This is a genomic window from Ensifer sp. ENS10 (genome assembly GCF_014852025.1).
GTDB lineage: Bacteria > Pseudomonadota > Alphaproteobacteria > Rhizobiales > Rhizobiaceae > Ensifer.
The window spans coordinates 1-111,208 of the sequence record NZ_JACVAS010000004.1 but is presented as its reverse complement, the minus strand read 5'-3'; the positions used below and the strand labels follow the sequence as shown (position 1 = coordinate 111,208).

Below are 111,208 nucleotides of genomic sequence, written 5' to 3'. Positions count from 1 at the left end.
AACCCAGGCAAAATCGCAAGGCCTAGTAAAGCGGCAGCCAAGCCAATCGTATCGGTCACCGAGCGGCGGCTGCTCATCACCCGCACACGCTTTGCACGGCGCTCGAATGGGTAACGAACCACATACCAGGCAACGATGCCTATGACCCACACGATTTCGCCAATGGAAGCGACAGACATGTTCACGTTGATTCACCTAAGCTTTTGTTGGGCTTCTGTACGCCGCAACGGCAAAGGACGAGACTGCCATGCGCCGCTTCGACCTGACAAGGTGCTAAAGTTGAGGAGTGCGCGCCAAGGCTGATGTCGGCTCGACCATGAGGGGCGCTGGTCGTAGCCAACGATGGCGCATCTGACCCTTGGTCGCCTGATAGCCGAGGAGTCTGTGCCCTCGTCAGCCTACCCGCCATTCATCTCGCGTAGCCTTGTGATGAATTGCTGGGGCCTGAGCCAGATGCCCGGTGTCTTGTATCCCATGGAACGCGCGATATCGGCCACAAACGCGTTGCAGTTGTAGAGCGACGCATGCCAGAACTTGGCTTCGGCCTTGAGTTTTCGGATTTTGGCGACGACGTCTCTGTACTCCGGTTCGGTCAACATGACGCGCCAGCTCGCAGACCTGTATCGGTCCTCAAGGTCACCGTCGCTCACGCCCGTCTCGGCCGGGACGGGGAGAACATGGCCCAGCACGTAGGGAGCGGTGTCGTTTGTTGCAGGAGCAAGTCCCGCCACTTCCGGATTGACCATCGCTCCCGACTTGGTCAGGCGGCCAAAAACCACATAGGAATGGCCGTAACTGAGCGCATAACGCGAGCGGAATTCGATGAAGTAGCCCTGATCGCGCTGTTGCGATGGGCTGCCCGCAACGCTTGAGACATAGCGTGGCTGCGGGCCCTTGTCTTGCGATTGGCACGCCGTAACCGCCATGGCGGCTAAGACGACGAACGGAATGCGACCTAGTACACGCGTCATTACTGCGCCAAATCTCCCGAATTCCAATGGGCACTTGAACTTGCCGCCTGGGCTTATCGATCCACGCGCCACGACGCATGGCCAAGGCGGCCACGATCATTCAGGGCGGGGAGGACCGTGAGATCCTCCCCGAATTAGCGTCAGTCACTATTTGTAGACGGGCGCCGGTTCTTCGGCCACCGGTGGCGGGGCCTTGCCTTTGCCTTTGCCGATTGTTCCGCAAGCGGAGAGGCTGGCAACGGAAAGCAACGCAACTGCTACGATTAGAATTCTGCTCATCAATATTTCCTTCCCTCTGTGATCGGAATGGTTATTCGAAGGCAACATTCATAGTATTAGTGGCATTTCGAGATTCGGCCTAGTGCGGAAAGGGCACACTCGTCAGTCGGATTATCGTTACCAAACTTTGAAGATTTAAATGCATGTCGGCCTTACCCCAATACCGCACTCAGATAGAGTACATCATCAAATGATCAATACCGGAGTTCCAACAGGCGTCCGCGCGTAGAGATCAACGATATCGTCGTTCGTAAGTCGGATGCAGCCGTTGGAAACCGCCTGCCCTATGGTCCAAGGTGCGTTCGTGCCGTGGAGGCGGAACTTGGTATCCTGACCGTTGCGATAAAGGTATAGGGCTGAGGCCCCCAACGGGTTGTGGGGACCGCCGGAAACTCCACCGGCGTATTGCGCCAGCTCCGGCTTGCGTCTGATCATGCTTGCGGTCGGCGTCCATGACGGCCATTCGGCCTTTCGGCCGACAACGGCCTGGCCTTTGAGGGTAAGGCCCTCCTCTCCGACGCCTATTCCGTAGCGCATCGCCCATCCACCATCTTCGATCGAGTAGAGGTAGCGTTGCGTAGTGTCCACAACAATCGTTCCGGCTGGCTCGTTGCCGTCGTATCGGACGTGTTGTTTTCGGTAGCGGCGATCGACGCCGGGCGTTCCGCCATACAGGGATGGAAACGAAACGCGCGGCCAACTTGAACTGCACCCGGCCAACAGCCCAAGGCTGCCGATGACCAGGAATCTCCGTGTAATGCGGTGATTGTCCATCTTTACCTGCTGAGAAAAATGGTGCGCCCCGATTCGTTTTTTAGCATTACAATATTCTCTGTCCAAGTTCCAATGAACTACACCCGGCAACAGGATAGATAATGACACTCCAGGTTTTTCACCCGCGTTCCGGGTGAATTGGACAGAAAGGACTGTATATCTGGAAAGAGGGCCTGGGTGCAGTGCATGAATCGGGTAAAAAAATATCGCGATTCTTGTGTGTTGCTGCTGCTGTTTGATTGGAAGATCGGGGCTTCGAGTGCATTTCATGGAATGACTTGCGATGTCGCGCGCGCTGGATTGGTCGAAAGCTAAACGTTAGGAATGACAGTATGAATCTAGGCTTCGCTGGGAAGGTTGCGCTTGTGACGGGCGCCGGTTCCGGAATTGGCGCAGCCGTGTGCCGGCAACTCGCTGCTGAGGGAGCGGAAGTAGTTGCTGCGGATGTTGACGCTGCCGCCGTGCGCCTGGTTGCCGAAGAAATTCGCGCGAACGGGGGCAAGGCCCACGATGTCGCGGCCGATGTCGCCGATCCCGCCGCGGTGGAAAAGCTGGTGGCGTTCGCCGTGCAGACCTGTGGTGGTCTGCATCTGGCGGTCAACAACGCCGGCATCGAAGGCATCCGCAAGGCGACAGCCGACTATCCACTCGATGGCTGGCATGCATTGATGAACGTGAACTTGCATGGCGTTTTCTACTGTATGAAGTACGAGATCGCGGCCATGGTGGCGCAAGGTGGGGGCGCCATCGTCAACACGTCTTCCATTCTGGGCTCAGTCGCGCTGCCGACCGCTGCCGCCTATACGGCCGCCAAGCACGCAGTGGTTGGGCTGACGAAGGCGGCCGCGATCGAGTATGCCCGAGCTGGGGTTCGCATCAATGCCGTGGCGCCTGGCTGGATCGACACGCCGCTCTCTTCAGAGAATGCGGACGTGGCAAGCAGTAGACGCATGATGTCGCTGCAACCAATGGGACGTCGCGGTACGCCAGACGAGGTAGCGGCTCTGATCTGTTTCCTGTTGTCGGAGCAGGCGAGTTTCATCACCGGAAGCGTTCACCTCGTAGACGGCGCCTATACTGCTCACTGAGCTAGCTGCATCTCTCAATCGTTGAAAAATTGATGCCCCGCTGGTCAAGGCCGGTGCCGCTAGCGGCGACCGCGCCTTTTCTGCATGCGTATCATCCAAAATAAAAACGTTTTTATTTTCCTTGAAAACGTTTTTATTGGCTGCTACCTCTAATCTCCAGGAGAAGGCCGGGGCCTGGGAGGGTGCATGGCGACTGAGATCCACAGGGTGCGGCGCACACCGACGCCGACAATCAAGACCTTGGCCGAGATGACGGGCTATTCCATCGCCACGATCTCGAAGGCGCTGCGCGAATCTCCCGTGGTCGCCCCGGCGACAAGAGACATCATCTACAAGGCGGCACGCGAGGTCGGTTACCAAGCCAACGCGCGCGGGATGGCGCTTCGCACCGGCAAGAGTTTTCAAGCCGCCGTGCTGATGCCGGTCACTGCCGCGCGTGACTACGAGTGGGACGGCGTCGAGTACACCCAGACCTTGAGCGGCATCAGCCAGGCGCTCGATGGCACGGACTATCGCATGTCCGTGCATGTCATCCGCGATGCGGCCGATGGTGCTGAAGCCGCGCGCCGGATCGTCGATCAGGGGCTGGCCGATGGCCTGATCTTCTCTGGCATTCTCGCCGAAGACCCGCGCATCGATCTGCTCGTTGCCGAGCATTTCCCCTTCGTCTCGATGGGGCGCTGCCACAAGGATCTCGACTATGCCCATGTCGACATCGACAACGAATGGGCCGCCCATGCGGCGACCGCGCGACTGATCGCCGGTGGCCACCGTCGCATTGCGCTTGTCAATCCGGAGCGGCGGCTCTCGTACGCGATCGACAGGATCGACGGTTTTGTCCGGGCGTTCCGCGAGGCGGGTCTCGATGCGCCGGTGGAACTGATCGCCGAGGGCGACCTCTCGACCCATTTCGGCCGGAAGACGGTGATCGACTTCCTGCAGCTCGACGATGCCCCGACCGCTTTTGTCTGCATCAACGAATCCACAACGCTCGGCGTGCTCTCGGGACTTGGCAGCCTTGGCCGCCAGGTCGGCGTCGATGTCGACGTCATCGCCTATGACGACATCAATGTCAGCGCCTACTTCACGCCGCCGATCACCACCTTCTACCAGCCGATCGAGGTGCTCGGCCGCACGCTCGGACAGTTCCTGCTGCGCCGCATGGAGGGGGAGGACCCTGGGGCGTTGCGGCAGGTCTTCAGGCCGACGTTGATCGCGCGGCAGCCTGACAATCTCGGCGGCCGCCTGAGCCAAAGCTAATTATCCAAGGAGGAGAACCATGAAAAAACTGATGATTGCCCTGGCTGTAGCAGCCCTTGCTTCGAGCGTGTCTCACGCCGCCGATCTCGGCGGCAAACTGCTGAAGGTCGGCTCCGACACGACCTCGCCACCGATGGAGAGCATCGATCCGGCGACCGGACAGGTCGTCGGCTTCGATGTCGATGTGGTCAACGCCGTCTGCGCCAAGATCAACTGCCAGGCCGAATTCGTCACGACTGGCTGGGACGGCATCTTCGCAGCCCTCGACCAGGGCAGCTTCGACCTCGTCGCGTCGGGCGTCTCGATCACCGAGGAGCGCAAGAAGGCGATGGATTTCTCGGATCCCTACATCGTCAACAGCCAGGCGGTGCTGATGCGCGTTGAAGACCAGGGCATCACGCTCGACCGCTTCAAGGACGCCGGCAGAAAGCTTTCCGCCCAGGCGAACACGACAGATGCCCAGGTTGCCGAGGGTGTCGTCGGCAAGGAGAACGTCGCCGCCTACGATACCTTCAGCGCCGCGATCATCGCGCTCAAGAACAAGGACGTCGACGGCGTCGTCATCAACGGCGCCAATGCGGCCGCCTACGAACGCGAATTCGCCGGGGAGCTCGTCGTTGCGATCAAGGACCTTGAATCCGATCCGCTCGGTCTCGTCTTCCGCAAGGGCGACGAAAACGTTGCGGCCTTCAACGAGGGCCTGAAGATGATCAAGGACGACGGCACGCTCGACCAGCTCGTCAACAAATACTGGGGCCTCAAGTAAGCTCACAATGCCGATCGGACCCGGAGCGCGTGCTCGCACTCCGGGTCTTCCGTCTGTCTACTATGCCCCGGAGGAATGAATGTCGTTCCTGAGAAGCGTGCGTCCGAGCAATCTCATCATCCTGACCGCGCTGCCCTTCATCATCTATCTCTTCATTTCCTCCGGCGACTACCAACGCTCGCTGAGAGCGATCCTCGGTGTCGAAAACGGCTCGTCGGCCTTCGTGCCGGGCTTTCTGGCGCTGGCGATCGCGTTTGCGTCAGGGATCACTTTGCTCGTTTTCTCGCGCGCCAAGGCGCCGCGTCCGCGACTGGCCAATGTCGCAGCCGTGCTCAATCTTGCCGCGGCGGCCGTCCTCGTCATCGGCCACAACATCCATCCCTTCGTCGCATCCGTCGTTGCCAACGGTGTCGATCCGTTCAAGTCGACACTGATCGCCAAGGGCGTGACGCCACGGCAATTGACCGAGGCGGCCGATCTGATGGTGCGTGGCGTCGAAGCGTGGCTGTTCCCACTTTATTTCGCGGTTACCGTGATCGGCCTCGGCCTTTTCTTCCTGAGCAAACGTTCAGGCTCAGCGCCTGACGACCGGGTGCGGCGCCTTGCCCGCTGGATCCTCGGTATTGTCAACGGTGCGGGTCTGGTCTTCGTCTTCTTCTTCGCCCACATCGCATTTGCCGCGGGCGTCGCGACCACCATCCGTGCGGCGATAGCGGCCTACATCCTGGCAGCGCTGATGGGCCTTGTCTGGGTCGGGTTGCTGCAACTCAGATCGACGGTCAGGACCAGCCTCTACTTCGCCATTGCTACGCTGGTGCTGGCGCTGGCCGCCGGCTGGTTCCTGCTGCAGCCGCGCGATACCTACGTGCTCGCCGGCACGCTTGGGGGCAAGGTCGGCATCGTCACCAACACACCGGCGGGCCTGATCGGCGCCGTGCGTTTCGGCCAGTATGACGGCGCGCCGCAAGCGGAGACCCCGGTGCGCACCTTTGTCGGCCCAACCGAGGCGCTGGCCTCGATCGCCAAGGGCGAGGGCGTTTCGGCAGCACTGCTGCCGGCAGCCTCCGCGCCAGCCGACATGCCCGTGCTCTGGAAGACCGAAGCACTGAACGACCGCGATCGGGCAGCGGGTGTCACCGTTGCCGTGCTTGCCATCATTCTTGGCCTGCTGACCTTCGGCGGCTACCTGCATCAGCGCCACCCGCTGGCGATCGGTTCGGAATTCATCGTCGATACGATCCGCGGCATCCCCATGCTTGTGATCGTGCTCTATGTCGGCCTGCCCTTGAGCGGCGCGCTCAAGGATGCGACCCAAGGCGTGCTCGACCCGCCGAACCTGATGCGCGGCATCGTCGCGATGGCGCTTGCCTACTCGGCCTATCTCGCCGAAATCTTCCGCTCGGGCATCAACGCCATTCCGGTCGGCCAGGTCGAGGCGGCGCGCAGCATCGGCCTCAACCGCTGGCAGACGGCACGCCTCGTCGTTCTGCCGCAGGCCTTCCGCATCATCATTCCGCCGCTCGGCAATGAACTGATCGCGATCCTCAAGGACACGTCGCTGCTGTCGATCCTGTCGATCCGCGACATCACCCAGCGCATGCGCGAGTTCCAGTCGGCAAGCTTCCTGCCGTTCGCGCCCTATAACTCGGCGGCGATCTTCTACATCTTCCTGACGCTGGCTGCCGCCAGCCTCGTCAACATGATCGAGCGGAAATATGACATCAAGCACCGCTAGACATCGCACCGTGCTGATTACAGGCGCTTCCCGCGGGCTCGGGGCAGAACTGGCGCGGATCTATGCCGAGGACGGCTGGCGCGTTCTCGGCTGTGCGCGGGGGTCCATTCCGCGCACGGACGAAACGGATCGGTTTCACCTGGATGTCGCCGACCCCGCCTCGATCGAGGCTGTTGGACGGGCGCTTCAGGGCGTGGCGATCGACGTGCTGATCAACAATGCCGCCGCGCGCGGCGACACGGGCGGCCTTCCAACGCTTGAGACGGACGACTTTCTCACTGTCATGCGCGTCAACGCGCTGGCGCCGCTTCTGGTGACGCGGGCGCTTCTTGCCAGCCTTAAGGATGGAGAGCGTCGGGTCGTCGCCAACATCAGCAGCCGCGCCGGCTCACTCGCCGAGGGCACGCTCGACGACGACGACGGCGACTACGCTTATCGCTGCTCGAAGGCGGCGCTGAACATGGCGACGGTCAAGCTCGCCCAGGATCTGAAGGGCGACGGGATTTCGGTGCTGTCGCTGCATCCCGGCTGGGTGCAGACGGATATGGGTGGCAGCGATGCCGTCGTTTCGGTGGCAGCGAGCGCTGCCGGGCTGAAGGCGATCATCGACAGGGCAGATATGGCCGATAGCGGCAGTTTCCGCGCCTATGACGGGCGGCGGGTTTCGTGGTGACAGGACGGGCAGAGACAATGGCAGAGAGAGATTTGAGAACCGAGCAGGAATTGGCGACGATCCGCGCCTGGCTCAGCGACACCTACGGCATCGAGGCGAGCCTCTCGCCGCTGCCGGGCGAGCACGATCTCAACTACCGGGTCTCGGACGTTGACGGACAGGAATACCTGCTGAAGCTGCACGCGACCTGCGACGCCGACGAGCTCGACATGCAGGTGGCGGTGCTGGAACATCTTGCCGCCAAGGCATCCGATCTGTCGGTCTCACGCGCGTTTCGCGATCGCTCCGGCGCCGTCACCAGCAAGATCGAGCTTCGCGGCCCGCGCACGGCGCGGCTACTCTCATGGCTGCCGGGCGACATCTGGGCGAAGGCGCCGCTGCGCGACGCGGCGAGCGCCGAAAGCCTCGGACGGTTGCTGGCTGGTCTTGATCGCAGCCTCGAAGGCTTCACGCACGCTGGCACCAAGCGGCTCTATGCTTGGGACATCGGCCGGGCCGACATGCATCGCAAACACTTGGAACTGATCGACGGCCCGGACAAGCGCGCGGCGGTCGACGCGATCCTTGATCATTTCGCTTTGGCTGTCCTGCCTCGCCTTGCGACCTGCCCGATGCAGGTCATTCACAACGACGCCAACGACTACAATGTGCTGCTCGACGGCCAGGGCCAGGTCAGCGGCCTGCTCGACTTCGGCGACATGGTCGAGACCTGGCGCGTGATCGAAATCGCCGTCGCGTCGGCCTACGCGCTGATTGGATCCGCGGATCCGGTCGGGACCATTGCGGCACTCGCGGGAGCCTATCATCACGTCAATCCGCTGAGTGAAACCGAAGTCGAACTGGTCTTCGATCTCGTGCTCACACGCTACGCCGTCAGCATGTGCATGGCGGCCAAGCAGATCCGCGAGAACCCCGAGAATACCTACCTGCTCGTCAGCCAGGAGGATGTCTGGCGCGAACTGAAACGTCTCCGGAGCGAGAACCGGGCGATCGCCATTGCCCGCATCCGCGATGCCTGCGGTTTGGCGCCGCTTCCGCATGCGGCCGCGGTCGTCCGTTGGCTCGAGAAGAACGCGCACGATTTTGCGCCGATGGTACGTCCTGACGTCGCTAAGCCGAAGGTCGCTGTGTTCGACTTCTCCGCATCCGCCCCGGAGGCCGCGCGATGGGCGAGCCTCGATGCCGCAGAAGCCGAGGCGCGCATAGCCGCGCAGATCGGCAGCGAGCGTGCGGCCTTTGGCATCGGTCTTTATGGCGAAGACCGGGGCATCTATCAGGGTGAGGCTTACGAAACATCGGTGGAAGGCGCGCGTCGCTCGGTACATCTCGGCGTCGACATCTTCGCGCCGGCGCACGAGCCGGTTTCGGCACCCTTCTCCGGCAAGGTCGCCTTCATTCACGATGACGCCGTCCCCTACGGTTTCGGCCCGACCGTGCTGCTCGAGCATGAGATCGATGGTGGTGTCTGCTTCTGGACGCTCTACGGCCACCTGTCACGCGAAAGCGTCGCCAAGCTCTCCGTGGGGCAGGCGATCGCCAAGGGCGAGGTCTTCGCCGCCTTGGGCGCGGCCGAGGAAAATGGCAACTGGGCGCCGCATCTGCATTTCCAGATCGTCACCGATCACCTCGGCCTCGGCGGTCAGATGCATGGCGTCGGCGTGCGCGACCAGTGGCAGGTATGGCGCGAAGTGAGCCCGGATCCGAGCGTGGTGCTCGGTCTCTCCGTGCCAGTTTCGGTGATCGTGCCGCGCGGCAAGGAATTCCTTGTGCGTGAGCGCCATCGTCGCATCGGCCGGTCGCTCAGCATCGCCTATAGCGCTGCACCCCTGAAAATTGTCGGCGGCGAGGGCGCGCGCCTGATCGACGAGGAGGGCACACGCTGGCTCGACATGGTCAACAATGTCTGCCACGTCGGCCATTGCCATCCGCGCGTCGTTAGGGCGGCGCAAGCGCAGATGCAGCGGCTCAACACCAATTCGCGCTATCTGCACGATTCTCTGGTCGAGTACTCACGCCGGCTTGCCGAGCAGTTCCCGGAGCCCTTGAACGTCTGCTTCTTCGTCAATTCCGGCAGCGAAGCAAACGACCTCGCCATCCGCTTGGCGCGTGCCTATACCGGCAACCGCGACATCATCACCGTTGACCACGCCTATCACGGCCATCTGTCGAGCCTGATCGACGTCAGCCCCTACAAGTTCGCCGGCAAGGGCGGGGAAGGGCAGCAGGCGCATGTGAAGGTCGCCGAGATGCCCGACCTTTATCGCGGGCGTTACCGCTACGGTGATGAGCACGCGGGCAGGAAATATGCCGAGGACGTGCGTAACCAGGTGGCAGCACTTGCGGCCGATGGTCGTCGCCCTGCACTGTTCTTCAGCGAGGGCATTCTCGGAACCGGCGGGCAGTTGACACTGCCGGAAGGCTATCTCCGGGAAGCCTATGCACATGTGCGCGCGGCCGGTGGCCTCTGCCTTGCCGACGAGGTGCAGGTCGGTTTCGGCCGCGTCGGCAGTCATATGTGGGCGCACGAGCTGCAGGGCGTGGTGCCCGACATCGTCACCATGGGCAAGCCGATCGGTAACGGCCACCCGATGGCCGCCGTCGTCACCACAGAGGCGATCGCCGCCTCGTTTGCCAACGGCATGGAGTATTTCAACACCTTCGGCGGCAACCCGGTTTCGGCCGAAATCGGCCTTGCCGTGCTCGATGTCATCCGCGACGAGCGGCTGATGCATCATTGCCGGGTCGTCGGCGACCGGCTGATGGATGGCGCGCGGGCGCTCGCCAGCAAGCATGCGATCATTGGCGACGTCCGCGGCCACGGTCTCTTCAACGGCATCGAACTGGTGCGCGATCGCGAGACATTGGAGCCGGCAGCACGCGAACTCGATTTCGTCATCGCCGAGATGAAGCGGAAATATCGGATCCTGCTCAGCAGCGAGGGGCCGCACCACAATGTGCTGAAGGTTAAGCCTCCGGCGCCCTTCAGCGCCGAGGATTGCGACCGCTTCCTCAACGCGCTCGATGAAACGCTCGGACGTCTAAGCGTCTGAGACAAAAGACTAAAAACGGCCGCCCCGAGCGGCCGCTTTTTATTGCTTACGGCCCTCAACAGCAAAATCGGATCGACGCAATTTTCTGCTTTACAAGAAAGTTAAACGTTTTTATCGTGCATATAAACGTTTAACTAAGCGCATAGCTCGTGCCGGTGGCCTCTGCTAAGCGCTTGCCGGCAGGGAGGGCCCGTTGGCAGCGATCCGTATCGAAAATTTGCGCAAAGGCTTTGGTTCGCTCGAAGTCTTGAAGGGTATCAACCTCGATATCGCCGACGGCGAGTTCGTGTGCTTCCTCGGCCCGTCGGGTTGCGGCAAGAGCACGCTGCTTCGCTCCATTGCCGGGCTTGAGGATCTGGATGGCGGCTCCATCCGCCTCGGCGAGCGCGACATCACCGACGTCTCCTCGGCCAAGCGCGACATCGCCATGGTCTTCCAGAACTACGCACTCTATCCGCACATGAACGTGCGCAAGAACTTGTCCTTCGGCCTGGCGCTGAACGGCATGAAGCGCGACGAGATCGACCGCCGCGTCGACAATGCCGCCGACATCCTGCGCATCAAGGAGCTGCTTGCCCGCAAGCCGCGCCAGCTTTCCGGCGGTCAGCGCCAGCGCGTGGCGATCGGCCGCGCCATCGTGCGCGAGCCGAAGCTGTTCCTGCTCGACGAGCCGTTGTCGAACCTCGATGCCGGCTTGCGCGTCACCATGCGCGTCGAGCTTGCGGCACTGCATGAACGTCTCGGCGTGACGATGATCTACGTGACCCACGACCAGGTCGAGGCGATGACGCTGTCTGATCGTGTCGTGGTGCTCGACAAGGGCAAGGTCAGCCAGTTCGGTACGCCGCTCGAACTCTTCTACCAGCCGGCCAATCTGTTCGTTGCCGGCTTCATCGGTTCGCCGCGCATGAACTTCGTCACGACCGAAGTGACCGGGCAGGTCGATACATCGGTGACGCTCAACGGCGGCGGTCTCGCCCATCCGCTCAAGCTCGAGATGCTGGCCGCAGCCCCGATTGCCAAAGCCAAATCCGTCACGCTCGGCATTCGCCCCGACAAGATCGAGCTGGTCTCGGCCGAAGAAAGCCATCTCGTCGGCGACGTGCGCCTGGTCGAGCGGCTAGGCACCGAAAGCCACGTCCATATCAGCCTTGAGAACGGCGGCGACATGACCGCTGTCGTCCGCGGCACGCATCCGGTTTCCGCCCGCGAGCGCGTGCACCTGCGCCTGCCGGCAGAACATTGCCATCTGTTCGACGGCGACGGCCAGGCGGTCGCGCGCAGGCTCGATGCCGAGACGCAGGCGCTGATCAATCAGGAAAAGGCGCAGCGGGTCGCGTAACCCGAATGAGGAGGAGAAGCATGCTCAACAGGAAGTCCATCATCGGCTCGCTGATGGTTCTGGCAATGGCCGGAGCCGCCACGGCCCGCGCGGAAGAAGTGCTGCGTTTTGCAACCTGGGACACGGACGAAAGCCTGGCGATCCAGCAGGAAATCGCCAAGAAGTTCGAAGAAAAGCACCCGGGCGTGAAGGTCCAGGTCGAGCCCTATGCGGATGGTTACGATCAGAAGCTGATCGCCGCGTTCGGCGCCGGCAACCCGCCTGACGTTATGTATATGTGGAACTTCCCGCAATACTACACGTCGCTGAAGCCGCTGGACGATCTGATCGCCAAGGATGCGGCCGAGCTCAAGCCGGACGACTTTCCGAAGGGCCTGATGAACACTGTTCGTGTCGAGGGCAAGACCTACGGCATGCCGTCGGGCTTCACCACCCAGGTGGTGTTCTACAACAAGGACATGTTCGCCAAGGCCGGCGTCGAGGAGCCGAAGGACGGCTGGACCTGGGACGACCTGCGCGCCAAGGCGGCCAAGTTCCGCGACGAGCCGAACAAGGTCTATGGCTTCGCCGTCGACGCCAAGCCGGACCCCTATGACTTCGAACAGTTCCTCTGGTCGAACGGTACCAAATACATCTCCGACGACGGCAAAAAGATCGACGGCTACATGAACAGCGATGCGGCAGCGCAAGTGCTCGACATGTTCGCCGACATGGCCAAGAAGCAGGAAGCGATCACGCTGAACCTCGGCGACGACACAACCGGCAGCACGCTCTTTAAGGGCGGCAAGATCGCCATGTTCCAGAGCGCCATGTGGTCGAAGTCCGGCATCGATGCTTCAGGCATCAAGTATGGCGTCGCGTCGCTGCCGAAGTTCGGCGACAAGACCGCCCATTCGGCGCTCGGCGTCTCGGCGATCTCGATCGCCAAGGACGCGACCCATCCGGATCTCGCCTGGGAATTCGTCAAATTCTTCTCCTCACCCGAAGCTGTCGCCATGCGCGTCAACGACCTGCCGGTGCGCACCAGCGTTGCGGAAGAAAAGGGCATGACCAAGGACCCGATCTACAAGCCCTTTTTCGACATTCTCGCGACCTCGAACACCGAGACCCACGCGTTCCTGAAGAACGCCAACTGGGGCAAGGTCCAGGACAATCTCGCTCGCGCAATCGAGGCGACGATGATCGACCAGGGTAACGCCAAGCAGCATCTCGACGATGCGGTCAACCGCTCGAAGCGGCTGATGAAGTAAGAAAAGGGAGTACGGGGAGATGGATATGACCTATGCCGGTGCAGAGCCAAAGGTGGCAAGGCGCAAGCGCTCCGCCATCGCGCGCTATGCAGCGCCCTATCTGTTCATCTCCCCGTGGATCCTCGGGTTCCTGTTCTTCACGCTTGGTCCGCTCGTCTTCTCGCTGACGATGAGCTTCTACGACTGGCCGGTTGTCGGCGAGCGCAGCTTCGTCGGGCTCGAAAACTATCGTTCCATGCTGTTCGAGGACCCGCAGTTCTGGGAAAGCCTGTGGATCACGGTGAAGTTTGCGGCGATCTATGTGCCGTTCAACATCGTCATGTCGTTCCTTTTGGCGCTGATGCTGCATCACATCACCTTTGCCAGCGGCTTCTTCCGCACCGCCTTCTACCTGCCGAGCGTCATTTCCGGCGTCGCCCTGGTGACGATTTGGAGCTGGATCTACAGCAGGGAATACGGTCTTCTGAATTTCATGCTGTCCTTCGTCGGCATCGACGGACCGAACTGGCTCGGCGATCCGAACCTTGCGATCGTCGCAATCATCATCGCCAGCCTCTGGGGCCTCGGCGGCACCATGCTGATCTTGCTCACCGGCCTGAAAGCCATCCCGAAGGAACTCTACGAGGCGGCGACCGTCTCCGGCGTTCCCGGCTGGGCGCAGATGGTGTTCATCACCCTGCCGATGCTCGGTCCGATGCTGCTCTTCACTTTCATTACCTCGATCATCTCGGCCTTCCAGCAGCTGACGATCGCGCTTCTCTTGACCAAGGGCGGACCGCTCGGCTCCACCTATTTCTTCGCCATGTACATCTACGACAACGCCTTCAAGTACTTCGACATGGGCTACGCCGCCGCCGGCTCCTGGGTGATGTTCATCATCGTGCTCATGCTCAGCCTCGGCGTCATGCGCTGGTCGGCCGCCTGGGTCTATTACGAAGGCGAAGTTCGCCAGAACGATGGAGAGAACAATGCGTAAGACGCTGCTCTATTCCACGCTCATCCTGCTCTCGGCGCTGTTCATCGCGCCGTTCTACTGGACCTTCATGACGGCGATCAAAAGCTCCGCCGAGCTTTACCAGTTCCCGCCGGTCTTCTGGCCGTCCGAATGGCATTGGGAGAACTTTGCCGCCGCCTGGAACAAGCAGCCATTCGGCACCTACCTCACCAACTCACTGATCGTGGTGGTGCTGTCGACGATCGGCCAGCTGATCTCCTCGTCGCTGGTTGCCTATGGTTTTGCCCGCTTCCGCTTTCCCGGTCGCGATCCGCTGTTCATCCTGCTGCTGGCGACCATGATGATCCCTTGGGACGTGAAAATGATCCCGCTCTACATGGAGTTCAACCTGCTCGGCTGGATCAACACGCTGAAGCCGCTGATCGTGCCGGCCTACTTTGCCGACGCCTTTTTCGTCTTCCTGCTCCGGCAGTACATCATGACCGTGCCGATGGAGATCGACGAGGCCGCGCGCATGGATGGCGCCAACGCCTTCGACATCTACTGGCGCATCCATCTGCCGCTGATGATGCCGGCGCTGGTGCTGGTCGGCACCTTCCACTTCATGAACGCCTGGAACGACTATCTTGGCCCGTTGATCTTCCTCAACGACCAGTCGAAATACACGCTGACGCTCGGCCTCTCGATGTTCAAGGGATTGCACGAGGTGGACGTGACCTCGATCGCCGCGATCACCGTCATCCTCTGCCTGCCGCCACTCGCGCTGTTCTTCGTCGCCCAGCGCTACATCATGGATGGCGCGGTCGGATCGTCGGTGAAGGGATAACGGCATGCTGTTCGATATCGACTTCGTGCCCTTCAGCCGCAGAGGCCGGTTCCTGACGCTCTCGATGATGCGGGTGCCGGGCCGCGATGGCGAGCGCGCGCTTTATCTGCGCCATGTCGCCGGCGGCGACGAACGGCCGTCGCTCGGGCGTCTCTGCCGCGTCGAGTTTCTCGATGCTGATGGCGAGACCATGGCGCCTGTGCTCGTGCTTTCACCGGAGCGGCTCGACGCCCGCGTCGGCGAAGGAGAAGTCACCTTCGTCATCGGCGAAGGGGAAAGGCTGCACGTCGCCGGCAAGAAGGCGGGCGTCCGCTTCCATCTCGAAGGATCGCGCTACGACTACGTCTACCGCACGCCGAAGGGCGAGGATTGCCTGGTCGCCGCGGTCGAGAACGTCAAGTTCATCCCCCGGGCGATCGCTGGCGAGCTGAAGGTCACCGGTGCCTGGCAGCGCGATCATTCGGAAGACGTCTCCTTCGCCTTCTCCAGCGCGGGAGCCTTCGAGGGCAATGTCGATTTCTTCCGCACCGTGCCGCCAGTCGATCGGCCCGGGCGTTTCGCCGAGGCTCTTTCAGGCGCCGCGGCCGAATTCGCCGAATGGCACACACGCGGTCCCAAGGGCGTCGCAGGCCAGGACGAGGCGCATCGTCTCGCGAGCTATCTGCTCTGGGCTAACGGCGTGCCCGCCGGCGGTGCGCTGACGCGGCCGGCGATCTATATGTCCAAGAACCACATGATCAACATCTGGAGTTGGGATAACGCCTTTTCCGCCCTCGGCGTCGCCGCCTTCGACCCGGATCTCGCCTTCGACCAGTTCGCGGCGATCTTCGATCACCAGGATGCCTCCGGCCTGCTGCCTGACTATATCAACGACCGCGACGTGCTCTTCGCTTTTACCAAGCCGCCTGTGCACGGCTGGGCGGTATCGTTGATTTCGGCTGCCGACCCGTCTTTCCTCACGGCAGAGCGCAAGTCTTACCTGCGCGATGCCATCGGCCGCCAGGTCGACTACTGGCTGACTCATGGCCGCAAGGATGCGGCGAGCCTGCCGTCCTATTTCCACGGCAACGACAGCGGCTGGGACAACGCCACCTTCTTTGCCGAAGGCGGCCCGGTGATCTCGCCGGACCTGCCGGTTTTCCTGGTCCTCGCCTGCGAGACGCTCGCGAACCTGCTGGAGGAAGACGCGGAGCGTCAGGCGATGTGGCGCCGCAAGGCGGATGAGCTGCAGACCCTGCTGTTCGAACGTCTGTGGACCGGCGAGACTTTTGGCGCGCGGCTCGCCGCGGATCCGGAGCGGATCCTGCCGGGAGACAACCTCATCCAGTTCATGCCGCTGCTCTTGGGCGCGCGACTGGTGCCTGAGATGCGCGAGAAGCTCGTTGCAAGACTCGTTGCTGGCGGCTTCATCACCGAATGGGGACCGGCGACGGAGAGCCCGCTCAGTTCCTTCTACGAGGACGACGGCTATTGGCGCGGGCCGATCTGGGCGCCGACCACGCTTCTGCTCTGGGACGGTCTTCGCCGGCAAGGGCAGATTGAACTTGCGCATGAAGTCGCGGAAAAGTTCTGTTCACTTGCCAGCAAAAGCGGTATGGCCGAAAACTTCGATGCGCGCTCGGGGAGGGGGCTTCGCGATCGGGCATTCGCCTGGACATCCGCAGTCTATCTTCAGCTGGCGGCATCGCTCAGCCGACCCAAATCATCGTGATCTAGCAACCCGTGACGAGCCGAGACGCCATGCAGAGACCGACGATCAAGACCATCGCGCAGGAGACGGGGCTTTCCATCGCCACCGTGTCCAAGGCCCTGAAGCATTCGCCTCAGGTTCGCCCGGAAACGCGCGCGATCGTGATCGAGGCGGCGACACGCGTAGGCTACGAACTGAACATGCATGGCGTGCAGCTGCGCACCGGCAAGACCTATCAGGTCGCCGCAATCATGACGGCGCCGGGCCCGAAACAGAACGAATGGGAAGGCGTCGAATACGCCCAGCTCCTGAGCGGCATTTCCTGGGCGCTGGAAGACAGCCCCTATCGCGTTTCGCTCTATGCCGTTCGCAATTTCGAGGAAAGTCAGGCGGTCATCAAGCAGATCGTGTCGCTGAAGAAGGCCGACGGCATCATCATTTCGGGCACTCGCGCCGACGACCCGCGCATCCGCACCATGCAGGCGGCGGACTTTCCTTTCGTCACCTACGGCACCAGCATCCACAACGCGCCGCATGCCTATGTCGATGCCGACAACGAGCAGATGATCCGGGTGTCGATGGCGCGGCTGGTCGAGCGCGGCCATCGCCGTATCGCACTGCTCAACCCGCTCTCGGAATTGAGCTATGGCATCACCCGGCTCGAAGCTTACAAGCGTGCCCTTGAAGTCGCTGGCCTGCCCTACGATCCGGCCCTCGTTGCCCACGGCCGGCTGACGCCCGCCTTCGGCCGCGAAAACGTGCTGACGATGTCGGAGCTCAGCAATGCGCCGACCGCCTATATCTGCGCCAATGAAGCCTCGGCGCTCGGCGCCTTCTCCGGCTTTCACGAGCGCGGGCTAGTGCATGGGCGTGATGCGGTGATCAATGCCACCGACGACCTCAATGTCAGCCAGTATTTCGCGCCGCCGATCACCACCTATTACCTGCCGATCAGCGAACCGAGCAGCCTGCTCGGTGCCTATATCCTGAGGCGCATGGAGGGCGAGCCGCCGGAGGCGCTGCAGACGCTCCTGATGCCAAACCTCATCGAACGCTGCGACGATCGCTTGAACCCGAACCGTTGACGAACTTTTCGCCCGATTAGGGCGCCCTTTCATGTTCTTGAATATAAACGTTTATATTCAAGACGAGACAGACAAAACCCGAGGCTGGAACCAACCGGCCGAATGAAATGACGAAGGACCGGACCCCCGTGCACATGCCCCTGACGAGATCGAACCGCTTCAACGCCAAAGAGCAGCAGACCGACATGCTGGAACTCGGCGTCTGCTACTATCCAGAGCAGTGGCCGCGCGCGAAGTGGGAGGAGGACGCGCGCCGCATGGTCGAGCTCGGGCTTGCCTGGGTGCGCATCGGTGAATTCGCCTGGGCGAAGATCGAGCCGAGGTCGGGTGAGTTCCATTGGGAATGGCTGGACGAGGCGATCGAAGTGCTCGGCAATGCCGGCCTCAAGGTGATCCTCGGCACGCCGACCGCCGCCCCGCCGAAGTGGCTGATCGATCGCTATCCGGATATCCTGCCCGTCGACGTCAAGGGCGTGGTGCGCAAGTTCGGTGCCCGCCGTCACTACTGCTTTTCCAGCCGCCGCTACCGCATCGAAGCGGCGCGCATCTCGCAAGCCATGGCCGAGCGCTACGGCGATAATGCCTTCGTGCACGCCTGGCAGACGGATAACGAATATGGCGACCACGACACGATCTACAGCTATTCCGACGAGGCGCTGCGCGCCTTCCGCGAATGGCTGGCTGAGCGCTACGGCACGGTCGAGGAACTGAACCGGGCTTGGGGCACGGCATTCTGGGCAATGAACTATCTGAGCTTCGACGAGGTCGAACTTCCCAACAATCTTGTGGAAGAGCCGAGCCCGACTCATATCGTCGACTATATCCGCTTCTCCTCCGACCAGGTGAAGAGCTTCAACAAGGCGCAGGTCGATATCATCCGCAAACACTCGCCGGGCCGTCCGGTGACGCACAATTTCATGTCGCAAAATACCGATTTCGATCACTACAAGGTCGGCGAGGACATCGATATCGCGTCGTGGGACGTCTATCCGATGGGTGGACTGCTCAACGGCCGTCTCTCCTCCGAAGACAAGGGCCGTTACCTCCGCGTCGGCGATCCGGATCAGCCGGCCTTCAACCACGATCTCTACCGCGCCGTCGGCAACGGTCGCGTCTGGGTGATGGAGCAGCAGCCGGGTCCGGTGAACTGGGCTTCGCACAACCAGTCGCCGGCCGACGGCATGGTCCGGCTCTGGACCTGGCTCGCCTATGCCCATGGCGTCGACATGGTTTCCTATTTCCGCTGGCGCCAGGTGCCGTTTGCGCAGGAACAGTTCCATGCCGGACTGCTCTTGCCGAACAGCGAGGCGGACCAGGGATATCTCGAAGTTGCGCAGGTCGCCGAGGAGATGAAGCGGCTGCCGAAGGGCGAGCGCCGCGAGAAGGCCAAGCTCGCGATCCTGCTCGACTATAATTCGCGCTGGGCGACCCGGGCGCTGCCGCAGGGCCGCACCTATCTGGCGTCGCAGATCGCGCTCGACTGGTACTCGACCGTCGCTCGCTTCGGCGTCGACGTCGACATCATCGGCCAGCACTCGGATCTCGAGGGCTACCAGTTGGTGCTGGCGCCCGACCTCGTAATTCCGGATCAGGCGTTCGTTCAGAACCTAGCCGCTTCCGGCGCCAAGGTTCTGTTCGGACCGCGCAGTGGAAGCAAGACCGAGGATATGCACATTCCCGAAGGCTTGCCGCCAGGGCCGCTCGCCTCGCTGATCGACGTCAGCGTCGCGCGCGTCGAGTCGCTTCCGGAGTTTCATGCCGAGAGCGTGCTTTACGGCAACGAGACTTACCCGGCTGGCGTCTGGCGCGAGACGGTCAGGACCAGAGAGAGCGTGCTTGCGACCTTCGAGGGTGACTACCGCAATGGTGCCCCGGCGCTAGTCGGCAACGACAAGGCGCGGTATCTGGCAACCGCGGCACGCGGTGAATTCTTGAGCAAGGTGATCGGCGATGCGCTTGGTTGGGCTTCGGTCGAGGCGCTCGCAGATCTCGGCGATCTGCGCATCACCCGTCGCGGCAAGCTTACCTTCGCCTTCAACTACGGCAAGACGGCCGTCGACGTGCCGGCAGCGGCCGGTGCGACCTTCCATGTCGGCGGCCGCAGGCTCGATCCGGTCGACGTCGCGATCTGGACGGAGTGATAGGGAAGCGGGCAACAGACCCGCTTTCCAACCGATCTCGCTCGTCACGCCGTGCATAGATCCGGGTGCGCGGTGTGGCGACGATGGCCTGTTTTGGCGCGAGACTCATGTCCGGGTCGGCTTCGACCTGAGGATGCGATGAGTGGCAGCCAGCGCAGAGGAGAATGCTCGCTCCGACCGGACGTGGGTGGCGCGCCGATATCTGCTGCCTGAAAAACGGTGCCCAGAAAGCGAGCTGACTGCATCCGGATAGGCGAAAGATGAGAACGGATCTCCGGCAAGCCTTTGAAGACGCGGGTATATGAGACTGGCACAGGCTTTGCATTCCTGTCTTGTATGCAAGATAGAGCAGCACCGACGTTCCATAATCCGATCGAGAAGGCCATCGTCTCCGGCATCCTCTCGGGCCGCATAAAGCCCGGCACACGGCTCAGCGAGAACCAACTGGCCTCTCTCTTCGGCGTGTCGCGGACTCGTGTGCGCGAAGCGATGATGCGCCTCGAGACACGCTGCATCGTTCATGTCAGCCCGCGTAGAGGCTGGTTCGTCGCGGAACCGTCTGCCGAAGAGGCGACGATGGTCTACGGCGCGCGACGCGTCATCGAAGCTGGGCTGCTGCGCAGCATGCGGCGGCTGGCGGAGAGCGGCCGCGACAGGCTGCATGCCCACCTTGCCGAAGAGAAAGCGGCGATCGAAGCCGACGATCGCCAGCGCCTCACCTGCCTGATGGGCGATTTCCATATTCGTGTGGCCGAATTGGCGGATAACGCCGTTCTCATCGAGATCCTTCGCGATCTCACGGCCAGAACCATTCTGATCTCGATGCTCTATCAGTCGGATTTTCACGCCGTGCAATCCCACCTCGGGCATTGCCGCATCGTCGAAGCGATGGAGCAAGGGGATTTTTCGAAAGCAGCCGCGCTTTCCGTCGAGCACCTGGACGAGGTGGAGACCGGGCTGGACCTGACGCAACACCCCGATCCCCTGGCCGACCTCCGGCGGTCGCTCGCGCTTCCTCCCCAGACCGTGACCCCGCCGTCAAGGACGTCACGCAGCAAAACACCGCGAACCCAAAAAGGAGAATGACCCAATGCTCGCAAGACGACTGTTCATAGCCATGGCGGCGATGGCCGCCACCATCGGCTTCGGCTCGGTTTCCCACGCCGACGCGCTTGGCGATATCACGTCCCGCGGCACGCTTCGCGTTGCCGTTCCCCAGGATTTTCCGCCTTTTGGTAGCGTTGGCACGGACATGGCGCCAATGGGCTATGACGTCGACATGGCCAATCTGATCGGCGACAAGCTCGGCGTGAAGGTCGAGCTGGTACCGGTCACTAGCGCGAACCGGATTCCCTATCTGCAGACAAACAAGGTCGACCTGGTGATTTCGAGCCTCGGCAAAAATCCAGATCGGGAAAAGGTCATCGATTTCTCCGCCGCCTATGCCCCCTTCTTCAATGGCGTGTTCGCGCCCGCGGAACTCGGGGTCACCAAGCCGGAGGAACTTACAGGCAAGGTCGTAGGCGTCACGCGCGGCGCGGTCGAAGACCTGGAACTGACCAAGATCGTGCCGGCCGATACCGTCATCAAGCGTTATGAAGACAACAACGGCACCATCTCTGCCTTCCTGTCCGGGCAGGTCGAGGCGGTTGCAACCGGCAACGTGGTGGCCGCTGCCATTCTCGCCAAGAACCCACCGAAGCGTCCGGAGCTGAAGTTCCTTATCAAGAACTCGCCCTGCTATATCGGGCTCAGCAAGGAGCAACCCGCCCTTCTCGAAAAGGTCAATGGCATCATCGCCGCCGCCAAGGCCGACGGCTCGCTGAACGCCATTGCGCAGAAGTGGCTCGGCACCGACCTGCCGACAGATCTCTGATCAACCGTCGCCGCGCCGTCTCGCCGCAGTGCGGGACGGCGCCACTGGATGTTCGTCAAACCAGGGGTGCATCTTGAATTACCATTTCGAATTTGGCTGGCTGCTCGAATATTATCCTCAGATTGGCAAAGGGATAGGCATCACCGCTGAACTGATCGCGGTTGGCGCAGTCGCCGGTATTTCGCTCGGAATCTGCTGCGCCTGGGTGAGGGCGCTTGGTCCGGCCTGGCTAAAGCCGGTGGTCGCAGCCTATGTCGAGCTGATCCGCAACACGCCATTCCTGATCCAGCTTTTCTTCGTCTTCTTCGGCCTCCCATCGTTGGGCCTGCAGCTCAGCGAATTGCAAGCCGCCAATATCGCCATGATCGTCAATCTCGGGGCCTATAGTTGCGAGATTATTCGAGCCGGCATTCAGGCGACGCCAAGGGGCCAGTTTGAAGCTGGCGCCAGTCTCGCCATGACTCGCTTCGAGACCTTTCGACATGTCATTCTGGTGCCGTCGCTTCAGCGCATCTGGCCCGCCCTGTCATCCCAAGTGGTCATCGTCATGCTCGGCTCCGCCGTCGTGTCGCAGATCGCTGCCGAAGACCTGACCTTCGCCGCCAACTTCATCCAGTCGAGAACTTTCCGCGCATTCGAGGCTTACATCGTTTCCACGATCATCTACCTCGCGTTGGCGATCTTGCTTCGCCAAGCGCTGGCGATCATCGGCGGGTTCATTTTCCCACGGAGGACCGCGCGATGATCGAGTTCACCCTTTGGGATATATTGCGCAACCTGCTGCTCGCAACTCGCTGGACGGTCGTCCTTTCGCTCGTCTCTTTCCTGGGCGGTGGCATCGTCGGGCTCGCTTTGCTTTTCCTGCGCATCAGCAAACGCAAATCGCTGCGATCGCTCGCCAAATATTACATTGAGCTGTTTCAGGGCACGCCGCTCCTGATGCAGCTCTTCATCGCCTTCTTCGGGCTCGGCCTATTTGGCATCGACGTACCGGCCTGGCTTGCTGCAGGATTGGCGCTGGTCCTCTGGACCGCGGCCTTCCTGGGCGAAATCTGGCGCGGTTGTGTCGAGGCGGTCGCCAAGGGGCAATGGGAGGCCTCCGCCAGCCTCGGCATGGGCTGGCTGCAACAGATGCGTTACGTCATCCTGCCGCAGGCGATGAAAGTCGCCGTTCCGCCGACCGTCGGCTTTTCGGTGCAGGTCATAAAGGGTACCGCGCTGACCTCGATCATCGGCTTTGTCGAACTGTCGAAGGCCGGCACTGTCGTCACCAACGCCACCTTCCAGCCCTTCACCGTCTACGGCCTCGTGGCCCTCATCTATTTCGCGCTCTGCTGGCCCCTGTCGAAGAGCAGCCAGATCCTCGAAAGGAAGCTCAATGTCGCTCATCGAAATCACTGAAGTCCGCAAGAGTTATGGCGCGACGGAAGTGTTGAAAGGCATCAATCTTGATGTCGCGTCAGGCGAAGTCATTGCCATCATTGGCAAGAGCGGTTCGGGTAAATCGACGCTGCTTCGCTGTATCAATGGCCTTGAGACGATCAACAGAGGCTCGATTTCAGTTGCGGGTGCGCAGCTCCTGGACGACGAGGTGCATCTGAAGGCGCTGCGGTTGAAGGTCGGAATGATCTTTCAACAGTTCAATCTTTTTCCTCATCAGACGGTCGGTGGCAACGTTATGCTGTCGCAGACGGTCGTGAAAAAGACGCCGAAGCCAGAGGCGGAGGCGATCGCCCGCAAGATGCTGGAGCGCGTCGGCCTCGCACACAAGTTCGACGCCTATCCCGACGAGCTTTCAGGCGGGCAGCAGCAGCGCGTGGCAATTGCACGCGCGCTTGCCATGCAGCCGATCGCGCTGCTTTGTGACGAGATCACCTCGGCGCTGGACCCGGAGCTGGTCTCGGAAGTCCTGGCGGTTGTGCGCGAACTTGCCGCCGAGGGCATGACGCTGCTAATGGTGACGCATGAGATGAAATTCGCACGCGACGTCTGCTCGCGGGTCGTGTTCATGCATCAGGGCCGTGTCCACGAAGTCGGGCCGCCGGAAGAGGTTTTCGCCCGTCCGCAGACACCGGAACTGAAACAGTTTCTCGGCCTTCATTGAGAGGCCGAGCCAACCGGGGTCCCGCGTCGCAGCTTGGCGCGGCGGCTAGACGCGCTCCAATGCCACCGCGATCCCCTGGCCGACGCCAATGCACATGGTGGACAGCGAATAGCGCCCGCCGGTTTCGTGCAGCTCCAAGGCCGCCGTGCCGGTGATGCGCGCGCCGGACATGCCGAGCGGATGGCCGAGTGCGATGGCGCCGCCGTTGCGGTTGACGCGCGCATCGTCGTCGGCGATGCCGAGGTCGCGCAGCACGGCAAGGCCCTGCGACGCGAAGGCTTCGTTGAGTTCGATGACGTCGAACTGCGACTGCTTGAGGCCGAGGCGCGCCATCAGCTTCTTCGATGCGGGGGCCGGGCCCATGCCCATGATGCGCGGCGGTACGCCAGCGGTCGCGCCGCCCAGAATGCGAGCGATCGGCCGCAGCCCATATTTCTTAACTGCTGCTTCCGACGCGATGATCAGGGCGGTCGCGCCATCGTTGACGCCGGAGGCATTGCCGGCCGTCACCGTACCGCCTTCCTTCTTGAAAGGCGTGCCAAGCTTGGCGAGCGCCTCCATCGTCGTTGCGCGCGGGTGTTCGTCGCGGTCGACGACGACAGGCTCGCCCTTGCGCTGCGGGATCGTCACCGAGACGATCTCCTTTGCCAGCCGGCCATTGCCTTGAGCGGCAGCAGCCTTCGCCTGGCTGCGGACGGCAAAGGCGTCCTGGTCTTCGCGGCTAACGTGAAAATCCGCCGCGACGTTCTCGCCGGTCTCGGGCATGGAGTCGACGCCGTACTGCTTCTTCATGAGCGGGTTGACGAAACGCCAGCCGATCGTCGTGTCGTAGATCTCGGCGTTGCGCGAGAAGGCGGTATCCGCCTTCGGCATGACGAAGGGTGCGCGCGACATGCTCTCGACGCCGCCGGCGATCATCAACTCGGCTTCGCCCGACTTGATCGCCCGCGCTGCAGCGATCACCGCATCCATACCGGAACCGCAGAGCCGGTTGATCGTCGTGCCGGACACGCCGACCGGCAGGCCGGCGAGCAGCAACGACATGCGCGCGACGTTGCGGTTGTCCTCGCCCGCCTGGTTGGCGCAGCCAAAGATCACGTCATCGACCGCGTCCCAGTCGACATCGGTGTTGCGTTCGAGGAGTGCCTTGAGTGGGATCGCGCCGAGGTCGTCGGCTCGCACCGAGGAGAGTGAACCGCCGAAGCGGCCGATCGGGGTGCGGATGTAGTCGCAGATGAATGCCTCGGCCATTACGCAGCCTCCTTGTCGCCCTGATGCGCCTTCTTGGTGCGGGCATTGATGTCGCGAAGGGTTGTCAATTCCAGTTCCGTCGGCTCTGGCGTCTCGATCACATGCGCGGCGAACTTGATCGCCCAGCCGCAGTTCTCGACGATCTGCTCGCGGGTCACGCCCGGGTGGATCGAAACGACCGTCAGTTCTTTCGTCTCTGGATCCGGTTCCAGGATGCAAAGATCGGTGATGACGCGGGTCGGTCCCTTGGTCTTCATGCCCAGCCGCTCGCGCTGATCGCCGCCCTCGCCATGGCCCATGGAGGTGATGAACGGCAGCTTCTCGACGAAGCCGCGCTTCGACAGTGCCATGGTGATGAAGATGCGGCCGCAATTGGAAGCGATCTCCGGAGCGCCGCCGCCGCCGGGCAGCCGCACCTTCGGATGGTCATAGGGGCCGACGACCGTGGTATTGAGGTTGGCGAACCTGTCGATCTGGGCGCCGCCGAGGAAGCCGGTGGTGATGCGGCCGCCCTGCAGCCAGTAGCGGAACATCTCAGGCACCGAGACAGTGAAAAGTGCCGTGTCACAGAGTTCGCCGTCGCCGATCGAAAGCGGCAGCACGTCCGGCTTGGTTCCGACCGTACCGCTCTCGTAGATCAAGGTGATATCCGGCGCATGCGTCAGCCGCGCGACGTTGCAGGCGGCAGAAGGCGCGCCGATGCCGACAAAGCAGACATCGTCATTGGAGAGCGCCCGCGCGGCAGCGATGGTCATCATTTCGGTGGGGGTGAAGTCGCTCATTCTATCCTCCCTTTAGGCCGCTCTTGCCGGCTTGGTGCCGGCATGCTTGGCGAAGTCTTCCGGCTTGGCGTCGAGCACGTTTTCCTTGATCCATGCGGTGAAGCTGTCGCGGTCGCGGGCGATCTCGTCCCAGCCGATGTAGAAGGCGTTGGAACGCGGGTAGTAGCCGTGCGCATAGGATGGGAAGGCGCCGCCCGGGACTTGGGCAACTGATGTAACCGCCCAGCCCGGGAGCACGAGGGAGTTGGGAGATGGCGGGTTGAGTTCGTCGACGATCTCCTCGACCGTGACGATCGAGCGCTTGGCCGCGAGAACGGCTTCCTTCTGCACGCCGACGATGCCTTCGATCAGCACGTTGCCCTTCCTGTCGGCGCGCTGGGCGTGAATGATCGTCACATCAGGGCGGATCGCCGGCACGGCGGCGAGCACCTCGCCGGTGAAGGGGCAGGTGACCGACTTGATGTTGGGGTTCACTTTCGGCAGGTCGGCGCCGATGTAGCCGCGCAGCGTCGCGAAGGGCAGGTTGGCAGCACCCGCCTCATAGGCGTTGGCCATGGCCGCATGGGAATGTTCCTCGATCTCCAGCGGACGCGGCCACTGGTTTTCGACAGCATCACGGAAGCGGTGTAGCGAGCCGACGCCCGGATTGCCGCCCCAGGAGAACTTCATGCCACGCGCAGCACCGACGCCAATCAATTGGTCGTAGAGAATGTCAGGCGTCATGCGCACGAGATAGAGATCCTTGCGGCCCTGGCGGATCACCTCATGGCCCGCGGCATAGGGGATCAGGTGGGTGAAGCCTTCCATGGCGACGGTGTCGCCATCCCTGACATTGTCGCCGACGGCCTCTGCGAGCGAAACGATCTTCGCCATGTTTCCTCTCTTCGCTGCTGTTTGGTGCGCCTGCGGCCTGTCGGGCGGCGGGGCGGCTTGCTCTCTTCCGCATGCCAATAAGCGCCGATCGAACCGAACCGTCAAATATTTTGTGCGATATTTGACTTTTGTTCGTATATCGCACAAAATGCCGGCGGATAGATCGAGGGATGTCAGATGCGAGAAACGGATTTCGTCAGCGGCTTTGCGCGAGGGCTGACGGTGATCGAAGCCTTCGACGAGACCCGTCCGAAGCTGTCGATCGCCGAGGCGTCGAAGATCACGGGCCTTGACCGGGCGACCGTCAGACGGTCGCTTCTGACGCTCTCCGAGCTCGGCTATGCCGACTACGACGGCAAGTTCTTCGCGCTGACGCCAAAGATCCTGAGATTGGGCCATGCCTATCTCTCGGCGACGCCGCTGCCGACAATCATACAGCCCTACCTCGACCAGCTTTCGGATCGCGCCGGGCAGAGCGCGTCGGCCTCAGTGCTTGATGGTACCGAAATCGTCTATATTGCCCGGGCCTCGCAAAAGCGGGTGATGTCGATCAACCTGACGACTGGTTCGCGTCTACCGGCCTATTGCGCGTCGATGGGGCGGGTGTGGCTGGCGGCACTGCCGGAGCACGAGGCGCGCGAGATCCTGGCGCGTTCGAACCTGAAGGCGAACACGCCCCATACGAAAACCGATCCTGACGATTTGATCGCCGAGCTTCGTCGGGTGCGCGATCAGGGCTATGCCCTCATCGATCAGGAACTGGAACTTGGTCTCTGCTCCATCGCCGTTCCGCTCGAGAACGACCGCGGCCGGATCGTTGCGGCGCTGAACATCGGTGCGCCGGCCGCGCATGTGGCCGCAGCGGAGATGGCGGAGCGTTACCTGCCGCTGCTCAAGGAAACGCAAGCCGCGTTGCGCTTGGTCCTAAGATAGCAACTTCGCGCTCCTGCGCTTGACGTTCTGCAGCGGCGCCCTTCTTATTTCCGCTTGGCGAGTGAATTCGGGCCGGGAGTAAAGATTCATGACCGACGACACGCATCCGCCGGAAACCAAACTCACGACGACGAAGCGACGCTGGGCCGCAGACGGCAAGTTCCTGACCGGACGGATCGCCCGGCCGGAAGACGAACGCCTGCCGCCCGGCCAGCACCTGGTCAAGGATTGGCCGGTGCTCGACCTCGGCCAGCAGCCGATCATTCGGACGGAAAGCTGGCGGCTCGATGTTACCGGCCTTGTCGAGCATTCCTTGTCGCTCGGATGGGCGGCCTTCAAGGCGCTGCCACAAAGCGACAGGCTTTCTGACATGCACTGCGTCACCACCTGGTCGCGCTATGACAACCGCTGGCAGGGTGTCGCGACCCGCGACCTGCTGGATCATGTGATGCCGAAGCCCGAGGCCAGCCACGTCATGCTGACGAGCTATGACGGTTACACTGCCAACCTGCCGCTTGAAGACTTCGCCTCCGAGGACGCGATCCTGGCGACGGACTGGGAGGGGCAGCCGATCAGCCGCACCCATGGCGGACCGATGCGGCTCGTTGTTCCGCATCTCTATCTGTGGAAGAGCGCCAAGTGGCTGACGCGGATTGATTTTCGCGCGGGTGATGCCGCTGGGTTCTGGGAGAAGAATGGCTATCACATGCGTGGCGACCCGTGGCGCGAGGAGCGCTATTCGGACGACTGAGAGCCTGGCCCACCCTTACCTCAATGCTTGGGAGCCATGAGCGACTTCAGTCCTGCCAGCTGGTAGCGCCAGACGAGGTCGATCGCCGCCTGAAAGGACGGTCCGTCCTCATATTGGCCGAGCGTGTCGGCAATGGTGTCGATGGTTGGGGTAAGGCGCGCTCCAGCACGAAGGGCATCAGGGGCGACAGCGCTGCCTCGCCCTGTGTTTCGATCATGTATCGCCACGCAAGCCGGGTCATCTCGCGAAGGACGACGAGCCGCTGCTTGATCCAGAACGCCAGCAGGGCGCGCGCGTGCTCCGAGCCCCGGGCATCTGCCGTCAGTCGATGAATTGCTTCGGGACGTGTCAGGTTGCATCCTGCGGCTTCCCGCAATGCTCGTGTAATCCGCTCCCCCCAAAGTTCGGCAATAACGTTTTCAAACAAGGACGGTTGTCGATGCGGTTGGTCGTCTTGCCGATGTGGATGATGCTGTTCGGCGCGGGTTCGGGGCATGCCGACGACAAAGGGCTGTGGATTGCTGACGATCCGCAACGCACAGCACAGCACCTGTACGATCCCTGTCGTGATGGTCGGCTAAGTGACGGAAAGCCGCGCACTTGTGCCGAGATCAGGCGCATGTACGGCGGCACGAGGTGGGGCGATTGGCCGGATCCGGACCTTAGCCTGGATGCATGTTCGGACGGGCGCGTCAGCGATGGCCGCCCGCGCACATGCCGCGAGTTGCTGGAATGGATGGAGCGTAATTGATGATTTCAGAGCGCAGCTGCGCCCTTTCGAAGGCCAGGTATCTGCTAAAGCGAATACTGCGATATCTGTCCTGGCCTTTGGTGTTCTTCTCTGGACTGTTGGGTTCTTATTTTGCCTTCGCAAGCACCCACCCGATGATCGCCTTCGCGACGGTCTATGCCGCCGCGGTCTTTGTCCTGTTCCTTCTCGAACGCTACATCCCCTACGAGCGACGCTGGTTGTTGTCGGATGGCGAGACGGTAAACGACATCGGGCATACGCTGGCGACGAAGGGGTTGCTGCAACTGGCCGGGTTGATCGCCGCCGTCTTCCCCATGTACGCCGCCAACATTCTGCAGCCGCTTGCCGCGCTGAAGTTTGGATTGTGGCCCTCGGATTGGCCAATGGTGGTTCAGGTGGCGTTGGCAGTGGTGACAGCCGAACTGGGACTCTACTGGGCGCACCGCATTGCCCATGAAAAACTGTTCTTCTGGCGGTTCCACGCGCTGCACCACAGTGTCGTCCGGCTCTGGGTCATCAATACCGGCCGCTTCCACGTTGCCGATTCGCTCTTCAAGCTCGCGATGAGCCAGATCCCGCTCTATTGCCTCGGTGCGCCGCTCCACGTTTTCTGGTGGCTTGGGGCCGTTACGGCCTTCATGGGCATCCTCACCCATTGCAACGTCGATATGCGCACCGGCATTTTCGATCTCGTCTTCAGCACGCCGCGCCTTCATCGCTGGCATCATTCGAAAGACCTTCGCGAAGGCAACATGAACTACGGCGAGAACGTCGTGATCTGGGATTTGATCTTCAGGACCTACTACAACCCCAACCGTCCATCCTCGATTGATATCGGCATCAAGGGACAGATCGCACCGGGATTTCTAAAGCAACTGGCTCAGCCCTTCACCAAAGAAGGTGTCCGCCAAATTCTCGGCCGCCCAAGCCGAGGCTCGTGATGGCGAGGATGCCGTACCCGATCATCCGACCGGGTACGGCATTGAACGACTAGGAGGCAAAGGCCGGTTTGCGTGCGCCGATCCTTAAGACGTAGTAGATTGCCCCACCGATCGCGACGCCGAAAAACCAGCCGTAGGTCCCCCACCAGGCCGGCAGGATGTTCGTGAACGTCGGCAGGATCGACGAAAACATCGCCCCAATCGCAAAGGCGATGAAGGCGCTGCCGTGCCAGCCGCCCTGGAAGCGGAATTCGCCATTCTCGTGGTAAAGCGCCTCGACATCGAGCTGGCCCCTGCGGATGAGATAATAATCAACCATCATCACCCCGAAGATCGGCCCCATCGTCGAGCCGATGAAGTTGACGAAATGTGCCGCACCCGTTTCCCACGGCGCGAAGGGATAAAGGATGAGGGCAATCAGGGCGGCGATGTAGCCGCCGCGTTTGAAGTTGATCTGCCGCGGGAAGACATTGGCGAAGTCAAAGGCCGGGGACACGAAGTTTGCCACGACGTTGATGCCGAGGGTCGCGACCGCAAAGGTGAGCGCTGCGAGCAGAGCCAGGAACCAGCTGTCGAACTTCGCCGAAATCTGGTCCGGATGCAGCAGCACTTCGCCATAGACGGCAAAGGCCGCCGTCGTCGTCACGCCGGCGACCAGGCAGAAGGCGAGCAGGTTGATCGGCAGGCCCCAGAGATTGCCCTTGCGCAGCGTCTTGACATCCGTCGCGTAGCGCGAGAAGTCGCAGAAGTTCAGGTAGAGCGCGGCGAAATAGGTGATCCAGGTGGCAGCGACCGCCGCGAGTGCCGGGAAGGTGCCTGGTTCCCAGGGAACGCCCGCGTCCTTGGTCTTCTCGATGAGGACGTCGCGCGGGATTTCCGAGCCGAAGGAGAAGGTTCCCGATTTGACGACGAGATAGACGGCGAGGATCAGCATCATGACCCAGACCGCAGGGCCTGCCCAGTCCTGGAATTTGCGAACGGTCTCCATGCCGCGCTGGATGATCAGCAGCTGCAGCGACCAGACGACGACGTAGCAGATGACCTCAAGCGTCGAATGGCCGAGCATGTGGCTGTTCTGGTGGAAGACCAGCATGCCTTCGTTGCGGATGAGAAGGGCGACGATTGCGCCGGACGCGGCGGCCGTCTGTGCGCCGTACCAGAAGCAGGCGACGACCGCGCGTACGAGTGCCGGGACGTTGGCGCCGAACGTGCCGAAGGAGGCGCGCGCGAGCACGGGGAAGGGCACGCCGGTGCGCACGCCCGCATTTCCGACGAGGCTCATCAGGAAGAAGATCACCAGCGATCCGATGCCGATCGCGATGACGAAGTTCACGAAGCTGCCGCAGAGCAGAAACAGGCTTGCTGCGAGGTAATAGCCCCACAGGCTATGCACGTCGGATGTCCACACATTGAAGATGCTGAAAGCGCCCCACCGGCGTTCCTCGGCCGGTGCCAGATCCTCGTTATACAACGAGGGCGACGGATCGCGTACTGCCATGTCTTCCTCCGTATATCCTCCGGGTCCCCCTCGGACCCGAGTATTGATTCTGCTCCTGTTTTGAGTCGTTGCAAAAATCTTTTTGACCGTGGGAAGGCGAGCGGGCCTATGGCGACCAGCGGTGGGCCACGCGGCCCCTGCCAACGTCGATGAAGACGCTATCGCTGCGAGTGATTTTGTATATCCCGTTGACATATCCCGCAACCGATACCATCTTGGATATACGTAAAGCATATCCCGGAGATAGAGATGTCGGAGCAAGGCGCTGTTTTCCTCAGCAATCGTAGTCAGGCGATCCGGCTGCCGAAGGCCGTCGCGCTTCCAGAGGATGTCAAACGCGTCGATATCGTCGCGGTGGGGCGAACGCGGATCATTGCGCCCGCAGGCGAAGCCTGGGACAGTTGGTTCGATGGCGAGTCCGTAACGACCGATTTCATGACAGAGAGAGAGCAGCCGGCGCCACAGGAGCGCGAGGCTCTCTGATGCTGAAATATATGCTCGACACCAATATCTGTATTTTTACGGTGAAGAACCGGCCACAGCAGGTTCGCGAGGCGTTCAACAGGCACCACGGCCAACTGTGCATCAGCTCGATCAGTCTCATGGAGTTGATCTATGGCGCGGAAAGATCCGCCATGCCCGAGCGCAACCTTTCCGTCATAGAAGGCTTTTCTGCGCGTCTTGAGGTCCTCAACTACGATCAGGCAGCAGCGACCCATACAGGCCAGTTGCGCGCCGAACTCGCGCGCAGTGGGACGCCGATAGGCCCTTACGATCAATTGATTGCCGGTCACGCGCGATCGCAGGGCCTGATACTGGTGACAAACAACAGGCGGGAATTCGATCGTGTGCCCGGTCTCCGGGTCGAGGATTGGACGACCGCTCCTTAATCCCAGCGTCTATTGCGTCGGCGGTGCTTCTATGCGCCGAGCCTTTCCCGCTCAGCCATGCGCCAGGCGCGCGGTGTCATGCCCGTCTGGCGCAGGAAGAAGCGGGAGAAGTAGGCGGGATCGGCAAAGCCGAGGCGGAAGCTGATTTCCTGCACGCTGGCCCTGGTGAAAACGAGTTCGCGCCTCGCTTCGCCGATGAGCTTTCGCGAGATCATCTCGTGGGCGCTGAGCCCCATGATGATACGCGTTATCCGGTTCAGATGCGTCAGCGACAGGCCGAGTTCGCGGGCATAGGCGGCGGCCGGCCGATGCGAGCGGTGGTGCTGCTGCAAAAGAGCCTGGAAGCGCTGGACCCGCTGTTCGTTTTCGCTATCGGCTGTATCGTCTCGGCTGTCGCTTGCCTCGTCGAGACGTGCCGCCAGCGTCAGCACGGAGGTAAGGTAGGCATCCAGCAGGTCGGTGCGATTGCTGCGGTTGGTTTCCCATTCCCCGGCCAGACGCGTGAGGGTTGCTGCGACATAGGCCGCATCCTCGCGGCCATCGAGCCGGGTCAGATGCGGGGTCGCAAGAAAGGAGCCGAGACGACTGCGTTCCCCGGGAGTTGTCTTCAGATGCGACGCCAGGATGGTGAAGACGAAGCCGTCGATGTCGCGCGAGAAGCGGAAGCCGTGGCTGAGGGCTGGCGGAACGGTGATAACCATAGGCGGCTCGATCGTGTGCACCGCGTTGCCAAAGACCGCGTCGCCGGAGCCGCCGGCAATGTACAAGATCTGAAAGAAGCTTTCGTGGCGGTGCAGCCCGATCTCCCAGTGGTAGAGGCTGCTTCGTGACGGAATAGTCTCGCAATGCAGCCAGAAATCCGGCCGTTCGCCGGTCCGTTCGCCGTAAAGCTCATAGGTCGGAACCGTCTTCTTCATATCACGTTCCCTGAAGTCATGTTCGATTTGTGCAATTTCATGGCGGATTTGTCCATTGAGAGCGAAGCCCGCTCGGCGCAGATTTTGTCAAAAGACAATTCTGGAGGAGAGCATGCGAACCAAGGTCGTCATCATCGGGTCAGGCCCATCAGGGCTCTTGCTTGGGCAATTGCTGACGGAAGCCAGCATCGACAACGTCATTCTCGACCGCGTCAGCCAGGATTACATCCTTGGCCGCGTGCGCGCCGGCGTGCTTGAGGAAGGCACGGTCGGATTGATGGATCGCGCCAGGGCCGGCGCGCGGATGCACAAGGAGGGGCTGCCGCATGACGGTTTCTCGCTTGCCTTCGACGGCCGCGACCACCGCATCGATCTGTTGCATCTGACCGGCGGCAAGCGCGTCATGGTCTATGGCCAGACGGAACTGACGCGCGATCTGATGGAGCATCGCGAGCACTCCGGGGCGACGACGATCTATGAAGCTGCCAATGTCGAACCGCATGATTTCGACAGCCATCAACCCTACGTCACCTTTGAGAAGGATGGTGCGACCCGGCGTATCGATTGCGACTTCATCGCCGGCTGCGACGGCTTTCACGGTGTCAGCCGCAAGTCAGTTCCCGAAACGGCCCTGCACACCTTCGAAAAGGTCTATCCTTTCGGCTGGCTCGGCATCCTCGCCGACGTGCCGCCGGTCGATCACGAACTCATCTACGCCAACCATCCGCGTGGTTTCGCACTGTGCTCGATGCGCTCTCAGACGCGCAGCCGCTACTACATTCAATGCTCGCTGAACGAAAAGATCGAGGACTGGTCCGACGAGCGCTTCTGGGACGAGCTGCGCCGGCGGCTGCCGCAGCATCATGCCGAGGCGATGGTGACCGGACCGTCCTTCGAGAAGTCGATCGCGCCGCTCCGATCCTTCGTCGCCGAGCCGATGCGCTTCGGCCGGCTTTTCCTGGTCGGCGATGCCGCCCACATCGTGCCGCCAACCGGGGCGAAAGGGCTGAATCTTGCCGCCAGCGACGTGCACTATCTCTTCGAGGGACTGCTTGAACACTATCAGGATCGCTCGAATGCCGGCGTCGATGCCTATTCGGCACGGGCGCTCGCGCGTGTCTGGAAGGCGGTGCGTTTCTCCTGGTGGATGACGACGATGCTGCATCGTTTCCCGGATACCGGCGATTTCGACCAGCGCATCCAGGAGGCCGAACTCGACTACCTGACCCATTCGGTCGCCGCCGAGACGGCGCTGGCGGAGAACTATGTCGGGCTGCCGTTCTGACGCTTCGCCGCGCGGTCAGTTCCATTCATTCCGGAGCAGGCCGTAGATCGCCGTGTCCCATCTGACGTCACCGACCTTGGCCGACGACCGGCGCACACCTTCCTCGCGAAAGCCGAGGCTGCGGTAGGTGCGGATCGCCGCCTCGTTGAAGGTGTAGACGTTGAGCTCCAGCCGCTCGAAAGCGGGATCGGCGAAGAAGCGCTCGGTCACCTCACGGAGAAACGGCCGGGCGAGGCCGCGGCCGCGCATGCGCGGATTAATGGCAACCCGGCTGAGGCGGCCGACCCCGTTCTGCCAATCGAGCGCCACCTGCGCATGGCCGGCGAACTTGCCGTCGACCAGGCCGGCGAACATGGAGCGCGCGGGCTCGATAGCCGTTGTCTCTGCGAGCATCGCCTCGAGCTGTGCGGCCTCCAGTGGAAACGAGAGGCCGGGGCCGCCCCATTGCACTAGCGCTTCGAGGTTCGAAAACCAGTCGAGCATTTCGGGAATGTGCTTTTGGGAAAAGGCTTCAACGAGGAGGGGAGCGGTTGGCATGGGATCACCAGTCTGTCGGAACCCGCAATCTCGGTCGCTGGCCGGGGCTTGTAAAGCCGCGAATTCCCGGCATGCGCCCTCAGAGTTTGGTGGCGACGATGGTCGCTGCCTCGCGAATTGTCTGCATCAGGATCGAGAGAGCCAGTGACGGTGCCGCGTCGGCGCGCATGGTGAGGCCGACGGGCCCCCTCGTCTCGCTGGTGTCGATCGGCAGGATTGCGATCGTTCCATCGTCGACGTCGCTGGCGACGACGCCGGCGGAGATGATCCAGATCGCGTCGCTCGCCCGGACGAAGGCACGGCCGAAGGCATCGGACACGGTCTCGATCTGGTTCGGCAGGCTGGCGATGCCGTTGGTGATCAGGAAACGCTCGACGAAGGGGCGGATGATCGAGGCGCGCGTAGGCATCAGTACAGGGAAATCTGCGAGCCGCGCAAACGTGGAATGCGAGCCCGCAAGCAGCGGATGGCCGGCCCGGACGGCAAAGACAACCTGTTCGGAATAGAGGTGCTCGAAGGAGAAGCCAGCCATCTTCTCCGGTGCCGCAAGCCGCCCGACGACCAGATCGAGATCGCCGACGCGCAGCTGTTCGAGGAGAACTGCGTTTTCGCCGGTGATGATCTTGATGCGCGCGCCGGTATCCTCCTGGAGGAAAAGCGTCATGGCGTGCGGCATGATCCGGGTCGAGACTGTCGGCAGCGCTCCGACCCGCACCGGTACACCGTCGCCGGCGCGTTCCTGCGACACGGAATCGAGCCCTTGCCGCAGCGCCGTCAGCGCTGCGCCAGCGTGGCGCAGGAAGACCTCGCCGTAACGTGTTATCTTGATGCCGCGCCCGTCGCGCTCGAAAACCGCGACGCCAAGAACCTCTTCCAGCTCGCGGATCGTCTTGGTCACGGCCGGCTGGCTGACATGCAGCAGCTCCGCCGCCTTCATCACGCTCTTCTGCCGGGAGACCTCGACAAAAGTCTGCAGATGGCGAAACTTAACCCGGGTGTCGATCATGGAATTCATAACCCTCAAGTTAATGAAATGCCATGAAATATCATTTTACCTAACCAGATTAAATATCCAATTTGGTGTCGGAGGAGAGAGCCCGTGCAGTTTGCCCGCATCAACGACATCACGATCCACTATCAGGTGATCGGCGCGACCGGCGACCGACCGGTGCTGGTTTTTGCCAATTCGCTCGGCACGGATTTTCGCATCTGGCGCGACGTCGTGGTCCGGCTCGCCGGCGACTATGCCATCGTCCTCTATGACAAGCGCGGCCATGGCCTCTCCGATATCGGGCCGATCCCTTACGCGATCGAGGATCACGCCAACGACCTGGCCGGTCTGCTCGACATGCTCTCCGTCAAGCAGGCGATCATCTGCGGCCTGTCGGTCGGAGGGTTGATCGCACAGTCGCTCTACCAGCGGCGGCCCGATCTCGTTCGTGCGCTGGTTCTTTGCGACACGGCGCACAAGATCGGCACCGCCGAGATGTGGGCGGCACGCATCGCTGCCATCGAGGAACATGGTATCGAGGGGATCGCCGACGGCGTGCTTGAGCGCTGGTTCACGCCAGCCTTCCGCCGGCCGGAAAACACCGCCTATGCCGGCTATCGCAACATGCTGGTGCGCCAGCCGGTGACCGGCTATGTCGCCACCTGCGCCGCCATCCGCGATGCCGACTATACCGAGGCGGCCGCCCGCATTGTGGTGCCCACACTCTGCGTGGTCGGCGACCAGGACGGTTCGACGCCGCCCGATGTCGTGTTGTCGACCGCCCGCCTCATTCCCGGCGCGCGCTACGAAGTCATCCGCGACGCCGGCCACATCCCCTGCGTCGAAAACCCGGAGGCTTTGACCGCGGTGCTTCGCGCCTTCTTCGAAATCGCAATGCATGGAGACAAGCCGCATGAGTGACGCCTTCACGCCCTCGGACCGTTATCGCCAGGGCATGGCCACGCGCCGGGCCGTTTTGGGCGACAATCATGTGGACCGGACCCAGTCGGCTTCCACCGATTTCGATCGCCCGTTTCAGGAACTGATCACTGAGGCCGCTTGGGGCCACGTCTGGTCGCGACCGACCTGGACGAAGCGGGAGCGTTCGATTGTGACGATCGCGCTGCTCGCAGCCCTTGGTCAGGATGACGAGGTGGCCATGCATGTGCGCGCGACCGTCAACACGGGCGCCAGCCGCGACGATATCTGCGAGGCGCTGCTGCATGTGGCGATCTATGCCGGCGTGCCGGCGGCCAATCACGCGATCAAGATCGCCAAGCAGGTCTTTGCCGAGATCGATGCCGGCAAGGCTGCCTGACGGGGGAAGATGATGACCGACAGAACGAACGGAAAGCCGGAGACGGGTGCCTTTTTCCCCCGCGACCGGCAATGGCATGCGCCGGCGCTGACGCCGGGCTACAAGACCTCGGTGCTGCGCTCACCACAGAAGGCATTGTTGTCGCTCGACGGCACGATCTCGGAAATCACCGGCCCTGTCTTTGGCCATTCTGTCATCGGTGACCTCGACAACGACCTGATCCACAATTTCGCGCGGGCAGGCGAGAGCGCCATTGGCGAGCGCATCATCGTGCATGGTCGGGTGCTCGACGAGCGCGGCCGCGCCGTGCCGGGCGCGCTGCTCGAATTCTGGCAGGCCAATGCCGGCGGCCGCTACCGCCATAAGAAGGAAAGCTACCTCGCGCCGCTCGACCCGAATTTCGGCGGTTGCGGCCGCACGATCACTGACGACGAGGGGTTCTATGCTTTCCGCACGATCAAGCCCGGCCCCTATCCCTGGCCGAACGGCGTCAACGACTGGCGGCCAGCCCACATCCATTTCTCGGTCTTCGGCCACGGATTTGCACAGCGCCTGATCACCCAGATGTACTTCGAGGGTGATCCGATGATCTGGAAGTGTCCGATCGTCAACACGATCCCGGATCGCCAGGCGATCGAGCAACTGATCGCGCCGCTCGACTGGGCAAACACGATCCCATTTGATGCGCGCGCCTACAAATTCGACATCGTACTGCGCGGTCGCCGCTCGACCCTGTTCGAGAACCGGCTGGAGGGCAACTGATGGTGCAGCAGCTGAACTACCTCAAGGAAACGCCGTCGCAGACGGCCGGCCCTTACGTGCACATCGGACTGACGCCAAACTTCTGCGGGATCGGCGGCGTTTATCAAGCCGACCTCGGATCGCACATGGTGAATGAGCAGACGAAAGGGCAGCGCATTACCATTACTGGCCGCGTGATCGACGGCGCCGGCGCGCCGCTCAGGGACGCGCTCGTCGAGATCTGGCAGGCGGATGCTGCCGGCCTCTACAATTCGCCGACCGAAATTCGTGGCTCCGCCGACGCGAACTTCTCCGGTTGGGGGCGTTGTGCGACCGGTGCCGAGGATGGTGTCTTCACGTTCGAAACGGTGAAGCCCGGGGTTGTACCTTACAGTAGTGACCGGCAGATGGCGCCACATATCAGCTTCTGGATCGTGGCGCGTGGCATCAATGTCGGCCTGCAGACGCGCATGTACTTTCCGGACGAGGCGGAAGCCAACGCCGTCGATCCGCTGCTTGCGCGGATTGAACATCGTCATCGCGTCGCGACGCTTGTCGCGACGGGAGCCGCGCCTAATTATATTTTCGACATTCACCTGCAGGGTGAGAAGGAAACGGTCTTCCTCGACATCTGAACAGGAATGTCACGCCTGGACATGGGGGCGATGATTGATGCCCCCATGCAGCAGGTGGCATTTCGTTCGGCAAGAAGAAACGGGGAAACCATGACCTATTCCGCCTTCGACCATCCTTATCTCTCCGGGCTTCTGGGTGATGAGGCGGTTGCCGCCGAGTTTTCGGCCTCCGCCGATATTCATGCGATGCTCGCCTTCGAGGCGGCGCTTGCGCGGGCGGAAGCCGTGCACGACATCATCCCGCCGAGCGCTGCCGATCGGATCACCGAAGCCTGCCGCGCCTTTTCGCCCGATGTCATCGCACTGAAGCGCGCCATGGGCGTGGATGGCGTGGTCGTGCCGGAACTCGTCCGGCAATTGCGGGCGGCCGTCGGTGGCGAGGCGGCGGAATACGTACATTACGGTGCCACCAGCCAGGATGTGATCGACACCAGCCTGATGTTGCGGATGAAGGCGGTCGCCGAGCTTTTCGCCGTGCGCCTCGGCAATGTCGTCTCGGTGCTCGAAGAATGCGACAGCGAATGGGGGGATCGCGCGCTGATGGGGCGTACCCGCATGCAGGCGGCAATCCCGATCACCGTCTCCGACCGGTTGCGCAGCTGGATCGAGCCGCTGCTCGATCATATGGATCGGCTGGAGGCGATGGACCGTGATCTGTTCGCCGTGCAGTTCGGCGGCGCCGCGGGCACGCTCGATAAACTTGACGATCGAGCCGACGAAGTGCGCGCCACGCTCGCCGAAGAGCTCGGCCTTGCCGATTTTCCGCAATGGCACAGCCAGCGCTCGGAGGTCGCGGATTTTGCCAGCGCGCTGTCGCTGGTGACCGGCAGCCTCGGCAAATTCGGTCAGGATGTCGCGCTGATGGCGCAGCAAGGCGATGAGATCGAGCTTGCCGGCGGCGGTGGTTCCTCGGCGATGGCGCACAAGCAGAACCCTGTCGCGGCGGAGGTTCTGGTGTCCTTGGCGCGGTTCAACGCAACCCAGCTCTCCGGCATGCACCACGCGCTGGTACACGAGCAGGAGCGCTCCGGTGCCGCCTGGACGCTCGAATGGCTGATCATGCCGCAGATGGCCGGCGCGACGGCGGCCGCACTTCGCCTGGCGGCCGAGCTTGCGAGCAACATACGCCGGCTTGGCCGCGACTGAGCCCGCGGCAGCCGCGCGGTTCTTCAGCGGGCCGCACGCAACATCGAGCGATAGCGCACCTGGCTGTTCTTGAGGTGCTGGCGCATGGCGCTGCGTGCCTGTTCCTCGTCGCCATCCTGGATCGCGATTAGAATGGCCTCGTGTTCCGAGATCAATCGCGACAGTTCCGCTGCCGCCAGCACGGTTTCCTCGCCGCTTTCGGAAACCGCGCGGCGGGGAATAAGCGCGGTGCCCAGCATCTGCAGGAACTCGCTGAACCGCGGATTGTTGGTCGCCTGGGCGATCGCCAGGTGGAAATTGAAGTCGGCTTCCGCCGTGGGGCGACCCTCGGCAGCACTCGCACAGAAGCTGTCGAAGGCTTCGACGATCTTTTCTTCCTGTGCCGGCGAGCGGCGCAGGGCGGCAAGGGCGGCGGCATCACCTTCGACGGCGGTCCTGAGTTCCAGCATTTCGATCAGCGAAGAGACGCGCGCGAGATCGACGCCATGGAAAGGCAGCGGAGCCACTGGCGTGGGTTCCAGCACGAAAACGCCGATACCGTGTCTCGCTTCGACCAGCCCGCCGGAGCGTAGGGCCGCGATCGCTTCGCGCACGACCGTGCGGCTGACGCCGAACTCCTGGGTAAGCTGCGCCTCCGATGGCAGGCGATCGCCCGGCTTATAGTGTCCGCCGGCGATCTGTCCGCCAAGTGCGTCGGTCACCCTGGCCACCAGCGTCTTGCCTTGTGGCGTTGTGTTGTCGGGGGCGGTGACGTTGCTCATGGGCATGGCCGTTTCTGGGACTTGGTGTGAGTTTCTGGATACGCCATTGCCGATCAAGGGCGCAATCCATTGGCAAGGCGTAGGGCCTACTTCTAAAAGATCGGATCATCGACGAAGGCGCCGCCCTGATACCGCACGAGCGAATCGCCCGGGTCCGGCTTCGGGCTGCTTGCGGCAATCTTATCGCGGAAGACTTCGGCATTGTCCTTCGGTCGCCAGCCGAGCCATCCAATGTGCGAATTGTCCCACCAGCCTGCGTCGTTGGCAGACGCGCCCCAGACGACCGGGCAGCCAAGAATCGGGACGCGGAATACGGCTTCGATCAGGGATGCGAAGTCGTCATGCGAAAGCCAGGTGGAAAGCATGCGGTAGTTGATGGGCTCCGGCAGGCACGAGCCTATGCGCACCAGCGCCGTCTCCTGGCCGAACTTCTCGAAGTACATGCGGGCAAGTGCTTCGCCGAAGCACTTCGACACACCGTAGAGCCCGTCCGGCCGGTAGGGGGCATTCGGGCTGAGCCGCTCGTTTTGCGGATAGTAGCCGATCGTGTGGTTGGTGCTGGCGAACAGGATGCGCGGCTTGTTGTTGGCGCGTGCAGCTTCGTAGAGGTTGTAGAGGCCGAGAATGTTGCCGTCGAGGATTTCGGAAAAGGGCCGTTCGACGGATATGCCTCCGAGATGCAGGATTGCATCGCAGCCGGCAACAAGGTCATGGACAGCGCCGGCATCGGCGAGGTCGCACTGAGCGCATTCTTCGTTCTCGCCGGGTGGGTCGAGCGGCGAACGGTCGGAAAGTCGGATCACCTTTGCCATCGGGGCGAGCTTTTTGCGCATGACGCGGCCCAATTGGCCTGCTGCGCCGGTGATCAGAAGTCGTTCCATCGCCCATCTCCTTCATGTCGGCGGGTAGGGTCCCGTCGACCATCAGTCAATCACATCATACAATACCGGCTAACATATAATACATGTTCTCTGCAACTCGAATGGAGAGCTTGGTGCGTTTGAATACGCAGCTCGCTGGGGTTTGTGCTGCGTGGCAAGATGAAACGAGATTCGGTACCAAAGGCGCGGGGGCATTGAATTCCGAAGGTCATATGATAACTTGTATTATGACATATTGACATGTGTGTGATGACTTGCTTATTAGGGCGCGTCGAGTATTAGGGAGGAACCGCGCGAAATGACACCCGAGCAGATCAAGGCCGCTCTTGGTTCAGGCCTTCTTTCCTTCCCGGTTACGCATTTCGATGCCGAGGGTCGTTTCGCGCCGGAAAGCTACCGGGCGCATGTCGAGTGGCTGGCCGGCTATAAGGCGCCGGTGTTGTTCGCGGCAGGTGGCACCGGCGAATTCTTCTCGCTGAAGCCCGATGAAATTCCCGGCATCGTCGCCGCCGCCAAGGAGGTTGCCGGCGATACGGCGATCGTATCCGGCTGCGGTTATGGCACGGAGATGGCGGTCGATATTGCCCGGTCGGTCGAGCGGGTCGGTGCGGACGGTATTCTGCTTCTGCCGCACTACCTGATCGATGCGCCGCAGGAAGGGCTCTACGCCCATGTGAAGAAGATCTGCCAGTCGGTCGGCATCGGCGTCATGGTCTATAACCGCGATAACTCCGTACTGCAGGCCGACACGCTGGCGCGGCTCTGTGACGAATGCCCGAATCTGATCGGCTTCAAGGATGGCACCGGTGATATCGGCCTCGTGCGCCAGGTCACCGCCAAGATGGGCGACCGGCTGATGTATCTCGGCGGCATGCCGACGGCGGAACTGTTCGCCGAAGCCTATCTCGGCGCTGGTTTCACCACCTATTCCTCGGCCGTCTTCAACTTCGTGCCGGGGCTTGCCAACGAGTTCTATGCGGCCCTTCGCGGCGGTGACCGCGCCACCTGCGAGCGTATCCTCAAGGATTTCTTCTATCCCTTCATGGCCATCCGCAACCGCGGCAAGGGCTACGCGGTTTCGGCAATCAAGGCGGGCGTGCGCCTGCAGGGGTTTGATGCCGGCCCGGTGCGCAGCCCGCTTACGGACCTCACGGATGAGGAAGTCGCCATGCTCGACGCGCTCATCGGCACCCACAAGCGCAAAGCGTGACGGGGGAGGGAGGAGAGTCATGAAGATCGTTGCCGTCCGCACGCATCTCCTCGAGCACCGGCTGGCCGTGCCCTTTGAAAGCGCCTCTGCGCGCTTCGACCGTCGCGCCCATGTGCTGGTCGAGATCGAATGCGACGACGGGACGGTCGGCTGGGGCGAATGCCTAGGGCCGGCGAGACCCAATGCGGCCGTGGTCGCGACCTATTCCCCCTGGCTTATCGGCCAGGACCCGCGCCAGACCGAAAAACTCTGGGCGATCCTCTACAATGCGCTGCGCGATCAGGGGCAGCGCGGTCTGGCGATCACGGCTCTCTCCGGCATCGACATTGCGCTCTGGGACATCAAGGGCAAACATTACGGTGCCTCGGTCTCCATGCTGCTCGGCGGCCGCTGGCGCGAGAGCGTGCGCGCCTATGCGACCGGCAGCTTCAAGCGCGACGGCGTCGACCGCGTCTCCGACAATGCCATGGAGATGGCAGAACACCGAGCGCAAGGGTTTCACGCCTGCAAGATCAAGATCGGCTTTAGCATCGACGAAGACCTGCGCGTCATCCGTGCCGTGCGCGAAGCGATCGGCGATGAAATGCGGCTGATGATCGATGCCAATCACGGCTACACCGTCACCGAGGCGATCCGCCTCGGCAAGGCGGCGGCGGACTACGATATCGACTGGTTCGAGGAGCCAGTGGTGCCGGAACAGCTTTCGGCCTATCGCGAGGTGCGTGCCGGGCAGCCCATCCCGGTTGCCGGCGGCGAGACCTGGCACACCCGTTACGGCATGTGGCCAGCGATCGAGAGCCGCGCCGTCGACATCCTGCAGCCGGATCTCTGCGGCTGCGGTGGGTTCTCCGAGATGGCGAAGATTGCAAGTCTTGCGACGTTGCATGGCGTTCGCATCGTGCCGCATGTCTGGGGTACCGGCGTGCATCTTGCCGCTGCGCTACAGTTCATGGCGGCGATGACGCCAGATCCGGTGCGGGTAAACCCGATCGAGCCGATCATGGAGTTCGACCGGACGGAGAATCCCTTCCGCCAGGCGGTGCTGAAGACGCCGATCGAAACCGTGAATGGTGTCGTTGCCATCCCGGACGCGCCCGGTCTCGGCATCGAGATCGATCGCGGTGCGCTCGCCCAGTTCAAGATGCCCGAGGCTTGAGATGATCGAGCGCACCCTCTCCGGCTGTCCTCCTGAACCCCGTCTGCCGAAGGGCACGGTCGATGCCCAAATGCACATGTATCTGCCGGGGTTTCCGTCGCTTCCCGGCGGTCCGCCTTTACCGGCTGAACCGTTGCCAGACGTCACGGCCTATCGCGGGGTCATGGATTGGCTCGGTATCGACAGGGTGATCATCACCCAGGGCAATGCCCACCAGCGGGACAACGCCAACACGCTTGCCTGTGTCGCCGCCATGAGGGATGCAGCACGTGCCGTCGTCGTCATCGACGAAACCACGTCCGATGCGGACATGCACGGGCTGAGCGCATCCGGCGCCGTCGGCGCACGCATCATGGATCTGCCCGGTGGCGCGGTGGGGCTCGACGCGCTGGAAGCGATCGACGCACGGGCACACGCGGCGGATTGGATGATCGCCGTGCAGTTCGATGGCAACAGGATACTTGACCACCTGCCGCGGCTGGAGCGCATCCGTTCGCGCTGGGTGCTCGATCACCACGGCAAATTCTTCGCCGGCGTCGACCCGGATGGGCCGGAGATTGCAGCACTTCTCAAACTGATCGACAGGGGCAATGTCTGGTTCAAGTTCGCGGGCGCCTACGAGAGTTCGCGAGCGGGATGGCCCTATGCAGACGTGGCCGCCTTTTCGCGCAGGATCGCGGACCATGCCCCGGAACGTATCATCTGGGGCTCGAACTGGCCGCACAACATGATCCGGAAAACGGAAGACTATCCCAATGACGCGCGGCTCGCCGAACTGGTCCTCGGCTGGCTTGCCAACGACCGGGCAAAGCATCTGGCCCTCGTTGAGAACCCGGAACACCTGTTCAAGCTGCCGGCCTTCGCGGCGGCGTGACTTCGACCCGCGGCCGGAGCCGGGAGGCTCCCTGTCGGGCCCAAGGACATGAGATTTCGCATGCCGGCCCGGACGGGCAGCAACTCGGCCTTGGGAGAGGCCGAAGCACGATTAGAGGAGGAGGAAAACATGAAGAAAATTGCAGGCATGCTTTGCGTCGCAATGGGGCTGGCGTTTGCCGGCACAGCGGTGCAGGCGCAGGAAATCACCTTGCGTTCGGCGGACATCCACCCGGACGGCTATCCGACGGTTGAGGCCGTGAAGTACATGGGGCAGCTGCTGTCCGAGCGCAGCAACGGCCGGATCAAGATCGAGGTCATGAACAACGGCGTGCTCGGTGGCGAGAAGGACACGATCGAGCAGACCCGCTTCGGCGTCATCGACATGAACCGGGTCAATGCGGCGCCCTTCAACAACCTCGTCAAGGAGACGATGGTCCTTGGCATGCCATTCCTGTTCCGCTCGACCGAGCACATGCACAAGACGGTCGACGGCCCGATCGGCGAGGAGGTTCTCGCCGCTTTCGAGCCGCACGGTCTGATCGGTCTCGCCTTCTACGATTCCGGCGCCCGTTCCTTCTACACGACCAAAAAGCCGATCGAGAAACTGGCCGATCTCAAGGGGCTGAAGATCCGCGTGCAGCAGTCTGATCTCTGGATCGCGATGATGCAGGCCTTCGGCGCCAACCCGACGCCGATGCCGATGGGCGAGGTTTACTCGTCGCTCGAGACCGGTGTCGTCGACGGTGCCGAGAACAATTGGCCGTCCTACGAATCCGCCCGTCATTTCGAGGTGGCCAAGAACTACTCGCTCACCGAACATTCTCTCAATCCGGAAATCCTGGTGATCTCCAAGATGAGCTGGGACAAGCTCTCCGCCGATGACCAGGGCCTGATCCGCCAGGCGGCGAAGGATTCCGTCGGCAAGATGCGCGAATTGTGGAGCGCGCGCGAAAAAGTCTCGGAAGAGAAGGTTCGCGCCGCCGGTGCAAACGTCATCAAGGTCAACAAGGAAGAGTTCGCCGCCGCCATGGGGCCGGTCTACGACCAGTTCGTCAGCGACCCGAAACTCAAGGACCTTCTCGAGCGGGTGAAGGCGGTCAAGTGACAGCAGACGGCGGGCCGGCTCCGAGAGTGGAGCCGGCCTTCGCAACTGTCCATTGGATCGCTTTTGCGGAGGAGGAAGAGACATGCGTCGTTTCATGCGGGCGATGCGCCCGGTTCTCGGAGCGCTAAGCCGCGCGTCGCTCTATATCGCCGGTACCGGCATGGTCGCCATGACGTTGATCGTCGGCTGGCAGGTCTTTGCCCGCTACATCTTGAACGACTCGCCAAGCTGGTCTGAACCCTTGGCCCTCCATCTCATGGCCTGGTTCATCATGCTCGGTGCCGCGGTGGGCGTGCGCGAAAGCGTGCATCTCGGGCTCGATGTCATCCGTCATGTGATGAAGCCTTCGGTGCAAATGGCCATGGACCTGATGAGCCTTGGTCTGATCGTCATCTTCGGCGCTTCCATGGCCTATTATGGCCTGCTTCTTTGCGTCGGCACTTGGACGGCCACCATTCCCGTTCTCGGCTGGCCGGGAGGGGTCGACTTTTTTCCGCTCATTGTCGGCGGTGTGATGATTGCCCTGTTTGCCGCCGAGCGTTTGATCGATCTGGTTCTGGGTGTCGATGTCGCCGCAGATGTCGTCGTGCAGGAGATGGCCTGAATGGCTTACACTATCCTCTTCGGGGTCTTCACCCTCTTGATGTTCATCGGCACGCCGATCGCGTTTTGCCTCGGCATCGCCTCGTTCGCCACCGTTCTCTATCTCGGCCTGCCGCCGGTGGTGGTGTTCCAGCAGTTGAATTCCGGCATGAACATCTTCGCCATGATGGCGATCCCGTTCTTCATCTTTGCCGGCGACCTGATGGTGCGCGGTGGCATTGCCAACCGGCTGATCCAGTTTGCCGCCGGCCTCGTCGGGCACCTTCGCGGTGGTCTCGGCCAGGTCAACATCGTCGCCTCGACACTCTTCGGCGGCATCTCCGGCTCGGCAGTGGCGGATGCCTCGGCGGTCGGCGGCCTGATGATCCCGCAAATGGCAAAGCGCGGCTATGACCGCGACTATGCCGTCAACGTCACGGTCAACGCGGCGATCATCGCGCTGATGGTGCCGCCGTCGCACAACATGATCCTTTATTCGATCGCGGCGGGCGGCAATGTCTCCGTCGCCGATCTCTTTACCGCCGGCATCATTCCCGGCCTGCTGCTTGCGCTTTCGCTGATGGTGACGGCCTATATCGTTGCAAGGCGCAGAGGCTATCCGGCCGAGCCGTTTCCGGGATTTTCCAAGGTCTTCTATTATCTGCTCGCCTCGTTCCCCGGTATCGTGCTGATCGGCATCATTTTCGGCGGCGTACGCTCCGGTGTCTTCACCGCCACCGAGAGCTCTTGCATCGCCGTGCTCTATGCTTTCCTCGTCGCCATGCTGGTTTACCGCGAGCTGGATTGGGCCGGCTTCGTCGAGGCGGTGATGGGGGCGGTGCGCACCACCGCGATGGTGCTTCTGGTCATCGGCATGGCGGCGTCCTTCGGCTGGCTGATGGCGTTCCTGCAGGTGCAGGCGCTGATGATCAGCGCGATCAGCGCGATCTCGGAAAACCCGATCATCGTGCTGCTTGTCATCAACATCATCCTGCTGTTCCTTGGCACCTTCATGGACATGGCGCCGATGGTGATCATCTGCACGCCGGTGCTCCTGCCGGTGGTGAAGGCCTTCGGCATTGATCCGGTGCATTTCGGTGTGGTGATGATCCTCAACGCCGGCATAGGGCTCAACACGCCACCGGTCGGTACGGTGCTCTTCGTCGGCTGTGCGGTCGGCGGGATTTCCATTCGCGAGGCGATGCGCACCATCTGGCCGTTCTTCGGCGCCAGCATCGCGGTGCTGATGGCGGTCACCTACATCCCGGCCCTGTCGCTCTGGCTACCGTCGGTCTTCAAGTGAGTTGACCATTCGTGGTCGTAATCGGGCTCGGCATTCCTGCCGGGCCCGATCCACTCTCACGATGGCTCGGCTAATCGTTCCTGTTGGCAGCGATGCATTGTCGCTCCAAGCGCTTCAGGAAAACGCCGATCTCCTTTGCCGCCTGCAGATCGCCCTTCCGTTCGGCGACCGCTCGGCCCTCGCGCCAGACCTGGATCGCCTCTTCGAACCGGGCGAGCTTGTGCAAGATGGCACCGCGCAGTTTCCACGCTGCCGAGTAATCCGGGTCGAAGGCGATCGCCCGCTCGACATGGGCAAGGGCGGTTTCGAGATCCGCCTCCTGAAGGCAGATACTGCCGAGCGTGAAGCGCAGCAGGGCGTCGTCCTTGCCGTCTTGTAAGAGCTTTTCGAGCACTTGCCGCATTGCTGGCGTTCCTCCTACACGATCGCCGATTCAGGCCGCAGGCTTGGTTGGGGCGAGGACCGCATGTCCTTTGCCCGGCGGCGCCGGCAACGATCTCGCCCTGTCGAGAGACTGATATCGCCGGCGGCTCCAGATCAAGGGGTCGGCATGGGTGGAAGTCTCGGTTGCGACAATTGTTCCGACGAACAGCGTGTGGTCCCCGACCTGCATCGAAGCGCTGAGCAGGCAGTCGAGCGCAGCGGCGGCCCCGAGAAGCCTTGGCCGTCCGCTCGGCCAGTCGGCCCAGATGCCGACGAGGTAACGCTTGGACGCTTCGATCTTGCCGGCGAAGGCATCCGCGATCAGTTCCTGCCCCTCAGCCAGCATGGCGAGCGAAAAGCCCTGTTCGGCGGCAATCAGCGCGGCGAGCGGACTGTCCGCCTTGATCGAAATGACGATCGACGGCGGGCTGGCGGAGAGCGAGAAAGTGGCGGTCACGGTCCGGCCGAGACTATCGGCACCCCTACCGGAGCTTGCCACGCAGACGGTGGCGGCGAGATGCGACAGGGTGTCGGCGAACTCCGGTTTCGACACGGCCAGGTCGGCGTGGGCGTCGATATCGACGGAGAGCGAATATATCTGGCGCATGGGTCTTGTTCCAACTGAGGTAGCCCGTGGCGGCGGGGAGACGCCACGGGGGTTTGCGAAAGCCCAGGCGCAGGCGGGGGCGAGAGGGCCGTCGCAAATTCTCTGACCATCCGATCCGCGAGCCGGTTCCGGCTCGCGGTGCTCATCGGCTGGTCAGGCGGACTTCAATTCCGCTTCGGCAAACTCGTAGTTGGCGAGCTTGTCGAGGAAGTTCGAGGTGTAGTCCGGTCGGCGGTTGCGGTAGTCGATGTAATAGGCATGTTCCCAGACATCGAGGCCAAGCAGGGCCTTGCCTTCGTTGGTTGCGACCGGATTGGAGCCGTTGGCGGTCTTCGTCACCTTGAGCTTGCCGTCAGGGCCGAGTACGAGCCAGGCCCAGCCGGAGCCGAACTGGCCGGTGGCGGCGGCCTTGAAGGCATCCTTGAAGCCTTGAACGCTGCCGAAGTCTTCGGTGATCTTGTTTTCGAGCGCGCCTGGGATCTGGCCACCCTTGGGCGAAAGGCTTTTCCAGAAGAGGATATGGTTCCAGTGTTGGCCGGCATTGTTGAAGACCGGCGCCAGTTCCGCCTTGCCGTGGCTGAGACGAATGATCTCCTCGAGCGACAGGCCGGCAAGCGATGCGTCCTTCTCGACGAAGCCGTTCAGCGCCGTGACATAGGCTTGGTGGTGCTTGCCGTGGTGGAATTCGATCGTCTCGGCGCTCATGCCGTTTTCAGCGAGTGCTGCGGGTGCATAGGGAAGGGCGGGAAGTTCGAAGGCCATGATCAAACCTTTGCGGGCGGGACACTCTCGACGGATCACTTGTCTGCGAATGGATGAGAGTGTATTTAGCAAGACAATTCTTTGTAAATCTGCGCGCGGGAATATGTCAAGCGATCACTTGTTAAATCCGGAGCAAAGCAGCGGCCGCACGCCGGGAGAGCGCATTATGCTGGCGCTGAAGCTGCATGGCCCGCAAACGGCGGCGGCACTGGGCAAGCGTCTGACGATTACCGGCGAGGCCGTCCGGCAGCAGCTCGTCCGCCTTGCCGAGGATGGCTTCGTCCTATCGTGGTCGGAGGCGAAAGGCGTCGGTCGTCCGTCGCAATTCTGGGGGCTGACCGCACTTGGACACGCTGAGTTTCCCGACACGCATGCGGAGCTGACCGTCCAGCTGTTGAGGACGATCCGGCAGACGCTCGGCGAGGCGGCGATCGATCGGCTGATCGCGGCACGGGAGAACGAGACGCGGGAGAACTACAGCGCGGCGATGAGTGACAAGAAGAGCCTGCGCGAGCGGGTGGACGAACTGGTGCGGTTGCGATCTCAGGAAGGCTATATGGCGGCTTACGAGGATCCCGGTGACGGCACGCTGCTGTTCGTCGAGAACCATTGTCCGATTTGCGCCGCCGCGACGAGCTGCCAGGGGTTCTGTCGGGCGGAGTTGAGCGTGTTCCGCGCAGTGCTTGGCCCCGGGGTCGAGGTCGAGCGCGCCGAGCACATCCTCGCCGGCGCCCGCCGCTGCGCCTATGTCGTCAGGATGGTCGATCAAGCCGCCTGATCTGCCTTGGTAAAGGCTTGGCGCCGCGCCCGATTGAGTGCGAGCGAGGCGCCGGTGCTGATCCTGTCAGCGCGCGCCCATGCGCAGTGCGCCGTCGAGGCGGATGACTTCGCCATTTAGCATGCGGTTCTCGCAGATGTGCTGCACGAGGGCCGCAAACTCCTCGGGTTTGCCGAGGCGCTGCGGGAAGGGCACGCTCTTGCCGAGCGAATCCTGCACTTCCTGCGGCATGCCCGCCATCATCGGCGTTTCGAAGATGCCCGGTGCAATGGCGACGACACGGATGCCATAGCGTGCAAGCTCACGGGCGATCGGCAACGTCATCGAGACGACGCCGCCTTTGGATGCGGCATAGGCCGCCTGGCCGATCTGGCCGTCGAAGGCGGCAACCGATGCGGTGTTGACGATCACGCCCCGTTCGCCGTCCTCGCCGGGCTCTTCCCGCTGGATTGCTTCGGAGGCGAGCCGCAGCATGTTGAACGTACCGATGAGGTTGATGCCGACCGCGCGCGAAAAGCTTTCGAGGCGATGCGGGCCGTCGCGGCCGAGCACCTTTTCGCCCGGCGCGATGCCCGCACAGTTCACCAGTCCTTGGAGATGGCCGAAGCGATCCAGAGCTGCTGCAACGGCGGCGGCGCCATCCGCTTCGTTGGTGACATCCGTCTTCTGGAAGAGGGCGTTGCTGCCAAGTTCCTCGGCCATCTTCTGTCCGGCCTCGGCGTTGACGTCGGCAAGAACCACACGGGCACCCTCGCCATGCAGCCGCCGCGCGACGGCTGCGCCGAGGCCCGAACCGCCACCGGTCACGATAAAGACTTTTCCATCGATCAGCATCTGAGGCTCCTCCCGTACCGGATCGTGTCGTTCGTGCATGTTTCCTTTAATCGTGCCCGATCAAAGGGCAAAAACATGCAGCACGTCAAAGTGCTACAGCGACCTTAGCGCGTCTAACGAGACGCGCGGCGCTGTAGGACATGGACATAGCCTTGCCGAGGCATGAAGCCAAGGGTGGTGGGTGCGGCGATGCGTCCATTCCCGATCCGCGTCACCGCCTTCTTTCCGTAAACCGCTTTAGAAGTCCGCCACCAGATGCGGTTCGCGCTCGGGTCCAAAGCGGGGCTGGACGCCGAGGAAGGAACCGGCGCGACTGATGATCTCTCTGACGACGGGCGCCGCCGTGTGCGCTGCCTGACGGCCGCCTCTCTCGCCCGTCAGCGGCGCATCGACGATCGAAAGGACGATGTAGCGCGGGTTGTCCATGGGAAAGCCGGCGAGAAACGCGTTGAAATTGAGGTTTGTGGCGTATCGGCCGTTGATGACCTTGTCCGCTGTGCCCGTCTTTCCTCCGACATGGAAGCCGGGCACCTGGGCGTGGCGGCCGGAGCCCAGCTGGCCGTTGCGGTTGTAAAGGTAGCGCATGTCGGCGCTCGTCGTCGGCTGCAGGACTTGCTGAGCCTGTGCCTTCGCCGTCTCGGGGGATCGCGGAAGGAACGTCGGAGAGATCAGGGTGCCGCCGTTCAGCAGAGCGGCCGCGGCGACCGCGGTTTGCAGCGGCGTGGTCGCAACGCCGTGTCCGAAGGATATGGTCACCGAATTGATCTTCTTCCAGCTCCGGGGCTGCGTGGGCGTTGCGACACCCGGCAGCTCGGTCTCCATCCTGGAAAGAAGCCAAAGCCTGGTGAGAAAGGTCTGATGTCCCTCGATGCCAACCATATCGGCGACCGCGGCGGTTCCGATATTGGATGAATACTGAAAGACCTCGGGAATGGTGAGGGGGCGATACTTGCCGCGAAAATCCTTGATGGTGAAGCCGCCCATGCGGATGGGGCGCGATGCATCGACCACGGAGTTGAGGCTGATCTTGCCGGCGTCCAGTCCCATTGCCAGGGTGAAGCTTTTGAACGTCGAGCCCATCTCGAACGTCGCATTGCTCATCCGGTTGAACCAGCCCTTTTCGTATTCCTTGTCGATATTGCCATCCGGCAGCGTGCGCGAAGGCTGGTTCGGATCGTAGTCGGGCACCGAAGCCATCGCGATAACTTCTCCCGTCTCCACATCTAAGACCACGGCACCGGCGGCTTCCGCCTGGTAGTCGATCATGGCGCGCGCAACCGCTTCCCGAACGATGCTCTGAACGCGAAGGTCGATCGAGAGCTTGACCGGCTCGAGCGGGGTGTTGCCGGTCAATCCCGCCGCCCGGAGATCGGCAAGTCCTTGCTGATCGATGTAGCGCTCCATGCCCTGCAGGCCCTGATTGTCGACGTTGACATGCCCGAGGATATGCGAGGCCGTCGATCCGCCCGGATAAAAGCGCCGCTTTTCCGGCCGGAAGCCGATGCCGGGAATGCCGAGTGCCAATATGTCTGCCTGCTGGCGCGGCGTGAGCTGTCGCCGCAACCACTGGAAGGCGGTGCCGGATCGCAGCTTCCGGTGCGTATCGCGCCAGTCGAGATTGGGAATGACGGTCGCGAGCTTCTCGACGACTTCGTCCGCATCGACGATCGTTCGTGGTTCGGCATAGAGCGACACCATGTTGACGTCGGTCGCCAGCAGTTCTCCATGCCGATCGACGATGTCAGGGCGGGAGGCCACAGCGTGGTTGGTGTAGTTGATCCACGCCGTCTCGACAGGTCTTTCCAGTCCGTACTGGACCAGTCGCCCCATGATCACCAGAAAGATCACGGCAAAGCCGGCGATGATGATGCCAAGCCGTTGCCTTGCCTGCGTTCTCCGGCCCAAGGTGATGCCGACGACCGCTCCGCTTTTGCCACTGACGTTTCGTTTCAGGGAAAAATGTGCCCGGCTTTTCAGCCGGACGGCGAGAGAGATCAATGTCATTCCGAACGCATCCAGATCTAAGCCACCCGAAGCTATGGGATCGGTCTGCCAGCCGGCACACCGAAGAAGGCTCTCGGACGCGAATTAAAAGAGGATAGGCTTTGCCTGTGCGGCTAAAATTGTTCGGTATGTCCTAACAACCTATTAACTCTTGCGCGTTCTGGTTGTTGATCCACAGGCAATCGACGGAACCGCGTGGAGACCGGATCAATGCCGGAAGAAAAGGGCCTGCGCGTCTCTCCGGCGCGGAAGGCGCGAACTTGAAACTAGCGCTGCGCGATCGGCGATATATCGATGATCCTGATGCCGACGGCGTTGCTGGATTCGTCATAGACGATTTCCCCTCGGCCGATGACCATGCCGTTGACCTTGAGTTCGACCGGATCGCCGAAATCGCGGTCGAGATGGATCGTATCATCAGGGTGGAGTTTCGAAATCTGAGAGACCGTCAGCCTGGCGCGACCGATGACCGCCTCGATCGCGAGCGGGATGCCCTGGACCGCCCGTTCGCTCATCACCGAGCGGCTCTCGAGCGCAGGTCTCTCATCGAGCTCGACCAGTTCATCCTGTAGCTTCTTGTTAATCATTCTGCACCATCCAAAGCACTGATTCACGACTCTTTAACAAAGAGTTGCGCCAGTTCGCCCTGGGTGGCAACCGTGGCTAAATGGGGGTTCCTCCTGCCTCGCAAGCGAGCGTTAACAAACAGTTAACATCCACAACGCGCGGCCAGCAGAAGGCCTCAAAGCGTCACCGCGTTCCAGTTTCCGTCCCGTTTTTGGAAACCGATCATGCGACGGCCGTTCGGCAACTTGTCGCCGAGTCGCACGACATAGACGTAGCCCTCGTAAACCATCAGACCCTGATCACCGTTGCTGTAAAGGATCTCGAAGCTCGGCTGGTTCGGGGAAGCGCCTGCTCCTGTCGGAGCCCCTGACGGATCGATCGCCGCCACTTCCGAGGAAATGTTTTGGGGACCAACCAGATAGTATAGCGACGACGCAAGGGCGGCGGCGCAGAGGAGGGCGCCGACCAGCGATGGCACCAGGCGCAGCTTGAAACGTGTTGGCGTCGGCTGAGGTGTTGCAACACTCAAGTTCGTTATCCCGATTCGATCAAATACTGCTATCGGAACCGTTTTCGCGCGGCATTAAGCGGCAGCCATTACAGACAATGCTGTTGGTGGGCGGCCGGATCTGCTTTGCGGAAGCCGTTCCCCGCTTCAATCCAAAGAGGTCACGACCTCTCAGAATCAACAGCATGCCCATTCGCCGATATCAGGGACATATGGTCCCGGTCGTTTCCACACCTTTTGAGTGTCTGCAACATTGGCCCCACTTCGCCTTCAAGTAGGGCCGATGAGATGCCTTGTCCGGGGGATATGTCGACCGGCCTCCTCTAGGCTGCTTCGCGCTTGCCGGTTTGGAGAAGCCGTAACCATGGGGTCAGGTGGAAGACGCTCATGAAGATGTACATCACGGTCATCCCGCCGAACTGCAGTCCCTGCTCGCCGGCACATAACATCTGCCCGACGTCGGCGCCCCATGCGCCGGTCGAAATCGCCATGAGCGCGAAGGTCGGCGACGCTGCGAGGGCGAGCCCATCGGCCGCCCTCCGTGCTGCCGTCCGGTGGACCTCCCGCGCGCTCGCAGAGAGGCTCGCGCTCATCGCACCGAGCCCGCGTCCTGGTTTCGCATCGCTGCCTCGCCCGCGTCCGAGACCTCGACCCAGCGCCGATCGGGAGCGGCGCCTTCGACATAGCTGTCGTTCCAGTTCCACCACTTGTAGGTCGGCGTCTGGGGATAGCCTTCGGGAGAGTCCTCCCAGACTTCCTGTCGGCCGAGCGGGGTGATGTCGAGATAGTTCCAGGTGCCGCCCATCTGCTCGTCACCGCGGTTGTTGATGAAGTAGGTACGGAACAGCCGGTCGCCGTCGCGGAAGAACACGTTGTGGCCGTGCCACTCGTCGACGCCGAAATCGAGGTCGAAGCTGTCGGTGATGGTATACCAGGGCATCGTCCAGCCCATGCGCGCCTTCAGCCTGGCAATATCGGCCTGCGGCGCCCGCGACGCGAAGACCAGAGTGGTGTCACGGGCGTTGAGATGGGCAAGGTGGGCAACCTGGTCGGCGACCATGGAGCAGCCGCGGCAGGCATGCTCGGGCCAGCCATAGACGCCCGGCTCGTAGAAGGCGCGGTAGACGATCAACTGATGCCGGCCGGCAAAGAGGTCAAGCAAGCTTTCCTTGCCCTCGGGGCCCTCGAAGACATATTCCTTCGTGACCGCCATCCACGGCATGCGCCGGCGCTCCGCAGCAAGCGCATCGCGAGCATGCGTGTGTGCTTTCTCCCTGACGAGCAGGTTCTGGCGTGCCTCTTCCCAGGCCTGTTGCGAGACCACCTGCGGCTTCTGCATGGCTGGCTGGTCGGTTGCCTGCCCATTCTCGACTGTCTTGGTCATGGCTTTCAATCTCCTCGTTTTAGACGAAGCCTGCGTCGCGCGGGCCGGAGCGCCGGGATGCAGGTTATCGTGCCGTCATCGAGGGTAGTTTGGCACCGCGGATCAAATGGCGGGAGTAACAACTGTGACGGTATTCATTCGGGCGGCGCGATGGGGGCGTGTGGGCCGGCGACCTTCCGCCCTAGAACCCGGCCAGCCGGATCTCGCCGGCGAAGAAATCGGCAAACGCCCTTACCTTCGGCAGCAGCAATCGATTGGTTGGATAGACGATATAGATGCCGCGCTCAGCAAGTTTGTGTTGCGGCAGGATCCGCACGAGCTTGCCTTGGGCGAGCAGCGGGTTGGCGATGAAGGATGGCAAGGCGCCGATACCGATGCCGGCCTGGACCATCTCGCTCAGCATCAGGCTGTTGTCGACGACGAAGCGTGCTGGCAGTTCGATGCTCGACCCGCCGTCGGGACCTTCCACGATCCAGCTTCCCGGCTGGTCGGCGAGCCGGTAGCTGAGGCAATCGTGGTTCTTGAGCTCGCTCACGCTTGCCGGCGTACCCCTGGCCGACAGATAGGCGGGCGCGGCGCAGATGATTTGTTCGACCTCGCCGAGCCGCTTGGCAATCAGTGATGAATCCGCAAGTGCTGCGCGCACGCGGATCGAGACATCGAACCCCTCCGAGACGACGTCGAGTACATGATCGTCGAGCGTCATGTCGACCTTCAACTGCGGATGCAGCGCCATGAAGCGGGCGAGCATCGGCGCAAGGACCGTCAGCCCGAAGGAGAGGGGGGCGTTGATCCGCAGCCGGCCATTGATCTCTCCGGCCTCGCCCGATGTCGAACGCTCCAACTGGTCGAGTTCGTCGAGGAGCCTGCAGCACTCGGCGAAATAACCACGCCCGGTCTCCGAGAGGCTCATGCGCCGGGTGGTGCGCAGAATGAGCACGGTGCCGAGGCGTTGCTCGAGTTGCCGGATCTGCTTGCTGATCGACGCATTCGATTGTCTGAGCTCTTCGGCCGCCTTGTTGAAGCTTTGAAGCTCGACGACGCGCCGAAACGCCCGCATGGCCGCCAGCAGATCCATAATTTCTCCAGAGTAAAATATCTATTCTCCATATCGCTGATTATTCGCGATGCCGCCAGCAATAAAGTGAGCTCAGCTTCCTGATGTTCAGGCAATGCAGAAAAAGGAGTTCACCATGTTCAACACCGCAACGTTCAGCCGCACAGTGGCGGTCTCTCTCGTGGCCGGATTGCTGGGGAGCGCGGCCTTCGCGCAGGAGGTCGGCAAGAGCCCCTGGGGGCCGAAGGACGAGATCGGGCGCCTCAACCTGATTACGCCCACCTCGCGCGCTGCGATCCTGTCGCGTATCGAGGGTGCCAAGTCCTACGACCTCGCGGTGGAGTATTTCATCGGCATGCCAAGCTGGGAGGCGGCCGGCGACCCGCCATACCAGATGTGGATGACACACACGCCGCACGGCACAACGGTTTCTGACCCGATGAAAGTCGGCAAGGAGATGAACCAGCACGTCAGTTACTCCGGTTCGGCCGTTTCGATGTACGCGCATATGGGCACGCATATCGATGCGCTGAACCACTTCGGCCTGAACGGCAAGATATGGAACGGTTATGCGGCAGCCGATCACCTGGGAGACCAGGGCTGGACCGTCACCGGCGCGGAGAAACTGCCGCCGATCGTTGCGCGCGGCGTCCTGATCGATGTCGCGGCGGCGAAGGGCATGCAGATGCTGCCGGAGAACTACCGCATCACCCGCAAGGACCTGCAGGAGGCGCTCGACAGCCAGGGCGTCAAGCTCCAGCAAGGCGACGTGGCGCTGATCCGCACGGGGCGCATGCAGCACTACGAAGACAAGTCCGCCTATATGAGCAACCCGCCCGGGCTGAGCATCGATGCGGCGAAGTTCCTGGTCGAAGACGGCGGCGCCATGGTCGTCGGTGCCGACAACCTGAGCTTCGAAGCGTTTCCGGCAGAAACCGAAAACAACTACATCCCGGTCCACACCTATCTACTGGCCCAACAGGGCGCGCCGATCATCGAGCTCATCAATCTCGAAGAGTTGTCGAAGGACCGGATTTACGAGTTCGCCTTTGTCGGCGCGTCGCTCAAGTTCCGCGGGGCCGATGCCGCACCGATCCGCCCCGTCGCCTTCCCGCTGCGCTAGTCTTTTCCTGAAAGCTCTTGCTTGAGAGGAAGAGCCAGCCGAACGATCAAACGACGAGGGCGCCGCGGCAACTCCGGGGCGCCTTCGCTCTGTCATCGGGCGATCTGAAAACGGGCCTGTCTCACCGATTAGTAAGTGCCCGCGCGCTTTCTGCGGCGCCTCTAATCGATGGCGGCGGGCATCTCGGTTTCGGCGCGGCTGCGCAGCGGCTTCTCCGGCATCAGATGGAACATCGCGAGCGACAGCACCATCGCCGCGGTGCAAGCGGCGAAAATATAGGCGAATGGCAGTGCCGAGGCGGTCGTTACACTGATTGCCTGAATGGCTTCACCACCCAGCGGCAGGCCATTGCCGAGCGCGATCGCCCCGAGGATCGCGACACCAAGGGCGCCGCCGAGCGATCGCAGGAAGGTCAGGACGCCGGTTGCAACGCCGAGATGCGCCTGGTCGACGGCGTTTTGCACGGAAATGGTCGCGACCGGAAACGTCATGCCGGAGCCGAAGCCTGCGCCCGAGGTCAATAGCACCAGCACCGATAGGTTTGTTCGCCCGGCGAGAGCGGCGAGCGCCGCCAGGCAGAGGAAGCTGAGGATGCTGCCGACGAGCGCCATTCGCTTGTAGTGGACGAGGCGCGGTATCGTCCGCGCGCTGGTCGTTGCTCCGAATACGGTGCCGAGCAACAGGCCGAGCATGATCAGCCCCGAGCCACCGGCGGAGAGGCCATGGAACGACTGCGCGTAGACCGGCAGATAGACCGAAAGGCCGACATTGGCACCCTGCGCCAGAAACATCGCCAGGGTTCCATAACGCACGATCGGATTGCTGAGCACTTCGAGCGAAATCAGAGGCTCGGTCACGCGCCGGAGGCGCAAGGCGAACGCACCCCAGAGAAGCGCCGAACAGCCGAGCAAACCGGCGATCGCCGGCGAAATCCATGCATAGCGGCTGCCGCCCCAATTCAGCGCCAGCAGCAGAAGCGCAGTTGCGGCGACGAGCAATGTGGCACCTGCTCCATCGATCCGGTGCGCCCTGGTTATAACAGGCAGTTTCTTCAACGGATTGCTGATGATCGCCAGGGCCGCAAGGCCGAGCGGGATGTTGATCCAGAAAATCAATGACCAGTGGAGATGCTCGGCGAAGGTGCCACCCAGCAGCGGCCCGGCGATGCTTGCCACCGCCCATGTTCCGGATATCCAGGCGGCGTAGCGTGCGCGCTCGCGTGGAGGAACGAGGTCGCCGATCACCGTTTGCGAGAGGGCGAAGAGACCGCCGCCGCCCAGGCCCTGAACCGCACGGCCGATGATCAGCGTCAGCATGTTCGGCGCCAGCGCGCTTATCAGCGACCCCGCAAGGAAGATGATTACGGCAGCGAAGATCGTCGGCCGTCGCCCGTGAATATCGGAGATCTTGCCATAAAGAGGCGCCATGGCCGTCGCGGTCAGGAGATAGGCCGTCACGACCCAGGGCAGATAGTCGCTGTGTCCGAGGGCCTTGCCGATCGTAGGCATGGCGGGCGCCACGATCGTCTGGTCGAGTGCGGCCAGAAGCATCGCGAGAAGGACTCCCCCGATGATGACGTTCTTCTCCGGCTCCGAGAGAGAGGCCGCCGTCGCGGTCGTTTCATTCGGGTGACGTATCTCATTCATGCAGGTGGTCCGATGCAGTCATTTCCACTTTGACGAGAGGCATTCAGAAAGGCTGGACGCGCGATAGTCAACCGTCCCGGCGATCGGGACGTCCAAGCCCTTCGCTCCTTCCTGGGCCGGGGCAAGCTGGGCGGAAGCCGCCGAGCCGTGTTGTCGAACAGGTTCTGGTCGCCGGTCTAGGCACTCCGGTGCCGTGCCATCAGCTTGGCCTGAAGCACGACTACGACGAGCAGGAAGGCGCCGCGGATGACCGATTGCCAGTAGGCGGAGAGCGATATCCAGCCGAGACCGTTTTCGAAGTTCAGGATGTTGAACACCATGGCGAGCAGCAAAGCGCCGGCCAGCGTTGCTCCGACCGAGCCCGAACCGCCTGACAGCAGCGTGCCGCCGACGACGACGGAGGCGATGGCGAAGAGCTCCCAGCCCACGCCTTCGGTCGGTTGGCCCGCGCCGAACTGCGAGGCGAGGATGACGCCGGCAAGACCGGCGAGCGTGCCCGAGGCGAGATAGACCCCGGTGAGCGCGCGTTCGACTTTCAGGCCCATCAGGCCGGCCGTCGCCTCCCCGTCGCCGATCGCCAGGATATGCCGGCCGACCGGGAGTTTTTCGAGCACGAGCCAACCGAGGACGTAGGCCGCAAGCGCGATCCAGGCGGGGATCGGGAAGCCGAGGAAGTCGTCCTGGCCGATCACGGTGAAGCCGGTATCATAGGAAACGGAAACCGACTGGTTGTTGGCCATCAGCAGGCCGGTGCCGTAGGCGGCCAGCATCGTCGCAAGCGTGGCGATGAAAGGCTGAATGCGCATCTTGGTGATGATGAACCCGTTGAGAGCGCCGACGGCGAGACCGGCCGCCATGCCGCCCACAAGCCCGGCCGCCCAATGATAGGGCGAGAGCAGCGCCGCCACCACGCTCGCCATCGCCGCGGTGCCGCCGACCGAGAGATCGATGCCGCCGGTGATGATGACGAAGGCCATGCCAAGTGCAATCAGCGCGAACATCGAGTTGTAGCGAAGGAAACTCAGGATGTTGTAGGGCGACAGGAAGTTGTCGTAGCGCAGCGCCCCGAAAAGAATGAGGCCGGCAAGTGCGAGGATGACGCCGAGCCGGGCGAGGTCACTGGTGTTCTTGACCATGAAGAGGCGAAGGATCGTTTGCATCAGGGTCGCCTCTAGTGCTTGCCGGCGCGTTGCTGGATGAAGACGGCCGTGATGATCAGCCCGGCCTTGACGATGAGGGCGGCCGCGTCGGGCACGCCATTGGCAAGCAGCGTGTAGCGCACCAGCTGGATGACGAGGGCGCCGAGCACCGTGCCGACGATGTTGGCCCGCCCGCCCGTTAGCAGTGTTCCGCCGACGGCGACCGCAGCGATGGCATCGAGCTCCATGCCGAGTCCGACTAGGTTCGCGTCGCTTGCGGAATTGCGCGCAACCACGATCAGGCCGGCCACGCCGGCAAGCGCGCCGCTCAGCATGTAGACGAAGAGCTTGACACGCTTCACCGGTACGCCGGTCAGGCGGGCTGCCTTCTCGTTGCCGCCGACGGCGATGATCTGCCTGCCGATGACGGTGTAGCGGATCATCGCCCAGGCCGCCGCAACGATGACGACCATCAGCACGACCTGGGCCGGGATGCCGGCGATCCGGCCGAGTGCGATGAACTGGAAGCCCGCGTTCTTGAAGACCTGCAGATTGCCGTTGGTCATCACCTGGGCGATGCCGCGGCCGGCGATGAAAAGGACGAGGGTCGCGATGATCGGCTGGATCGAAAAGCGCGTGACGAGGAACCCGTTGAACAGGCCGAACAGGCCGGCGACCACGACTGGCAGCAGGAAGGCCAGCGCCACTGCGAACCCCATGTTTTCGACCGGCCAGAACTGTCCCATGAAGATCATCGGTGCCAGCGCCCCGGCGATCGCCATCAGCGAGCCGACGGAAAGGTCGATGCCGCCGGTGGCGATGACGAGCGTCATGCCGGTCGCGACGATGACGATGGTGGCGACCTGGGTCAGGTTCACGTTCAGCGTCTGCAAGGAGAGGAAGTTCGGCGTGACGGCGACGTTGAAGAGGATCAGCGCAAGGAAGGCGACGAAGGTGCCGTAGCGGCCGGCCAACGTCATTAACCGGCTGCCGGACGAAAGGGCTCCCGATGGCTGTGGGGCAGGGGTCTCGATCGTCGTCATGTCATTCTTCCTGGTGGGCCATGGCGGCAAGCAGCGCCGTCTCGCTCAAATCCTTGCGCGGCAAGGTCGCCACGGACATACCGTCGCTGAGCACCGTTACGCGGTCGGCGGCGGCGAGAAGTTCCTCGAGTTCGGAGGAGATCATCAGCACGCTCAACCCCTCGTCGGCGAGGCTGCGCAAGAGTTTCAGGATTTCCGACTTGGCGCCGATGTCGATGCCGCGCGTCGGTTCGTCGACGATCAGCACCCGCGGATCGGTGGCGAGCCAGCGGGCGAGCAGCACCTTTTGCTGGTTGCCGCCGGAAAGCTCCTTGATCGGCTGATCGGGGGAGGTGCACTTGACACCGAGGGCGCGGATATAGCGGCTGACGATCTCGTGCTGCCGCGCGCGGTCGACGATGCCTGCCTTCTTGAGCTTCGGCAGCAGGGCCAGCGTCATGTTCTCGCGGATGCTCATGTCGGGCACGATGCCGTCGATCTTGCGGTCTTCGGAAACGAGACCGATGCCGTCGGCGATGGCATCCGCCGGTTCGCGGTAGGTGCGATCCTGCCCTTGCATGCGGATCGCGCCGCGGTCCATCTTGTCGGCGCCGAAAATCAGGCGCGCCGTTTCTGTGCGGCCGGAGCCGAGCAGGCCGGCAAGGCCCGAGATCTCGCCCTCACGTACGGCAAGGCTGACATCGCGCACGCGCACACCCGCGCCGGCCTTGTCGAGTTCGAGGCGGACGGGCCGTTCCAGCGCGTTGTCTTCGGGCGCGATCGCCTGGAAGGCGGCAAGTTCCTTGCCAAGCATGTGGCGCACCAGCGCCATTTTCGGCATGTCCGCCATCGGGCTTTTGGCCACGGTCTGCCCGTCGCGCATGATCGTCACGCGGTCACAGATTTCATAGAGTTCGTCGAGCCGGTGGCCGATGAAGATGACGGCGACGCCGGAGCGCTTTAGCGTGCGGATCGTCTCGAAGAGGATGGCGACCTCGCGCTCGTCGAGCGAGGAGGTCGGCTCGTCCATGATGACGAGGCGGGCGCTCTGTGTCACAGCACGAGCAATCGCCACCATCTGCCGTGTCGCGGCATCAAAATGTGCGACGGGACGGTCGACATCGATCGCAAGGTTGAAAGTCTTCAGCACGGCCTCGGCACCACGCCGCATGGCCGTATGGTCGATCATCCCGAAACGTTTCGGCTCGCGGGAGAGGTAGATGTTCTCCGCCACAGACCGCTGCGGAGCGAGATTGATTTCCTGGTAGATCGTCGCGATGCCGGCTGCCTGCGCCTTTGCCGGCATTGCGAAGTCGACATCGTGGCCGTCGAAAGTGATGCTGCCTTCGTCCCGGCGATAGACGCCAGTCAGGATCTTGATCAGCGTTGATTTGCCCGCGCCGTTCTGGCCGACGAGCGCCATGACCTCCGCCGCTTCGACTTCAAGCGAGGCGGACTTCAGCGCCGGCACTCCGGCGAATGCTTTGGAAATGCCCTGCATGGACAGAAGCATGGGTCTCCTCCCTATCTTCGCCATCCGCCGCCCCTCTGCATGTTTCCCTTAATCGTAGCCGATTAAGGGATAAAAACATGCAGCAATTCAAAGCGCTACAGCGACCTTTGCGCGTCCGATAAGACGCGCGGCGCTGTAGAGGGTGAGCGCTCTCAGCCTACACGTGAACCGGCCGAAGGTCATGCCTGGCACTGTCGCGGTCAAAAAACCGGCCGATGCGGTTGTTCCGATCGGCCGGCATAGGCTCGGGAGATGGTATCAATAGGCGTTGGCGAGTTCTGCGGCCGCATTGGAGGCGTCGTAGAACTTGTCGTCGTTGATGATCATCGGGTCGATTTTTTCGCCCTTGGCGTAACGCATCATTGTCTCGAAGGCCTTCGGCCCGAAGCGCGGGTTGCACTCGACGACCGCGGCGATCTTGCCATCGACAACCGCCTGCACGGCTTCCTTGCCGCCATCGATCGACAGAACGAGAACGTCCTTCCCGGGCACCTTGCCGGCTGCTTCGAGCGCGGCAATCGCGCCGATCGCCATCTCGTCATTATGGGCGTAGATCACGTCCGCATCGGGATGGGCCTGAAGCAGGGCTTCGGCCACCTGCCTTCCCTTGTCACGGGCGAAGTCGCCGGTCTGCGAAGCAACGATCTCAAAGCCGCCGGCCGCCTTGATCGCCTCGTCAAAGCCCTTCTTGCGGTCGTTGGCGGGCGACGACCCGGTCGTGCCTTCAAGTTCGATGATCTTCGATTTGCCGTTGGCGTTCTTCACCAGCCACTCGGCGACACGTTTGCCTTCCTCGACGAAGTTCGAGCCGATGAAGGTCAGATAGTCTTCGCCGGCCTTGGCAAGCGACGGATCGACGGAACGGTCGAGCAGGATCACAGGGATGCCAGCCTTCTTGGCGGCCATGACGGCGGGGATCAGCGGTTTTTCTTCGCGGGGCGCGAGGAAGATCACGTCGACGCCCTGCGCGATCATCGAGTTGACGTCGGCGACCTGTTTGGCGGCGGAGCCGGCGGCATCCGTGTAGACGAGCTGGAACCCGAGCTTCTCGGCCTCGGCCTTCATGCTGTTCGTCTGGGCGATGCGCCAGGGATTGTTGGATTCGGTCTGCGCGAAGCCGACCTTGTATTTGTCCTTCTGCTCAAGCTTCGGCACTTCGGCGATCGCGACACCCGCAAGGGCGAGCGCGCCGACGGCCGTTGCCGCAAGCATGAAGGTGCGACGGGAAATCGTGGTCATAATCGGGTTCTCCTCCCAGATTGGCCGGTGCTTCTCTACCGGACATGAGCGTTTTTGCGCTTCACATCGTCAAATCTTGCGCTAATAATATTAGCAGTCAAGGCAAAAAATTATGAGCACTTGCAATAGCCCGCGTGCAGTGCGATGCACGCTCGACTGCATGTTTCCTTTGATCGGAACCGAGGACAAAAACATGCAGCAATTCAAAGAGCTACAGCGACCTTTGCGCGTCTCATAGACGCGCGGCGCTGTAGGGTGGAGAGTACGCATGGCCAAGGGAAACGGGCGGAATCTGGATAAAAAGGGCGAAGGGCGCCCAACGATGACGGATGTCGCCAGGATAGCTGGTGTTTCCCAGTCAAGCGTCTCTCTGGTGCTCAATGAGATGTCGGGTTCGCGCATCTCCCAGGAAACGCAGCAGAAGGTGCGCGAGGCTGCTCATAAAATAGGTTATAAATTGCCGGCCACCCGCGGCGCGGTTGCAGCGGCCCCCGCCGTCGAAAAAGACACGATCGCCTTCATCGTCGACGAAATCTCGACCAGTCCGCACCCGGTCGTCAGCCTCGACGGCATCCGCGACTATGCCTTCGAGCAGGGCATGCTGGTGTCGGCGCATGTCACTCGCTCCAACCCGGAGCTCGAAGAGGCGGTGCTGCGCTCGGTGCTGAGAGATCCCTCGATCGCCGGCGTCATCTACGCGACGATCTTCACCCGCAAGGTTGCCGTGCCCAAGGCGCTGGCGCCGCTTCCGACCGTGCTTCTCAATTGCTACTGCGATCCGCGCCAACATGTGGCGGTCGTGCCGGGCGAGGTCGCCGGCGGTTTTGCCGCCACGGCGCATCTGACGGCGCTCGGTCACAAGCGCATCGGCTTCATCAATGGTGAAAGCTGGATGGACGCGGCCATGGACCGCCTGAAAGGCTATAAGCAGGCGCTCGCTTCCGCCGACATCGCCTTCGACGAGACGCTTGTGCGCGATGGCGACTGGCTGCCGCTACGCGGTTACGAGGCTGGGCTGGACCTGCTCTCCATGCCGAACCCGCCGACCGCTATCTTCTGCGGCAACGATCTTATGGCGATCGGCGCGATGGAGGCGGCACAGGAGAAGGGGCTTCGTGTACCCGTTGATCTCTCGGTCATGGGCTACGACGACCAGGAACTGGCGCGCTACACCCATCCGCCGCTCTCGACGCTGGTACTGCCCAACTACGAGATGGGACAGAGGGCCGCCGAGATCCTGATCGACATGGCGATCCACGGAAAACACATGCGTCCGATGACCATAAAGGTCGACGGGCCTTTGGTGGTTCGCGAAACCACCTCCGGTTGGCCCGTCCGGGCCGCGCAGGCAAAGCGATAGAGCGGCGCAACACTTTCGGGAAACAAGGACAGAGCGTCGTTAGTCGTCTGCTTGGTTGGCATAGGCGGCGATGTAGGCTTCCGTTAGCGCCTCTTCCAGCGGGCGACCCAATCGATAGGGAGAAAGCGTCTCGGGCCGCACGACGCCGTGCGGCAAGCGCGAGCAGGGTTCGGGTGCGCCCAGAACGGTGTGCACGGGAAGGCGCTCCGCATAAACAGGCAGATCGTAGTCCTCCTCATCGTCGGCGATACCCTTGGCCCTGATCTTTGCCGAGGCCCGTTCGATTTCCATGACGATGACAGCGGTCGCCTTGATCTCTTGAGCAGTGCTCTGGCGCAGCGTCGCGGTGCGGTCCGGAAAGAGCCGGTCCACCATCATCGTCAGGGCACGCAGTTTCTCCTCCTGGTCCTCGACCAGGCGGGCGGTTCCGAAAGCCATGACCGAGCGGTAATCGGCCGAATGGTTGAAGCCGGAGCGGGCAAGCACGAGGCTGTCGAGGTGTGTGACGGTCAGGCAGGCCGGCTCGCCCGCGGACAGGTTGCGCAGCATGCGGCTGGCGCTGCTGCCGTGCCAGTAGAGGTGCCGCCCTTCACGCCAGAAGAGCGTCGGTGTGCAGAAAGGTTGGCCGTCGATGACATAGGCGACGTGGGCGAGTGCCGCCGCGTCGAGCAGCCTGTGCACCGTCTCGTGGTCGTAGAAACCACGATCATGGCGGCGCTTGACGCGGTTGACCGTATCGACGGGGTAGGCGGGCGTGGAATGTTCGGTCACGGCTGGTTCCTTTCAGGCTTGCATCCTGAAGGTTCGCATGAGCAGACTGGTTTGAAATAGGTCCACTTTCGTTAGCTTCATGCCAACCACTTCTCTTCCAAGACAGGGATCGGCCTTCCCGCCGATCGAACTCGATCGCTCGATTCGCAACCAGGCGCTTCGGGTCCATAGTGGGTTACGTGCCGCCATCGTCGACGGCTTGCTGGCGCCCGGCTCCCGTCTGCCGTCGAGCCGCGAGCTGGCCGCCCAACTTGGCATAGGCCGCAATATGATTGTTGCGGCCTATGAGCATCTCGCGAGCGACGGGCTGATCGAGGCCCGCCACGGCTCGGGCACCTATGTCTCGTCCAGCCTGCCGACACCGCCATCCGTTGCCGCGGCGCCGGATATCCCGCTGGCCTTTGGCGGCCGGCCGCCCTTCGCTCTCGGCCAGACCCATGTGGAGCCGGCTTTTGTTGCACGGCTGGCTGCGGCCACCCGGCGCCATATCGCGGAGGCGAGCGTCGACGACCTTGCCTATGGCGACCCGCGCGGCAGCTTGCACTTGCGCCGACAGATCGCAGACTTCCTGGCCGTCAACCGAGGCATCCGCTGCGATCCAGGCTGTGTGGTGATCGTCAGTGGCACCCAGCACGGGCTGAGGCTCTGCGTCGACGCACTGCTTGCGCCCGGAGATTGGGCTTGGGTCGAAGAGCCCGGCTATGGCGTGTCGCGCTCGACACTCATGGCAGCAGGTGTGCGGCCTGTGCCGGTGCCGGTCGACGGGGCAGGGATCGATGTTGCAGCGGGTCTTGCGCGAAACCCTCTCGCCAGGGCTGCCTATGTCACCCCTTCGCACCAGTTTCCGACCGGCGTGAAAATGGCGATGGACCGACGTGCGGCGCTGATCGAATGGGCTGACGCGACCGGCGCCTGGATCTTCGAGGACGACTACGACAGCGAGTTCCGCTATTCGGGTCCACCACTGACGGCGCTGGCGGGGCTTGCGCCGGACCGTGTCGTCTATCTCGGAACCTTCGCCAAGACGCTGTTTCCGGGGTTGCGGCTGGGTTACCTGGTGCTGCCTCCAGAAGCATTGGAGCGGGTCCTCAAGCGGCGCGCCGCCTTCGACCGGTTCATGCCGGTTTTCCTGCAGAACGCCGTGGCCGATCTCCTGGCGGATGGTTCGGTCGCGTCCCATTTGCGCAAGAGCCAGAGGCGCTATCGTGTCGCCCGTGATCAACTGGCTGAAATTGTCAGCGTCACATCCCGGGCAACACTGTGCCCGGATGTTCCGGAGCAGGGCCTTCACATGATCGTCCGTCCGCGCGACGGGCTCGCGCCGGGCCTGTCGCAATTGATCCGGGCGGAAGCGAAAATCGACGCGGTTCTTCTATCCGAAACCTTCATGCAGCGAAGCGATGCCGAAGGCCTCATCCTCGGGTTCTCAGGATATGAAACCGGTGCGCTGCGGGCGGCAGCCACGCTCCTGGGAACCACCGCGCTCAAACTGGTCGACGGCTCTCGGTGGTGACCACCCCGCGCGACACCGTCAAATAGTGGGCAACACGGCTCTTACGTGGTCCGCAAGCGCCATCACCGCGGATGACGGGCGAGGCTCGGCAAATTCGAGCGCGATGCCGATCGTCGGGAGCTTCGGCAATCCGGCCGAAATGATGTGCAGATCGGAGGGAACGGCGGTTCGCGTCAGGACGCTGATCGCATGGCCGGATCGGGCAAATGCGATGAGACCGGCAAGGCTGTTGCTCGCAAAGGCGACGCGGTACCGGCGATTGACCGCCTCCATAGCGTCACAGGCTGCCCGGTAGTCGAGTGTCGTCGGGGCTGACAAGGCCAGGGGCAGAGCCACACGGTCGAGGATCTCCGGTTCTGCAGCCTTGCCGACCCACACGAAGTCTTCGGTACGAATGACCTCGCCGTTTGAAGCATCGGCTATTGAAACGAGCGCCAGGTCGATTTGCCGCCGCAGCAACATGGGGCGCAGTTCCGTGGTCGGTGCGCAGACCATACGCAATTCGACCTCCGGGTGCTGATCGAGAAAGCGCTCGATGATCCCGGGAAGGAAAGCGATCGAATAGTCTTCCGGACAGCCCAGGGTCACGGAGCCTTTGAGACCTTTGCCTTCCATCTCCGCCAGGATCTCATCGTGCCCGGCGAGAAGATGTTCGGCATGGGCCAGCAGCTTTTCGCCGGCCGCGGTCAGCCGCACGCCGGATCCGGTGCGATGGAAGAGCGCCTGCTCGAGAAAGTCCTCCAGCCGCTGCATTTGCATGCTGAGCGTCGATTGCGTTCGCCCGACCTGCTGGGAAGCAAGGCTGATTGAGCCCGTCCGCGCGATGACGGCGAAATTTCGAAGCAAGGCAAGATCGAGATTTCTCATGATATCAAAATATCCAATATCTGAGCGGAATACTATCAATTTGCCTGAGGAAGAAATGCCCGCTAGCCATTGAGAAAAGCCAACGAGGAGCAATCTGATGTCGCTGAACTCCGACCCTGCCTTCTGGGCCTCCGCCAACAAACACCTCACGCGCTATGGTCCCGGTTTCGAGGCGATCATCGTGGAGCGCGCGGAGGGAAGCTTCGTCTATGATGCGGACGGTCGCGCCGTTCTGGATTTCACCTCCGGACAGATGAGCGGTGTTCTCGGCCACACCCACCCTGACATCGTTGCGACCGTCGACCGGCAAATGCGGACGGTCGCCCATCTCTTCAGCGGCATGCTGTCGCGGCCCGTCGTCGAGCTCGCCACGCGCCTTGCCGCGCTTGCGCCGGGGCTCGACCGGGTTCAGCTTCTGACAACGGGCGCTGAGTCGAACGAGGCGGCCATTCGCATGGCGAAGCTGGTGACCGGCGGCCACGAGGTCGTCGCCTTCGCGCAGAGCTGGCACGGAATGACGGGGGCCGCCGCCTCGGCGACCTACAGCGCCGGCCGAAGGGGATACGGTCCTGCCGCTGCCGGCTCGTTCGTAATCCCGGCGCCGAACGCCTACCGGCCGCGGTTCACCCACCCGGATGGGAGCAATGATTGGCAGACGGAACTCGACGATGCCTTCTCGTTGATCGACCGGCAGTCGACGGGCAGCCTCGCGGCGTTCATCGCAGAACCGATCCTTTCGAGCGGAGGGATCCTCGAACTTCCGCCGGGCTACCTCGCCGCGCTCAAGCGCAAGTGCGAGGAACGGGGCATGCTGCTCATCCTCGATGAGGCCCAGACGGGAGTTGGCCGGACCGGGCATATGTTCGCCTTCCAGCGTGACGGCGTGACGCCCGACATTCTCACCTTGTCGAAGACATTGGGCGCCGGGCTGCCGCTTGCCGCCGTCATGACGACGGCGGAGATCGAGCAAAAGGCCCATGAGAGAGGCTTCCTCTTCTACACTACCCATGTGTCGGATCCGCTGCCAGCGGCAGTCGGCGTAACGGTGCTCGACGTGGTCGAACGTGATGGCTTGGTCGAACAGGCGATCGCGCGCGGCGAGCGGCTGCGCAAGGGTCTCCTGTCGCTACAACAAAGGTTCGAATGTGTCGGCGATATCAGGGGACGCGGCCTTCTCCTTGGGCTCGAAGTTGTCGCTGATCGGCAGACGAAGGCTCCGGGCTTCGATCTGGGTGCCAGGGTCATGGAGGAGGCGATGCGGCGCGGTCTCAGCATGAACATCGTCAAGCTTCCCGGGATGGGCGGCGTCTTTCGCATCGCTCCGCCACTGACGGTGTCGGACGGAGAGATCGATCTTGGGCTGGAGATCCTGTCGGCCTCCATCGACGCTGCCATGCGTGCTGGCTGAATGCGCGCGTGCGCAGATTTTGTTGGTCACCCCAAGATACCGTCTAACCCGCATCGGAAGCCTGGTGCGGGTTGGCCTGTCCCGCTGGCAGGTTGAGGCATGGCGCCAAAGCCATCGTGGATACGATCCTGTGGCCGAAAGGCGCGATCCCGCCATCCCGGTTTCGTTGACGTCGCGCGCATCGCCGTCAAATACGCTCTTGGCGGCTGGATCCGAACTCGCAGGAAACATAACTCCCCGATTATGATTTTGGCCCCATATTTCATTTTTACATCACCGTTTGGCATGGCAAGTTGACGCCTATCAAATCAACGGGGTTTGTGAGGACGATGCGGGTTCGGGAGCGATCGGCGTCGCAGGGAGGAAACATGAAACGGATGATTCTGGCTGCGATCGCGGCTTTGGCAATGAGCGGCGCGGCCTATGCCGACACGATCAAGATCGGTGTTGTCGGGCCATTCTCCGGTCCGTTCGCGCTTCAGGGCAAGAACTTCAAGGCCGGCATCGATGCCTATATGGCGCTGAACGGCAGCAAGGTCGGCGACGACGATATCGAGATCATCTATCGCGACGTGCCGCAGGCCGATCCGGCCCAGGCGAAGGCGCTGGCACAGGAACTGGTGGTCAAGGAAGGCGTGCAATATCTCGCCGGCTTCTACTTCACGCCGGACGCGATGGCGGTAACGCCGCTGCTCACCCAGGCGAATGTGCCGCTCGTCATCATGAATGCGGCAACCTCGGCGATCGTCACGAAGAGCCCGCTCGTCGTGCGCACCTCGTTCACCACATGGCAGACCTCGACGCCGATCGCCAAGGTCGCGAAGGACGCAGGCGTTTCCAAAGTGATCTCCGTCGTCAGCGATTACGGCCCGGGCGTCGATGCCGAGAACGCCTTCAAGGCGGGTTTCGAGGCGGCCGGCGGTCAGGTCGTCGAGGCGATCCGCATGCCGCTCGCGACCAATGATTTCTCGCCGATCATGCAGCGCATCAAGGATTCGGGCGCCGAGGGCGTGTTCGCCTTCCTGCCGTCCGGTCCGACGACGCTCGGTTTCGTCAAGGCCTTCAAGGAGAACGGCCTGAAGGACGGCGGCATCAAGTTCTTCGCCCCCGGCGACCTGACGCAGGAATCCGACCTGCCGGCACTAGGCGAAGCGGCGCTCGGCATCCAGACGACCTTCCACTACGCGGTTTCGCATGACTCGCCTGAGAACAAGGCCTTCGTCGAAGCAGCCGGCAAGGCGATCGGCAACCCGGCCGAACTCTCGTTCCCTTCGGTCGGTGCCTATGACGGCATGCACGTCATCTACAAGATGATCGAGGCGACCGGTGGCGAGCAGGATGCGGCCAAGGCAGTGGAGGCCGTAAAGGGTCTCTCCTGGACGAGCCCGCGCGGCCCCGTGACGATCGATCCGGAATCACGCCACATCACGCAAAACATCTACCTGCGCGAAGTCGCCAAGGCTGATGACGGCACCTACTACAACAAGGAAATCCAGACCTTCGAGAAGCAGGGCGACCCCGGTCTCGCTGCGCTGAAGTAGGCAGGTTGGCGCGGGCGCACAGCGCCCGCCGACACCGATGATGCGCTGATCGGCGGCGCCCATGAACGAAGCCATGTGCCCGCCCCGCGACGTCACAGTGCTGGCGCAGGAGTAGCGCTCCGCGCATATAATGCGCCCCGAATCCGGCGCAGCAAAAACTGGAAGAAAGGGCACGGATAGCCCCATGCAAACCGTCCTCAGCATTGCGATCGATGCCCTTGCCTATGGCATGGTGCTCTTCGTCATCTCCATCGGCCTTTCGGTGACCATGGGCCTGATGCGCGTGGTCAATCTTGCGCACGGCGCCTTTGCCATGATCGGTGGCTACATCGCCTCCTATGCGGCGCGCGATCTTGGCCTTGCCTATGGCTTTGCCGTGCTGCTTGCGATCTTCGGCACCATCGTCATTGCCGTGCCCATCGAACGACTGCTCTACCGGCGCATCTATGGCGCGCCGGAACTGACCCAGGTGCTGATGACCATCGGCATCACCTTCTGCATCATCGGCATCGCCAACTACGTCTTCGGCCCGACGTTGAAGACGGTGCCATTGCCGAGCGAATTGCAGGGATCGGTGGATCTCGGTTTCCGGGCGATCGCCACGCACCGCATCTTCGCAATCGTCTGCGGCCTCGCGGTTGCCGCCGGCCTCTGGTACGCGATCGAAAAGACCGCCTTTGGCGTGAAGCTGCGTGCCTCGGTCGACAATGCGGCGATGGCTGCCGCCCTCGGGGTGCGCACGGAGATCGTCTATGCCGTGAGCTTTGCGGTTGCCGTCGGGCTCGCCGCCTTCGGCGGCGTCGTCGGCGCCGAGTTGCTTCCGGTCGAGCCCTATTATGCGCTGCGCTACATGGTGACCTTCCTGGTCGTCGTCTCCGTCGGCGGTGCCGGGTCGATCCCGGGTGCGCTCGTCGCCTGCCTGCTGCTCGGCGCGATCGATACGACCGGTCGCTATCTCATGCCGGAATTCGGCGAGTTCTTCTTCTATCTGGCCGTGATCGCGATCATCTGCGTCTTTCCGCGCGGGCTCGCCGGGAGGGCCAAGGGATGACCATGACGACGACGAACGACATGATTGCCGCATCCCCAGCGCGCCGGCGTTTCGGCGGTGGAGACCTCATCGGCTTGGCGATCATCCTGCTGGTCGCGGTGATCGGCTATTTCCTCTTTCCCAACAATCTGGCGCTTCTGACCCGGATCATCGCCGCAGCACTTCTGGTGCTGTCGCTGGATCTCGTCACCGGCTATTGCGGCGTCGCGACGCTCGGGCACGCTGCCCTCTTCGGCGCCGGCGCCTATGCAGCGGGTATCGCTTCGGCGCATTACGGCATCAACGATCCGCTGGCGATGCTGGCCTTCGGCATCGTGGCCGGCGCGGTGGCTGGGCTCGTCTGCGGCGTCGTCATCCTGCGCGCTCACGGTCTTCCGCAATTGGTTTTGTCGATCGCGCTTATCCACCTTTTCCACGAGTTCGCCAACAAGGCATCGTCCTGGACCGGCGGTAGCGACGGCCTTTCCGGGATCGCGCCGACGGCGCTCCTCGGCCTCTATGAGTTCGACCTCTGGGGCCGCACGGCCTACGTCTTCGGCGTCGTGTTGCTCGCCATCGTCTTCTTGCTGTTGCGGCTGATCGTGCGTTCGCCCTTCGGCATGCTGTGCCGTGGCATCAAGGAAGATCCGGTCCGCATCCGCTCCATGGGCGCGTCGCCGAAGATCGCGCTGACGAAAATGTATGTCATATCCGGCGCCGTTGCCGGCGTCGGCGGCGCGCTGAACGCGATCTCAACCCAGGTCGTCGGCCTCGACAGCCTCTCCTTCAACATGTCGGCGGAGAGCCTCGTCATGCTCGTTCTCGGCGGCACCGGTTCGCTGTTCGGCGCACTCACCGGCACGGTCGTCTTCATGTTCTTCGAAGATGTTGTCTCGGCTGCCAATCCGTTCCATTGGCTGACGATGGTCGGGGCGCTGTTGATCGCCGTCGTGCTGTTCGCGCCGAAGGGCCTCTATGGCACCGCCGCCGCTCTCGTTGCCCGCCGCCGGGAGGCCAAATGATGCAGCCGATCTTCGAAGTCCGCAACTTGAAGCGCGCCTTCGGCGGGCTTGCAGTCACCAATGATGTCAGCCTCAGCATGGCGCCGGGAGACCGGGTGGCGCTGATCGGGCCGAACGGCGCCGGCAAGACGACGTTCGTCAATCTCGTTACCGGTAATCTTCGGCCTGACTCCGGCGAAGTGCGCATTGCCGGCGAGCCCGTGACCGGCGTCGACGCCATCGGCCGCGTGCGGCGAGGCCTTGTCCGCTCATTCCAGGTGACGCGGCTTTTTGCCGACATGACGCCAGCTGAGCACGTTGCGCTTGCCGTGCTTCAGCGCGACGGTCGTGCCGGCCGCCTCTTCGGCAATTTTCTCGGCATGCCCGATGTCATGGTCGAGGTCCAGGAACTTCTCGGCAAGCTCGGTCTCAAGGAACTGATGCACCGCAAGGTGAGCGAGATTGCCTACGGGCAGCAGCGTCTCCTGGAGCTTGCCGTTGCGCTGGCACTGAAGCCCAAGGTGTTGCTGCTCGATGAGCCCGCCGCCGGCGTGCCGCAAAGCGATACCGGCCGTATCGAGCAGGCCCTGGCCGATCTGCCAGCCGATCTCGCCGTGCTGATGATCGAGCACGACATGGATCTCGTCTTCCGCTTTGCCAAGCGCGTGATTGTTCTGGCTGCGGGCGCGATCATCTTTGACGGTTCGCCGTCCGACGTGACGAAGGATCCACGTGTGCGGGAAGCCTATCTGGGGAGCTATGCCAATGCCAGCCACGCCGCTTGAGGTGGAAAACCTGTCCGCGGGCTACGGTCCGACGCGCGTGCTCGAAGGCGTGTCCTTTGCCGTTCCGGCGGGCGCCCGCCTTGCCGTTCTTGGCCGCAATGGCATGGGCAAGACGACCCTGCTTGCGACGCTTGCCGGCCAGACGCGGCGCTATGACGGACGCATCCGCATGGGCGGTACCGATGTGACCGCGCTGCCGAGCGCCTCGCGCGCCATGCAGGGTCTTGGTTTCGTGCCGCAGGCGCGCTGCGTCTTCCCGACGCTGACCGTCGAGGAGAACCTGTTCGTCGGGCTCAAGAACCGTCCGAAGAGCGCCATCCAGGAAGCCTACGACATGTTTCCGCGGCTTCACGAGCGGCGAAGAAACCTCGGCAGCCAGCTTTCCGGCGGCGAGCAGCAGATGTTGTCGACGGCGCGCTCGATCCTCGGGCGGCCCTCGATCCTTCTGCTCGATGAACCGCTGGAGGGGCTGGCACCCGTCATCTGCGAGGAACTGATGAAGGCCTTTGCCGAACTGGCGAAGACCGGCGGCATGACCATCCTGCTGGTCGAACAACGGATCCAGAGCGCCCTCGACTTTGCCGATCAGGTGATCGTGCTCGAGCGCGGGCGCATCGCCTGGAGCGGAACGCCGGATGCGCTCGCCAAGGATCATGGCGCGGTTGAGCGGCTATTGGGGGTCGGCGGCCTTCATTGATCGTCCGACGCGAATCTTTCCTGGTTGAGCTTGTCCACGCCGCGGTGGTGCGGGCAGGCAAAAGCGATGTCGAAAACTTAACTAAAGTACCAGTTCCGGAAAGGTGAATTTAGCAACGACTCCTCTTGTAAAGGTTGTGCGCGCAATGGTTGCGAATTGCCCAAATGCGCTACGCCGGGCTGGACTTTACAAGGAGGGAAGTATGTTTGGTGGCATAGGTAAGGCGGTCAGCTCGATCGCAGTGACGAAGAAGATCCCGTTGCAGAGCATCAGCATGGCGCAGTTGAACGCTGTGAAGAATCTGCCAAGCGCCCTGACCGGCCGGAGCGGACTGCCGGGATTGGGTGGTCTCCTCTCCACGTTCTCAAGTGCGGATTTGTTGGCAAACAGGAACATCACGGCGAACCCTGCGCTGCGAGACGCTCTTCTGGCCCTGCAGAAGCAGGCAGGGAACGGAAACGCAAAGGCCGTTGCCAACGCATACTCGAAATTCTGACCGGCGCAAGGCAGCGCCGACGGGGCTCTCATGCGTCGGCGGCGTTGCCTGCTACACGGCGTCGCGCACCCTTTCCCAAGCGTTCATCAGGTGGCGGCCGAGCACCTCGGAAAGCTTTGCCTTGTTACGGGCTTCGAGCGCCACGACCATCTCCTCATGTTCTGAGACGGCCGCGGCCCATTTTTCCGGCCCCTCGTGGCCGATGAAGCGGATGCGCTTCAGCCGCGTCTGCAGAACGGCATGCATATCGGCCAGCGCAGCATTTGCTGCGAGCTGAACGATCGCCGAATGGATCTGCTGGTTGAGCTTGTAATACTGCAGCCGGTCGCCGGCCTTGTAGCGCTGGACCATCTCATCGTGCAGCGCGCGCACCTCGGCGATGCCGGCATCGCTTGCCGCCTCGCAGGCGAGCTTGCCGGCGAGTTCTTCCAGCGTCTGCAGGACCGTCAACATGTCGTGCACGTCCTTGGCGCTGAAGCGCTTGACGACGGCACCGCGGCTCGGAACGAGCTCCACCAGCCCTTCGCTTGCCAGATACTTGATGGCCTCGCGTAGCGGCGTGCGCGACACGCCCAGCTGTTCGCCAAGCTGACCTTCGTGCAGGCGGGTTCCGGGCAATAGATCGCCTTCAATGATCATATCGCGCAGGTGGCTGACCAGCGTGTCGTGCAGCGCCGTGCGCCTGATCGGACCAGGGCCGCCATCCGGCCGTCTCTCCAGAGATGTGATTTCGTTCATTGTTTTTCTTCTGCGTCTGGCGACAGGGCGTCGACCGTCTGTTCCCGTTCGCGCCGATTGAATCAGCGCTGTCTCATTAAAGCATGGAGATCGGCTCTTCCGTCGTCAACAGAAAATGCTGCATACAGAATACAAAAGACTTGATGCAGAATTTTGAATAACGTATGACAGCGATCGGAAGTATGAAGCGGAGGACATCTCACATGACGACCAACGGTGTTGCCGGTAACGGCGCGCGTCCTGTCATCGCGCTCGCCATGGGCGATCCGGCGGGTATCAGCCCGGAACTCACGGCAAAGCTGCTGGGGCTTTCCGATATCCGCGAAGCCGCGCACATCATCACCATCGGCGATCGCCGGATTCTGGATGAGGGCGCAAAGGCTGCAGGCGTTACGCTCGACCTCGAGCCTTCGACCCTCGAAGACCTCGACAAATCAGGAACGTCGCGTCACGTTTTCGTCGATCTCGCACACCTCGATCCTGCTGACGTGGTTCGCGGCGAGGCGACGCTCGCCGGCGGGACTTTCGCCACCCGGAACTTCCGCACGGCGCTCGAGTTGGCGCAGACGGGCAAGGCCGACGCCGTCTGCTTCACGCCGTTCAACAAGAAGGCCATGCGCTTTGCCTATCCGGGCTATGACGACGAGATCCGTTTCGTCGCAGACGTTCTCGGCTTCACCGGCAAGGTTCGCGAGTTCAACGTCCTCGAGAAGGTCTGGAATGCCCGCGTCACCTCGCACATTCCACTCAAGGACGTGGCTGACAACCTCTCGGTCGACGGTATCATCGCCGAGCTGGAGCTGACCCGGGCCTGCCTCACGGAGGCGGGTTATGAAGAGGCGAAGATCGCGGTTGCCGGTCTCAACCCGCACGCCGGCGACGGCGGCAGCTTCGGCATGGAAGAGATCGACATCATCGAACCGGCGGTCGAAAAGGCGAAGGCACTCGGCTTCAACGTCGAGGGACCTTTCCCGGCCGATACCGTTTTCGGTCGCGCGCTGAAGGAAGGCTACAACGCCGTCCTCACCATGTATCACGACCAGGGCCAGATCGCGATGAAGCTGATGGGCTTCGACAAGGGCGTGACCATGATGGGCGGCTTGCCTTTCGCGCTCTGCACGCCGGCCCACGGCACGGCCTACGACATCGCCGGCAAGGGCATTGCCGACGTCGGCGCCAGCCGCGAAGCGCTGCTGCTCGCCGTGCGCATGGCGAAGAAAAAGGCGGCTCTCAAGGCTGCCGCCTGATTTCGCACGCTTTCACGCAATAACGGCGCAGGAGGAGGTCTTGCGCCACAGAACCACAAAACGGGAGGACCCGACTTGAAGAATACCGTCTCCATCGCATGCATCATGGCAGCCGTCTTCGGCGTTGCTGCTCCGGCCGCAGCCTTCGAACCCGATCGCCCGGTTGAATTCGTCGTCACGGCAGGTCCCGGTGGCGGCACCGACATCTTCGCCCGCACGATCCAGGCGATCATCGGCAAGTACGAGCTGATGAAGGCTCCGGTCGTCGTTACCAACAAGGGCAGCGCCGGCGGCGCCGAAGGTTTCGTCTACACGGCGACCAACAAGGGCGACGCTTACAAACTCGCTTTCGGCACGAACAATGCCTACCTGCTGCCGGTTCGCGCCAAGGTGCCGTACAAGGCTGAAGACCTGACCCCGGTCGCGGCGCTCGCTTCCGACGAATTCGTTCTCTGGGTCAACGGCAAGGCCACCTACAACACGGCGGCCGACTTTGCGGCCAAGGCGAAGGAAGGCGGCCTGAAGATCGGCGGCAGTCAGTCCAAGGACGTCGACCAGATCCTCACCTCGATGATCAACGAGGTGACTGGTGCTACGATCAACTACATCCCGTTCAAGAGCGGCGGTGAAGCGGCCGTCCAGCTTGCCGGCGAACATCTCGACGCCAACGTCAACAACCCGAGCGAAAACCTCGGCCAGTGGCAGGCCGGCATGGTCAAGCCGCTCTGCGTCTTCAAGAGCGTCAAGCTTTCGAACGACGCCAAGGTCGCCGGTGACAAGGGCTGGAGCGATATTCCGACCTGCAAGGAATCGGGCATCGCCATCGACAACTACTCGATGCCGCGCACCGTCTGGCTGCCGGCCGGCGTTGACCAGGATGTGGTCAAGTTCTATGCGGACCTGATGCGCAAGGTTTCGGAAACGCCGGAATGGGCGAAGTACCTCGCCGACACCTCGCAGTCCCCCTCCTACATCGCTGGCGACGATTTCAAGGCCGCCATCGAGATGGACGGCGCTGCTGTCGGCGAAGTGCTGAAGCGCGAAGGCTGGCTCGCCAACTAAGGGCAGGACATTGAGGCGGGTGCCTTCGGGCACCCGTCATTCGCTTTGAAAGGTCACGATCATGAGCGAGAACGGTGCGAATGGGGTCTCCCGCTTCGCGGTTGAGCTTGGCGTTGCTGCGCTGACCGGCGCCTTTGGCGCGGCGGTCTGCTACGGGTCCCTCGATATCGGTGCGGGATGGACCGAATTCGGGCCGGAAGCCGGTTATTTTCCCTTCTATGTCGGCCTTCTGATCCTTCTCGGAAGCGCCGTGAATGCGATCCACGCTTTCGTCAAGCATCGCGGCACGGGTGAGATCTTCATCGACGGTCACCGTGCCAAGGTGGTCTCGTCGTTTCTGTTGCCGCTGATCGCCTTTGCCGGCGTTTCCGCCTGGCTCGGCCTCTATGTCGGCACGGCGCTCTACATCGCCGGCACGATGCTCTTCCAGGGGCGCTACAAATGGTGGATCGCGTTGCCGTCCGGCGTCGCCGTTTCGCTGTTCTTCTTCATCGTATTCGAGATCGGCTTCAAGGTTCCCCTGCTCAAGGGACCGGTCGAGGCCTGGTTCGGGATCTACTGATACCGACCGCCCACGCTTTCCCGGGAGGAATGACATGGAAAATATCGGTCTTCTGATCGATGGCTTCGGCCACATCCTCAGCTGGAACCATATCCTGCTGATGATGGTCGGCGTCACGCTCGGCATTCTCGTCGGCGTGCTGCCGGGCCTCGGCGCGCCGAACGGCGTGTCGCTGCTGTTGCCGCTGACCTTCTCGATGGATCCGATCTCCGCCATCATCCTGCTCTCCTGCATGTACTGGGGCGCACTCTTCGGCGGGTCGACCACATCGATCCTCTTCAACATTCCCGGCGAACCTTCGTCGGTCGCGACGACCTTCGACGGCTATCCGATGGCTAAAGCCGGGCAGGCAAGCCGGGCGCTGACGCTCGCCTTCGTGTCTGCCGGCATCGGCGCGCTCGCCGGCGTCGTCATGATCACGCTGCTCTCCGGCTGGGTCGCGAACTTCGCGCTTCGCTTTTCGTCCCCGGAATATTTCGCGGTCTATTTCCTGGCCTTCGCCAGCTTCATTTCCATGGGTGCGCAATCGCCGTTCAAGACGCTCGTGTCGATGATGCTCGGCTTTGCGCTTGCCTCCGTCGGCATGGACACGATCTCCGGTGACCTGCGGCTTACCTTCGATATCCCGACCCTGATCAAGGGCGTCAGCTTCCTGATCGCCGTCATGGGCCTCTTCGGCATCGGCGAACTCTTGCTGACCACGGAAGAAGGCCTGCGATTCGAGGGCATCAAGGCGCGCGTCAAGCTCGTCGAGATCGGCCGCACGTTGATCGAGATCCCACGCTACTGGTTCACGATCCTGCGCTCGACGATCATCGGCATCTGGATGGGCATCACGCCTGCCGGCCCGACGGCGGCCTCTTTCATGAGCTACGGCGTTGCCCGTCGCTCGGCGCGCGACAAGTCGAAGTTCGGCAAGGGCGATCCGCGTGGCGTCGTGGCACCGGAAACCGCCGACCACTCCGCCGGTACCTCGGCGCTGCTGCCGATGCTGGCGCTCGGCGTTCCCGGCTCGGCAACGGCCGCCGTCATGATGGGCGGCCTGATGATCTGGGGTCTGACGCCCGGCCCGATGCTCTTTACCGAGCGGCCGGACTTCGTCTGGGGCCTGATTGCCTCGATGTATCTCGGCAACGTCGTCGCCGTGTTCCTGGTGATCGCCACCGTGCCGCTCTACGCCTCGATCCTGCGCGTGCCCTTTGCGATCATTGGCCCGATTATCGTCGCCGTCATCTTCTCCGGCGCCTACCAGGTGGCAAACTCGGTCTCCGACATCTTCCTGGTCATCGGCTTCGGCGTGCTCGGCTATGTCTTCAAGAAGCTCGAGTACCCGCTGGCGCCGCTGGTGCTTGCCATGGTGCTCGGCGACAAGGCCGAGGATGCCTTCCGCCAGTCGATGCTGCTTTCAGGCGGCACCCTCGATATCTTCTGGTCGAACCCGCTGGTTTCCTCTCTGATGGCGCTCGCTCTTGCACTCCTGCTGTCGCCGCTTGTCTTCGGGCTGATCGGCCTGGTTCGCAAGCGCAAGCATAATGCGGATGCCCCGCATGGTGACGGCAGCGCGGCGGCTTGACGGAGCCGCCGCACCCCCAACATCCAGAGACGACGAGGAAGGTCATGGCGAACACATCGCGCAAATGGACCCGTGAAACCTGGCCGATCGCGGCCGCCATGATCCAATATCCAAACGTGCTGGCCGACGGCAGTTCGGTGCAGGAGCAATCGGTCGAGCAATGGGCAGAAACGCTCGCCGATGTGGTCGATGCCGGCTTCACCGAACTCGACCCCACCGACAGCTGGATCCGGCTTGCTGACCTTTCGCCGGATCGGCTCGACAGCTTCGTCAAGCTCGCCCATGACCTCGGCCTCACCATGCCGGCGATCTCGACTGCGCGGCGCAGCGTGATCGACCCGGAGCATGGCGACGAGTATCTTGCCTACGGCCACCGGGTCATTGAAACAGCGGCCGCCATCGGTGCGGGCTCCGTTTCCTTCGGCTTTTTTGGCCCGCTGACTGACGCGCAGAAGAAGGCGCTGTGGTTCTGGACCGTCGATGGCGTCAAGAACCCCGACGAGCCCGCCACCTGGCAGAAGGCCGTTCAGCGTATTCGTGATCTTGGCCGTCATGCCGAGGAACTCGGCATCGAGCTGGCGCTCGAAATGTACGAGGATACCTATATCGGCTCGGCCGACAGTGCCGTGCGCTTCGTCACCGATGTCGGCTTGCCGAACGTCGGCATCAATGCCGATCTGGGCAACCTCGTTCGCCTGCACCGTCCGGTCGAGCACTGGCAGCAGATGATGGCCAAGGTTGCTCCCTTCGCGAAGTATTGGCACGTCAAGAACTACTACCGCACCGAGGACGAAACGTCGGGCCTGATCGTTACCCATCCTGCGCCGCTGGAGTTCGGTGTGATCAACTACCGCGCCGCGATCCGAATGGCGCTTGCCCACGGCTTCAACAGCCCGTTCCTCTGCGAACATTACGGCGGCGACGGCCTCTCCGTCAGCGCTGCCAACCGGGACTATCTGAGGCGCATTCTGCCTCGCGAATAAGGGAAGAGACGCGATGACCACAATCTTTGACGCACCGGAAGAGTTCGCCACGACCGCGCTTGCCGGCTTCAGTTCGATTTACGCGCGCAACGTCCGTCTCGTGAAGGGCGGTGTCGTTCGCTCGACCCAGGTGCCGAAGGGCAAGGTCGCTGTCGTCATCGGCGGCGGCTCCGGGCACTACCCCGCTTTTGCCGGCTATGTCGGCCCGGGCATGGCGGATGCCGCCGTTGCCGGCGATGTCTTCGCTTCTCCCTCGACCGCGGCCGTTGCCCGCGTCTGCCGCCAGGCCGATCAGGGCGGTGGCGTGCTGCTCGGTTTCGGCAACTACGCCGGTGACGTCCTGAACTTCGGCGTCGCTGCCGAGCGCCTGCGCGCTGAAGGCATCGACGTGCGCATCGTGCCGGTGACGGACGACGTTGCCAGCGCTTCCGCTGAAACGCCTTCCAAGCGCCGCGGTATTGCCGGCGACCTCGTGGTCTTCAAGATCGCGGGCGCTGCTGCCGAAGCCGGCCTTAACCTGGATCAGGTCGAGCGCGTCACTCGCCTTGCCAACGACCGCACCGTTTCTTTCGGCGTGGCCTTTGGCGGCTGTACGCTTCCGGGCGCCAAGGCACCGCTCTTTGCCGTGCCGAAGGGCGAGATGGCGCTTGGCCTCGGCATCCACGGCGAGCCGGGCATCTGCGAAGAAAAGATGGTTTCGGCGAGCGAGTTCGCCAAGCTTCTGGTCGGCAAGCTGCTGGCCGAACGCCCGGCGGATGTCCGCAAAGTTGCGCCTGTCCTGAACGGTCTCGGCTCGACGAAATACGAGGAACTCTTCGTGCTTTGGGTCGCGGTCGAGAAGGAACTGAAGGCGGCCGGCCTCGAGATCGTCGATCCCGAATGCGGCGAATTCGTCACCAGCCTGGACATGCAGGGCTGCTCGCTAACGCTGATGTGGCTGAACGATGAGCTTGAGACCTATTGGCGCGCGCCGTGCGATGCGCCGGTGCTGCGCAAGGGCGCGATCATCGCGGCCGAGCCCGCGACCGAAGAGATCAAGGTCGAGGACGGCCCGCAGATGTTTGCCCCCGCATCCGATGCTTCGAAGGAGAGCGGCAAGTGCATTGCCCGACTGATTGGCGAGATTGCCGAAGCGTTGAAGGAGGCGGAAGACGAACTCGGCCGTATCGACGCCTTCGCCGGTGATGGCGACCACGGTCAGGGCATGCGCCGCGGTTCCGCCGCAGCCGACGAGGCGGCAAAGACGGCGGTCGCGGCCGGCGCCGGCGCTGCAAGCGTCCTGGCAGCGGCGGGCGATGCCTGGGCGGATCGCGCCGGCGGCACGTCGGGTGCGATCTGGGGTCTGTTGCTGCGTTCGTGGAGCAATGCTTTCGACGACGAGACGGCGCCCTCGGACGCCACCATCGTCGATGGCGCACGCCGCGCCCTCGATGGCGTCACGCGCCTCGGCCGTGCACGCGTCGGCGACAAGACTCTCGTCGATGCGCTGGTGCCCTTTGTCGAAACCCTGGAGCGTGAGTTTGCCGCCGGCAAGCGTCTGATCGAGGCGTGGCAGGCTGCCGCCAAGGCCGCGACCGCCGCCGCAGAGGCGACTTCCAGCCTGACGCCGAAGCTTGGCCGCGCCCGTCCGCTCGCCGAAAAGAGCATCGGTCACCCCGACGCCGGCGCCGTCTCGCTGGCGTTGACGGCGCGAATTGCCGGCGGGTTCCTGCTGCAATCGGCGAAGGCCTGAGGCGCTCAACCTTCCGATCGGGTGGCCGCAGTGCCGCCCGTTCGTCTCTCTCTCTCTCTCTCTCTCTCTCTCTCTCTCTCTCTCTCTCTTTCCTTTCGCGCGCGCGAACCGCCCGTTTCTCGCCGAATTGCTCCCGTCGGTGCGGTTCTGGCTTCCGGGAGGGCGTGCCGATACCGTCGGCCGTGGCTTTTTCAACACAATCTCCGGTCATTGTTGGGAAAACCCCATCAATTTTCTCGGCTAACGAATATCTGCCACGGAATTGCCGGATCGCGGGCTATGGCTCGTCTTTCCTGCAGCGTGCGCTAAGTGCTTGAGTTCGTGTGCCGCCGGTTAACTGCCAATGATTTCTGAAGTTCCGAGAAGGAGACAAGAATGAAAAAGAGTTTTGCCGTGAAGGTGTCCGCAGCGTCTCTGGTTCTCGCTGGCGCGATGGCCGCAAACGCAGCCGATCTCGCGACAGTACAACCGCAACCGGAGCCGGACACCAGCAACGGCGTCAAGATCGGCTACCTCGATTGCAACATCGCCGGCGGCGTCGGCTATGTGCTCGGTTCTGCCAAGGAAGTCGATTGCGTCTTCCGCTCGACGATGGGGGCTGAGGCTTCTGACCATTACGCCGGCGCCATCCGCAAGATGGGCGTCGATGTCGGCTTCACGACTCAAAGCCGCCTGATCTGGGCCGTATTCGCGCCTACCGCTGGCTACCACCGCGGCTCGCTCGGTGGCCTCTATCAGGGTGCAACCGCCGAAGCGACTGTCGGCGCCGGCATTGGCGCCAACATCCTCGTTGGCGGCACTTCCGGTTCGATCCATCTGCAGACGGTCAGCGTGACCGGGCAGATCGGCCTCAACCTTGCGGCCACCGGCACATCGATGACGCTGACTGCCGTCAACTAAGGTCGTTATCGTCGGCCTGTTGACCCCTCCCGCAACTGGCTCGACACGATCGGATAAACGACAAGGGCACCGCGGCTCAGATTGGGCTGCGGTGCCTTTGCACTTGAACTGTTGCCATCCGCCGATTCCCGTTTAAGGAAGGCTGGTAGAGTTGTGCGCCGTAAGGGGCGAACGTCGAGGTTTGGATTGAACAAAAGCCTTTGTCTGGGCGTGGTTGCCCTTTGCCTCGCGTCCACGCCGCGCAGTGCGTTTGCCGAGTGGCTGGCGGTCGAGAAGGAAGCGCCCTATGTCATCGAAGGGCAGACGGGCGCGGGCCTTTATGCTTCGATCGGCGAGCGCGGGCCGAAGGCCGGAATTGGCCGGGCGATCGCCCATACCAATTTCAAGCTGACCTGGACGCGGAAGTACGAAGAACAGGCAGGCGCCTGCGTGCTGACGACGGCAAAGCCGAAGCTGATCATCACCTATACCCTGCCGAAGCCCGCGAAGCCTCTGCCTGCGGGCACACGCGAAAATTGGGACATCTTCATCGACGGGGTGCGCAAGCACGAACTCGTGCACGGGGATTTCATCAAGGAAATGGTGCGCGCGATCGAAGGCGCGACCTTGGGGCTCACCGTCCCCGATGATCCGAAGTGCCGCAAGATCAGGACCGAAATGACCAAGCGCCTCGGCGCGCTCTCGCAGGCACAACGCCAGCGCAGCCGCGACTTCGACCAGGTTGAGCTCACCGACGGCGGCAATATCCACCAGTTGATTCTGAGACTGGTGAACGGGCCGTAGATCGCCTCGTTCTCAGCTCGAGAGGGCGCCGAACCTGCGCTCGGCGCCTGATCACTTATGCGTAGCGCACCAGAAATTCCTCGGCCGTCAGTTCGCGGAAATCGTCAAGCGCGCGGCGCAGGCGCTGGTGGTCCCAGTCCCACCAGGCGAGCGTGTCCAACCGCTCGCCAATACCTTCGTTGAAACGGCTGCGGATGAGCTTCGCGGGGACGCCGCCGACGATGGTGTAGGGCTCGACATCCTTGGAGACGACGGCGCCGGCGCCGATCACCGCGCCATTGCCGACGGTGACGCCAGGCAGGATGGTGGCGCCGTGGCCGATCCAGACGTCGTGACCGATCGTCACCCGGTTCGATCGTCGCCAGGCGAAGAGGTCGTGGTCGAGTTCGGTATCATCCCAATAGTTCGGTGCGCGGTAGGTGAAGTGGTGCAGCGTCGCGCGCCAGGTCGGATGATTGGTGGCGTTGATGCGCACGGCGGCGGCGATGTTGACGAACTTGCCGATCGTCGCGCACCAGATCGAGCCGTCCTGCATGATGTAGGAATAGTCGCCGAACTCGACCTCGTCGAGCCGCGAACGCTCCTGCACTTCAGTATAGCGGCCGAACGTCGAATTGTTGACGCTCGCCGTCGGATGGATGAAGGGCTCGAGCCCAAGCTTCTGGCTCATGCGGCAGCCTTTCGCGGCGAGAAGGCCGAGACGTCGAGAATGCGGTCGGCAACGGCGTCGCGGACCTCCTCATCGTGGAAGATGCCGATCAGCGCCGTACCCTTCGCCTTCTTCTCAGCGATCAGTTCGACGACGACGGCCCTGTTCTTGGCGTCGAGCGATGCGGTCGGCTCGTCGAGCAGCAGGATCCTGTGGTCGGTGATGAAGCCGCGGGCGATGTTGACGCGCTGCTGCTCGCCGCCGGAGAAGGTGGCTGGTGGCAGGCTCCAGAGTTCGCGCGGCAGGTTGAGCTTGCTTAAGAGTTCCGCCGCGTGCGCACGCGCCTCTTCGATCGGGGTGCCGCGGGCCTGCAAGGGTTCCGCGACGATGTCGAGAGCGGAGACACGGGGCACGACACGCAGGAACTGGCTGACATAACCGAGCGTCGTGCGCCGGACCTCAAGCACGGTGCGCGGCTCGGCCGTTGCCAGGTTTACCAGCTTGCCGTCGTGATCCATCAGGATCTGGCCTTCGTCCACGCCGTAATTGCCGTAGAGCATTTTCAGGATCGAGCTCTTGCCGACGCCGGAGGGGCCGCCGAGAACAACGCACTCGCCTGCCTTGACCGAGAAGGAGACGTTGGCGACGACGGGCCGGCGGACGCCGTCGCGCAGGTGCATGGTGAAGCTTTTTGCGACTTCGGAAACAACGAGGGGCGTAGCCATGATTTACACCTGCAAGATCGAGGAGACGAGGAGCTGGGTATAGGGCTCGCGCGGATCGTCGAGCACCCGGTCGGTCAGTCCCTGTTCGATGACTGCGCCATCCTTCATCACCATCATGCGGTGTGAAAGCAGGCGGGCGACGGCAAGGTCGTGGGTGACGATAACAGCGGCAAGGCCGAGGTCATGCACGAGCCCGCGCACCAGGTCGAGCAAGCGTGCCTGCACCGACACGTCGAGACCGCCGGTCGGCTCGTCCATGAAGACGAGGCGTGGGGAGGTGACGAGGTTGCGGGCGATCTGCAGGCGCTGGCGCATGCCGCCGGAGAAGGCGCGCGGCTGGTCGTCGATGCGATCGACGCCGATTTCCACCCGCTCCAGCCAGTCGCTGGCGGTGGCGCGAATGTTGCCATAGTGACGATCGCCGACGGCCATCAGTCGTTCGCCGACATTGGCGCCGGCCGAGACCGTCATGCGCAGGCCATCGGCCGGGTTCTGATGAACGAAGCCCCAGTCGGTGCGCATCAGGAAGCGGCGTTCCGATTCGCCCATGCGGGCAAGATCACGGTACTGACCGTCGCGCATATGGTACTCGACGATACCCGAGGTCGGCATCAGCCGGGTCGAGAGGCACGAGAGCAACGTCGTCTTGCCGGAGCCGGATTCGCCGACGATGGCGAGCACTTCGCCCGCGTAAAGCTCGAAGGAGACGTTGCGGCAGCCGATGCGGCTTCCGTAGAACTTCGAGACGTCGTTCACTTTCAGAAGCGGGAGGGTACTCATTCTGCGGCCTCCTTTCGGGCGAGCATGTGACCTGCATGGCCGCAGGCGCGGCGGTCTTCGCAATGATCGGTGTCGGAGCAGACGAACATGCGCCCGCCCTTGTCGTCGAGGATGACCTCGTCGAGATAGACGTCCTCGGCACCACAGAGTGCGCAGGGCTTGTCGAAGCTCTGGATCTCGAACGGATGGTCGTCGAAGTCGAGGCTGACGACGTCGGTGTAGGGTGGCACCGCATAGATGCGTTTTTCGCGGCCGGCGCCGAACAACTGCAGCGCCTCCGACATGTGCATCTTCGGATTGTCGAACTTCGGTGTCGGCGAAGGGTCCATGACGTAACGGCCCTCGACCTTGACCGGATAGGCATAGGTCGTGGCGATATGGCCGTTGCGGGCGATGTCCTCGTAGAGCTTCACATGCATCAGCCCGTATTCCTCAAGCGCGTGCATCTTGCGTGTTTCGGTCTCGCGCGGTTCGAGGAAGCGCAAGGGTTCCGGGATCGGCACCTGGTAGACGAGCGTCTGGCCTTCCGAGAGCTTTTCCTCGGGAATACGGTGGCGCGTCTGGATGATCGTCGCCTCCTTTGTCCGGGTGGTGACGGCGACATTGGCGACCTTCTGGAAGAAGGCGCGGATCGAGACGGCGTTGGTGGTGTCGTCGGCGCCCTGGTCGATGACCTTCAGCACGTCTTCCGGCCCGAGGATCGAAGCGGTGACCTGGACGCCGCCGGTGCCCCAGCCATAGGGCATCGGCATTTCGCGTGAGGCGAAGGGGACCTGGTACCCGGGGATCGCGATCGCCTTCAGGATGGCGCGGCGGATCATGCGTTTCGTCTGTTCGTCCAGATAGGCGAAATTATAAGTAGCAAGGTCGTTCATCGCCGATTACCCTTGAGTGTGTCGACCGCGGATGGGGTCAGGATTTGAGCGAGATAGTTTTCTGGGTGGTTGTGATCGTCGCGGTGGTGGTGGCCGCCCTGTTCTGGGCCGCCCGCAATGCCCGGCGCGAGCCGGACGCCAAGGCGCGCAAGGACGATGGTTCCGGCGATGCCGGCGTCGTCTTTGCCGGTGACAGTGGCGGCGATTGCGGCGGTGGAGATGGCGGCGGCGACTGAACGGTCACCGTGCGTCCATGCGGTTTGCCCGATCATTCGGCCGCCTCCCGTTGTTCCTTCGCCGTGTCGCCGGCGTTGGCCGCCTCGTAGTCGCGGCGCATGCGCCGGACGAGGTCCAGTTCTGCCTGGAAGTCGACATAGTGCGGCAGCTTCAGGTGCTCGACGAAGCCGGTCGCCTGAACGTTGTCGGCGTGCGAGATGACGAATTCCTGATCCTGGGCCGGCGCAACGATGTCCTCGCTGAACTCGTCGGTTCTCAGCGCCCGGTCGACCAGCGACATCGACATCGCCTTACGTTCACTCTGGCCGAAAACGAGGCCGTAGCCGCGGGTGAACTGAGGCGGCTGCTTGGCCGAACCCATGAACTGGTTGACCATCTGGCATTCGGTGACGCGGATCGTGCCGAGCGAGACGGCAAAGCCGAGTTCCGGAAGATCGAGCTCGACCTCCACTTCGCCGATGCGCACTTCGCCGACGAAGGGATGGGTGCGGCCATAGCCGCGCTGGGTCGAATAGGCGAGCGCCAGCAGGAAGCCTTCGTCGCCGCGGGCGAGCGCCTGCAGGCGCAGGTCGCGGGCCATCGGAAACTCCATCGGCTCGCGGGTAAGGTCGCCCATGACATGACCTTCGGGCATCTGGCCGTCGCCCTCGATCAGGCCTTCGCCGTCGAGAATGTCGGAGACGCGCATGACGTGTTCGCCGGGTTCCTTGACCGCCGGCTCTGCGACGGTCTCGTCGGCGATCAGCGAAGGATCGAGCAGGCGGTGGGTGTAGTCGAAGGTCGGCCCCAGCAATTGTCCACCGGGCAGATCCTTGTAGGTCGCCGATACGCGGCGCTCGATCTTCATGTTGGCGGTGTCGACCGGCTCGGAGTAGCCAAAGCGCGGCAGCGTCGTGCGGTAGGCGCGGAGGATGAAGATCGCTTCGATCATATCGCCGCGTGCCTGGCGAACTGCTAGAGCCGCAAGCGCGCGATCGTAGAGCGAGGCTTCCGCCATCACCCGGTCGACGGCAAGTCCGAGTTGCTCGACTATCTGTTCGATGGTGATTGAGGGCAGGTTTCGGTCACCGCGGCGGCGGTCGGCGAGAAGGCGGTGCGCATTGGCAATGGCGGCTTCCCCGCCCTTGACGGCTACATACATGGGTCACGCCTCCTTCAGCGAAAGACGGGTTGTGCGCGGCAGGCAGAGCAGTTCCTCTCCGGCCGTCAGCACGAGATCGACGCCGCGCGGAAAGATTGCGCGGTTGGCGGTCCAGAATTCGAGGAAGACTTCCGGCAGCCCCTTCACGGCGACTTCCGTCTCGTCCTTGATGCCGGGCCCCTTGGCGGTGAGTGCCCGGCCGCCGGTCAGCGCCTCGACTTCAATGACGAGCGTCGTCGAACGATCCGGGTATTCCTGGGTGCCGAGCGAGAACTGGTCGAAACCTGGGAAGGCGGCGCTTTTTTCGACGAAGGCGAAGCGGGCTTCGGTCTTGCTGGCGGTCACTGCGGCGCCCGTATGGAAAGCGATCCATTGCGGAACGCCCGATTTCCCGAGCGACGGCGTCAGCCAGACGGGCGTGTCATGGTCACAAAGCGTCAATGCCACGGCGCCGGCCGCGGCGCCGAGCGGCGCGGGCGGCGTGCTCTTGGCCGAAAGCTGCTTGATCGCGCCTGGGCGGGCAAAACCCTCCATCAGGTCGCGGAAGACGGATTGGGCGGCAAAGACTGGATCTGCGAAGGCGCCGGCGTAAATCTGCGATTGGCTGGCCATCAGTCGTCTCCCCGGACCATGGTGAAAAAGTCGACGCGGGTTGCTGCAGTCTCTTCGGCGTTGCGGCGTTCTTCCAGCGCCAGCCGGTCCGCCACTTGTTGAAGCAGAGCATCGACGTTCGCGCGATCGTCCTCGCGCTGGGCGAGTGCGTCGAAGATCGCTGCAAGCCGCGCGCGCTGCCGGTCCGCACCGAGCAGCTGCCCGTGGCCGATCTCGCCGCTCGAAAGGCGGATGGTCGCGCGCGAGACCGTCGCCTCGCCGAGGTTGAAGGGATCGCCACCGCCACCGATGCGGCCACGCACCATGACGAGGCCGGTCTCCGGACCGCGAACCGGATGAACGTCCGGCTTGTCGGCGAGCGCTTCCCAGGCAGCATTCAGCTCGTCGAGGGTCGCGCGAGCGAGCAGTCCCATGGCTTTCTTGCGCGCCGGATCCGGCGGGCTTTCCTGTTTCAGCTTCGCATCCATCATTTTCACCTCAAATGTCTATTGATCTAGACAACTGTACATCTTATACTTTTCCATAACGTCCGCAAATGACAGGCTTGTGACATGCCAATGCGAAAAGACACGGCAATGCGAAAAGTGGTGGAGCGCCAGACCGGCGTCGCTCTGTGGCGGCAGATCGCCGACCGGATCCGCCTGGCAATCAGCAATGGCGACTACGATGCGGCCGGCATGGTGCCGCCTGAGACGGTGCTTGCGGGCGAATTCGGCGTCAACCGGCACACGGTCAGAAGCGCGCTTGCGGCGCTTGCCGAAGAGGGACTGGTGCGCGCGGTCCAGGGACGCGGCACGATGATCGAGCGCAAGGAAAGGGTGAGCTACCCGATCTCGAAGCGCACGCGGTTCTCGCAGGGGCTCGGTCGCCAAGTGAAGGAGATCGGCACGAGGCTGCTCGGCCACGGCGAATTGCCGGCAAACGGCGAGATCGCAAAGGCACTCGGCATTGCGCCGGGCGATACGGTGATCGAGCTCAGGACCGTCAGCAGCGGCGATGGCCGACCGCTGTCGGTATCCTCGAGCTATTATCCTGCGCATCGTTTTCCGCGCATGGCCGAAGTATTCGAACGGTTGCATTCCGTCACCAAGGCCTTCGCCGCCCACGGCTTGGATGACTATGTCCGCGCCTCGACCGAGATTGTCGCCCGGCATGCCGACGCGGAGGAGCTTTCGATGCTGAAGCTCTCGCCGGGCGCGATCGTGCTCGAGGCGCAATCGCTGAATGCCGATCTCGACGGCTCTCCAGTGGAGTATTCCCGTACCCGATTTGCCGCTGACCGAATGAAACTGCGGATTGAGACATAGAACGCCGCCGGCTGCCCACGGCGACAGGATCCGCACCCGGCCTCAAGCACTCCATCGGGGAAATGTGGCGGATAGGCCGCATTTCCGACGCGTTTTTGCCGCATGACCGGAACCTGCATCAGGAACCGCGCATTTAGAATTCTCGTAGGGGAGAATGGCAATGGCGACGTGGCGACCCGATCCTTCCTTCTATCCATCACCGCGCATGGCCGCCAAGGCTCCCAAGGAAACGCTCGCCTATGTGGCGGCGTTCGATCCCGAGCGGAAGCGGCCGGATGCGATTGCGGTCGTCGACGTCGATCCGGCGTCGCCAAGCTATTCGCAGATCGTCGGCCAGGTCGACATGCCGAACGTCGGCGACGAACTGCACCATTTCGGCTGGAATGCTTGCTCTTCCTGTCTTTGCCCCAATGCGCCGCATCCGCATGTCGAGCGCCGCTATCTGGTAGTGCCGGGGTTGAGGTCCTCCCGTCTGCACATCATCGACACCAAGCCGGACCCGCGCAATCCGAAGATCGTGCGGGTGATCGAGCCTTCGGAAATTGCCGAGAAGGCAAATTATTCGCGGCTGCACACCACCCATTGCGGTCCCGAAGGCATCTACATCAACGCGCTCGCGGATCGTGACGGCAAGGCGCCCGGCGGCATCTTCCTGCTGGACCACCAGAGTTTCGATGTGCTCGGCCAATGGGAAATGGATCGTGGGCCGCAGAAGCTTGCCTATGATTTCTGGTGGCATCTCGGCCATGACACGCTGATCACCAGCGAATGGGGCACGCCGGATACGTTCGAAAACGGGCTGGTTCCCGAGGTGCTGCTCGGTTCGAAATATGGCCGCCGGCTGCACTTCTGGGACCTACACAAGCGCAAGCACCTGCAGGAGATCGATTTCGGCGAGGAGCACCAGCTCGTCTTCGAGCTGCGGCCTGCGCATGATCCGACCAAGGCCTATGGCTTCGTCGGCTGCGTCATCAGCCTCAAGGACCTCTCGGCGTCGATCTGGACCTGGTATCGCGACGGCGACCGATGGGCGGTGAAGAAGGTGATCGAGATACCGGCGGAGCCGGCCGATCCGGATTTGCTGCCCCCCGTGCTCAAGGGCTTCAGCGCTGTCGCGCCGCTCGTCACCGATATCGACCTGTCGATGGACGACCGGTTCCTCTACGTTTCCTGCTGGGGCACCGGCGACATGATCCAGTACGACGTTTCTGACCCCTTTGCGCCGAAGGAGACGGGCCGTGTGCGGATCGGCGGCATCGTTTCGCGTGCATCCCATCCGAAGGCCAAGAACGGAGCGCTGAATGGCGGGCCGCAGATGGTGGAGATCAGCCGGGACGGCAAGCGGGTCTATTTCACCAATTCGCTCTATGGTGCCATCGATCCGCAGTTCTACCCCGAAGGTATCGACGGGTGGATGGTCAAACTGGACGTCGCCGACGGTGGCGGCATCACCTTCGACGAAAACTTCTTCGTCGACTGGCCGAAGGGCCATCGCCCGCATCAGGTCCGTCTCGAAGGCGGTGACTGCTCGTCCGACTCCTATTGCTACCCGTAGGGAGGGGACGATCGTGCAGTCCTGTCGGGGCGAATGACGACGTTCTGGCCGTGGCTTTCGATTGCCGCCCTCGGTGCCTTTCACGGCATCAATCCGGCGATGGGCTGGCTCTTTGCCGTGGCGCTCGGACTTCACCGCCAGGACCGTCGGATCGTGTGGTTGTCACTTGCTCCGATTGCTGCCGGTCATGCCGTCTCCGCCGCGCTGACGCTGGCAGTGGTCGTCACATTCGGCGCGGCGCTGGAGCCGCACAGTTTCAGGCTTGTCGCGGCGCTGCTCATACTCAGCGTCGCCGCCTACGGCGCGCTTTACGGACACCGCCATCGGGTGAGAGTTGGCATGCGCGCCAGCATGGCCGGCCTTGGCCTCTGGTCCTTCCTGATGGCGACGAGCCACGGGGCGGGCCTGATGCTGCTGCCGGCGGTCCTCAGCCTCTGCGTGGCGGATAGTCCCGGGGATCTCGCAATCGCAGGTTCGCTTCCCGTCGCGCTCGCCGCCGTTGCGGTTCATGGCGCAGCAATGCTGGCCGTCGTCGCCGCGGTCGCGCTCGCCGTCTTCGAATGGCTCGGCCTTGCGGCACTCCGCTCGGCGTGGATCAACTTCGATCGCCTCTGGACGCTGGCGCTGGGTGCAACCGGTATCGTGCTTCTCGTTCAATGAGCCTGCTACGTGGCAGCCGGCGGAGCGTCTACCTTTGGGCCTTCACGTAACTGATGTAGCCGCGCACATCGGTCGCCGGTTCGGTGTAGGCATTGCCGAGCGTCTTTTCCATGTTGGCGACGTAGGTCTTCGCCCAGTCCGGCAGCGAGTAGTCGATTGCCGCCAGGAATTCGAGGGTCGCCGCAAGCCTGATGTCAGCGATCGAGGGGGTGGAACCACCGATGAAGGGTTTGTCGCCGATATAGAACGCCCGAAAGACGTCGAGCGGCTCGGCAAGCGCTTCGACTGCTGCGCGGCGCGCCTTCTCCTTGGTCTCCGCATCCGCATCGCTGCAACCAACTTCGCCCGGATAGAGCGGGAAGTTCAGTGCCGGATAGGTGGCCCGGGCGAGATAGGGGTAGAAGGTGCCGATCAGATAGAACATCGCGCTATCGATCATGGCGCGGGCCTCGGGGTCCCTCGGATAGAATTCGTCGAGCCCGTGCTTGTTGCAGAGATACTGCATGATCGCGCAACTCTCCCATAGGGCTCCCTTGGGCAGGTCCGCAGTCTCCACCATCGGTGTCAGATGCGACGGTGCCTTCGCCAGGTATTCGGCCGTCCGGGTCTGGCCGTAGACATCCTGTTCGCTGAAGTCGAGCTTGGCTGCCCTCAGGAAGACGCGCGCCGTCATGTTGTTGACGCTGGGCTTGATCACGTTGAGCTTGATTGCAGGCATGTCACTCCTCCCTTTGCTCGCGATCCCGCAGTTCCGGCTCGCTCGCCGGCGCGGTCGCGTGCGTTGAACGACAGGCGTGGACCACGACGCGCTTTATCGCGGCCGATAAGGATCCTTCGGCTCCCGGTCGGACGACAGCGTTGGCCGTGCGCGCTCGATCAGTGTCTCGATCGCATCGGCCAGGTGCACCTCGGCGATATTGTAGTCGCCGCGTGCGACCCTGACCTTGTGTGCTTCCATCAGCACCTCGGCGTGGCTGTGGCCCGGTGGTGGCTCGAAGCGATAGGAGGCAAGCTCGACCAGCAGCCCAAGCGGGTCCTCGAAATAGATCGAGTCCATGAAGCCGCGGTCCTTGACGCCGCTGTGCCGGATACTTCGCTCGTCGAGCCGCTCCACCGCTTGGGTGAAGGTCGCGCGCGAAACGGCAAAGGCGATGTGGTGCACACAGCCGATGTCCGTCGGGGTTCGCTCGGGATCGGGCTTGCGGTTCTCGTCGGTGAAGATGGTGATCAGGCGGCCATCGCCCGGGTCGAAATAGAGATGGCTTTCGCTCGCCCGGTCGAGATTCGGCTGCTCGAAAATGAAGGGCATGCCGAGAAGACCCTCCCAGAAATCGATCGACGTCTGTCGGTCGGCGCCGACGAGCGTGATGTGATGAACCCCTTGCGACTGCAGTTTTCGCATCGAAGGCCTCCCAGGTGAAGCGGAGGACACAGGACGAAACGGGATCTGGTTTCACCCTTTTCCGCTCCACTCGATTGTCGTCCGTCGCGGCAAGAAGGCAAGCGCCAATGCGGGGGCAAGCTGCCCGCAAAGCGGTCGGAAAGCATCCGACATCTCAACTATTTTCTTCTGGGTTGCTGTGTGTGTATTATGCAATCAGTGAATGTGTCGGCAACGCTCCAAACGGCCTGATGGCTGGGAACAATCAGGGAGTTGAAGTGTGAAGTTTCTCCGGGGAGTCGGTGTTGTCTGCCTGTTGTCTTTTTCGCTTGCAGGCGCGGCGCGGGCGGACGGCTCTGCGTTTGCGGGGCAATGGCGGCAACTGACTTCGACGGCCGGCCGTTGCGATCAGTGCTACATCGGCATCGTAAGACATGGCGACCTGCTGACGGTCACGAGCAACAACGGCTGGCAAGCCGTCATGAACGTCGAGAACTTTTTGGACCTCGAGCTTGCCGCAGGGACCGGGCAGTGGAAGTCCACAGTCGCTGGCGCCTATGGCGGCAAGCATTTCGGTATTCAGTTCGTTCGGCGTGGCCCTGAATTGCAGATGTTCATGGTGGTTTCGCACGCAACAGGCAGGCCATTGTCCATTCGCGCGACCTTCGAAAGAGGGCTGCCTGCTACGAACTGGCGTCATCAGCCGGCGCCGATCGAGATGCAACGGATCTAGGTGCTGATGTCCTGACGCGGGCCGACAAAGACGCTTGCCCCGATACGCGTGTTTTGATTTTCCGTGCGAACCTCCCTATCTTCCGGTTGCAACATCCGAAGGGGCGGACGGAGGACAAATGCCGGTCGTGCAACGATCGAAAATCAGGCAGCGTCTTTTGATCATGCTGGTCACCGGTATCGGCGGAATGGCTGCGGCTGCGGTCTCCTTTGCGACCGCAGTCTATGATGCGGCGAATCCGGTGCCTGCCGTCACCGCAGCCAAGGGTGAGGCGATCGATACCGGCCGGTGGCGGGTGACGATCAACGACGCCACCATGGCTTCCGTGCCGCCGACCGGAACCAAGCCGTTCGAGCCGAAGCGATTCCTGATGGTGGATATCGAACTCGACAACCGATCGGTCACCACCAGCAATGCCTTTATGAACCTGATCGCGATCAAGGACGAGCGAGTCATCGCATCGCCGAAGCCGGTCTATTATCTCGCCAGGGACAAATGGATCGCGAGTGCCATCAACCCAAACATGCCGGAAAAGCTCATCGCGGTCTGGGAATGGCCGGCGGATCGCCCGGAGCCGGAGAAGGTTTCTCTGTCCATCGGCAAACAGATCTACAAGCCGCGTGACAACCTCTACGGCGCGCCCAACTGGTTCGATGATGGCGAGGCCGCGGTGGTCGAATTGGCAGTCACGCAAGATACGGGATCGTCGGAGCAATGATGTCGGCTCTTCGCGCGCTGCTGCTCTCAGTGTCTGCAATCGCAGCGCTGTACGCGATGCGAAGCAGCACGCCTGGCTACGGCGATATCACGGCACCGATTGCCGTTCGTGGTGCAGTCGGCGAGCGGGTCGAGAGCCGGGACTTCGCCTTCGGCGCGGCCAATGTGCACCTGGCACGCCAGGTCAGGGTCGAGAGCTTCGGGCGGATCAAGGAATACTCGACATCCGGCATCTGGCTCATCATCGAAGGCGCGGCCGTCGCGAAAACCGAAACGATGACGCTGACCTCGGCGGAGTGGCTGGCAGGCAACGGTTTGCGCTACGAGCTCAGCCAGCGGTTCTCGACCGTGCCCGGCTATCTGCCGACGGAAAGGCTCGAACCAGGCCTGCCGAGGCCGGTACTTCTTGCCTTCGAACTTCCCGAAGCGGCCGTTGACAAAGGCACGCTGCTCGTCGCCCGCAGCCTGGTGATGCCGCTTGCTGAGGAGCTTTGGATTACGCTCGGCGACAAGCAGCCGACCGATATCAAGCCGTCCGTCACCATTGCGCGCGGCAGCAGCGGCACGCCCTGGACGTTGGCGGCGCGCTGAGGAGACACCGGCATGAGCGAGAAGCGCACGTTCTGGATCTGCCTGCTGGCGCTGGTCGTCGCACTGCCGCTCGCCTTCGTCGTCCGTGCGTGGGAGAGCCTGCGAGAGGGGCATTGGCTTGCCACCCAAAAGGCCGAGATCGTCGTCGAGGATGGAGCGGGGCAGGCCTTTGCCGGTGGACAGTGGAAGCTTCTGGACATGAGGCGGCTGCCGCGCACCAATGACGCGCGCGTCATTCTCGCCGAATTCGAGGCGTCGCCGACCGATCCGGCCGTTCTGTCGCAAGGAGCCTGCCGCGTCCGGCTGATCGACAGTGAGGGGCGCCGTTTTGAGCCCGTCACCCTGACCGAGCCGATCGTCCGGGAGATGTATCCGGAGGTGGCCGAACGCCCGCGCTGCGGTGTGCTCGCCTTTACCGACGCCAAGACTGGCGCCACGGTCCGTATGGCCGAGAGCTTCATCGTTCCCGCGGAGGCGCGGGATCTTTCGCTCAGGATTGAGTTTCCGGGCGCAAGCGATGAAACGCTGATCTTCAAGTAGACGCGTAGCTGATTTCGCTCTTCTCAGCCTGGCCGGAAACCGCATGTTCGAGCATCGCCGCCAACAAGGTGATGCGCACGGCGTCGAGCACGATGCCGCCGTCGAGATCGCTAGGGCTGCCGATGAAAAGGCTGAGTGCATCGAAGACAAGCTGCCAACTCGCGAGGTCGCCCATGCCGAGGGTTCGCGTCGCCGCATACCAGATCCAGGCACCAAGCCAGGCGATGGCGCGGTAGGCAATGATGAAGGCAAATAGCGTCGCAAGCCCTGAACCGAGCGTCAGCTTCAGGCAGGTCCATATCGGAGCGTAGCGGGAGCGGTAGTCGCTGACGAAGTGGTCGAGGAAATCGGCAATCCACTTGCGAAAGGTTCTGGCCCGCCGCGGCCGCGGCGAGGATGGCCTGGCGCGCGATTCCGGGCTCGAAAGCTCGTAACCATTGATGATCGCCGCCATGACCAGCCAGATGATCGGTAGAAGCGCATAGAAGAACAGACCCTCGGCCTCAGTGTTCCAATCGGGTCTTCTCAGTTCCACCGGCACGAAGGTCTCGGCGGCATGCGCTACGGCGGTGAAGGTGAAACCGTTCATGCTGAGAAGCCTGCCGGCGCCGAGCCAGGTGATGACCTGGTCTTTCCAGACCGACAGGCCATAAAGCCCGATGAAGATCCAGCTCGCGTCCGCCGCGACGACCAGCAGTCGCCAGAAGGGTGTTTCGCTGCGCTTGCTCATGCGCTTTGCGCCCCACCGCACCAGCCAGCACAACGCGATCGAAATAAAGACGCCGCGCGATTTCAGGATATCGAAGAAGTCACCCTTCTCGCCGAAGGCGACGGCGTCGAGTGCCAAACGCGAATATTCCCGCACCGCCTCGCCGAGGAAACCCCAGGCGGCGTAATAGGCGAAGAACGGCAGGATGGCGGCTGAGGTGACGGCGAGCAGCCTGCGATCGGTTTTCGGCACCGTGGTCTCGACATGCGTGGCCACCGGTTGTTGGCGGAGCGCTTCGAGCCGGCAAACCGGGGCGAAGCGCCATGAACATCAAGACGATAACGACGAGCTTCGCCAGCACGACAAAGGAGAGCGTCACCATGCCACCGAGCGGATGCTGCAGCCCGATCCAGACTGCCGCACGCATCAGGAGATCATGCACGATGTAGCCGCAGGTCCCGATCAAGAGGAGCTGCGGCCAGAAGCGAGCGATGAGGCGCCCCATCAGGACAAAGGGTCCGAACACTTCGGCGATCGACGTCATGGCCACAACATAGTTGCGCCAATCGGCGACGACAACCGCACGGGGCAGGTGAAGAGCCAAACACCCTCCGCCTTGCCGTGTCAGATATTGCGGCGTTTGCCTTCGATCAGGTCGAGCACGGCGCGTGCGGCGTCGAGCACATTGGTGCCCGGACCGAAGACGGCCGACACGCCGTTGTCCATCAGGTAGTCATAGTCCTGACGCGGAATGACGCCGCCGCAGATGACGATGACATCCTCGCCGCCGCGCTTCTTCAGGGCTTCTGCAAGCTGCGGCATCAACGTCTTGTGGCCGGCGGCAAGCGAGGAGACGCCGATGACATTGACCTTACTGGCCAGCGCCATGTCGGCGGCCTCTTCCGGGGTCTGGAAAAGAGGGCCGGCAAGCACGTCGAAACCGATATCGCCGAAGGCCGAGGCGATGACTTTGGCGCCGCGGTCGTGGCCGTCCTGGCCGAGCTTTGCGACCATTATTTTTGGTTTGCGGCCGAGCTTTGCTGAGACCTCGTCGAGGCGCCCCGAGAGCACCTCGAGCTCCGGCTCACCTTCATAGGCCTTGCCGTAGATCTTGCTGACGACCTTGGGCGTCGCGGCGTGGTCGCCGAAGGCGCCACGCATCGCATCGGAAATTTCGCCGACGGTGGCGCGGGCACGCGCCGCCTCGACGGCGGCGGCCAGCAGGTTGCCTTCGCCTGTCAATGCGATCTCAGCAAGCGCCGTAAGGGTCTTCTTGACCTCGACGCTGTCGCGCCGACGCTTGGTTTCCTCGATCCGGCGGATCTGCGCGGCGCGCACGGCGCTGTTGTCGATCTCCAGAATGTCGATCGGCTCCTCGTTGTCGAGGCGGTACTTGTTGACCCCAACGATGATCTCCTCGCCCTTGTCGACGGCGGCCTGGCGACGGGTCGCCGCCTCTTCGATCAATCGCTTCGGCAGCCCGGCATTGACCGCACGGGTCATGCCGCCCATCGCCTCGACCTCCTCGATCAGTAGCCAGGCTTTGTCTGCGAGCTCGTTGGTCAGGCTTTCGACATAGTAGGACCCGGCGAGCGGATCGACGACCTTGGTCACGCCGGTCTCGTGCTGCAGGATCAGTTGCGTGTTGCGGGCGATGCGGGCGGAAAACTCCGTCGGCAGCGCGATCGCCTCGTCGAACGAATTGGTGTGCAGCGACTGGGTGCCACCGAGAGCGGCGGACATCGCCTCGAAGGCCGTGCGGACGATGTTGTTGTAGGGATCCTGCTCCTGCAGCGAGACGCCCGAGGTCTGGCAATGGGTGCGCAGCATCAGCGACGACGGCTTCTTCGGCTCGAACTCCTTCATGATCCGGGTCCAGAGCAGGCGCGCAGCGCGAAGCTTCGCGGCTTCCATGAAGAAGTTCATGCCGATGGCAAAGAAGAAGGAAAGCCGCCCGGCGAATTCGTCGACATTCAGCCCCTTGGCAAGCGCCGCCCGTACATATTCGCGCCCGTCGGCGAGCGTGAAGGCAAGCTCCTGCACCAGCGTCGCGCCGGCCTCCTGCATGTGATAGCCGGAGATCGAGATCGAGTTGAATTTCGGCATCTCCCTGGCTGTGTACTCGATGATATCGGCGACGATGCGCATCGAGGGCTCAGGCGGGTAGATATAGGTGTTGCGGACCATGAACTCCTTGAGGATGTCGTTCTGGATCGTGCCTGAAAGCTTGTCGCGCGAAACGCCCTGTTCTTCGCCGGCGACGATGAACGAGGCGAGGATCGGGATGACGGCGCCGTTCATGGTCATCGACACCGACATCTCGTCGAGCGGGATGCCGTCGAACAGGATCTTCATGTCCTCGACCGAGTCGATCGCCACACCCGCCTTGCCGACGTCGCCCTCGACGCGCGGGTGGTCGCTGTCATAGCCGCGATGGGTCGCAAGATCGAAGGCGACCGAGAGGCCTTTCTGGCCCGCAGCCAGGTTTTTCCGGTAGAAGGCGTTCGACGCTTCCGCCGTCGAGAAGCCGGCATATTGCCGGATCGTCCAGGGACGGCCCGCATACATGGTGGCGCGCGGGCCACGCACGAAAGGTTCGAAGCCCGGCAGCGAGGCGAGGTGATCAACACCGTCGAGATCGCCGGACGTATAAAGCGGCTTCACCGCGATGCCCTCGGGCGTGTGCCAGATAAGGCTTTCCGGCGCTGCTTTGAGTTCACGCTCGGCGAGGGTTTCCCAGTCTTTCACGGTCTTTTGGCTCATCGCTAGCTCCTTGCCCAAAAAGGGCGCCTTCCTCGCCTCATCCCTGTGCTTGTCACAGGGATCCAGCCACGCGAAGTCGTTCGCGTGAAAGGGTGAATTCTTCGCGTCGCAGACGCGACGCTGCTGGATTCCTGTGACAAGCACAGGAATGAGGGCCACGGTTGTGAAGGTTCATCACTCGAATTCCATGATCAGCTCGTCGACAGCGAGGCTGGCGCCGGCGGCGACCGCCACGCGCTTCACCACGGCCCGTTTCTCGGCGCGCAGGATGTTCTCCATCTTCATCGCCTCGACGACCGCGAGCGCCTGTCCTGCTTCGACCGTGTCGCCGGCTTTTACCGTGACCGAGGTGATCACCCCGGGCATCGGGCAAAGCAGCATGCGCGACGTGTCCGGCGGCAGCTTCTCCGGCATCAGCCGTGCCAGTTCCGCAACCCGCGGGCTTCTGACATGGGCAACGACATCAATGCCGCGCCAGCGAAGCCGGAGGGCGGTGCCGACCAGATCGACTTTGACGCTCAAGGGCTCATTGTCGATGTTGAACGTGGCAAGCGTACGACCGGGCGTCCAGTCGCCGGCGATGGTGACTGTCGAGCCATCGGCGAAGCTCACATAGGAGCCGTCAGCGGACGAACCGGCAGTCACCGCAATATCGTGATCGCCGAGACCGACCACCCAATCATGGCCGATGATGCGGCGATGATTGCCGATCGTGCCGGAAATCTGGCTGGCCCGTTCCTGTAGGATCTGATTGACCGAGACCGCGACGGCGGCGAGCTTGCGAAGCGACCGCTCATCGGCCGCAACGCCGTGAAAACCGTCGACGAATTCCTCGGCGATATAGGCGGTCGTCAGCCGGCCGTTGCGGAAGCGCTGCTGTTGCATGACAGCCGAAAGGAACGGCAGGTTATGGCCGATGCCTTCCACTTCGAACTGATCGAGCGCCTCGGCCATAGCCTCGACCGCCGTCCGGCGGTCCGGTGCCCAGGTGCAGAGCTTTGCGATCATCGGATCGTAATACATCGAAATCTCGCCGCCCTCGAAGACGCCGGTGTCGTTGCGCGTCACCGTGCCATCGTCGCGTTTGCCCTCGACCGGCGGCCGATAGCGTGTCAGCCGGCCGATCGACGGCAGGAAGTTGCGATAGGGATCTTCCGCATAAAGCCGGCTTTCAATCGCCCAGCCATTGAGCTTCACATCGTCCTGGCCGAAGGCGAGCTTTTCGCCGCTAGCAACTCGGATCATCTGCTCCACGAGGTCGAGCCCGGTAATGAGCTCGGTCACCGGATGCTCCACCTGCAGGCGGGTGTTCATCTCGAGGAAATAGAAGTTGCGCTTGGCATCGACGATGAATTCGACGGTGCCGGCCGAGTGGTAGCCGACGGCCTTGGCAAGTGCGACCGCCTGTTCGCCCATGGCCTTGCGGGTCTCGGGGTCGAGGAAAGGCGAGGGCGCCTCCTCGATGACCTTCTGGTTGCGGCGCTGGATCGAGCATTCGCGCTCGCCGAGATAGAGCGTGTTGCCGTGCTTGTCGCCAAGCACCTGGATCTCGATGTGGCGCGGCTCGGTCACGAATTTTTCGATGAAGATGCGGTCATCGCCGAAGGCGTTCTTCGCCTCGTTCTTTGAGGACTGGAAGCCTTCGCGCGCCTCTTGGTCGTTCCATGCAATGCGCATGCCCTTGCCGCCGCCGCCGGCAGACGCCTTGATCATCACGGGATAGCCGATCGACGCGGCGATCCGGACCGCTTCGTCTGCATCCTCGATCAGGCCCATATGGCCCGGAACCGTCGAGACGCCGGCCTCGGCCGCGAGCTTCTTGGAGGTGATCTTGTCGCCCATCGCCTGGATGGCGCCGACCGGCGGGCCGATGAAGGCCACGCCTTCCTTCTCCAGCGCTTCGGCAAAGGCGGCGTTTTCCGAGAGGAAACCATAGCCCGGATGGACCGCATCGGCGCCGGTCTTGCGGATCGCCTCGATGATCTTGTCGATGACGATATAGGACTGGGCCGACGGCGAGGGGCCGATATGCACCGCCTCGTCCGCCATGCGCACATGCATGGCCTCGCGGTCGGCGTCGGAGTAGACCGCGACGGTGGCGATGCCGAGCTTCTTTGCGGTCTTGATGACGCGGCAGGCGATTTCACCACGGTTGGCGATGAGGATTTTCTTGAACATTTGTTTCTCTTTCAAATCCTTGGCGAATTCTGGGGCCGGGCGTCAGCGTTTGAACTTGCGGCGGTAGGGCAGAAGCGCGATCGACGATGCGGCGGCAGCACCACCGAAGAGCAGCGCGAAGGGCACGACGACCATGAGGGTGGCGAGAACCGGGCTCGTCGAGCGGGCGATATGGGTGCCGACAGCGCCGATATTGAGCCCGATCAGCACGCCAGCCGTAACAGCCCCGATCGTAACGCCGATCAACGCGTTGATCGCCATGTAGCGCAGCATCGACCAGTGGTCGCGCCGGGCCTCTTCCGGTGTCATGATGCGCTCCGGCTCACGTTCCATCGTCGCCTCCATCAGAGCGGGATCGTGTCGTGCTTGCGCCAGCGGACATCGACCTGCTTGTTGCGCAGAGACGCAAAAGCACGCGCGATGCGTCGGCGCGACGAATGTGGCATGATCACCTCGTCGATGAAGCCACGCTCTGCCGCCACGAACGGGTTGGCGAAGCGCTCCTCGTACTCCTTCGTGCGCGCGGCGATCTTCTCGACGTCGCCGAGTTCCGAGCGGTAGAGGATTTCGGTTGCGCCCTTGGCACCCATGACGGCGATCTCGGCGGTCGGCCAGGCATAATTGACGTCGGCGCCGATATGTTTCGAGGCCATGACGTCATAGGCGCCGCCATAGGCCTTGCGGGTGATCAGCGTCACCATCGGCACGGTCGCCTGGCTATAGGCAAAGAGCAGCTTGGCGCCATGCTTGATGACGCCGCCATATTCCTGCGCGGTGCCGGGCAGGAAGCCGGGCACGTCGACCAGCGTCAGGATCGGGATCGAGAAGGCATCGCAGAAGCGCACGAACCGGGCGGCCTTGCGCGAACTGTCGATGTCGAGGCAGCCGGCAAGCACCATCGGCTGGTTGGCGACGACGCCTACCGTCTGGCCTTCCATGCGGATGAAGCCGGTGATGATGTTCCTGGCGAAGTTCTGCTGCAATTCGAAGAAGTCGCCTTCATCCGCAAGCGCCAGGATCAGTTCCTTCATGTCGTAGGGTTTGGCGGCGCTGTCTGGGATCAGGCTGTCAAGGCGCATTTCGAGCCGCGACGGGTCGTCGTGGAAGGGACGGACCGGCGGCTTTTCGCGGTTGTTGAGCGGCAGGAAATCGAAAAGCAGGCGGGTCGCTTCCAGTGCCTCGATGTCGTTTTCATACGCACCGTCGGCGACCGAAGACTTTGACGTATGCGTGCGCGCGCCGCCGAGCTCTTCCGCAGTGACGATCTCGTTCGTCACTGTCTTCACGACATCCGGCCCGGTCACGAACATGTAGGATGAATCGCGAACCATGAAGATGAAGTCGGTCATGGCCGGCGAATAGACCGCGCCGCCGGCGCAGGGACCCATGATGACCGAGATCTGCGGAATGACGCCGGAGGCTTCGGCATTGCGGCGGAAGACCTCGGCGTAACCGGCAAGCGAGGCCACGCCTTCCTGGATGCGGGCGCCGCCACTGTCGTTGAGGCCGATGACTGGTGCCCCGTTGCGTACCGCCATATCCATGATCTTGCAGATCTTCTGCGCGTGGGTTTCCGACAGCGAGCCGCCGAGAACGGTGAAGTCCTGAGAAAAGACATAGACCTGCCGGCCGTTGATCGTGCCCCAACCGGTGACGACGCCATCGCCCGCGACCTTTTGGCTCTCCATGCCGAAATCGACGCAGCGATGCGTGACGTACATGTCGTATTCTTCGAACGAGCCTTCATCGAGCAGCACCTCGATGCGTTCGCGCGCCGTCAGCTTACCCTTGCCGTGCTGGGCGTCGATCCGTCGTTGGCCGCCGCCGGCTCTTGCTTCTGCCCGGCGGGCTTCGACCTGTTCTAGTATGGCGCGCATGGTGCCCTCCCGGTTTTTTCAGTGCCTGTTTTTTCAGCGATTGTGCAGAGGCGCTTCGAGCTTCGCAATAGCGTCGAAGACGGCATGGAAAAACGTCTCTTCATGTGCAAATGTGAAATAGAGAAATTTGTGAAACGTAAATTGCAAAGTTGCAAACATGGCGATCGGCAAACTCTATATCGGCCGCAAGGTCAGGGAACTGCGGGAGACGAACAAGGCGACGCAAGGCCAGTTCGCCGAGCGCATCGGCATCTCGACCAGCTACCTCAACCAGATCGAGAACAATCAGCGGCCGGTCTCAGCCGCGGTGCTTTTGGCCCTTGCCGAAAAATTCCAGATCGATATCGCCGAGCTTTCGACCGGGGAGGGCGATCGTCTGCTTTCGGCGCTCTCGGAAGCCCTCAGCGATCCCTTGTTTGAAACCTATTCGGCCAGTTTGCAGGAACTGAAGCTGGTCGCACAGAATGCCCCGGGACTGGCACATGCGCTGATCACCTGCCACCAGGCCTATCGCCGCAACAGCGAGCAATTGGCCAGCATCGATGACACCATTGGCCGCGGGGCCTCATTCGTCGAAACGACGCCTTATGAAGAGGTGCGCGACTTCTTTCATTTCGTCGACAACTACATTCACGAGATCGATCTGCTCGCCGAGCGGCTGGCGGGCGATCTCGGGCTTGGCGAGGGCGACAATCATGCGGCGCTGGCAAGCTATCTGGAACAGCGTCACGGCGTTCGGGTCGTGCGCGGAGCGGCCGGCGACGAGGCGATCCGCCGCTTCGATCCGCGCGCCCGCATCCTGACCCTCAATCCCTATGCGCCGGCCGCGACGCGCGACTTCCAGATCGCATTGCAGATCGCCCAGCTTCATGCTCGCGAAGAGATCGATCGAGTCGCCGGCAGCGCCGGCTTCCGCACCGAAGAGGCCTATGAGATCTGTCGCATCGGCCTGCAGAACTATTTTGCCGGCGCGCTGATCCTGCCCTACCAGGCCTTCTCGAAGGCCGCTCGCGACTTGAGGCACGACATCGAATTGCTCGCCGCCCGCTTCGGCGCGTCGCTGGAGCAGGTGTGCCACCGCCTGTCGACCCTGCAGCGGCCGGGACAGAAAGGCATACCGATCTTCTTTGCCCGCATCGACCGGGCGGGCAATATCACCAAGCGCCACAGTGCCGCAAAGCTGCAATTTGCCCGCTTTGGTGCTGCCTGTCCGCTCTGGAACGTGCACCAGGCCTTCGAGACGCCGGGCCGGATCATCCGGCAACTGGCCGAAACGCCTGACGGAGTTCGCTACCTCTGCCTCGCCACCCAGATCACCAAGGGCGGCGGCGGCTTTCGCGCCGCGCAGCCGCGCTACGCGCTGGCGCTCGGCTGCGAGGTCTCCTATGCCGATGCCTTCGTCTATGCCGACGACATGGACCTCGGCAACCGCGCCGCCTTCGATCCGATCGGCATTTCCTGCCGGATCTGCGAACGCACGAAATGCGCCAGCCGAGCAGTGCCGCCATTGAAGCGCCGCCTGATTGTGGATCATGACTTACGCGGCGCTCTGCCGTATCGTCTAAGCGAGAGCTGATTGGGACGGTCTGTTCATTTTTGAACAGACCCTGTGAGAAGTTGCATCTGGGCCTGGACGAAGTTTGGTGTAACTAGGCCTCCATCGCCTACAGCGCCGCGCGTCTTGTGAAACGCGCAAAGGTCGCTGTGGCACGTTTGGTTGCTGCAGGTTTTTGCCCTTTTATCGGTTACGATTAAAGGAAACCTGCAGAGGTATGCGGTCAGGGAGGACATGCATATGGATTTTCGCCTGTCGGAGGAGCAGGAGGCCATTCGTCAGATGGCGCTCGATTTCGCCCGCGACGAGATCGCCCCTCACGCGATCGACTGGGATCAGCAGAAGCATTTTCCGGTTGACACGTTGCGCGGTGCCGCAGCGCTCGGAATGGCCGGCATTTATGTCCGCGACGATGTCGGCGGCACGGGACTGACGCGGCTCGATGCCGCGATCATCATCGAGGCGCTCGCGACCGGCTGCCCGGCCGTCGCCTCCTTCGTCTCGATCCACAACATGTGCGCCGGCATGATCGACCGCTACGGCACGGACGAACAGCGCCAGCGGCTGCTGCCGAGGCTGCTGACCATGGAGGTGCTGGCGAGTTACTGCCTGACCGAGCCAGGCTCGGGCTCGGATGCAGCGGCGCTGAAGACCAAGGCGGTGAGAGACGGCAACGATTATGTCCTGACCGGCCAGAAGCAGTTCATCTCGGGCGCTGGCGAGTCCGGCCTCTACGTGATCATGGCGCGGACCGGCGAGGACGGCCCCAAGGGCATCTCCACCTTCGTGGTCGAGAAGGACGCACCTGGCCTCACATTCGGTGCCAATGAGAAAAAGATGGGCTGGCACGTCCAGCCCACCCGCGCCGTCATGCTCGATGGTGTCCGCGTGCCGGCGGAAAACCGCCTCGGCGCGGAAGGCGATGGTTTCAAGATCGCCATGGGCGGGCTCGATGGCGGGCGATTGAACATTGCCGCCGCGTCTCTCGGTGGCGCCCAGTCCGCCTTCGAAAAGGCGCTGGCTTATGTCCAGGAGCGCCGGGCCTTTGGCAAGGCGATCGGCGAGTTCCAGGCGCTGCAGTTCCGTCTCGCCGACATGGCGACCGACCTCGAAATCGCCCGCACCTTCCTCTGGCGCGCGGCATCTGCGCTTGATGCCGGCGACCCCGAAGCGACAAAACTCTGCGCCATGGCCAAGCGCTTCGTCACCGACCGCTGCTTTGCCGTTGCCAATGACGCGCTGCAGCTTCACGGCGGTTACGGCTATCTCGCAGACTATGGTGTCGAAAAGATTGTCAGGGACCTCCGGGTGCACCAGATCCTCGAGGGCACCAACGAAATCATGCGCCTGATCGTTGCGCGTTCGCTTATCGGCCGGAAATAGGCCAGAGACAGGAAAGATCGTTCATGGACATGCAGGCGCCTGAAGTCATCGTCGAGCGGCGGGGAGCGATCGGCAGAATCCGGCTGAACCGCACCCGGGCATTGAACAGCCTCAACGTGCCGATGATCCGGCTGATCGCCGCGGCTTTGACCGAGTTCGAAAATGATCCGGCCGTTGCCGCCGTGTTGGTGACCGGCGAGGGCGAGCGCGGGCTTTGCGCCGGTGGCGATATCCGCATGATTTACGAGAGTGGACGCGAACGGCCGGAGGAAGGTGCGCAGTTTTGGCGCGAGGAATTCGTCGTCAACAGCCGCATTTCCAGCTACCGCAAACCCTATATCGCGATCATGGACGGCATCGTCATGGGCGGCGGCGTCGGGATTTCCGCCCATGGCAGCCACCGCATCGTCACCGAGCGGACCCGGCTTGCAATGCCGGAGACCGGGATCGGCTACTTCCCTGACGTTGGCGCCACCTGGCTTCTTCCCAGGACGCCCGGCGAATTCGGCACCTATCTCGGTCTCACCGGTCGGGACATCGTCGCAGCCGATGCCATCCATGCGCGGCTTGCAGATAGTTTCGTCGCCTCGGATAAGCTGGAAGCGCTCGCCGCTGATCTTGCCACGCTGCCGCCGACGGCACGCAGCGCCGATGTCAGCGCGGTGATTGCAAAGCACGCTTCGGAAGCGCCGGCAACGCCGCTTCAAAACCACTTTGCGCTGATCGACCGCTGCTTCGCCTTTGATACGGTTGAAGAGATCGTGGCGGCGCTCGAGGCTGATGGTTCCGATTTCGCCAAGGAAACGCTGGCGCTGCTCAACTCGCGTTCGGCGCTGAGCATGAAGCTGACGCTCGAACTCTTGCGCGCCGGTCGCCGCAGCGCGTCGCTGAACGAATGTCTCGAACGGGAATATTCCGCGACGCTCGGAATGCTTGGTAACCCCGACTTCTACGAAGGTGTGCGTGCTGCGGTGATCGACAAGGACCGCAATCCAAAATGGTCGGTGGCGCTGGCCGGTGTCACACCTGCCTTGCTGTCGCGTTTCGGCAGGAAGGATCACCCGCCACTGTTTTAGCGCCTGAGGATGGGGCGCTGTTCGGTTTTGGCCGAGTTTCAATGCGAGGAGGAATGACATGACGAAGATCGCCTTTATCGGGCTCGGCAATATGGGCGGGCCGATGGCCGCCAATCTGGTGAAGGCGGGCCATGCGGTCAGCGGTTTCGACCTGTCGGAAGCCTCGCGCAACGCCGCGGCGAAAACCGGGGTCTCCGTCGCGGGCTCGATTGCGCACGCGGTGCGCGGCGCCGAATGCGTGATCACCATGCTGCCCGCCGGCGCCCATGTCCTCTATGTCTGGGACGAACTCCTCGGCTTCGTCGATCCGGGCACGCTCCTGATCGACAGTTCGACGATCGACGTCGATAGCGCCCGCAAGGCGCATGCGCTCTCGGAAAAGATCGGCTGCCCCTCTCTCGATGCCCCCGTCTCCGGTGGAACCGGCGGTGCTGCGGCCGGCACGCTGACTTTCATGGTCGGCGGCAGCGACGAGGGATTCGCCCGCGGCAAGCCATTGCTCGACGCCATGGGCAAGAAGATCGTCCATTGCGGCGGCGTCGGCGCCGGCCAGGCGGCAAAGATCTGCAACAACATGATCCTCGGCATTTCCATGGCCGGCGTTTGTGAAGCCTTTGTGCTGGCGGAACGGCTGGGTCTTTCGCACCAGGCCCTGTTCGACGTGGCGTCGACCTCATCGGGCCAATGCTGGTCTCTGACGACCTATTGCCCGGTGCCGGGTCCGGTCCCGACCTCGCCCGCCAACAACGACTACAAGCCGGGCTTTGCCGCGAGCCTGATGCTGAAGGACCTGAAGCTGTCGCAGCAGGCCGCAAGTGCAGCGGGTGCGACGACGCCGATGGGTGCACAGGCAGCCCAGCTCTATTCGATGTTCGAGAAGCTCGGTCATGGTGGCGAGGACTTTTCTGCCCTGATCCGGTTGCTGCGCGGCAACGATGAGGCAAAGGCCGGCTGATCCGCCTGTGTCGATGGATTTTCGCCCGCTTAACCGGGCGAAAATTTGCCTCTTATGCCTGTGAATAGAAATTTCTTTTTGTTTTCAACGTGTTGTGAGATTTCTATCGGGGCCCTGAAAAAGCCTGTTGACGTCTTGGAGGCTGGGGGTCTATAAGCCCGATCACTGACGAGGGCGGCGGCGCTGCTGGCGACGACGACCTTCGCTCTAGAGTTTCCCTGGTTGGCTGAGGCTGATTTTGGGGTCTGAGGCGCGAGTTTCGGGCTTGTTGGAAACGGTTTGACGGACGGTGAGTTCGTCGGTTTTTTGACAATTGAATATAGAGAAAGAGAAACGTGGGCGGCGGAGCTCGTGAGGAACTCGAAAGGGTTCTTTCGGAAAGAGACTTTGGCGGTCACGTTTTAACAAGAGACTACACCTATTTTCTTGATGTCGGTTTTCGGACTGATGTTGATTGAAGAAGGGTGTGAGTTCTCGTCGATTCAGAACGTGACGTAATGCCAATGATTGAATTCTCAACTTGAGAGTTTGATCCTGGCTCAGAACGAACGCTGGCGGCAGGCTTAACACATGCA

Annotated in this window: 114 protein-coding genes (1 of these 114 cut by a window edge); 67 read left to right on the top strand and 47 right to left on the bottom strand. The window is 62.6% G+C overall.

Features of this window, described 5'->3' with window-relative positions:
• The 4 genes from IB265_RS16390 to IB265_RS16375 form a co-directional block, all read right to left on the bottom strand.
• Positions 1 to 179 carry the beginning of a protein-S-isoprenylcysteine O-methyltransferase gene (locus IB265_RS16390; RefSeq protein WP_057251731.1) on the bottom strand. Its footprint begins 409 nt before the window's first position, so the window shows 179 of its 588 coding nt (coding positions 1-179); it begins with the start codon at positions 177 to 179; its stop codon lies off the left edge, out of view.
• Positions 180 to 398: 219 nt separating this feature from the next.
• Entirely contained in the window at positions 399 to 971 is a 573-nt protein-coding gene (locus tag IB265_RS16385) for a hypothetical protein (protein WP_057251730.1), read from the bottom strand.
• 147 nt (positions 972 to 1,118) lie between these two features.
• Positions 1,119 to 1,250: an ABC transporter gene (locus IB265_RS16380; protein WP_082615903.1), complete on the bottom strand. Its 132-nt coding sequence runs from the start codon at positions 1,248 to 1,250 to the stop codon at positions 1,119 to 1,121.
• A 186-nt stretch (positions 1,251 to 1,436) separates the two neighbouring features.
• Positions 1,437 to 2,024: a L,D-transpeptidase gene (locus IB265_RS16375; protein WP_057251729.1), complete on the bottom strand. Its 588-nt coding sequence runs from the start codon at positions 2,022 to 2,024 to the stop codon at positions 1,437 to 1,439.
• A gap of 332 nt (positions 2,025 to 2,356) precedes the next feature.
• Here IB265_RS16375 and IB265_RS16370 point away from each other — a divergent pair, with 332 nt between their 5' ends.
• From IB265_RS16370 to IB265_RS16285, 18 genes are all read left to right on the top strand, one after another.
• On the top strand, positions 2,357 to 3,112 hold the full coding sequence (locus IB265_RS16370) for an SDR family NAD(P)-dependent oxidoreductase (RefSeq protein ID WP_057251728.1): 756 nt from the start codon (positions 2,357 to 2,359) through the stop codon (positions 3,110 to 3,112).
• A gap of 186 nt (positions 3,113 to 3,298) precedes the next feature.
• Positions 3,299 to 4,372, top strand: a complete 1,074-nt coding sequence (locus IB265_RS16365; RefSeq protein WP_057251727.1) for a LacI family DNA-binding transcriptional regulator — start codon at positions 3,299 to 3,301, stop codon at positions 4,370 to 4,372.
• A 19-nt stretch (positions 4,373 to 4,391) separates the two neighbouring features.
• A complete protein-coding gene (locus IB265_RS16360) occupies positions 4,392 to 5,138 on the top strand; it encodes a transporter substrate-binding domain-containing protein (RefSeq protein WP_057251726.1) in 747 nt (248 codons plus the stop codon).
• 79 nt (positions 5,139 to 5,217) lie between these two features.
• The gene (locus tag IB265_RS16355; RefSeq protein WP_057251725.1) at positions 5,218 to 6,873 is read left to right on the top strand and encodes an amino acid ABC transporter permease; all 1,656 of its coding nucleotides are present in this window, start codon (positions 5,218 to 5,220) and stop codon (positions 6,871 to 6,873) included.
• A 10-nt stretch (positions 6,874 to 6,883) separates the two neighbouring features.
• Positions 6,884 to 7,546, top strand: a complete 663-nt coding sequence (locus IB265_RS16350) for an SDR family oxidoreductase (RefSeq protein WP_057251724.1) — start codon at positions 6,884 to 6,886, stop codon at positions 7,544 to 7,546.
• A 17-nt stretch (positions 7,547 to 7,563) separates the two neighbouring features.
• The gene (locus IB265_RS16345) at positions 7,564 to 10,596 is read left to right on the top strand and encodes an aminotransferase class III-fold pyridoxal phosphate-dependent enzyme (protein ID WP_057251723.1); all 3,033 of its coding nucleotides are present in this window, start codon (positions 7,564 to 7,566) and stop codon (positions 10,594 to 10,596) included.
• 193 nt (positions 10,597 to 10,789) lie between these two features.
• The gene (locus tag IB265_RS16340; RefSeq protein WP_057251722.1) at positions 10,790 to 11,938 is read left to right on the top strand and encodes an ABC transporter ATP-binding protein; all 1,149 of its coding nucleotides are present in this window, start codon (positions 10,790 to 10,792) and stop codon (positions 11,936 to 11,938) included.
• Between the two features lie 20 nt (positions 11,939 to 11,958).
• Entirely contained in the window at positions 11,959 to 13,188 is a 1,230-nt protein-coding gene (locus IB265_RS16335; protein WP_057251721.1) for a sugar ABC transporter substrate-binding protein, read from the top strand.
• Between the two features lie 19 nt (positions 13,189 to 13,207).
• The gene (locus IB265_RS16330) at positions 13,208 to 14,164 is read left to right on the top strand and encodes a carbohydrate ABC transporter permease (RefSeq protein WP_057251720.1); all 957 of its coding nucleotides are present in this window, start codon (positions 13,208 to 13,210) and stop codon (positions 14,162 to 14,164) included.
• Complete coding sequence (locus IB265_RS16325) at positions 14,157 to 14,969, top strand: carbohydrate ABC transporter permease (protein WP_057251719.1); 813 nt, start codon at positions 14,157 to 14,159, stop codon at positions 14,967 to 14,969. The genes IB265_RS16330 and IB265_RS16325 overlap by 8 nt, the downstream gene beginning before the upstream one ends.
• A gap of 4 nt (positions 14,970 to 14,973) precedes the next feature.
• Positions 14,974 to 16,680, top strand: coding sequence for an amylo-alpha-1,6-glucosidase (locus IB265_RS16320; protein WP_057251718.1), 1,707 nt, complete (start codon positions 14,974 to 14,976; stop codon positions 16,678 to 16,680).
• 29 nt (positions 16,681 to 16,709) lie between these two features.
• Positions 16,710 to 17,744 carry a LacI family DNA-binding transcriptional regulator gene (locus tag IB265_RS16315; protein WP_057251717.1) on the top strand — a complete coding sequence of 345 codons (1,035 nt, stop codon included), beginning with the start codon at positions 16,710 to 16,712 and terminating at the stop codon, positions 17,742 to 17,744.
• Between the two features lie 128 nt (positions 17,745 to 17,872).
• Positions 17,873 to 19,885 (top strand): beta-galactosidase, encoded by a 2,013-nt coding sequence (locus IB265_RS16310; RefSeq protein ID WP_057252092.1) that lies wholly within the window; start codon positions 17,873 to 17,875, stop codon positions 19,883 to 19,885.
• 336 nt (positions 19,886 to 20,221) lie between these two features.
• Positions 20,222 to 20,971, top strand: coding sequence for a GntR family transcriptional regulator (locus IB265_RS16305; RefSeq protein ID WP_057251716.1), 750 nt, complete (start codon positions 20,222 to 20,224; stop codon positions 20,969 to 20,971).
• A gap of 4 nt (positions 20,972 to 20,975) precedes the next feature.
• The gene (locus tag IB265_RS16300) at positions 20,976 to 21,761 is read left to right on the top strand and encodes a transporter substrate-binding domain-containing protein (RefSeq protein ID WP_057251715.1); all 786 of its coding nucleotides are present in this window, start codon (positions 20,976 to 20,978) and stop codon (positions 21,759 to 21,761) included.
• A 73-nt stretch (positions 21,762 to 21,834) separates the two neighbouring features.
• Positions 21,835 to 22,506 carry an amino acid ABC transporter permease gene (locus tag IB265_RS16295; RefSeq protein ID WP_057251714.1) on the top strand — a complete coding sequence of 224 codons (672 nt, stop codon included), beginning with the start codon at positions 21,835 to 21,837 and terminating at the stop codon, positions 22,504 to 22,506.
• Entirely contained in the window at positions 22,503 to 23,162 is a 660-nt protein-coding gene (locus IB265_RS16290; RefSeq protein ID WP_057251713.1) for an amino acid ABC transporter permease, read from the top strand. The genes IB265_RS16295 and IB265_RS16290 overlap by 4 nt, the downstream gene beginning before the upstream one ends.
• Positions 23,140 to 23,865 carry an amino acid ABC transporter ATP-binding protein gene (locus IB265_RS16285; RefSeq protein WP_057251712.1) on the top strand — a complete coding sequence of 242 codons (726 nt, stop codon included), beginning with the start codon at positions 23,140 to 23,142 and terminating at the stop codon, positions 23,863 to 23,865. The genes IB265_RS16290 and IB265_RS16285 overlap by 23 nt, the downstream gene beginning before the upstream one ends.
• A gap of 45 nt (positions 23,866 to 23,910) precedes the next feature.
• On the opposite strand, the gene pcaF is transcribed toward IB265_RS16285, so the two are convergent.
• Genes pcaF through IB265_RS16270 form a run of 3 tightly spaced genes read right to left on the bottom strand, consistent with a single transcriptional unit; the run spans position 23,911 to position 26,771 of the window.
• Positions 23,911 to 25,116 carry a 3-oxoadipyl-CoA thiolase gene (gene pcaF, locus IB265_RS16280; protein ID WP_057251711.1) on the bottom strand — a complete coding sequence of 402 codons (1,206 nt, stop codon included), beginning with the start codon at positions 25,114 to 25,116 and terminating at the stop codon, positions 23,911 to 23,913.
• The gene (locus IB265_RS16275) at positions 25,116 to 25,898 is read right to left on the bottom strand and encodes a CoA-transferase subunit beta (protein WP_057251710.1); all 783 of its coding nucleotides are present in this window, start codon (positions 25,896 to 25,898) and stop codon (positions 25,116 to 25,118) included. Before IB265_RS16275 ends, pcaF begins: the two co-directional genes overlap by 1 nt.
• Before the next feature lie 12 nt (positions 25,899 to 25,910).
• Complete coding sequence (locus IB265_RS16270) at positions 25,911 to 26,771, bottom strand: CoA transferase subunit A (RefSeq protein WP_057251709.1); 861 nt, start codon at positions 26,769 to 26,771, stop codon at positions 25,911 to 25,913.
• Between the two features lie 177 nt (positions 26,772 to 26,948).
• Here IB265_RS16270 and IB265_RS16265 point away from each other — a divergent pair, with 177 nt between their 5' ends.
• Complete coding sequence (locus tag IB265_RS16265; protein WP_057251708.1) at positions 26,949 to 27,704, top strand: IclR family transcriptional regulator; 756 nt, start codon at positions 26,949 to 26,951, stop codon at positions 27,702 to 27,704.
• A gap of 88 nt (positions 27,705 to 27,792) precedes the next feature.
• On the top strand, positions 27,793 to 28,455 hold the full coding sequence (locus IB265_RS16260; protein ID WP_057251707.1) for a sulfite oxidase-like oxidoreductase: 663 nt from the start codon (positions 27,793 to 27,795) through the stop codon (positions 28,453 to 28,455).
• Between the two features lie 20 nt (positions 28,456 to 28,475).
• Here IB265_RS16260 and IB265_RS16255 read toward each other — a convergent pair whose 3' ends face one another.
• The gene (locus IB265_RS16255; protein WP_156414669.1) at positions 28,476 to 28,682 is read right to left on the bottom strand and encodes a hypothetical protein; all 207 of its coding nucleotides are present in this window, start codon (positions 28,680 to 28,682) and stop codon (positions 28,476 to 28,478) included.
• 212 nt (positions 28,683 to 28,894) lie between these two features.
• Here IB265_RS16255 and IB265_RS16250 point away from each other — a divergent pair, with 212 nt between their 5' ends.
• Complete coding sequence (locus IB265_RS16250) at positions 28,895 to 29,206, top strand: hypothetical protein (RefSeq protein ID WP_057251706.1); 312 nt, start codon at positions 28,895 to 28,897, stop codon at positions 29,204 to 29,206.
• Entirely contained in the window at positions 29,206 to 30,147 is a 942-nt protein-coding gene (locus IB265_RS16245; protein ID WP_057251705.1) for a sterol desaturase family protein, read from the top strand. The genes IB265_RS16250 and IB265_RS16245 overlap by 1 nt, the downstream gene beginning before the upstream one ends.
• A 49-nt stretch (positions 30,148 to 30,196) precedes the next feature.
• Here IB265_RS16245 and IB265_RS16240 read toward each other — a convergent pair whose 3' ends face one another.
• Positions 30,197 to 31,645, bottom strand: coding sequence for an NCS1 family nucleobase:cation symporter-1 (locus IB265_RS16240; RefSeq protein WP_057251704.1), 1,449 nt, complete (start codon positions 31,643 to 31,645; stop codon positions 30,197 to 30,199).
• Between the two features lie 249 nt (positions 31,646 to 31,894).
• Between IB265_RS16240 and vapB the strand changes: the two genes are divergently transcribed.
• Entirely contained in the window at positions 31,895 to 32,128 is a 234-nt protein-coding gene (vapB, locus tag IB265_RS16235; RefSeq protein ID WP_057251703.1) for a type II toxin-antitoxin system VapB family antitoxin, read from the top strand.
• Positions 32,128 to 32,535, top strand: a complete 408-nt coding sequence (gene vapC, locus IB265_RS16230; protein ID WP_057251702.1) for a tRNA(fMet)-specific endonuclease VapC — start codon at positions 32,128 to 32,130, stop codon at positions 32,533 to 32,535. The genes vapB and vapC overlap by 1 nt, the downstream gene beginning before the upstream one ends.
• Before the next feature lie 29 nt (positions 32,536 to 32,564).
• Here vapC and IB265_RS16225 read toward each other — a convergent pair whose 3' ends face one another.
• A complete protein-coding gene (locus IB265_RS16225) occupies positions 32,565 to 33,452 on the bottom strand; it encodes a helix-turn-helix domain-containing protein (RefSeq protein WP_057251701.1) in 888 nt (295 codons plus the stop codon).
• Positions 33,453 to 33,564: 112 nt separating this feature from the next.
• Here IB265_RS16225 and pobA point away from each other — a divergent pair, with 112 nt between their 5' ends.
• Complete coding sequence (gene pobA, locus IB265_RS16220; protein ID WP_057251700.1) at positions 33,565 to 34,737, top strand: 4-hydroxybenzoate 3-monooxygenase; 1,173 nt, start codon at positions 33,565 to 33,567, stop codon at positions 34,735 to 34,737.
• Between the two features lie 15 nt (positions 34,738 to 34,752).
• Here the strand turns inward: pobA and IB265_RS16215 are convergent, their stop codons facing one another.
• Both IB265_RS16215 and pcaQ read right to left on the bottom strand, forming a co-directional pair.
• Complete coding sequence (locus tag IB265_RS16215) at positions 34,753 to 35,274, bottom strand: GNAT family N-acetyltransferase (protein WP_057251699.1); 522 nt, start codon at positions 35,272 to 35,274, stop codon at positions 34,753 to 34,755.
• Positions 35,275 to 35,353: 79 nt separating this feature from the next.
• Positions 35,354 to 36,280 (bottom strand): pca operon transcription factor PcaQ, encoded by a 927-nt coding sequence (pcaQ, locus tag IB265_RS16210; protein ID WP_192494926.1) that lies wholly within the window; start codon positions 36,278 to 36,280, stop codon positions 35,354 to 35,356.
• 93 nt (positions 36,281 to 36,373) lie between these two features.
• On the opposite strand from pcaQ, the gene pcaD reads away from it, so the two are divergent.
• From pcaD to IB265_RS16185, 5 genes are all read left to right on the top strand, one after another.
• Complete coding sequence (gene pcaD, locus IB265_RS16205; RefSeq protein WP_058328132.1) at positions 36,374 to 37,186, top strand: 3-oxoadipate enol-lactonase; 813 nt, start codon at positions 36,374 to 36,376, stop codon at positions 37,184 to 37,186.
• Complete coding sequence (pcaC, locus tag IB265_RS16200; RefSeq protein WP_058328133.1) at positions 37,179 to 37,583, top strand: 4-carboxymuconolactone decarboxylase; 405 nt, start codon at positions 37,179 to 37,181, stop codon at positions 37,581 to 37,583. Before pcaD ends, pcaC begins: the two co-directional genes overlap by 8 nt.
• 12 nt (positions 37,584 to 37,595) lie before the next feature.
• The gene (pcaH, locus tag IB265_RS16195) at positions 37,596 to 38,345 is read left to right on the top strand and encodes a protocatechuate 3,4-dioxygenase subunit beta (protein ID WP_112995163.1); all 750 of its coding nucleotides are present in this window, start codon (positions 37,596 to 37,598) and stop codon (positions 38,343 to 38,345) included.
• Positions 38,345 to 38,959 (top strand): protocatechuate 3,4-dioxygenase subunit alpha, encoded by a 615-nt coding sequence (gene pcaG, locus IB265_RS16190; RefSeq protein WP_057251695.1) that lies wholly within the window; start codon positions 38,345 to 38,347, stop codon positions 38,957 to 38,959. The genes pcaH and pcaG overlap by 1 nt, the downstream gene beginning before the upstream one ends.
• Positions 38,960 to 39,049: 90 nt before the next feature.
• Positions 39,050 to 40,105 carry a 3-carboxy-cis,cis-muconate cycloisomerase gene (locus tag IB265_RS16185; protein WP_192494950.1) on the top strand — a complete coding sequence of 352 codons (1,056 nt, stop codon included), beginning with the start codon at positions 39,050 to 39,052 and terminating at the stop codon, positions 40,103 to 40,105.
• 23 nt (positions 40,106 to 40,128) lie between these two features.
• On the opposite strand, the gene IB265_RS16180 is transcribed toward IB265_RS16185, so the two are convergent.
• A complete protein-coding gene (locus IB265_RS16180; RefSeq protein WP_110879091.1) occupies positions 40,129 to 40,866 on the bottom strand; it encodes a FadR/GntR family transcriptional regulator in 738 nt (245 codons plus the stop codon).
• 92 nt (positions 40,867 to 40,958) lie between these two features.
• Complete coding sequence (locus tag IB265_RS16175) at positions 40,959 to 41,747, bottom strand: NAD(P)-dependent oxidoreductase (protein WP_112995165.1); 789 nt, start codon at positions 41,745 to 41,747, stop codon at positions 40,959 to 40,961.
• Positions 41,748 to 42,045: 298 nt separating this feature from the next.
• Between IB265_RS16175 and kdgD the strand changes: the two genes are divergently transcribed.
• The 6 genes from kdgD (at position 42,046) to IB265_RS16145 (ending at position 47,979) form a co-directional block, all read left to right on the top strand.
• Positions 42,046 to 42,957 (top strand): 5-dehydro-4-deoxyglucarate dehydratase, encoded by a 912-nt coding sequence (gene kdgD / locus IB265_RS16170; RefSeq protein ID WP_192494925.1) that lies wholly within the window; start codon positions 42,046 to 42,048, stop codon positions 42,955 to 42,957.
• A gap of 19 nt (positions 42,958 to 42,976) precedes the next feature.
• Positions 42,977 to 44,113: a mandelate racemase/muconate lactonizing enzyme family protein gene (locus tag IB265_RS16165; RefSeq protein ID WP_192494924.1), complete on the top strand. Its 1,137-nt coding sequence runs from the start codon at positions 42,977 to 42,979 to the stop codon at positions 44,111 to 44,113.
• A gap of 1 nt (position 44,114) precedes the next feature.
• Positions 44,115 to 44,987: an amidohydrolase family protein gene (locus IB265_RS16160; RefSeq protein ID WP_244495650.1), complete on the top strand. Its 873-nt coding sequence runs from the start codon at positions 44,115 to 44,117 to the stop codon at positions 44,985 to 44,987.
• A gap of 129 nt (positions 44,988 to 45,116) precedes the next feature.
• Positions 45,117 to 46,094 carry a TRAP transporter substrate-binding protein gene (locus IB265_RS16155; protein ID WP_057251693.1) on the top strand — a complete coding sequence of 326 codons (978 nt, stop codon included), beginning with the start codon at positions 45,117 to 45,119 and terminating at the stop codon, positions 46,092 to 46,094.
• A gap of 82 nt (positions 46,095 to 46,176) precedes the next feature.
• Complete coding sequence (locus IB265_RS16150; protein ID WP_057251692.1) at positions 46,177 to 46,698, top strand: TRAP transporter small permease; 522 nt, start codon at positions 46,177 to 46,179, stop codon at positions 46,696 to 46,698.
• Entirely contained in the window at positions 46,699 to 47,979 is a 1,281-nt protein-coding gene (locus IB265_RS16145; protein ID WP_057251691.1) for a TRAP transporter large permease, read from the top strand.
• Between the two features lie 70 nt (positions 47,980 to 48,049).
• Here IB265_RS16145 and IB265_RS16140 read toward each other — a convergent pair whose 3' ends face one another.
• The 3 genes from IB265_RS16140 to IB265_RS16130 form a co-directional block, all read right to left on the bottom strand.
• Positions 48,050 to 48,382: a tetratricopeptide repeat protein gene (locus IB265_RS16140; protein ID WP_057251690.1), complete on the bottom strand. Its 333-nt coding sequence runs from the start codon at positions 48,380 to 48,382 to the stop codon at positions 48,050 to 48,052.
• Between the two features lie 30 nt (positions 48,383 to 48,412).
• Positions 48,413 to 49,009: a flavin reductase family protein gene (locus tag IB265_RS16135; protein ID WP_082615901.1), complete on the bottom strand. Its 597-nt coding sequence runs from the start codon at positions 49,007 to 49,009 to the stop codon at positions 48,413 to 48,415.
• A gap of 153 nt (positions 49,010 to 49,162) precedes the next feature.
• Entirely contained in the window at positions 49,163 to 49,771 is a 609-nt protein-coding gene (locus IB265_RS16130; RefSeq protein ID WP_112997356.1) for a superoxide dismutase, read from the bottom strand.
• A gap of 166 nt (positions 49,772 to 49,937) precedes the next feature.
• On the opposite strand from IB265_RS16130, the gene IB265_RS16125 reads away from it, so the two are divergent.
• The gene (locus IB265_RS16125) at positions 49,938 to 50,549 is read left to right on the top strand and encodes a metalloregulator ArsR/SmtB family transcription factor (RefSeq protein WP_082615899.1); all 612 of its coding nucleotides are present in this window, start codon (positions 49,938 to 49,940) and stop codon (positions 50,547 to 50,549) included.
• Between the two features lie 66 nt (positions 50,550 to 50,615).
• On the opposite strand, the gene IB265_RS16120 is transcribed toward IB265_RS16125, so the two are convergent.
• From IB265_RS16120 to IB265_RS16090, 7 genes are all read right to left on the bottom strand, one after another.
• Positions 50,616 to 51,383 carry a 3-hydroxyacyl-CoA dehydrogenase gene (locus IB265_RS16120; RefSeq protein ID WP_057251685.1) on the bottom strand — a complete coding sequence of 256 codons (768 nt, stop codon included), beginning with the start codon at positions 51,381 to 51,383 and terminating at the stop codon, positions 50,616 to 50,618.
• A 237-nt stretch (positions 51,384 to 51,620) separates the two neighbouring features.
• Positions 51,621 to 53,387: a penicillin-binding protein 2 gene (locus IB265_RS16115; RefSeq protein ID WP_057251684.1), complete on the bottom strand. Its 1,767-nt coding sequence runs from the start codon at positions 53,385 to 53,387 to the stop codon at positions 51,621 to 51,623.
• Between the two features lie 266 nt (positions 53,388 to 53,653).
• Positions 53,654 to 53,974, bottom strand: a complete 321-nt coding sequence (locus tag IB265_RS16110) for a FliM/FliN family flagellar motor C-terminal domain-containing protein (protein WP_057251683.1) — start codon at positions 53,972 to 53,974, stop codon at positions 53,654 to 53,656.
• Between the two features lie 155 nt (positions 53,975 to 54,129).
• Positions 54,130 to 54,483, bottom strand: coding sequence for a hypothetical protein (locus tag IB265_RS16105; protein ID WP_057251682.1), 354 nt, complete (start codon positions 54,481 to 54,483; stop codon positions 54,130 to 54,132).
• 302 nt (positions 54,484 to 54,785) lie between these two features.
• Positions 54,786 to 55,055 (bottom strand): hypothetical protein, encoded by a 270-nt coding sequence (locus IB265_RS16100; RefSeq protein ID WP_057251681.1) that lies wholly within the window; start codon positions 55,053 to 55,055, stop codon positions 54,786 to 54,788.
• Positions 55,052 to 55,846 carry a DUF899 domain-containing protein gene (locus tag IB265_RS16095; protein ID WP_057251680.1) on the bottom strand — a complete coding sequence of 265 codons (795 nt, stop codon included), beginning with the start codon at positions 55,844 to 55,846 and terminating at the stop codon, positions 55,052 to 55,054. The genes IB265_RS16100 and IB265_RS16095 overlap by 4 nt, the downstream gene beginning before the upstream one ends.
• 181 nt (positions 55,847 to 56,027) lie before the next feature.
• A complete protein-coding gene (locus tag IB265_RS16090; protein ID WP_112997357.1) occupies positions 56,028 to 56,924 on the bottom strand; it encodes a LysR family transcriptional regulator in 897 nt (298 codons plus the stop codon).
• A 115-nt stretch (positions 56,925 to 57,039) separates the two neighbouring features.
• On the opposite strand from IB265_RS16090, the gene IB265_RS16085 reads away from it, so the two are divergent.
• Positions 57,040 to 58,026, top strand: a complete 987-nt coding sequence (locus IB265_RS16085; protein WP_082615916.1) for a cyclase family protein — start codon at positions 57,040 to 57,042, stop codon at positions 58,024 to 58,026.
• A gap of 161 nt (positions 58,027 to 58,187) precedes the next feature.
• Here the strand turns inward: IB265_RS16085 and IB265_RS16080 are convergent, their stop codons facing one another.
• From IB265_RS16080 to IB265_RS16060, 5 genes are all read right to left on the bottom strand, one after another.
• The gene (locus tag IB265_RS16080) at positions 58,188 to 59,672 is read right to left on the bottom strand and encodes an MDR family MFS transporter (protein WP_112997358.1); all 1,485 of its coding nucleotides are present in this window, start codon (positions 59,670 to 59,672) and stop codon (positions 58,188 to 58,190) included.
• 176 nt (positions 59,673 to 59,848) lie between these two features.
• Positions 59,849 to 60,832 (bottom strand): ABC transporter permease, encoded by a 984-nt coding sequence (locus IB265_RS16075; RefSeq protein ID WP_112997359.1) that lies wholly within the window; start codon positions 60,830 to 60,832, stop codon positions 59,849 to 59,851.
• Positions 60,833 to 60,843: 11 nt separating this feature from the next.
• Positions 60,844 to 61,854 carry an ABC transporter permease gene (locus IB265_RS16070; protein ID WP_112997360.1) on the bottom strand — a complete coding sequence of 337 codons (1,011 nt, stop codon included), beginning with the start codon at positions 61,852 to 61,854 and terminating at the stop codon, positions 60,844 to 60,846.
• A 1-nt stretch (position 61,855) separates the two neighbouring features.
• Entirely contained in the window at positions 61,856 to 63,346 is a 1,491-nt protein-coding gene (locus tag IB265_RS16065; protein WP_112997361.1) for a sugar ABC transporter ATP-binding protein, read from the bottom strand.
• Positions 63,347 to 63,604: 258 nt separating this feature from the next.
• On the bottom strand, positions 63,605 to 64,585 hold the full coding sequence (locus IB265_RS16060; RefSeq protein WP_057251674.1) for an ABC transporter substrate-binding protein: 981 nt from the start codon (positions 64,583 to 64,585) through the stop codon (positions 63,605 to 63,607).
• A 268-nt stretch (positions 64,586 to 64,853) separates the two neighbouring features.
• On the opposite strand from IB265_RS16060, the gene IB265_RS16055 reads away from it, so the two are divergent.
• Positions 64,854 to 65,945 (top strand): LacI family DNA-binding transcriptional regulator, encoded by a 1,092-nt coding sequence (locus IB265_RS16055; RefSeq protein WP_057251673.1) that lies wholly within the window; start codon positions 64,854 to 64,856, stop codon positions 65,943 to 65,945.
• Positions 65,946 to 65,984: 39 nt separating this feature from the next.
• On the opposite strand, the gene IB265_RS16050 is transcribed toward IB265_RS16055, so the two are convergent.
• Positions 65,985 to 66,716 carry a pyridoxamine 5'-phosphate oxidase family protein gene (locus IB265_RS16050; RefSeq protein ID WP_057251672.1) on the bottom strand — a complete coding sequence of 244 codons (732 nt, stop codon included), beginning with the start codon at positions 66,714 to 66,716 and terminating at the stop codon, positions 65,985 to 65,987.
• 79 nt (positions 66,717 to 66,795) lie between these two features.
• On the opposite strand from IB265_RS16050, the gene IB265_RS16045 reads away from it, so the two are divergent.
• The gene (locus IB265_RS16045; protein ID WP_057251671.1) at positions 66,796 to 68,229 is read left to right on the top strand and encodes a PLP-dependent aminotransferase family protein; all 1,434 of its coding nucleotides are present in this window, start codon (positions 66,796 to 66,798) and stop codon (positions 68,227 to 68,229) included.
• Between the two features lie 18 nt (positions 68,230 to 68,247).
• On the opposite strand, the gene IB265_RS16040 is transcribed toward IB265_RS16045, so the two are convergent.
• Positions 68,248 to 69,096: a LysR family transcriptional regulator gene (locus IB265_RS16040; RefSeq protein ID WP_057251670.1), complete on the bottom strand. Its 849-nt coding sequence runs from the start codon at positions 69,094 to 69,096 to the stop codon at positions 68,248 to 68,250.
• Between the two features lie 97 nt (positions 69,097 to 69,193).
• On the opposite strand from IB265_RS16040, the gene IB265_RS16035 reads away from it, so the two are divergent.
• The 7 genes from IB265_RS16035 to IB265_RS16005 all read left to right on the top strand — a co-directional run bounded on the left by IB265_RS16035 (position 69,194) and on the right by IB265_RS16005 (position 76,054).
• A complete protein-coding gene (locus tag IB265_RS16035; protein ID WP_057251669.1) occupies positions 69,194 to 70,504 on the top strand; it encodes an aspartate aminotransferase family protein in 1,311 nt (436 codons plus the stop codon).
• 368 nt (positions 70,505 to 70,872) lie between these two features.
• On the top strand, positions 70,873 to 72,045 hold the full coding sequence (locus tag IB265_RS16030) for an ABC transporter substrate-binding protein (RefSeq protein WP_057251668.1): 1,173 nt from the start codon (positions 70,873 to 70,875) through the stop codon (positions 72,043 to 72,045).
• 184 nt (positions 72,046 to 72,229) lie between these two features.
• Positions 72,230 to 73,096 carry a branched-chain amino acid ABC transporter permease gene (locus tag IB265_RS16025; protein ID WP_057251667.1) on the top strand — a complete coding sequence of 289 codons (867 nt, stop codon included), beginning with the start codon at positions 72,230 to 72,232 and terminating at the stop codon, positions 73,094 to 73,096.
• Entirely contained in the window at positions 73,093 to 74,097 is a 1,005-nt protein-coding gene (locus IB265_RS16020) for a branched-chain amino acid ABC transporter permease (protein WP_156414667.1), read from the top strand. The genes IB265_RS16025 and IB265_RS16020 overlap by 4 nt, the downstream gene beginning before the upstream one ends.
• Entirely contained in the window at positions 74,097 to 74,861 is a 765-nt protein-coding gene (locus IB265_RS16015; RefSeq protein WP_057252085.1) for an ABC transporter ATP-binding protein, read from the top strand. The genes IB265_RS16020 and IB265_RS16015 overlap by 1 nt, the downstream gene beginning before the upstream one ends.
• Complete coding sequence (locus IB265_RS16010) at positions 74,842 to 75,558, top strand: ABC transporter ATP-binding protein (protein ID WP_057251666.1); 717 nt, start codon at positions 74,842 to 74,844, stop codon at positions 75,556 to 75,558. Before IB265_RS16015 ends, IB265_RS16010 begins: the two co-directional genes overlap by 20 nt.
• A gap of 202 nt (positions 75,559 to 75,760) precedes the next feature.
• On the top strand, positions 75,761 to 76,054 hold the full coding sequence (locus IB265_RS16005) for a hypothetical protein (protein WP_057251665.1): 294 nt from the start codon (positions 75,761 to 75,763) through the stop codon (positions 76,052 to 76,054).
• Positions 76,055 to 76,105: 51 nt separating this feature from the next.
• On the opposite strand, the gene IB265_RS16000 is transcribed toward IB265_RS16005, so the two are convergent.
• Entirely contained in the window at positions 76,106 to 76,792 is a 687-nt protein-coding gene (locus IB265_RS16000) for a GntR family transcriptional regulator (RefSeq protein ID WP_057251664.1), read from the bottom strand.
• Positions 76,793 to 76,995: 203 nt separating this feature from the next.
• Between IB265_RS16000 and IB265_RS15995 the strand changes: the two genes are divergently transcribed.
• The 8 genes from IB265_RS15995 to IB265_RS15960 all read left to right on the top strand — a co-directional run bounded on the left by IB265_RS15995 (position 76,996) and on the right by IB265_RS15960 (position 85,634).
• The gene (locus IB265_RS15995) at positions 76,996 to 78,039 is read left to right on the top strand and encodes a 4-hydroxythreonine-4-phosphate dehydrogenase PdxA (protein WP_057251663.1); all 1,044 of its coding nucleotides are present in this window, start codon (positions 76,996 to 76,998) and stop codon (positions 78,037 to 78,039) included.
• Between the two features lie 75 nt (positions 78,040 to 78,114).
• Positions 78,115 to 79,101 carry a tripartite tricarboxylate transporter substrate binding protein gene (locus tag IB265_RS15990; RefSeq protein ID WP_057251662.1) on the top strand — a complete coding sequence of 329 codons (987 nt, stop codon included), beginning with the start codon at positions 78,115 to 78,117 and terminating at the stop codon, positions 79,099 to 79,101.
• A gap of 61 nt (positions 79,102 to 79,162) precedes the next feature.
• Positions 79,163 to 79,663, top strand: coding sequence for a tripartite tricarboxylate transporter TctB family protein (locus IB265_RS15985; RefSeq protein WP_057251661.1), 501 nt, complete (start codon positions 79,163 to 79,165; stop codon positions 79,661 to 79,663).
• A 34-nt stretch (positions 79,664 to 79,697) separates the two neighbouring features.
• On the top strand, positions 79,698 to 81,236 hold the full coding sequence (locus IB265_RS15980; protein ID WP_057251660.1) for a tripartite tricarboxylate transporter permease: 1,539 nt from the start codon (positions 79,698 to 79,700) through the stop codon (positions 81,234 to 81,236).
• A 44-nt stretch (positions 81,237 to 81,280) separates the two neighbouring features.
• Positions 81,281 to 82,219, top strand: coding sequence for a sugar phosphate isomerase/epimerase (locus IB265_RS15975; RefSeq protein ID WP_057251659.1), 939 nt, complete (start codon positions 81,281 to 81,283; stop codon positions 82,217 to 82,219).
• Positions 82,220 to 82,232: 13 nt separating this feature from the next.
• Complete coding sequence (locus IB265_RS15970) at positions 82,233 to 83,951, top strand: dihydroxyacetone kinase family protein (protein ID WP_057251658.1); 1,719 nt, start codon at positions 82,233 to 82,235, stop codon at positions 83,949 to 83,951.
• A 375-nt stretch (positions 83,952 to 84,326) separates the two neighbouring features.
• Positions 84,327 to 84,851 (top strand): DUF992 domain-containing protein, encoded by a 525-nt coding sequence (locus tag IB265_RS15965; protein ID WP_057251657.1) that lies wholly within the window; start codon positions 84,327 to 84,329, stop codon positions 84,849 to 84,851.
• A 186-nt stretch (positions 84,852 to 85,037) separates the two neighbouring features.
• A complete protein-coding gene (locus tag IB265_RS15960) occupies positions 85,038 to 85,634 on the top strand; it encodes a DUF922 domain-containing Zn-dependent protease (protein WP_057251656.1) in 597 nt (198 codons plus the stop codon).
• 55 nt (positions 85,635 to 85,689) lie between these two features.
• Here the strand turns inward: IB265_RS15960 and IB265_RS15955 are convergent, their stop codons facing one another.
• Genes IB265_RS15955 through IB265_RS15940 form a run of 4 tightly spaced genes read right to left on the bottom strand, consistent with a single transcriptional unit; the run spans position 85,690 to position 88,663 of the window.
• A complete protein-coding gene (locus IB265_RS15955) occupies positions 85,690 to 86,304 on the bottom strand; it encodes a DapH/DapD/GlmU-related protein (protein ID WP_057251655.1) in 615 nt (204 codons plus the stop codon).
• Complete coding sequence (gene phnL, locus IB265_RS15950) at positions 86,301 to 87,008, bottom strand: phosphonate C-P lyase system protein PhnL (RefSeq protein WP_057251654.1); 708 nt, start codon at positions 87,006 to 87,008, stop codon at positions 86,301 to 86,303. The genes IB265_RS15955 and phnL overlap by 4 nt, the downstream gene beginning before the upstream one ends.
• A 3-nt stretch (positions 87,009 to 87,011) precedes the next feature.
• Positions 87,012 to 87,788 (bottom strand): phosphonate C-P lyase system protein PhnK, encoded by a 777-nt coding sequence (gene phnK / locus IB265_RS15945; RefSeq protein WP_057251653.1) that lies wholly within the window; start codon positions 87,786 to 87,788, stop codon positions 87,012 to 87,014.
• Positions 87,785 to 88,663: an alpha-D-ribose 1-methylphosphonate 5-phosphate C-P-lyase PhnJ gene (locus IB265_RS15940; protein ID WP_057251652.1), complete on the bottom strand. Its 879-nt coding sequence runs from the start codon at positions 88,661 to 88,663 to the stop codon at positions 87,785 to 87,787. The genes phnK and IB265_RS15940 overlap by 4 nt, the downstream gene beginning before the upstream one ends.
• A gap of 44 nt (positions 88,664 to 88,707) precedes the next feature.
• Between IB265_RS15940 and IB265_RS15935 the strand changes: the two genes are divergently transcribed.
• Entirely contained in the window at positions 88,708 to 88,899 is a 192-nt protein-coding gene (locus IB265_RS15935) for a hypothetical protein (protein WP_112997346.1), read from the top strand.
• A 32-nt stretch (positions 88,900 to 88,931) separates the two neighbouring features.
• On the opposite strand, the gene IB265_RS15930 is transcribed toward IB265_RS15935, so the two are convergent.
• From IB265_RS15930 to phnG, 3 genes are read right to left on the bottom strand one after another with little or no spacing between them, the layout of a single operon-like run.
• Positions 88,932 to 90,041, bottom strand: a complete 1,110-nt coding sequence (locus tag IB265_RS15930) for a carbon-phosphorus lyase complex subunit PhnI (protein WP_057251651.1) — start codon at positions 90,039 to 90,041, stop codon at positions 88,932 to 88,934.
• A gap of 3 nt (positions 90,042 to 90,044) precedes the next feature.
• The gene (gene phnH / locus IB265_RS15925; protein WP_057251650.1) at positions 90,045 to 90,653 is read right to left on the bottom strand and encodes a phosphonate C-P lyase system protein PhnH; all 609 of its coding nucleotides are present in this window, start codon (positions 90,651 to 90,653) and stop codon (positions 90,045 to 90,047) included.
• Entirely contained in the window at positions 90,653 to 91,120 is a 468-nt protein-coding gene (gene phnG / locus IB265_RS15920; RefSeq protein WP_057251649.1) for a phosphonate C-P lyase system protein PhnG, read from the bottom strand. The genes phnH and phnG overlap by 1 nt, the downstream gene beginning before the upstream one ends.
• A 108-nt stretch (positions 91,121 to 91,228) precedes the next feature.
• Between phnG and phnF the strand changes: the two genes are divergently transcribed.
• From phnF to IB265_RS15905, 3 genes are all read left to right on the top strand, one after another.
• Complete coding sequence (gene phnF / locus IB265_RS15915) at positions 91,229 to 91,960, top strand: phosphonate metabolism transcriptional regulator PhnF (RefSeq protein ID WP_192494923.1); 732 nt, start codon at positions 91,229 to 91,231, stop codon at positions 91,958 to 91,960.
• A gap of 160 nt (positions 91,961 to 92,120) precedes the next feature.
• The gene (locus IB265_RS15910; RefSeq protein WP_057251647.1) at positions 92,121 to 93,515 is read left to right on the top strand and encodes a selenium-binding family protein; all 1,395 of its coding nucleotides are present in this window, start codon (positions 92,121 to 92,123) and stop codon (positions 93,513 to 93,515) included.
• 33 nt (positions 93,516 to 93,548) lie between these two features.
• Entirely contained in the window at positions 93,549 to 94,175 is a 627-nt protein-coding gene (locus IB265_RS15905) for a hypothetical protein (RefSeq protein WP_057251646.1), read from the top strand.
• Positions 94,176 to 94,203: 28 nt separating this feature from the next.
• On the opposite strand, the gene IB265_RS15900 is transcribed toward IB265_RS15905, so the two are convergent.
• Complete coding sequence (locus IB265_RS15900; protein ID WP_057251645.1) at positions 94,204 to 94,893, bottom strand: glutathione S-transferase family protein; 690 nt, start codon at positions 94,891 to 94,893, stop codon at positions 94,204 to 94,206.
• A 93-nt stretch (positions 94,894 to 94,986) separates the two neighbouring features.
• Positions 94,987 to 95,577, bottom strand: a complete 591-nt coding sequence (locus IB265_RS15895; RefSeq protein WP_057251644.1) for a VOC family protein — start codon at positions 95,575 to 95,577, stop codon at positions 94,987 to 94,989.
• Positions 95,578 to 95,836: 259 nt separating this feature from the next.
• On the opposite strand from IB265_RS15895, the gene IB265_RS15890 reads away from it, so the two are divergent.
• From IB265_RS15890 to IB265_RS36765, 4 genes are all read left to right on the top strand, one after another.
• A complete protein-coding gene (locus IB265_RS15890; protein ID WP_156414666.1) occupies positions 95,837 to 96,289 on the top strand; it encodes a hypothetical protein in 453 nt (150 codons plus the stop codon).
• Between the two features lie 118 nt (positions 96,290 to 96,407).
• Entirely contained in the window at positions 96,408 to 97,007 is a 600-nt protein-coding gene (locus IB265_RS15885) for a hypothetical protein (RefSeq protein WP_057251642.1), read from the top strand.
• On the top strand, positions 97,007 to 97,597 hold the full coding sequence (locus IB265_RS15880; RefSeq protein WP_057251641.1) for a hypothetical protein: 591 nt from the start codon (positions 97,007 to 97,009) through the stop codon (positions 97,595 to 97,597). Before IB265_RS15885 ends, IB265_RS15880 begins: the two co-directional genes overlap by 1 nt.
• A 12-nt stretch (positions 97,598 to 97,609) precedes the next feature.
• On the top strand, positions 97,610 to 98,137 hold the full coding sequence (locus IB265_RS36765) for a hypothetical protein (RefSeq protein ID WP_057251640.1): 528 nt from the start codon (positions 97,610 to 97,612) through the stop codon (positions 98,135 to 98,137).
• Here the strand turns inward: IB265_RS36765 and IB265_RS15875 are convergent.
• The 5 genes from IB265_RS15875 to IB265_RS15855 form a co-directional block, all read right to left on the bottom strand.
• The gene (locus IB265_RS15875; protein ID WP_246805973.1) at positions 98,130 to 99,098 is read right to left on the bottom strand and encodes a hypothetical protein; all 969 of its coding nucleotides are present in this window, start codon (positions 99,096 to 99,098) and stop codon (positions 98,130 to 98,132) included. The two genes, IB265_RS36765 and IB265_RS15875, sit on opposite strands and share 8 nt — an antisense overlap.
• A gap of 372 nt (positions 99,099 to 99,470) precedes the next feature.
• Positions 99,471 to 101,609, bottom strand: coding sequence for a methylmalonyl-CoA mutase (gene scpA / locus IB265_RS15870; protein ID WP_192494922.1), 2,139 nt, complete (start codon positions 101,607 to 101,609; stop codon positions 99,471 to 99,473).
• A 174-nt stretch (positions 101,610 to 101,783) separates the two neighbouring features.
• Positions 101,784 to 103,787 carry an acetyl/propionyl/methylcrotonyl-CoA carboxylase subunit alpha gene (locus IB265_RS15865; protein WP_192494921.1) on the bottom strand — a complete coding sequence of 668 codons (2,004 nt, stop codon included), beginning with the start codon at positions 103,785 to 103,787 and terminating at the stop codon, positions 101,784 to 101,786.
• Positions 103,788 to 103,829: 42 nt separating this feature from the next.
• The gene (locus IB265_RS15860) at positions 103,830 to 104,120 is read right to left on the bottom strand and encodes a hypothetical protein (protein WP_246805972.1); all 291 of its coding nucleotides are present in this window, start codon (positions 104,118 to 104,120) and stop codon (positions 103,830 to 103,832) included.
• 11 nt (positions 104,121 to 104,131) lie between these two features.
• Entirely contained in the window at positions 104,132 to 105,664 is a 1,533-nt protein-coding gene (locus IB265_RS15855) for an acyl-CoA carboxylase subunit beta (RefSeq protein ID WP_058323265.1), read from the bottom strand.
• A gap of 157 nt (positions 105,665 to 105,821) precedes the next feature.
• Between IB265_RS15855 and IB265_RS15850 the strand changes: the two genes are divergently transcribed.
• From IB265_RS15850 to mmsB, 4 genes are all read left to right on the top strand, one after another.
• Positions 105,822 to 107,240 carry a short-chain fatty acyl-CoA regulator family protein gene (locus tag IB265_RS15850; protein WP_192494920.1) on the top strand — a complete coding sequence of 473 codons (1,419 nt, stop codon included), beginning with the start codon at positions 105,822 to 105,824 and terminating at the stop codon, positions 107,238 to 107,240.
• Positions 107,241 to 107,459: 219 nt separating this feature from the next.
• Positions 107,460 to 108,602 carry an isobutyryl-CoA dehydrogenase gene (locus IB265_RS15845; protein WP_058328381.1) on the top strand — a complete coding sequence of 381 codons (1,143 nt, stop codon included), beginning with the start codon at positions 107,460 to 107,462 and terminating at the stop codon, positions 108,600 to 108,602.
• A 23-nt stretch (positions 108,603 to 108,625) separates the two neighbouring features.
• Complete coding sequence (locus tag IB265_RS15840; protein WP_057251634.1) at positions 108,626 to 109,678, top strand: enoyl-CoA hydratase/isomerase family protein; 1,053 nt, start codon at positions 108,626 to 108,628, stop codon at positions 109,676 to 109,678.
• A 58-nt stretch (positions 109,679 to 109,736) separates the two neighbouring features.
• Positions 109,737 to 110,633, top strand: coding sequence for a 3-hydroxyisobutyrate dehydrogenase (gene mmsB, locus IB265_RS15835; RefSeq protein WP_192494919.1), 897 nt, complete (start codon positions 109,737 to 109,739; stop codon positions 110,631 to 110,633).
• Positions 110,634 to 110,840: 207 nt separating this feature from the next.
• On the opposite strand, the gene IB265_RS36515 is transcribed toward mmsB, so the two are convergent.
• On the bottom strand, positions 110,841 to 111,208 hold a 368-nt coding region (locus tag IB265_RS36515), incomplete at its 5' end, for a hypothetical protein (RefSeq protein ID WP_210334515.1).

Excerpts from the sequence above, each read along its gene's own strand:
- IB265_RS16110 (WP_057251683.1), bottom strand. The coding sequence starts at position 53,974 with ATGATTAACAAGAAGCTACAGGATGAACTGGTCGAGCTCGATGAGAGA.
- phnK (WP_057251653.1), bottom strand. The coding sequence starts at position 87,788 with ATGAGTACCCTCCCGCTTCTGAAAGTGAACGACGTCTCGAAGTTCTAC.
- IB265_RS16080 (WP_112997358.1), bottom strand. The coding sequence starts at position 59,672 with ATGAATGAGATACGTCACCCGAATGAAACGACCGCGACGGCGGCCTCT.
- IB265_RS16005 (WP_057251665.1), top strand. The coding sequence starts at position 75,761 with ATGTTTGGTGGCATAGGTAAGGCGGTCAGCTCGATCGCAGTGACGAAG.
- IB265_RS15910 (WP_057251647.1), top strand. The coding sequence starts at position 92,121 with ATGGCGACGTGGCGACCCGATCCTTCCTTCTATCCATCACCGCGCATG.
- IB265_RS16000 (WP_057251664.1), bottom strand. The coding sequence starts at position 76,792 with ATGAACGAAATCACATCTCTGGAGAGACGGCCGGATGGCGGCCCTGGT.
- vapC (WP_057251702.1), top strand. The coding sequence starts at position 32,128 with ATGCTGAAATATATGCTCGACACCAATATCTGTATTTTTACGGTGAAG.
- IB265_RS16175 (WP_112995165.1), bottom strand. The coding sequence starts at position 41,747 with ATGGAACGACTTCTGATCACCGGCGCAGCAGGCCAATTGGGCCGCGTC.
- IB265_RS16095 (WP_057251680.1), bottom strand. The coding sequence starts at position 55,846 with ATGACCAAGACAGTCGAGAATGGGCAGGCAACCGACCAGCCAGCCATG.
- IB265_RS16150 (WP_057251692.1), top strand. The coding sequence starts at position 46,177 with ATGCGTCGTTTCATGCGGGCGATGCGCCCGGTTCTCGGAGCGCTAAGC.
- IB265_RS15865 (WP_192494921.1), bottom strand. The coding sequence starts at position 103,787 with ATGTTCAAGAAAATCCTCATCGCCAACCGTGGTGAAATCGCCTGCCGC.
- IB265_RS15930 (WP_057251651.1), bottom strand. The coding sequence starts at position 90,041 with ATGTATGTAGCCGTCAAGGGCGGGGAAGCCGCCATTGCCAATGCGCAC.
- IB265_RS15975 (WP_057251659.1), top strand. The coding sequence starts at position 81,281 with ATGGCGAACACATCGCGCAAATGGACCCGTGAAACCTGGCCGATCGCG.
- IB265_RS16060 (WP_057251674.1), bottom strand. The coding sequence starts at position 64,585 with ATGACCACGATTTCCCGTCGCACCTTCATGCTTGCGGCAACGGCCGTC.
- phnL (WP_057251654.1), bottom strand. The coding sequence starts at position 87,008 with ATGGCTACGCCCCTCGTTGTTTCCGAAGTCGCAAAAAGCTTCACCATG.
- mmsB (WP_192494919.1), top strand. The coding sequence starts at position 109,737 with ATGACGAAGATCGCCTTTATCGGGCTCGGCAATATGGGCGGGCCGATG.
- IB265_RS15855 (WP_058323265.1), bottom strand. The coding sequence starts at position 105,664 with ATGCGCGCCATACTAGAACAGGTCGAAGCCCGCCGGGCAGAAGCAAGA.
- IB265_RS16075 (WP_112997359.1), bottom strand. The coding sequence starts at position 60,832 with ATGCAAACGATCCTTCGCCTCTTCATGGTCAAGAACACCAGTGACCTC.
- IB265_RS16360 (WP_057251726.1), top strand. The coding sequence starts at position 4,392 with ATGAAAAAACTGATGATTGCCCTGGCTGTAGCAGCCCTTGCTTCGAGC.
- IB265_RS16155 (WP_057251693.1), top strand. The coding sequence starts at position 45,117 with ATGAAGAAAATTGCAGGCATGCTTTGCGTCGCAATGGGGCTGGCGTTT.
- phnH (WP_057251650.1), bottom strand. The coding sequence starts at position 90,653 with ATGGCCAGCCAATCGCAGATTTACGCCGGCGCCTTCGCAGATCCAGTC.
- IB265_RS16165 (WP_192494924.1), top strand. The coding sequence starts at position 42,977 with ATGAAGATCGTTGCCGTCCGCACGCATCTCCTCGAGCACCGGCTGGCC.
- IB265_RS16345 (WP_057251723.1), top strand. The coding sequence starts at position 7,564 with ATGGCAGAGAGAGATTTGAGAACCGAGCAGGAATTGGCGACGATCCGC.
- IB265_RS16035 (WP_057251669.1), top strand. The coding sequence starts at position 69,194 with ATGTCGCTGAACTCCGACCCTGCCTTCTGGGCCTCCGCCAACAAACAC.
- IB265_RS16130 (WP_112997356.1), bottom strand. The coding sequence starts at position 49,771 with ATGGCCTTCGAACTTCCCGCCCTTCCCTATGCACCCGCAGCACTCGCT.
- IB265_RS16275 (WP_057251710.1), bottom strand. The coding sequence starts at position 25,898 with ATGAGCGACTTCACCCCCACCGAAATGATGACCATCGCTGCCGCGCGG.
- IB265_RS16160 (WP_244495650.1), top strand. The coding sequence starts at position 44,115 with ATGATCGAGCGCACCCTCTCCGGCTGTCCTCCTGAACCCCGTCTGCCG.
- IB265_RS16120 (WP_057251685.1), bottom strand. The coding sequence starts at position 51,383 with ATGCTGATCGATGGAAAAGTCTTTATCGTGACCGGTGGCGGTTCGGGC.
- IB265_RS15965 (WP_057251657.1), top strand. The coding sequence starts at position 84,327 with ATGAAAAAGAGTTTTGCCGTGAAGGTGTCCGCAGCGTCTCTGGTTCTC.
- IB265_RS16010 (WP_057251666.1), top strand. The coding sequence starts at position 74,842 with ATGCCAGCCACGCCGCTTGAGGTGGAAAACCTGTCCGCGGGCTACGGT.
- IB265_RS16380 (WP_082615903.1), bottom strand. The coding sequence starts at position 1,250 with ATGAGCAGAATTCTAATCGTAGCAGTTGCGTTGCTTTCCGTTGCCAGC.
- IB265_RS15840 (WP_057251634.1), top strand. The coding sequence starts at position 108,626 with ATGGACATGCAGGCGCCTGAAGTCATCGTCGAGCGGCGGGGAGCGATC.
- IB265_RS16045 (WP_057251671.1), top strand. The coding sequence starts at position 66,796 with ATGCCAACCACTTCTCTTCCAAGACAGGGATCGGCCTTCCCGCCGATC.
- IB265_RS16305 (WP_057251716.1), top strand. The coding sequence starts at position 20,222 with ATGCAAGATAGAGCAGCACCGACGTTCCATAATCCGATCGAGAAGGCC.
- IB265_RS16290 (WP_057251713.1), top strand. The coding sequence starts at position 22,503 with ATGATCGAGTTCACCCTTTGGGATATATTGCGCAACCTGCTGCTCGCA.
- IB265_RS16270 (WP_057251709.1), bottom strand. The coding sequence starts at position 26,771 with ATGGCGAAGATCGTTTCGCTCGCAGAGGCCGTCGGCGACAATGTCAGG.
- IB265_RS15985 (WP_057251661.1), top strand. The coding sequence starts at position 79,163 with ATGAGCGAGAACGGTGCGAATGGGGTCTCCCGCTTCGCGGTTGAGCTT.
- pcaC (WP_058328133.1), top strand. The coding sequence starts at position 37,179 with ATGAGTGACGCCTTCACGCCCTCGGACCGTTATCGCCAGGGCATGGCC.
- IB265_RS15995 (WP_057251663.1), top strand. The coding sequence starts at position 76,996 with ATGACGACCAACGGTGTTGCCGGTAACGGCGCGCGTCCTGTCATCGCG.
- IB265_RS16135 (WP_082615901.1), bottom strand. The coding sequence starts at position 49,009 with ATGCGCCAGATATATTCGCTCTCCGTCGATATCGACGCCCACGCCGAC.
- IB265_RS16240 (WP_057251704.1), bottom strand. The coding sequence starts at position 31,645 with ATGGCAGTACGCGATCCGTCGCCCTCGTTGTATAACGAGGATCTGGCA.
- IB265_RS16325 (WP_057251719.1), top strand. The coding sequence starts at position 14,157 with ATGCGTAAGACGCTGCTCTATTCCACGCTCATCCTGCTCTCGGCGCTG.
- scpA (WP_192494922.1), bottom strand. The coding sequence starts at position 101,609 with ATGAGCCAAAAGACCGTGAAAGACTGGGAAACCCTCGCCGAGCGTGAA.
- IB265_RS16140 (WP_057251690.1), bottom strand. The coding sequence starts at position 48,382 with ATGCGGCAAGTGCTCGAAAAGCTCTTACAAGACGGCAAGGACGACGCC.
- IB265_RS15970 (WP_057251658.1), top strand. The coding sequence starts at position 82,233 with ATGACCACAATCTTTGACGCACCGGAAGAGTTCGCCACGACCGCGCTT.
- IB265_RS15895 (WP_057251644.1), bottom strand. The coding sequence starts at position 95,577 with ATGCGAAAACTGCAGTCGCAAGGGGTTCATCACATCACGCTCGTCGGC.
- IB265_RS16100 (WP_057251681.1), bottom strand. The coding sequence starts at position 55,055 with ATGAGCGCGAGCCTCTCTGCGAGCGCGCGGGAGGTCCACCGGACGGCA.
- IB265_RS16020 (WP_156414667.1), top strand. The coding sequence starts at position 73,093 with ATGACCATGACGACGACGAACGACATGATTGCCGCATCCCCAGCGCGC.
- IB265_RS16330 (WP_057251720.1), top strand. The coding sequence starts at position 13,208 with ATGGATATGACCTATGCCGGTGCAGAGCCAAAGGTGGCAAGGCGCAAG.
- IB265_RS16015 (WP_057252085.1), top strand. The coding sequence starts at position 74,097 with ATGCAGCCGATCTTCGAAGTCCGCAACTTGAAGCGCGCCTTCGGCGGG.
- pcaF (WP_057251711.1), bottom strand. The coding sequence starts at position 25,116 with ATGGCCGAGGCATTCATCTGCGACTACATCCGCACCCCGATCGGCCGC.
- IB265_RS16300 (WP_057251715.1), top strand. The coding sequence starts at position 20,976 with ATGCTCGCAAGACGACTGTTCATAGCCATGGCGGCGATGGCCGCCACC.
- IB265_RS16125 (WP_082615899.1), top strand. The coding sequence starts at position 49,938 with ATGCTGGCGCTGAAGCTGCATGGCCCGCAAACGGCGGCGGCACTGGGC.
- IB265_RS16335 (WP_057251721.1), top strand. The coding sequence starts at position 11,959 with ATGCTCAACAGGAAGTCCATCATCGGCTCGCTGATGGTTCTGGCAATG.
- IB265_RS16365 (WP_057251727.1), top strand. The coding sequence starts at position 3,299 with ATGGCGACTGAGATCCACAGGGTGCGGCGCACACCGACGCCGACAATC.
- IB265_RS16215 (WP_057251699.1), bottom strand. The coding sequence starts at position 35,274 with ATGCCAACCGCTCCCCTCCTCGTTGAAGCCTTTTCCCAAAAGCACATT.
- IB265_RS16385 (WP_057251730.1), bottom strand. The coding sequence starts at position 971 with ATGACGCGTGTACTAGGTCGCATTCCGTTCGTCGTCTTAGCCGCCATG.
- IB265_RS15940 (WP_057251652.1), bottom strand. The coding sequence starts at position 88,663 with ATGAACGACCTTGCTACTTATAATTTCGCCTATCTGGACGAACAGACG.
- IB265_RS16180 (WP_110879091.1), bottom strand. The coding sequence starts at position 40,866 with ATGAGCAACGTCACCGCCCCCGACAACACAACGCCACAAGGCAAGACG.
- IB265_RS15980 (WP_057251660.1), top strand. The coding sequence starts at position 79,698 with ATGGAAAATATCGGTCTTCTGATCGATGGCTTCGGCCACATCCTCAGC.
- IB265_RS16090 (WP_112997357.1), bottom strand. The coding sequence starts at position 56,924 with ATGGATCTGCTGGCGGCCATGCGGGCGTTTCGGCGCGTCGTCGAGCTT.
- IB265_RS15860 (WP_246805972.1), bottom strand. The coding sequence starts at position 104,120 with ATGGAACGTGAGCCGGAGCGCATCATGACACCGGAAGAGGCCCGGCGC.
- IB265_RS16315 (WP_057251717.1), top strand. The coding sequence starts at position 16,710 with ATGCAGAGACCGACGATCAAGACCATCGCGCAGGAGACGGGGCTTTCC.
- IB265_RS15900 (WP_057251645.1), bottom strand. The coding sequence starts at position 94,893 with ATGCCTGCAATCAAGCTCAACGTGATCAAGCCCAGCGTCAACAACATG.
- IB265_RS16225 (WP_057251701.1), bottom strand. The coding sequence starts at position 33,452 with ATGAAGAAGACGGTTCCGACCTATGAGCTTTACGGCGAACGGACCGGC.
- pobA (WP_057251700.1), top strand. The coding sequence starts at position 33,565 with ATGCGAACCAAGGTCGTCATCATCGGGTCAGGCCCATCAGGGCTCTTG.
- IB265_RS16025 (WP_057251667.1), top strand. The coding sequence starts at position 72,230 with ATGCAAACCGTCCTCAGCATTGCGATCGATGCCCTTGCCTATGGCATG.
- IB265_RS16070 (WP_112997360.1), bottom strand. The coding sequence starts at position 61,854 with ATGACGACGATCGAGACCCCTGCCCCACAGCCATCGGGAGCCCTTTCG.
- phnG (WP_057251649.1), bottom strand. The coding sequence starts at position 91,120 with ATGGATGCGAAGCTGAAACAGGAAAGCCCGCCGGATCCGGCGCGCAAG.
- IB265_RS16250 (WP_057251706.1), top strand. The coding sequence starts at position 28,895 with ATGCGGTTGGTCGTCTTGCCGATGTGGATGATGCTGTTCGGCGCGGGT.
- IB265_RS16040 (WP_057251670.1), bottom strand. The coding sequence starts at position 69,096 with ATGAGAAATCTCGATCTTGCCTTGCTTCGAAATTTCGCCGTCATCGCG.
- IB265_RS16145 (WP_057251691.1), top strand. The coding sequence starts at position 46,699 with ATGGCTTACACTATCCTCTTCGGGGTCTTCACCCTCTTGATGTTCATC.
- IB265_RS16375 (WP_057251729.1), bottom strand. The coding sequence starts at position 2,024 with ATGGACAATCACCGCATTACACGGAGATTCCTGGTCATCGGCAGCCTT.
- IB265_RS16355 (WP_057251725.1), top strand. The coding sequence starts at position 5,218 with ATGTCGTTCCTGAGAAGCGTGCGTCCGAGCAATCTCATCATCCTGACC.
- pcaH (WP_112995163.1), top strand. The coding sequence starts at position 37,596 with ATGACCGACAGAACGAACGGAAAGCCGGAGACGGGTGCCTTTTTCCCC.
- IB265_RS16285 (WP_057251712.1), top strand. The coding sequence starts at position 23,140 with ATGTCGCTCATCGAAATCACTGAAGTCCGCAAGAGTTATGGCGCGACG.
- IB265_RS15905 (WP_057251646.1), top strand. The coding sequence starts at position 93,549 with ATGACGACGTTCTGGCCGTGGCTTTCGATTGCCGCCCTCGGTGCCTTT.
- IB265_RS16065 (WP_112997361.1), bottom strand. The coding sequence starts at position 63,346 with ATGCTTCTGTCCATGCAGGGCATTTCCAAAGCATTCGCCGGAGTGCCG.
- IB265_RS16245 (WP_057251705.1), top strand. The coding sequence starts at position 29,206 with ATGATTTCAGAGCGCAGCTGCGCCCTTTCGAAGGCCAGGTATCTGCTA.
- pcaQ (WP_192494926.1), bottom strand. The coding sequence starts at position 36,280 with ATGATCGACACCCGGGTTAAGTTTCGCCATCTGCAGACTTTTGTCGAG.
- IB265_RS15850 (WP_192494920.1), top strand. The coding sequence starts at position 105,822 with ATGGCGATCGGCAAACTCTATATCGGCCGCAAGGTCAGGGAACTGCGG.
- IB265_RS16085 (WP_082615916.1), top strand. The coding sequence starts at position 57,040 with ATGTTCAACACCGCAACGTTCAGCCGCACAGTGGCGGTCTCTCTCGTG.
- phnF (WP_192494923.1), top strand. The coding sequence starts at position 91,229 with ATGCGAAAAGTGGTGGAGCGCCAGACCGGCGTCGCTCTGTGGCGGCAG.
- kdgD (WP_192494925.1), top strand. The coding sequence starts at position 42,046 with ATGACACCCGAGCAGATCAAGGCCGCTCTTGGTTCAGGCCTTCTTTCC.
- IB265_RS15955 (WP_057251655.1), bottom strand. The coding sequence starts at position 86,304 with ATGAGCCAGAAGCTTGGGCTCGAGCCCTTCATCCATCCGACGGCGAGC.
- IB265_RS16030 (WP_057251668.1), top strand. The coding sequence starts at position 70,873 with ATGAAACGGATGATTCTGGCTGCGATCGCGGCTTTGGCAATGAGCGGC.
- IB265_RS15880 (WP_057251641.1), top strand. The coding sequence starts at position 97,007 with ATGTCGGCTCTTCGCGCGCTGCTGCTCTCAGTGTCTGCAATCGCAGCG.
- IB265_RS16320 (WP_057251718.1), top strand. The coding sequence starts at position 14,974 with ATGCTGTTCGATATCGACTTCGTGCCCTTCAGCCGCAGAGGCCGGTTC.
- vapB (WP_057251703.1), top strand. The coding sequence starts at position 31,895 with ATGTCGGAGCAAGGCGCTGTTTTCCTCAGCAATCGTAGTCAGGCGATC.
- IB265_RS16260 (WP_057251707.1), top strand. The coding sequence starts at position 27,793 with ATGACCGACGACACGCATCCGCCGGAAACCAAACTCACGACGACGAAG.
- IB265_RS15885 (WP_057251642.1), top strand. The coding sequence starts at position 96,408 with ATGCCGGTCGTGCAACGATCGAAAATCAGGCAGCGTCTTTTGATCATG.
- IB265_RS15845 (WP_058328381.1), top strand. The coding sequence starts at position 107,460 with ATGGATTTTCGCCTGTCGGAGGAGCAGGAGGCCATTCGTCAGATGGCG.
- pcaG (WP_057251695.1), top strand. The coding sequence starts at position 38,345 with ATGGTGCAGCAGCTGAACTACCTCAAGGAAACGCCGTCGCAGACGGCC.
- IB265_RS16055 (WP_057251673.1), top strand. The coding sequence starts at position 64,854 with ATGGCCAAGGGAAACGGGCGGAATCTGGATAAAAAGGGCGAAGGGCGC.
- IB265_RS16115 (WP_057251684.1), bottom strand. The coding sequence starts at position 53,387 with ATGACATTGATCTCTCTCGCCGTCCGGCTGAAAAGCCGGGCACATTTT.
- IB265_RS36765 (WP_057251640.1), top strand. The coding sequence starts at position 97,610 with ATGAGCGAGAAGCGCACGTTCTGGATCTGCCTGCTGGCGCTGGTCGTC.
- IB265_RS16265 (WP_057251708.1), top strand. The coding sequence starts at position 26,949 with ATGCGAGAAACGGATTTCGTCAGCGGCTTTGCGCGAGGGCTGACGGTG.
- IB265_RS16370 (WP_057251728.1), top strand. The coding sequence starts at position 2,357 with ATGAATCTAGGCTTCGCTGGGAAGGTTGCGCTTGTGACGGGCGCCGGT.
- IB265_RS16185 (WP_192494950.1), top strand. The coding sequence starts at position 39,050 with ATGACCTATTCCGCCTTCGACCATCCTTATCTCTCCGGGCTTCTGGGT.